General features: G+C 62.1%; 106 protein-coding genes and 2 pseudogenes (2 of these 108 cut by a window edge). 44 read left to right on the forward strand and 64 right to left on the reverse strand.

Going from position 1 to position 114,315, the window contains the following annotated elements; translation table 11 throughout:
- Window positions 1-703, forward strand: partial view of a YncE family protein gene (locus tag RQ479_RS32475; protein WP_376706292.1) — the 3' portion only. The gene continues 278 nt to the left of window position 1, outside the view; 703 of the gene's 981 nt are visible here — the last part of the coding sequence; its start codon lies off the left edge, out of view; the stop codon is at window positions 701-703.
- Window positions 704-1,217: 514 nt separating this feature from the next.
- On the opposite strand, the gene RQ479_RS32480 is transcribed toward RQ479_RS32475, so the two are convergent.
- Both RQ479_RS32480 and RQ479_RS32485 read right to left on the reverse strand, forming a co-directional pair.
- Window positions 1,218-1,769 (reverse strand): flavin reductase family protein, encoded by a 552-nt coding sequence (locus RQ479_RS32480; RefSeq protein WP_376706293.1) that lies wholly within the window; start codon window positions 1,767-1,769, stop codon window positions 1,218-1,220.
- Between the two features lie 105 nt (window positions 1,770-1,874).
- A complete protein-coding gene (locus RQ479_RS32485; protein WP_376706294.1) occupies window positions 1,875-2,492 on the reverse strand; it encodes a TetR/AcrR family transcriptional regulator in 618 nt (205 codons plus the stop codon).
- Between the two features lie 296 nt (window positions 2,493-2,788).
- On the opposite strand from RQ479_RS32485, the gene paoA reads away from it, so the two are divergent.
- From paoA to RQ479_RS32505, 4 genes are read left to right on the forward strand one after another with little or no spacing between them, the layout of a single operon-like run.
- Window positions 2,789-3,349, forward strand: coding sequence for an aldehyde dehydrogenase iron-sulfur subunit PaoA (gene paoA, locus RQ479_RS32490; protein WP_376706295.1), 561 nt, complete (start codon window positions 2,789-2,791; stop codon window positions 3,347-3,349).
- Window positions 3,346-4,329 carry an FAD binding domain-containing protein gene (locus tag RQ479_RS32495; RefSeq protein WP_376706296.1) on the forward strand — a complete coding sequence of 328 codons (984 nt, stop codon included), beginning with the start codon at window positions 3,346-3,348 and terminating at the stop codon, window positions 4,327-4,329. The genes paoA and RQ479_RS32495 overlap by 4 nt, the downstream gene beginning before the upstream one ends.
- A complete protein-coding gene (locus RQ479_RS32500) occupies window positions 4,326-5,408 on the forward strand; it encodes a xanthine dehydrogenase family protein molybdopterin-binding subunit (protein ID WP_376706297.1) in 1,083 nt (360 codons plus the stop codon). The genes RQ479_RS32495 and RQ479_RS32500 overlap by 4 nt, the downstream gene beginning before the upstream one ends.
- Window positions 5,353-6,489, forward strand: coding sequence for a xanthine dehydrogenase family protein molybdopterin-binding subunit (locus tag RQ479_RS32505; RefSeq protein WP_376706298.1), 1,137 nt, complete (start codon window positions 5,353-5,355; stop codon window positions 6,487-6,489). The genes RQ479_RS32500 and RQ479_RS32505 overlap by 56 nt, the downstream gene beginning before the upstream one ends.
- Before the next feature lie 162 nt (window positions 6,490-6,651).
- Here RQ479_RS32505 and RQ479_RS32510 read toward each other — a convergent pair whose 3' ends face one another.
- The 8 genes from RQ479_RS32510 to iolG all read right to left on the reverse strand — a co-directional run bounded on the left by RQ479_RS32510 (window position 6,652) and on the right by iolG (window position 15,328).
- Window positions 6,652-7,776, reverse strand: a complete 1,125-nt coding sequence (locus RQ479_RS32510) for a Gfo/Idh/MocA family protein (protein ID WP_376706299.1) — start codon at window positions 7,774-7,776, stop codon at window positions 6,652-6,654.
- Window positions 7,777-7,876: 100 nt separating this feature from the next.
- A complete protein-coding gene (locus tag RQ479_RS32515; protein ID WP_376706300.1) occupies window positions 7,877-8,866 on the reverse strand; it encodes a substrate-binding domain-containing protein in 990 nt (329 codons plus the stop codon).
- A gap of 77 nt (window positions 8,867-8,943) precedes the next feature.
- On the reverse strand, window positions 8,944-10,035 hold the full coding sequence (locus RQ479_RS32520; RefSeq protein ID WP_376706301.1) for an ABC transporter permease: 1,092 nt from the start codon (window positions 10,033-10,035) through the stop codon (window positions 8,944-8,946).
- Complete coding sequence (locus RQ479_RS32525) at window positions 10,025-10,774, reverse strand: ATP-binding cassette domain-containing protein (RefSeq protein WP_376706302.1); 750 nt, start codon at window positions 10,772-10,774, stop codon at window positions 10,025-10,027. Before RQ479_RS32525 ends, RQ479_RS32520 begins: the two co-directional genes overlap by 11 nt.
- A 295-nt stretch (window positions 10,775-11,069) precedes the next feature.
- On the reverse strand, window positions 11,070-12,056 hold the full coding sequence (locus RQ479_RS32530) for a hydroxyacid dehydrogenase (protein WP_376706303.1): 987 nt from the start codon (window positions 12,054-12,056) through the stop codon (window positions 11,070-11,072).
- The gene (locus RQ479_RS32535) at window positions 12,056-12,868 is read right to left on the reverse strand and encodes an HpcH/HpaI aldolase/citrate lyase family protein (protein ID WP_376706304.1); all 813 of its coding nucleotides are present in this window, start codon (window positions 12,866-12,868) and stop codon (window positions 12,056-12,058) included. Before RQ479_RS32535 ends, RQ479_RS32530 begins: the two co-directional genes overlap by 1 nt.
- Window positions 12,869-12,879: 11 nt before the next feature.
- Window positions 12,880-14,316 carry an NAD-dependent succinate-semialdehyde dehydrogenase gene (locus tag RQ479_RS32540; protein ID WP_376706305.1) on the reverse strand — a complete coding sequence of 479 codons (1,437 nt, stop codon included), beginning with the start codon at window positions 14,314-14,316 and terminating at the stop codon, window positions 12,880-12,882.
- Window positions 14,309-15,328 (reverse strand): inositol 2-dehydrogenase, encoded by a 1,020-nt coding sequence (gene iolG / locus RQ479_RS32545; RefSeq protein ID WP_376706306.1) that lies wholly within the window; start codon window positions 15,326-15,328, stop codon window positions 14,309-14,311. The genes RQ479_RS32540 and iolG overlap by 8 nt, the downstream gene beginning before the upstream one ends.
- Window positions 15,329-15,437: 109 nt before the next feature.
- Here iolG and iolD point away from each other — a divergent pair, with 109 nt between their 5' ends.
- The 7 genes from iolD (at window position 15,438) to RQ479_RS32580 (ending at window position 23,549) form a co-directional block, all read left to right on the forward strand.
- Window positions 15,438-17,282 (forward strand): 3D-(3,5/4)-trihydroxycyclohexane-1,2-dione acylhydrolase (decyclizing), encoded by a 1,845-nt coding sequence (gene iolD, locus RQ479_RS32550; protein ID WP_376706307.1) that lies wholly within the window; start codon window positions 15,438-15,440, stop codon window positions 17,280-17,282.
- A gap of 124 nt (window positions 17,283-17,406) precedes the next feature.
- The gene (gene iolE, locus RQ479_RS32555) at window positions 17,407-18,312 is read left to right on the forward strand and encodes a myo-inosose-2 dehydratase (protein WP_376706308.1); all 906 of its coding nucleotides are present in this window, start codon (window positions 17,407-17,409) and stop codon (window positions 18,310-18,312) included.
- On the forward strand, window positions 18,309-19,124 hold the full coding sequence (locus RQ479_RS32560) for an SDR family oxidoreductase (RefSeq protein WP_376706309.1): 816 nt from the start codon (window positions 18,309-18,311) through the stop codon (window positions 19,122-19,124). The genes iolE and RQ479_RS32560 overlap by 4 nt, the downstream gene beginning before the upstream one ends.
- Before the next feature lie 112 nt (window positions 19,125-19,236).
- Entirely contained in the window at window positions 19,237-20,307 is a 1,071-nt protein-coding gene (locus RQ479_RS32565) for a sugar phosphate isomerase/epimerase family protein (protein ID WP_376706310.1), read from the forward strand.
- A complete protein-coding gene (locus tag RQ479_RS32570) occupies window positions 20,304-21,473 on the forward strand; it encodes a Gfo/Idh/MocA family protein (protein ID WP_376706311.1) in 1,170 nt (389 codons plus the stop codon). The genes RQ479_RS32565 and RQ479_RS32570 overlap by 4 nt, the downstream gene beginning before the upstream one ends.
- Window positions 21,474-21,567: 94 nt before the next feature.
- Entirely contained in the window at window positions 21,568-22,578 is a 1,011-nt protein-coding gene (locus RQ479_RS32575; RefSeq protein WP_376706312.1) for a Gfo/Idh/MocA family oxidoreductase, read from the forward strand.
- 11 nt (window positions 22,579-22,589) lie between these two features.
- Complete coding sequence (locus RQ479_RS32580) at window positions 22,590-23,549, forward strand: sugar phosphate isomerase/epimerase family protein (protein WP_376706313.1); 960 nt, start codon at window positions 22,590-22,592, stop codon at window positions 23,547-23,549.
- Window positions 23,550-23,623: 74 nt separating this feature from the next.
- Here the strand turns inward: RQ479_RS32580 and RQ479_RS32585 are convergent, their stop codons facing one another.
- From RQ479_RS32585 to RQ479_RS32655, 15 genes are all read right to left on the reverse strand, one after another.
- Window positions 23,624-25,174: a tannase/feruloyl esterase family alpha/beta hydrolase gene (locus RQ479_RS32585; protein ID WP_376706314.1), complete on the reverse strand. Its 1,551-nt coding sequence runs from the start codon at window positions 25,172-25,174 to the stop codon at window positions 23,624-23,626.
- 140 nt (window positions 25,175-25,314) lie between these two features.
- Window positions 25,315-26,517 carry a sugar ABC transporter permease gene (locus RQ479_RS32590; RefSeq protein ID WP_376706315.1) on the reverse strand — a complete coding sequence of 401 codons (1,203 nt, stop codon included), beginning with the start codon at window positions 26,515-26,517 and terminating at the stop codon, window positions 25,315-25,317.
- Window positions 26,518-26,556: 39 nt separating this feature from the next.
- Window positions 26,557-27,372 carry an ATP-binding cassette domain-containing protein gene (locus RQ479_RS32595; RefSeq protein ID WP_376706316.1) on the reverse strand — a complete coding sequence of 272 codons (816 nt, stop codon included), beginning with the start codon at window positions 27,370-27,372 and terminating at the stop codon, window positions 26,557-26,559.
- A 61-nt stretch (window positions 27,373-27,433) separates the two neighbouring features.
- A complete protein-coding gene (locus RQ479_RS32600; RefSeq protein ID WP_376706317.1) occupies window positions 27,434-28,510 on the reverse strand; it encodes a sugar ABC transporter substrate-binding protein in 1,077 nt (358 codons plus the stop codon).
- Window positions 28,511-28,774: 264 nt separating this feature from the next.
- A complete protein-coding gene (locus tag RQ479_RS32605) occupies window positions 28,775-29,650 on the reverse strand; it encodes a MurR/RpiR family transcriptional regulator (RefSeq protein ID WP_376706332.1) in 876 nt (291 codons plus the stop codon).
- Between the two features lie 227 nt (window positions 29,651-29,877).
- On the reverse strand, window positions 29,878-30,633 hold the full coding sequence (locus RQ479_RS32610) for a GntR family transcriptional regulator (RefSeq protein WP_376706318.1): 756 nt from the start codon (window positions 30,631-30,633) through the stop codon (window positions 29,878-29,880).
- Between the two features lie 149 nt (window positions 30,634-30,782).
- The gene (locus RQ479_RS32615) at window positions 30,783-31,214 is read right to left on the reverse strand and encodes a RidA family protein (RefSeq protein ID WP_376706319.1); all 432 of its coding nucleotides are present in this window, start codon (window positions 31,212-31,214) and stop codon (window positions 30,783-30,785) included.
- A gap of 6 nt (window positions 31,215-31,220) precedes the next feature.
- Entirely contained in the window at window positions 31,221-31,982 is a 762-nt protein-coding gene (locus RQ479_RS32620) for an SDR family NAD(P)-dependent oxidoreductase (protein WP_376706320.1), read from the reverse strand.
- Between the two features lie 137 nt (window positions 31,983-32,119).
- A complete protein-coding gene (locus RQ479_RS32625; RefSeq protein ID WP_376706321.1) occupies window positions 32,120-32,878 on the reverse strand; it encodes an amino acid ABC transporter ATP-binding protein in 759 nt (252 codons plus the stop codon).
- Window positions 32,875-33,531, reverse strand: coding sequence for an amino acid ABC transporter permease (locus RQ479_RS32630; RefSeq protein WP_376706322.1), 657 nt, complete (start codon window positions 33,529-33,531; stop codon window positions 32,875-32,877). Before RQ479_RS32630 ends, RQ479_RS32625 begins: the two co-directional genes overlap by 4 nt.
- A gap of 2 nt (window positions 33,532-33,533) precedes the next feature.
- A complete protein-coding gene (locus tag RQ479_RS32635) occupies window positions 33,534-34,196 on the reverse strand; it encodes an amino acid ABC transporter permease (protein ID WP_376706088.1) in 663 nt (220 codons plus the stop codon).
- 56 nt (window positions 34,197-34,252) lie between these two features.
- Complete coding sequence (locus tag RQ479_RS32640; RefSeq protein ID WP_376706089.1) at window positions 34,253-35,077, reverse strand: transporter substrate-binding domain-containing protein; 825 nt, start codon at window positions 35,075-35,077, stop codon at window positions 34,253-34,255.
- A gap of 58 nt (window positions 35,078-35,135) precedes the next feature.
- Entirely contained in the window at window positions 35,136-36,227 is a 1,092-nt protein-coding gene (locus RQ479_RS32645) for an LLM class flavin-dependent oxidoreductase (protein ID WP_376706090.1), read from the reverse strand.
- 52 nt (window positions 36,228-36,279) lie between these two features.
- Complete coding sequence (locus RQ479_RS32650) at window positions 36,280-36,789, reverse strand: flavin reductase family protein (protein WP_376706091.1); 510 nt, start codon at window positions 36,787-36,789, stop codon at window positions 36,280-36,282.
- Window positions 36,790-36,883: 94 nt separating this feature from the next.
- The gene (locus RQ479_RS32655) at window positions 36,884-37,552 is read right to left on the reverse strand and encodes an aldolase (protein ID WP_376706333.1); all 669 of its coding nucleotides are present in this window, start codon (window positions 37,550-37,552) and stop codon (window positions 36,884-36,886) included.
- Window positions 37,553-37,709: 157 nt separating this feature from the next.
- Between RQ479_RS32655 and ltnD the strand changes: the two genes are divergently transcribed.
- From ltnD to RQ479_RS32675, 4 genes and pseudogenes are all read left to right on the forward strand, one after another.
- Complete coding sequence (gene ltnD, locus RQ479_RS32660) at window positions 37,710-38,639, forward strand: L-threonate dehydrogenase (RefSeq protein WP_376706092.1); 930 nt, start codon at window positions 37,710-37,712, stop codon at window positions 38,637-38,639.
- A 13-nt stretch (window positions 38,640-38,652) separates the two neighbouring features.
- Window positions 38,653-39,434: pseudogene (otnI, locus tag RQ479_RS32665) on the forward strand (2-oxo-tetronate isomerase).
- A complete protein-coding gene (gene otnK / locus RQ479_RS32670) occupies window positions 39,431-40,696 on the forward strand; it encodes a 3-oxo-tetronate kinase (RefSeq protein WP_376706093.1) in 1,266 nt (421 codons plus the stop codon). Before otnI ends, otnK begins: the two are co-directional and overlap by 4 nt.
- A 99-nt stretch (window positions 40,697-40,795) precedes the next feature.
- Window positions 40,796-41,551, forward strand: a complete 756-nt coding sequence (locus RQ479_RS32675) for an SDR family NAD(P)-dependent oxidoreductase (protein ID WP_376706094.1) — start codon at window positions 40,796-40,798, stop codon at window positions 41,549-41,551.
- 51 nt (window positions 41,552-41,602) lie between these two features.
- On the opposite strand, the gene RQ479_RS32680 is transcribed toward RQ479_RS32675, so the two are convergent.
- The 7 genes from RQ479_RS32680 to RQ479_RS32710 form a co-directional block, all read right to left on the reverse strand.
- A complete protein-coding gene (locus RQ479_RS32680; RefSeq protein WP_376706334.1) occupies window positions 41,603-43,705 on the reverse strand; it encodes an ABC transporter permease in 2,103 nt (700 codons plus the stop codon).
- 2 nt (window positions 43,706-43,707) lie between these two features.
- The gene (locus RQ479_RS32685) at window positions 43,708-44,565 is read right to left on the reverse strand and encodes an ATP-binding cassette domain-containing protein (protein ID WP_376706095.1); all 858 of its coding nucleotides are present in this window, start codon (window positions 44,563-44,565) and stop codon (window positions 43,708-43,710) included.
- Window positions 44,566-44,849: 284 nt separating this feature from the next.
- Complete coding sequence (locus tag RQ479_RS32690) at window positions 44,850-45,746, reverse strand: ABC transporter substrate-binding protein (protein WP_376706335.1); 897 nt, start codon at window positions 45,744-45,746, stop codon at window positions 44,850-44,852.
- Window positions 45,747-45,850: 104 nt separating this feature from the next.
- Window positions 45,851-46,627 (reverse strand): SDR family NAD(P)-dependent oxidoreductase, encoded by a 777-nt coding sequence (locus RQ479_RS32695; RefSeq protein WP_376706096.1) that lies wholly within the window; start codon window positions 46,625-46,627, stop codon window positions 45,851-45,853.
- Window positions 46,624-47,754, reverse strand: coding sequence for an acetoin dehydrogenase dihydrolipoyllysine-residue acetyltransferase subunit (locus RQ479_RS32700; RefSeq protein WP_376706097.1), 1,131 nt, complete (start codon window positions 47,752-47,754; stop codon window positions 46,624-46,626). Before RQ479_RS32700 ends, RQ479_RS32695 begins: the two co-directional genes overlap by 4 nt.
- A gap of 2 nt (window positions 47,755-47,756) precedes the next feature.
- Entirely contained in the window at window positions 47,757-48,782 is a 1,026-nt protein-coding gene (locus tag RQ479_RS32705) for an alpha-ketoacid dehydrogenase subunit beta (RefSeq protein ID WP_376706098.1), read from the reverse strand.
- Between the two features lie 13 nt (window positions 48,783-48,795).
- Window positions 48,796-49,764 (reverse strand): thiamine pyrophosphate-dependent dehydrogenase E1 component subunit alpha, encoded by a 969-nt coding sequence (locus RQ479_RS32710; RefSeq protein WP_376706099.1) that lies wholly within the window; start codon window positions 49,762-49,764, stop codon window positions 48,796-48,798.
- A gap of 397 nt (window positions 49,765-50,161) precedes the next feature.
- Between RQ479_RS32710 and betI (RQ479_RS32715) the strand changes: the two genes are divergently transcribed.
- Complete coding sequence (gene betI / locus RQ479_RS32715) at window positions 50,162-50,782, forward strand: transcriptional regulator BetI (RefSeq protein ID WP_376706100.1); 621 nt, start codon at window positions 50,162-50,164, stop codon at window positions 50,780-50,782.
- A 21-nt stretch (window positions 50,783-50,803) separates the two neighbouring features.
- Here betI (RQ479_RS32715) and RQ479_RS32720 read toward each other — a convergent pair whose 3' ends face one another.
- The 5 genes from RQ479_RS32720 to betI (RQ479_RS32740) form a co-directional block, all read right to left on the reverse strand.
- Window positions 50,804-52,894, reverse strand: coding sequence for an ABC transporter permease (locus RQ479_RS32720; RefSeq protein WP_376706101.1), 2,091 nt, complete (start codon window positions 52,892-52,894; stop codon window positions 50,804-50,806).
- Window positions 52,891-54,006: a glycine betaine/L-proline ABC transporter ATP-binding protein gene (locus RQ479_RS32725; protein ID WP_376706102.1), complete on the reverse strand. Its 1,116-nt coding sequence runs from the start codon at window positions 54,004-54,006 to the stop codon at window positions 52,891-52,893. The genes RQ479_RS32720 and RQ479_RS32725 overlap by 4 nt, the downstream gene beginning before the upstream one ends.
- Before the next feature lie 17 nt (window positions 54,007-54,023).
- A complete protein-coding gene (locus RQ479_RS32730; protein ID WP_376706103.1) occupies window positions 54,024-54,962 on the reverse strand; it encodes an ABC transporter substrate-binding protein in 939 nt (312 codons plus the stop codon).
- 66 nt (window positions 54,963-55,028) lie between these two features.
- Window positions 55,029-55,835, reverse strand: coding sequence for an SDR family oxidoreductase (locus tag RQ479_RS32735; protein WP_376706104.1), 807 nt, complete (start codon window positions 55,833-55,835; stop codon window positions 55,029-55,031).
- A gap of 241 nt (window positions 55,836-56,076) precedes the next feature.
- Complete coding sequence (gene betI / locus RQ479_RS32740; protein ID WP_376706336.1) at window positions 56,077-56,700, reverse strand: choline-responsive transcriptional repressor BetI; 624 nt, start codon at window positions 56,698-56,700, stop codon at window positions 56,077-56,079.
- Window positions 56,701-56,836: 136 nt separating this feature from the next.
- Between betI (RQ479_RS32740) and RQ479_RS32745 the strand changes: the two genes are divergently transcribed.
- Complete coding sequence (locus RQ479_RS32745; RefSeq protein WP_376706105.1) at window positions 56,837-57,865, forward strand: LuxR C-terminal-related transcriptional regulator; 1,029 nt, start codon at window positions 56,837-56,839, stop codon at window positions 57,863-57,865.
- 6 nt (window positions 57,866-57,871) lie between these two features.
- Here the strand turns inward: RQ479_RS32745 and RQ479_RS32750 are convergent, their stop codons facing one another.
- Complete coding sequence (locus RQ479_RS32750) at window positions 57,872-59,266, reverse strand: flavin-containing monooxygenase (RefSeq protein ID WP_376706106.1); 1,395 nt, start codon at window positions 59,264-59,266, stop codon at window positions 57,872-57,874.
- 339 nt (window positions 59,267-59,605) lie between these two features.
- Between RQ479_RS32750 and RQ479_RS32755 the strand changes: the two genes are divergently transcribed.
- The 3 genes from RQ479_RS32755 (at window position 59,606) to RQ479_RS32765 (ending at window position 62,180) form a co-directional block, all read left to right on the forward strand.
- The gene (locus RQ479_RS32755; RefSeq protein WP_376706107.1) at window positions 59,606-60,301 is read left to right on the forward strand and encodes an SDR family NAD(P)-dependent oxidoreductase; all 696 of its coding nucleotides are present in this window, start codon (window positions 59,606-59,608) and stop codon (window positions 60,299-60,301) included.
- Between the two features lie 207 nt (window positions 60,302-60,508).
- Entirely contained in the window at window positions 60,509-61,279 is a 771-nt protein-coding gene (locus RQ479_RS32760; RefSeq protein WP_376706108.1) for an SDR family oxidoreductase, read from the forward strand.
- A 1-nt stretch (window position 61,280) separates the two neighbouring features.
- Window positions 61,281-62,180, forward strand: a complete 900-nt coding sequence (locus tag RQ479_RS32765) for an SMP-30/gluconolactonase/LRE family protein (RefSeq protein ID WP_376706109.1) — start codon at window positions 61,281-61,283, stop codon at window positions 62,178-62,180.
- A gap of 834 nt (window positions 62,181-63,014) precedes the next feature.
- On the opposite strand, the gene RQ479_RS32770 is transcribed toward RQ479_RS32765, so the two are convergent.
- The 11 genes from RQ479_RS32770 to RQ479_RS32820 form a co-directional block, all read right to left on the reverse strand.
- Window positions 63,015-63,899: a LysR substrate-binding domain-containing protein gene (locus tag RQ479_RS32770; RefSeq protein WP_376706110.1), complete on the reverse strand. Its 885-nt coding sequence runs from the start codon at window positions 63,897-63,899 to the stop codon at window positions 63,015-63,017.
- Entirely contained in the window at window positions 63,886-64,725 is an 840-nt protein-coding gene (locus RQ479_RS32775; RefSeq protein ID WP_376706111.1) for an alpha/beta hydrolase, read from the reverse strand. The genes RQ479_RS32770 and RQ479_RS32775 overlap by 14 nt, the downstream gene beginning before the upstream one ends.
- A 5-nt stretch (window positions 64,726-64,730) precedes the next feature.
- Entirely contained in the window at window positions 64,731-65,837 is a 1,107-nt protein-coding gene (locus RQ479_RS32780; RefSeq protein WP_376706337.1) for a zinc-binding dehydrogenase, read from the reverse strand.
- Entirely contained in the window at window positions 65,837-67,087 is a 1,251-nt protein-coding gene (locus tag RQ479_RS32785; protein WP_376706112.1) for an NAD(P)/FAD-dependent oxidoreductase, read from the reverse strand. The genes RQ479_RS32780 and RQ479_RS32785 overlap by 1 nt, the downstream gene beginning before the upstream one ends.
- A 6-nt stretch (window positions 67,088-67,093) precedes the next feature.
- Window positions 67,094-68,095, reverse strand: a complete 1,002-nt coding sequence (locus RQ479_RS32790; protein WP_376706113.1) for a fatty acid desaturase — start codon at window positions 68,093-68,095, stop codon at window positions 67,094-67,096.
- Between the two features lie 95 nt (window positions 68,096-68,190).
- Window positions 68,191-69,678, reverse strand: coding sequence for a sugar ABC transporter ATP-binding protein (locus RQ479_RS32795; RefSeq protein WP_376706114.1), 1,488 nt, complete (start codon window positions 69,676-69,678; stop codon window positions 68,191-68,193).
- A gap of 5 nt (window positions 69,679-69,683) precedes the next feature.
- A complete protein-coding gene (locus RQ479_RS32800) occupies window positions 69,684-71,234 on the reverse strand; it encodes an FGGY-family carbohydrate kinase (RefSeq protein WP_376706115.1) in 1,551 nt (516 codons plus the stop codon).
- 16 nt (window positions 71,235-71,250) lie between these two features.
- Window positions 71,251-72,279, reverse strand: coding sequence for an ABC transporter permease (locus RQ479_RS32805; RefSeq protein ID WP_376706116.1), 1,029 nt, complete (start codon window positions 72,277-72,279; stop codon window positions 71,251-71,253).
- Complete coding sequence (locus RQ479_RS32810; RefSeq protein WP_376706117.1) at window positions 72,276-73,274, reverse strand: ABC transporter permease; 999 nt, start codon at window positions 73,272-73,274, stop codon at window positions 72,276-72,278. Before RQ479_RS32810 ends, RQ479_RS32805 begins: the two co-directional genes overlap by 4 nt.
- Before the next feature lie 76 nt (window positions 73,275-73,350).
- On the reverse strand, window positions 73,351-74,649 hold the full coding sequence (locus tag RQ479_RS32815; RefSeq protein WP_376706118.1) for a sugar ABC transporter substrate-binding protein: 1,299 nt from the start codon (window positions 74,647-74,649) through the stop codon (window positions 73,351-73,353).
- A 56-nt stretch (window positions 74,650-74,705) separates the two neighbouring features.
- Complete coding sequence (locus RQ479_RS32820; RefSeq protein WP_376706119.1) at window positions 74,706-75,050, reverse strand: non-heme iron oxygenase ferredoxin subunit; 345 nt, start codon at window positions 75,048-75,050, stop codon at window positions 74,706-74,708.
- Window positions 75,051-75,684: 634 nt separating this feature from the next.
- Here RQ479_RS32820 and RQ479_RS32825 point away from each other — a divergent pair.
- The 6 genes from RQ479_RS32825 to RQ479_RS32850 are packed head-to-tail and all read left to right on the forward strand — an operon-like array spanning window position 75,685 to window position 82,990.
- Window positions 75,685-76,701, forward strand: a complete 1,017-nt coding sequence (locus RQ479_RS32825; RefSeq protein ID WP_376706120.1) for a LacI family DNA-binding transcriptional regulator — start codon at window positions 75,685-75,687, stop codon at window positions 76,699-76,701.
- 37 nt (window positions 76,702-76,738) lie between these two features.
- The gene (locus tag RQ479_RS32830; protein ID WP_376706121.1) at window positions 76,739-78,058 is read left to right on the forward strand and encodes an ABC transporter substrate-binding protein; all 1,320 of its coding nucleotides are present in this window, start codon (window positions 76,739-76,741) and stop codon (window positions 78,056-78,058) included.
- 52 nt (window positions 78,059-78,110) lie between these two features.
- Window positions 78,111-78,956, forward strand: a complete 846-nt coding sequence (locus RQ479_RS32835; RefSeq protein ID WP_376706122.1) for a carbohydrate ABC transporter permease — start codon at window positions 78,111-78,113, stop codon at window positions 78,954-78,956.
- Entirely contained in the window at window positions 78,953-79,786 is an 834-nt protein-coding gene (locus RQ479_RS32840) for a carbohydrate ABC transporter permease (RefSeq protein ID WP_376706123.1), read from the forward strand. The genes RQ479_RS32835 and RQ479_RS32840 overlap by 4 nt, the downstream gene beginning before the upstream one ends.
- A 25-nt stretch (window positions 79,787-79,811) precedes the next feature.
- Window positions 79,812-81,920 (forward strand): ADP-ribosylglycohydrolase family protein, encoded by a 2,109-nt coding sequence (locus RQ479_RS32845; protein WP_376706124.1) that lies wholly within the window; start codon window positions 79,812-79,814, stop codon window positions 81,918-81,920.
- Window positions 81,920-82,990, forward strand: a complete 1,071-nt coding sequence (locus RQ479_RS32850; protein WP_376706125.1) for an ABC transporter ATP-binding protein — start codon at window positions 81,920-81,922, stop codon at window positions 82,988-82,990. Before RQ479_RS32845 ends, RQ479_RS32850 begins: the two co-directional genes overlap by 1 nt.
- 182 nt (window positions 82,991-83,172) lie before the next feature.
- Here RQ479_RS32850 and RQ479_RS32855 read toward each other — a convergent pair whose 3' ends face one another.
- Entirely contained in the window at window positions 83,173-84,588 is a 1,416-nt protein-coding gene (locus RQ479_RS32855; protein WP_376706126.1) for an amidase, read from the reverse strand.
- Window positions 84,589-84,646: 58 nt separating this feature from the next.
- On the opposite strand from RQ479_RS32855, the gene RQ479_RS32860 reads away from it, so the two are divergent.
- Complete coding sequence (locus RQ479_RS32860) at window positions 84,647-85,486, forward strand: LuxR C-terminal-related transcriptional regulator (protein ID WP_376706127.1); 840 nt, start codon at window positions 84,647-84,649, stop codon at window positions 85,484-85,486.
- A 127-nt stretch (window positions 85,487-85,613) separates the two neighbouring features.
- Here the strand turns inward: RQ479_RS32860 and RQ479_RS32865 are convergent, their stop codons facing one another.
- A complete protein-coding gene (locus RQ479_RS32865; RefSeq protein WP_376706128.1) occupies window positions 85,614-86,945 on the reverse strand; it encodes an APC family permease in 1,332 nt (443 codons plus the stop codon).
- 217 nt (window positions 86,946-87,162) lie between these two features.
- Here RQ479_RS32865 and RQ479_RS32870 point away from each other — a divergent pair.
- Window positions 87,163-87,294, forward strand: a pseudogene (locus RQ479_RS32870) (helix-turn-helix transcriptional regulator); the annotation flags it as partial.
- Window positions 87,295-87,771: 477 nt separating this feature from the next.
- Here the strand turns inward: RQ479_RS32870 and RQ479_RS32875 are convergent.
- Window positions 87,772-88,809, reverse strand: a complete 1,038-nt coding sequence (locus tag RQ479_RS32875) for an aldo/keto reductase (RefSeq protein WP_376706129.1) — start codon at window positions 88,807-88,809, stop codon at window positions 87,772-87,774.
- A gap of 187 nt (window positions 88,810-88,996) precedes the next feature.
- On the opposite strand from RQ479_RS32875, the gene RQ479_RS32880 reads away from it, so the two are divergent.
- The 4 genes from RQ479_RS32880 to kdgD all read left to right on the forward strand — a co-directional run bounded on the left by RQ479_RS32880 (window position 88,997) and on the right by kdgD (window position 93,129).
- Window positions 88,997-90,076, forward strand: coding sequence for a sugar ABC transporter substrate-binding protein (locus RQ479_RS32880; RefSeq protein WP_376706130.1), 1,080 nt, complete (start codon window positions 88,997-88,999; stop codon window positions 90,074-90,076).
- A gap of 140 nt (window positions 90,077-90,216) precedes the next feature.
- Entirely contained in the window at window positions 90,217-91,290 is a 1,074-nt protein-coding gene (locus RQ479_RS32885) for an ABC transporter permease (RefSeq protein ID WP_376706131.1), read from the forward strand.
- A complete protein-coding gene (locus RQ479_RS32890) occupies window positions 91,287-92,117 on the forward strand; it encodes an ATP-binding cassette domain-containing protein (protein WP_376706132.1) in 831 nt (276 codons plus the stop codon). Before RQ479_RS32885 ends, RQ479_RS32890 begins: the two co-directional genes overlap by 4 nt.
- A 79-nt stretch (window positions 92,118-92,196) precedes the next feature.
- Window positions 92,197-93,129, forward strand: coding sequence for a 5-dehydro-4-deoxyglucarate dehydratase (kdgD, locus tag RQ479_RS32895; RefSeq protein ID WP_376706133.1), 933 nt, complete (start codon window positions 92,197-92,199; stop codon window positions 93,127-93,129).
- Window positions 93,130-93,183: 54 nt separating this feature from the next.
- Here the strand turns inward: kdgD and RQ479_RS32900 are convergent, their stop codons facing one another.
- A complete protein-coding gene (locus RQ479_RS32900; protein WP_376706134.1) occupies window positions 93,184-93,903 on the reverse strand; it encodes a FadR/GntR family transcriptional regulator in 720 nt (239 codons plus the stop codon).
- Between the two features lie 155 nt (window positions 93,904-94,058).
- Here RQ479_RS32900 and RQ479_RS32905 point away from each other — a divergent pair, with 155 nt between their 5' ends.
- Window positions 94,059-94,886: an NAD-dependent epimerase/dehydratase family protein gene (locus RQ479_RS32905; protein ID WP_376706135.1), complete on the forward strand. Its 828-nt coding sequence runs from the start codon at window positions 94,059-94,061 to the stop codon at window positions 94,884-94,886.
- A gap of 4 nt (window positions 94,887-94,890) precedes the next feature.
- On the opposite strand, the gene RQ479_RS32910 is transcribed toward RQ479_RS32905, so the two are convergent.
- Window positions 94,891-96,483 carry a GMC family oxidoreductase gene (locus RQ479_RS32910; protein ID WP_376706136.1) on the reverse strand — a complete coding sequence of 531 codons (1,593 nt, stop codon included), beginning with the start codon at window positions 96,481-96,483 and terminating at the stop codon, window positions 94,891-94,893.
- A 212-nt stretch (window positions 96,484-96,695) separates the two neighbouring features.
- Here RQ479_RS32910 and RQ479_RS32915 point away from each other — a divergent pair, with 212 nt between their 5' ends.
- The 4 genes from RQ479_RS32915 to RQ479_RS32930 all read left to right on the forward strand — a co-directional run bounded on the left by RQ479_RS32915 (window position 96,696) and on the right by RQ479_RS32930 (window position 101,402).
- On the forward strand, window positions 96,696-97,778 hold the full coding sequence (locus RQ479_RS32915) for a sugar ABC transporter substrate-binding protein (RefSeq protein WP_376706137.1): 1,083 nt from the start codon (window positions 96,696-96,698) through the stop codon (window positions 97,776-97,778).
- Window positions 97,779-97,937: 159 nt separating this feature from the next.
- A complete protein-coding gene (locus RQ479_RS32920) occupies window positions 97,938-98,921 on the forward strand; it encodes an ABC transporter permease (RefSeq protein ID WP_376706138.1) in 984 nt (327 codons plus the stop codon).
- Between the two features lie 5 nt (window positions 98,922-98,926).
- Window positions 98,927-100,429: a sugar ABC transporter ATP-binding protein gene (locus tag RQ479_RS32925; protein ID WP_376706139.1), complete on the forward strand. Its 1,503-nt coding sequence runs from the start codon at window positions 98,927-98,929 to the stop codon at window positions 100,427-100,429.
- Window positions 100,430-100,433: 4 nt separating this feature from the next.
- Window positions 100,434-101,402 carry an ABC transporter permease gene (locus RQ479_RS32930; RefSeq protein WP_376706140.1) on the forward strand — a complete coding sequence of 323 codons (969 nt, stop codon included), beginning with the start codon at window positions 100,434-100,436 and terminating at the stop codon, window positions 101,400-101,402.
- 74 nt (window positions 101,403-101,476) lie between these two features.
- On the opposite strand, the gene gloA is transcribed toward RQ479_RS32930, so the two are convergent.
- Window positions 101,477-101,887, reverse strand: a complete 411-nt coding sequence (gene gloA, locus RQ479_RS32935; RefSeq protein WP_019856614.1) for a lactoylglutathione lyase — start codon at window positions 101,885-101,887, stop codon at window positions 101,477-101,479.
- Window positions 101,888-102,048: 161 nt separating this feature from the next.
- On the opposite strand from gloA, the gene RQ479_RS32940 reads away from it, so the two are divergent.
- The 3 genes from RQ479_RS32940 to RQ479_RS32950 are packed head-to-tail and all read left to right on the forward strand — an operon-like array spanning window position 102,049 to window position 105,011.
- Window positions 102,049-103,491 (forward strand): FAD-binding oxidoreductase, encoded by a 1,443-nt coding sequence (locus tag RQ479_RS32940; RefSeq protein ID WP_376706141.1) that lies wholly within the window; start codon window positions 102,049-102,051, stop codon window positions 103,489-103,491.
- Window positions 103,492-103,494: 3 nt separating this feature from the next.
- A complete protein-coding gene (locus RQ479_RS32945; protein ID WP_376706142.1) occupies window positions 103,495-104,271 on the forward strand; it encodes a FadR/GntR family transcriptional regulator in 777 nt (258 codons plus the stop codon).
- Window positions 104,268-105,011, forward strand: coding sequence for an SDR family oxidoreductase (locus tag RQ479_RS32950; RefSeq protein ID WP_376706143.1), 744 nt, complete (start codon window positions 104,268-104,270; stop codon window positions 105,009-105,011). Before RQ479_RS32945 ends, RQ479_RS32950 begins: the two co-directional genes overlap by 4 nt.
- Window positions 105,012-105,023: 12 nt before the next feature.
- Here RQ479_RS32950 and RQ479_RS32955 read toward each other — a convergent pair whose 3' ends face one another.
- The gene (locus RQ479_RS32955) at window positions 105,024-105,923 is read right to left on the reverse strand and encodes an NAD(P)-dependent oxidoreductase (protein WP_376706144.1); all 900 of its coding nucleotides are present in this window, start codon (window positions 105,921-105,923) and stop codon (window positions 105,024-105,026) included.
- A gap of 135 nt (window positions 105,924-106,058) precedes the next feature.
- On the opposite strand from RQ479_RS32955, the gene RQ479_RS32960 reads away from it, so the two are divergent.
- Window positions 106,059-106,805, forward strand: a complete 747-nt coding sequence (locus RQ479_RS32960; protein ID WP_376706338.1) for a FadR/GntR family transcriptional regulator — start codon at window positions 106,059-106,061, stop codon at window positions 106,803-106,805.
- Window positions 106,806-106,813: 8 nt separating this feature from the next.
- Here the strand turns inward: RQ479_RS32960 and RQ479_RS32965 are convergent, their stop codons facing one another.
- From RQ479_RS32965 to RQ479_RS32985, 5 genes are all read right to left on the reverse strand, one after another.
- A complete protein-coding gene (locus RQ479_RS32965; protein WP_376706145.1) occupies window positions 106,814-107,536 on the reverse strand; it encodes an ABC transporter ATP-binding protein in 723 nt (240 codons plus the stop codon).
- A complete protein-coding gene (locus RQ479_RS32970; RefSeq protein ID WP_376706146.1) occupies window positions 107,533-108,258 on the reverse strand; it encodes an ABC transporter ATP-binding protein in 726 nt (241 codons plus the stop codon). Before RQ479_RS32970 ends, RQ479_RS32965 begins: the two co-directional genes overlap by 4 nt.
- Window positions 108,255-109,301, reverse strand: coding sequence for a branched-chain amino acid ABC transporter permease (locus RQ479_RS32975; RefSeq protein ID WP_376706147.1), 1,047 nt, complete (start codon window positions 109,299-109,301; stop codon window positions 108,255-108,257). The genes RQ479_RS32970 and RQ479_RS32975 overlap by 4 nt, the downstream gene beginning before the upstream one ends.
- Entirely contained in the window at window positions 109,298-110,170 is an 873-nt protein-coding gene (locus RQ479_RS32980; RefSeq protein WP_376706148.1) for a branched-chain amino acid ABC transporter permease, read from the reverse strand. Before RQ479_RS32980 ends, RQ479_RS32975 begins: the two co-directional genes overlap by 4 nt.
- Before the next feature lie 76 nt (window positions 110,171-110,246).
- Entirely contained in the window at window positions 110,247-111,461 is a 1,215-nt protein-coding gene (locus RQ479_RS32985) for an ABC transporter substrate-binding protein (RefSeq protein ID WP_376706149.1), read from the reverse strand.
- 175 nt (window positions 111,462-111,636) lie between these two features.
- Between RQ479_RS32985 and RQ479_RS32990 the strand changes: the two genes are divergently transcribed.
- Together RQ479_RS32990 and RQ479_RS32995 are read left to right on the forward strand one after the other, a co-directional pair.
- Complete coding sequence (locus RQ479_RS32990) at window positions 111,637-112,623, forward strand: aldo/keto reductase (RefSeq protein ID WP_376706150.1); 987 nt, start codon at window positions 111,637-111,639, stop codon at window positions 112,621-112,623.
- A 47-nt stretch (window positions 112,624-112,670) separates the two neighbouring features.
- The gene (locus RQ479_RS32995; RefSeq protein WP_376706151.1) at window positions 112,671-113,516 is read left to right on the forward strand and encodes a fumarylacetoacetate hydrolase family protein; all 846 of its coding nucleotides are present in this window, start codon (window positions 112,671-112,673) and stop codon (window positions 113,514-113,516) included.
- 299 nt (window positions 113,517-113,815) lie between these two features.
- On the opposite strand, the gene RQ479_RS33000 is transcribed toward RQ479_RS32995, so the two are convergent.
- The 3 genes from RQ479_RS33000 to RQ479_RS33010 form a co-directional block, all read right to left on the reverse strand.
- Window positions 113,816-113,944, reverse strand: coding sequence for a hypothetical protein (locus RQ479_RS33000; RefSeq protein ID WP_376706152.1), 129 nt, complete (start codon window positions 113,942-113,944; stop codon window positions 113,816-113,818).
- Window positions 113,944-114,174 carry a class II D-tagatose-bisphosphate aldolase non-catalytic subunit gene (locus tag RQ479_RS33005; RefSeq protein ID WP_376706153.1) on the reverse strand — a complete coding sequence of 77 codons (231 nt, stop codon included), beginning with the start codon at window positions 114,172-114,174 and terminating at the stop codon, window positions 113,944-113,946. The genes RQ479_RS33000 and RQ479_RS33005 overlap by 1 nt, the downstream gene beginning before the upstream one ends.
- A gap of 101 nt (window positions 114,175-114,275) precedes the next feature.
- A protein-coding gene (locus RQ479_RS33010) for a class II D-tagatose-bisphosphate aldolase non-catalytic subunit (protein WP_376706154.1) crosses the window boundary here: on the reverse strand, window positions 114,276-114,315 show its final stretch. The gene runs 173 nt beyond the window's last position; only the last 40 of its 213 coding nucleotides appear in the window; its start codon lies off the right edge, out of view; it ends in the stop codon at window positions 114,276-114,278.

The following is a 114,315-nucleotide window of genomic DNA, read 5'->3' on the forward strand; positions in this document are numbered from 1 at the left end:
CGTCGCCGATGGCGGTGACGGATCCGTTCGGTTCTTGCACGCCGGTGATCTGTCGTCACTGGGAACCGCGGCTCTCGGCAACGATGCGGATAATGTCCGCACCGATCCGTATTCCGGCCAGGTCTTCGTCGGATATGGCGATGGCGGACTGGCCATCCTCGATCCGGCGACCCAGACAAAGCTCGAAGACATAAGACTGGCCGGCCATCCCGAAAGCTTTCAGATCGACGCGAAAACGGACCGCGTGTTCGCGAATGTGCCGGACGCTGGGCAGATTGCGGTCATCGACCTCAAGTCGCGCAGGCAGGCGGCCGCCTTGAAAACACCAGGCTTGGCGGCGAATTTTCCGATGGCGCTCGACAGCGCGGGGGGCCGGCTTGCAGTTGTGTTCCGAAGTCCGGCAAAGCTTGCCCTGCTGGACGCGGCAACTGGTACGGTGACAGCGAGCCTCGCTACCTGCGGCGACGCCGACGATGTTTTCTTCGACGGCAAGCGCGATCGAATTTACGTGAGCTGCGGCGATGGCGCGATCGACGTTGTGCAGCGTAGGCCTGATGGGCTCGGACTGGTGGGACGCGTGCCAACCTCCAACGGCGCGCGGACCTCACTCTTCGTGCCGGAACTCGATCGCCTTTTTGTTGCTGTGCGTGCCGGATGGTTTGCATCCAAGGCTGCTATCCTCGTATTTCGCCCTTCGCCATGACTGCAATCGATCCCGAACGGCAATGGCGACCGCCTTCGGATATTTTGAGCCGGCGGCCGAAGTCTGAACCCGCCTAATTGCACGACGTTGCCGCCGATTGCTGCACGCATCGCTGAAGGGTCTTTCGAAGCCGCGAGTCGAGTGCCATCAACGAGACGGAGAAAATTGACGAAGAGGCCCAAAACGCTCGAAAGTCAAGAACATATCCGATAACGCTCAATTCCAACTCAAAGAATTAAGGCGTAAGCATCTGATATATAGTATTTGTGGGCCCGGAGGGCGTATTAATCATTGATTTGATTGGGTTTTTCGTGGGCGCAAATCATACATCCTTCCCGCCACTCGAACATTGTTCCCGCGAAGACCCGCTCTTCGTCGACCTGTCCTCGAGGGCTTTCGTCGTGATCGCCTGGAGCAGCGCTTTGCCCGAAGCCTCGGCTAATTGCATCGACCTTCGCTCGGGCCTGGTCGATCTTATGGCGTGATGCGAATTCGGCTCTCAGACTCCCGAAACTCAGTCCGGAAGCTGCCGCCATTTCACCATCCTCTCGCGCAGATCGACGATTTCGCCGTCTACCGTGAAGGACCCGTCTCCCCTGTGGTGCAATGTCCGCCGCTCCTTCCGGTCGGGATAAATCCAAATCCTGAGCGCCTCGAGAAGGAACAGGTTGTAGGTTTCGACCATCGTGTCGTCGGCAATTCGGCATTCGATATTGGCGAGACATTCTCCGATAAGTGGCGCCCCTACGTCCTGAGCGGATAAGGGCGACAGCCCGAATTTCTCGAATTTATCGACCTCGTCGCCCGAACAGTTGCCGATGTCGACCGCCGTGCCCGCAAGATCGACAGTTGGAATTGCGATCACGCATTCGCGGCTTTCGCGCAATGCTCCGTAGCTGTGGTCCCACGGTCCGATGACGCATCCAATCAGCGGCGGCGCATGCTGGACCATCATGTGGAAGCCCATCGTCATCACGTTCGGTTTGCCGTTTAGAGCAGTCGTGACCAGCACGATGGGACCAGGTTCGGGCAGTCGGTAGGCATGGGATGCAGGCATTTCCTTCATGGGAGTTCTCCTTGCGATTTGACGGCGCCCACAAGTTCTGAGCCGCACGATGAGACAACAACCTTTGACAGGCAGAGTGCGATGACGCTCACATCGATCGCCGGGTCAGCGCGGCTTCAACTCCAGACCACCGAATACTGTCTCGATGACCGCCTCGATGTAAGCGTCGGAGACGTCGGAGTTGACGTACGGAACGAGGAGGCGGTGATAGATAGGGCCATATAGAGCATCGAGCACGACATCCGGGTCCAATCCGGGTCTCAGTTCACCATTGGCTATGCCACGCCGCACGATCTCGCGGGCGATCTGTCGCCGCGGTTCGACCCAACGCGTCTTCACGGCCTCCAGCAGCCTGTCGTCGGTTTGCGCCCGCCCCAATAGCGGCCGCATGATCCTACCCTGCTGGCCGCGGTAAGCCCGTGCGAGCAGCTTCATGGACGCTGCAAAACTCTCTCGCGCCGTGGCTTTTTCCTGGATCGGCGCCACCTTCGTGACTTCGGTAAGAAACGCATCCATCACGATCGCCGAGACATTCGGCCATCGGCGATAGATGGTCGTTTTCGCCACGCCGGTCCGTTCCGCGATGCCTTCGATCGTCAGCGCATCGAACCCCACCTCTTCGCCCAGGTCTAATGCGGCACGGAGAATCGCCGCCGTAGCCTCCGCGCCGCGCGGGCGCGGGGTGGCGACCTTCGCCGGTTCTTTTGGATTATTCTTTTCCATCGATCCTTGCCTGTAGTCCATGTGCCGAGGTCGCGGACAGACTTGTTGGTTTTCACAAAAACGCACGACTCGGCTTGACAAGTGTACGCTACGTATCGTAGTTTGCAAGTAGACGCTACGTATCGTATCTTTACGCATGGATCCCATCCCGCAAGTCGGGACTCCGCAGATGCTGCTCACTGAAGCAGCCGTGCCGGATGACCGTCCTGAACGGAGTAGTGCTTATGGCTTCAGTTCATATAGAGACCAGCGGTCCCAAGCAGCCGAATCCGAGGGCTGCGGAGAGTTCATCGACCGTGGCTGGTGAAGAACTCCGGGGCACATCGTCCCCTAAACAAGAGGCCAACCGACATTCGGTTCAGCTGCGGGTCAATACCCAACTTCATGCGGTCGACCTCGATCCCCGTACGACGCTGCTCGATGCGTTGCGCGAACACTTGCATCTTACGGGAAGCAAGAAAGGCTGCGACCAAGGTCAATGTGGCGCCTGTACCGTCCTCGTCAACGGACGGCGCATCAACAGCTGCCTCACCCTCGCCGTCATGCATGAGGGCGACGCCATCACCACCGTTGAGGGACTGGGCACGCCCGATCGCATGCATCCGATGCAGGCCGCCTTCGTCGACCATGACGGCTTCCAGTGCGGCTATTGTACTCCGGGGCAGATCTGTTCGGCGGTGGCGGTGCTTGACGAGATCGCCACCGGCATTCCGAGCCATGTCACCGTCGATCTCGCGACGCCGATCGCGCTGAGCGAAACGGAAATCCGTGAGCGCATGAGCGGCAACATTTGCCGCTGCGCGGCATACCCCAACATCATCGAGGCGATCCGCACGGTTGCAGGAGGACGGCCATGAAAGCCTTCACCTACGAACGCCCAGCCAGCGCGGCCGAGGCTGCAGCCGCAGCGGTGCGTACCCCCGGCGCAAAATTCATTGCGGGCGGCACCAATCTGCTGGACCTGATGAAATTGCAGATCGAGACGCCGACGCATCTTGTCGACGTCAATAGCATCGGGCTCGATCGAATTGAGCCTACCGAGCAAGGTGGTCTTCGCATCGGCGCGCTCGTCCGCAACACCGACCTTGCTGCCGATCCTCGGATCCGCAGGGATTACGGCGTGCTATCCAGGGCGATTGTCTCCGGCGCCTCCGGTCAGCTCCGCAACAAGGCGACAACTGCCGGCAATTTGTTGCAACGAACACGGTGCCCCTATTTCTATGACACCGATATGGCATGCAACAAACGCACGCCGGGTTCGGGCTGCGCCGCGATCGGTGGCCTCAACGCCAATCACGCCATTCTCGGCGCCAGCGAAGCCTGCATCGCGACCCATCCTTCGGATATGGCGGTCGCTATGCGGGCGCTGGATGCCAGCGTTGAGACGGTTGCGCCCAGCGGTGCGTCGCGCAGCATCCCGATCGCCGATTTGCATCGCCTCCCCGGCAATACCCCGCATGTCGAGACCGTTCTGGAGCCGGGCGAACTGATCACAGCAGTAACGCTGCCAAAGCCACGCGGCGGCGTGCAGCTTTACCGCAAGGTGCGCGAGCGCGCTTCCTACGCCTTTGCCACTGTCTCGGTGGCGCTGATTGCCAAGATCGAGGAGGGCCGCCTCACTGTGGACCGGCTTGCCTTCGGCGGTCTCGCGCACAAGCCTTGGCGTGTCGAACAGGCCGAGCGTGCCGTCGCCGGTAGCAACGCCGTGGCCGATTCGATCGCCGATGTCGCGCTCTCCGGCGCCAGGCCAACCGAACAGAACTCCTACAAGCTGCCGCTCGTCCGACGGACGCTCGCGGCTACTCTTGAACACGCACGCGCAGGAGCATCCAGATGATCGGCGCAGGCATCAACCGCATCGACGGCCCGCTGAAAGTCACCGGACGCGCCGTGTATTCATATGAACGGCAGGACGCGGGCCAGCCGTTCTACGGTTTCATCCGCGGCGCGGCGATCGGAAAGGGCAAGATCGCCACCATCGACACCGCCGAAGCCGAAGCGGCTCCCGGCGTGCGCCTGGTACTGACCCATCGAAACGTTCCCAAACAGGGGTCGTTCGTCAACAAGCCGACGATCTTCGACCGGCCGCATCCGCAACTGACCAGCGACCGGATCGAATATTTTGGGGAGCCGGTGGCGTTCGTCGTCGCGGACACCTTCGAACAAGCCCGCGCCGCTGCGGCGCTGGTGAAAGTAACCTATGCGCGTGAAGACGGCGCCTTCGATCTTGCCAATCATGCCGATCAGGCAGAGCCGCAGGCGACCCTAAGTATCGGCCTTCCGGGCGAAACGCGCTTCGGTGACCTCGAGGCAGCGATGTCGGCTGGGCCGGTGACCATAGACCAGACCTATGCGACACCATATCACTTCTCGCAGCCGATGGAGCCACATGCCTGCCTCGCCGACTGGCGCGATGACCATCTCACCGTCTATCTGGCGACGCAGACCGTCGCGCAAAACCGGATCGCGCTCGCCGAAACGCTGGGGCTGGCGGCCGATCAGGTGACCGTCGACGCGGCCTTTGTCGGCGGCGGCTTTGGTTCCAAGCTTTATCTCCACGCCGAGGCCGTTCTCGCGGCGTTGGCCGCGCGCGAGCTGGCCCACCCGGTCAAGGTCGCCTTGACGCGCCGGCAGGTCTTCACCCTGACCGGGCACCGGCCCGAAATGATCCACCGCGTGCGCTTGGCGGCAACATTGGACGGGCAACTGACCGGGCTCGGGCACGACGTCAATCTTCAGGCGGCTGTGGCGGAACCGTGGATCGAACAGGCGGCGACGGTGGCGCGCTCGCTCTACGCAGCGCCGAACCGCCTGACCCGCCACTCGATCACCAATCTCGACCTCAAAGGCGGCCGAAGCGGTGCGCGGTCCTGGCGAACTGCCGGGCCTGCTCGCCTTCGAAACCGCGATGGATGAGCTTGCCTATGCGCTTGATATCGACCCCGTGGAGTTGCGGCTCAAGAACGACACCGCGATCGATCCCGAGTTGGGCGTGCCGTTGAATGGACGGCGACTGGCCGATTGCCTGCGCGAGGGCGCCAAGCGCTTCGGGTGGGATAAACGGCCGAAGACGCCGGGTAGCCGTCGCGAGGGAGATCATCTGGTCGGCTTCGGCATGGCTGCCGGAATCCGCATGCATTTCCAGGGGCCGACGGGCGCCATCGTCCGCATAGAGCCGGACGGCCGCGTGATCGTGCGCTCCGACACTCCAGACATCGGCACCGGCACCTATACCATCGCGGCGCAGATCGCGGCTGAAAGCTTAGGGATCGGCGTTGACCAGGTGACCGTCCAACTGGCCCATTCGGACTTTCCGCCGAGCGCGGGCGCCGGAGGCTCGTGGGGCGCGTCCAACCTGTCGATTGCGCTCGACCGGGCGTGCCAGCAGATCAGGGACAGGATTGCCGAAGCCGCTGGCTCGGGAGCCGCTCCCAACGACATCCTCGCCGATGTCGGTCGCTGGTTTCCAGAAGGCGTTGAAGCCGCCGGACAAACTATTGGCCAGGCCGACGATCCGAACTTCAAGAATTACTCCCAGAACACCTATGGCGCGGCGTTTGCAGAAGTCGCCGTCGATATCGCCACCGGCGAAGTCCGGTTGCGGCGCATGACCGGCGTGTTCGCGGCCGGCCGCATCGTTAATGCCAAGACCGCGCGCTCACAGTTGATGGGCGGCATGATCTGGGGCGTGAGCTCGGCACTGCACGAGGCAGCCCATGTCGACCCGCGCTACGGCAACTGGGTGAATGGCGATCTCGCCGAATATCTGATGCCGGTGCACGCCGACATTCCGGCCATCGAGACGGTGTTGCTCGATGACTATGACGAACACGCCAACCATCTCGGCATCAAGGGCGTTGGCGAACTGGGCGTCTGCGGCACGGGAGCGGCGGTCAGCAACGCAGTGTTCAATGCAACCGGCATCCGGGTCCGGGACTTTCCGATCACCCTGTCCAAGTTGCTGCCGGGACTTCCGACGATGAGGACGGCGGCGTAACCACTCCCCGAACGCAGCAACTGGACGAGGAGCGCGCTGCTCGCGCGAATTCCGGTTCGCGTTCATAGGCCTTGCCAAAGACCTTGCTAACGACTTCGGGAACCGCCGCGGGACGAAGCCCTTGTCATTGAAGCGCAGATCTTTTCTTGAAGCGGAGCCAGCCTACGCGCTGACGTCGATCCACGCCCCTCTGCCGGAGGATCTGCGCACGTCATCAACCAGGCCCTGGATACGCGCGCCGGCCCGGAAATTCATCGGTTCCGGCCCCTCTCCGGAAATGGCCTTCACGAAGTTCGCGATCTCGATGGCCTTGAGGTCATTGAAACCCAGCTGGTGCCCGGGAGCGACACAGAACAGACCGTAGGGGTCATGGTCCGGACCGGCCTCGATGCGCCTGAACCCGCGACGTCCGGCCTGGTCTGCGGCGCTGTAGAAGTGCAACTCGTTGAAGCGTTCCTGCGTGAAGATCAGCGCACCCGTGGTGCCGTACACCTCGAAATCGTGCTGCATCTTACGGCCCGTGGCGATCCAACTGGCCTCGATAGAGCCCGATGCGCCGTTGTCGAAGCGGACGAACATCCGGGACAGATCGTCGACCTCTACATCGCGTTTGCCGCCGGCGCCGTCGGGACGCGAATCTATCACAGTCACGCTGTCGCCCAACACGCTGCTTATCGGGCCAAGAAGATATTCCGCCGTGGCAAGGGCGTGGCTTCCGAGATCCGCGAGGGCGCCGCCGCCGGCTGGATCGTGGCGGAACGTAAACGGGCTTTCTGGATCCGCCATATAGTCCTCGGCATGGATGCCGCGGTAACTCCGAATCTCGCCAAGCTCGCCGATCCGGATCATGTCACGCGCCAGGCGCAGCATCGGATTGCAAAGATAGTTGAAGCCGACCTGCGTGCGCACCCCTGCCCGCTTGGCTGCGTCGGCCATTTCCCATGCGTCGCCCGCCAGCTGTGCGAGGGGTTTTTCACAATAGACGTGTTTGCCGGCGGCGATGGCCGCGAGCGCCATTTCCTTGTGGAAGGCATTCGGGGCAGTGATATCGATCAGGTCGATTTCGGGATCGGAAATGAGCGTGCGCCAGTCGCCGCTCGACCGGGCAAAACCCAGCGATCGTGACGCTTGGGCCGCGATGTCGTCAGTGCGGTCGGCGATGGTGTGGAGAACGATCTCGAATGGCAGATCGAACACACGTTGCGCGGTTGCAAAGCCGAAGACGTGGGTCTTGCCCATGAAGCCCGAGCCGATCAGGCCAATCCGCAGTTTGGGTCTGTTTGTCATGCTTTTCGGCTTCACAAGATGCAAGTTCGGAACGGGTCGGCCCGCCGCACGGCCGCCCTTGGAACGGGAGGGCGGGATTTCTCCCGCCCCTTGTCTTGGGTTATTTCGCGATACAGGTGTCGGCCGTCTCCGGCGTGCAGACGTCAAGTCCCGTGTAGGTCGGATCGGTCGGAGCCGGCTTGCCGTCCTTCATGTCCTTGAGCGCGAACATGGTCTTGTAGCCCATTTCGAACGGACGCTGGCCAACCTGGCCAAGGGAGTAGCCTTCCTTCATCTGCTCAATCTGCGTGGGCAGGGTATCGGCCACGACCAGGGCCAACTCCTTCTTGGCAATCTTGTCCTTATACGGCTCGACCGCGGCGCGGTTGGCGTCCGGCACAAATTGTGGGAAGCCGCCGGTCGGCACAAATGCGTCAAGGTTCGGTGTCTTCGCCATGTAGTCCTGGAACTGCTGCACCGACAGCGGGAAATCGTCGTTGGTGTACAGCGGGCAGCCTGGCGCCTCGGTCCAGCCGTTCTGGCCGGTCAGGGGATCGCCCGGCGACGCGGCCGACTTGGTCCCGGACAGCGTATCGCGGATGCCCTGCATGCGCTCGTTGTGGTTTGCCGCAGCCGCGCCACCGGACTGGATGCAGATGGTGCCGCCTTTCGGCTTGATCGTCTGCACGATCTTGGCGAGGTTCACGCCGATCTCGTAGTTGTGCGTCCCGACATAGGCGGCGCGCAGATCCTTGTTCTCGGGCAGCGTGTCGGCGTCCCAGGTCAGCACGGGAATACCAGCTTCCTTCGCGGCTTGCAGCGCGACGGCCATAGCTGCCGCGTTCGCCGGTGCGACGGCGATGCCATCGACCTTCTTGGCAACCAGATCCTGCACGATCTGAACCTGCTCCTCACCGCCACCGTGCTCGCCTGGTCCGATGTACATGCACTCGAATGCACCGTTGGACTCGGCCTCTGCCTTCTTGCAGCCATCACGCGCCTGGTCGAAATACGGGTTGTTCATGTTCTTCGGCACCAGCGCGAACACGAGTTTCTGCTGGGCGTAGGCCTGTCCAACCGTCAGGGCGGACGCGGCGACCGCAGCCGCCAAAAGATATTTCTTCATCGATGTTCCTCCGTTTGTTGTGTTCGCCTCGGGATTTTCCACCGGCCGAGGCCGGCAGAGCTCTAGCCGCGCTTGATGATGAAGAAGGACTTCAGCGATCTGCCTGATGTCCCCATGCCAAGCAGCACGGCGAGAATGATGAAGATGCCGACGAAGGCACCCTGCCAGTTGGAATCGATGCCTGCCATCAGCAGGGCATTGCGGACGACCTCTAGGAAGGCCGATCCGATGACGGCGCCAAACGCGGTGCCATAGCCACCCATCAGGCTGGCGCCGCCGATGACGGTGCCGGCGATAACGCGCAGCTCGTAGCCAGTTCCCACCGCGTTGATCGCCGAGCCGCTGTAACCGAGCAGGAGCAGAGACGCGATCGAGGCACAGAAGGACGAAAATACGTAAGCTTGGAATTTGATCTTATCGACGGGCACGCCCGTCATGCGGGCCGCGCTCTCATTGCCGCCGATCGCGAACAGATGGCGGGCCCAGGCGGTGAAGATGAAAACCCAGCCGAGGGCCAGCGCCATGACCACCATCACCCAGAAGTGGGATGAGAACTGCGGTATCCAGTAAGGGACCCAGCCGTCCGGCGAGTGTACCGGCCACTTTGCCTGGCCGATGGCCTTTACGATCGGCGCATCAGGCCCGAACTGATAGAGCATCTGGTTGCCTGACAGCACCACCGCCAGCGATCGCGCTATCGACAGCATCCCAAGTGTGACGACGAAAGACGGCATGCCGATATAGGCGACGAAAAAGCCATTGAACGACCCGCAGGCGATGCCGGCGAGAAGGCCCGCGCTGAAGGCCACGTACCAAGAATAATGCGCGGTCAGGAGCACGCCGGCGACGATGGCGACGAGACCCATGACGGACCCCACTGACAGGTCGATCCCGCCCGTGATCAGGACCACGGTCATGCCGAGCCCCATGATGGCGATTGGCGCGAAATTGCGGGTGATGTTGGTTGCGTTTTCGGCCGTGCCGAAGCTCGGTTCCAGCATGGTCATGAACACGACAAGGACGAAGAGCGCGACCGACACCCAGAAGGCCTGGCTGGTCTTCAGCTTCTGGAATGCGGACTGTTCAACGATGCCGACGACGTCGGCAATCGAGGCGTGGACTTCCTGCGCGGCTTGGACTCGATTAGGCTGCACGGATCGCTCCCGTGATTAGTCCGGTGATTTCTTCCGGAGATGTCTGATCAGTGGGTTTGTCGGCAACCTTCGTGCCGCGCCGAAGAACGACGATGCGGTCGCACACGGCGAAAACGTCCGGCATGCGGTGGCTGATCAGGATTACCGCGACACCACGCGCTTTCATGCGCCTGATCAAGTCCAACACTTCAGCGACCTGGCGGACGGAAATCGCAGCGGTCGGTTCATCCATCAGGACGAGCTTGGCATTGGACAAACGGGTTCGCGCGATCGCGACAGCCTGGCGCTGACCGCCCGACATTTTTTTGACGAGATCGCGTGGCCGCGTTTCTGACTTCAGTTCGCCGAACAGCTCCGCGGAACGATCGATCATCGCCTGCTTGTCGAGTATCCGGAAAGGCCAGACGCCCTTCTTGAGTTCACGACCCAGGAACACGTTCTGGGCGGCGGTCAGGTTGTCTGCCAGTGCGAGGTCCTGATACACGACCTCGATCCCCTCATCGCGGGCATCGAGCGGCTTGTGAAAGTGGCAAGCCTTGCCGTCGACCCTGATCTCGCCTTCGGTCGGGGGAAAATTCCCGGAGATCAGTTTGACTATGGTCGACTTGCCAGCGCCGTTGTCGCCCATCAGGCCCGCCACTTCACCGGGCTCGATCGAAAAGCTGACGTCTGACAGCGCCCGGATTGCCCCGAAGCTTTTGCCGACGCCCTGCACTTCAAGCAAAGACACGTGCTTCATCCTCCCTGGATCGGCGGCTCTTGGAGTCTCGCCTTGCCTCATTTTGCAATGGAAATTGCGTATGAAGTTCTTATGCAACAATGCTTATTGCAGAGCTTTGTAATTTGCAACAACTATTTTCTATATCTATTAACTATCTGTTTTTATGAGATATTTTTGGTATAGCTTTGAGCCAAATCAAAAATCGGATGATCGCTGTGGAGGGCAGCATCCGCTTGTTTGCAACGTTTCTTGTTGCGCCGGGCTGACAGACCTTTGGCAGCGGCTTCCGGTATTTGTTCAGTGGCTAGGATTATCAATGGCCGCTCAACGACGCGGGTTGGCCCTCCAGCTCTTTGCCGTTGACGACGAGCGTTGGGTCGATCCTGCTCTCGAAGAAATCGAGCACATTCTGCACCGCCGACACCGCCATGCGTTCACCGCATTCGGCGGTGAGGCCGGCAATATGAGGTGACAGGATCACCTGGTCGCAGGACAGGAGCGGATTGTCGGCAGCGGGTGGTTCCTCATCGAACACGTCCAGGCCGGCGGCCGCGACCTTGCCGGACTTAAGGGCCGCGAGAAGTGCCTTTTCATCGACTACGCCGCCGCGCGCGGTGTTCACGAGCCAGGCTCCCGGCTTCATGAGGGAGAACTCGCGCTCGCCGATCACAGGAGCATCGCCCTTGGGGGCATGTACGGAAACAGCGTCCGCCCACTGAAGCGCCAACGACAAGTCGGGCGCGGCCTTGGCAGGGCCCTCCGGCCATCCGATTTTTTCGAGATATGGATCGTAGGCGGCGATTTCCATGGAAAAGGCAGCCGCCATCCTCGCGAGATGCCGGCCGATGCGGCCGTATCCAAGAATCAGCAGACGCTTGCCGGCCAGTTCCGAAGCTTCCAGCCGGTTGCGCCAATTCCAGGCCCCCTCGCGAACAGACCGGTCGCCGCGCACAGCATGCTTGGCGCAGGCAAGGAGCATCATCATGGCGTGCTCGGCGACGGATATGGAATTGACGTCTCCGACGACAGCGAGCGTGATGCCGCGCTTGTTGAGGGACGGCAGATCGACAGAGTCGTAGCCGACACCGTGACGGGACACGATCCGGAGCCTGTGCGCCATCTCGACGGTCGAGGCCGAGAGCGGCTGTGTGCGGATCACCAGCCCGTCGGCCTTGTCGATCAGCGGGGAATAGCTTGGCTCGGAGACTTCCTCAACGTAATCGTAGGTGATGCCGGCGGCCTGCTCGAGCAAGGAGATTCCAGCCGGATGGAGCTTCCCGGCAACCAGAACATGCGGCATCAGTACCCTCCCTTGGAACCGGCGCTGACGCTTGATCCGCCCGTGAGTTCCCTGAACATTTTGACGTTCGCTTCCGCCGCACCGGCCAGCATGCGTACGTCGTTCGACACGGTGGTCATGTTGTAGCCCCACCCGATCGCGCGCGCGGCGTATGCCGGAGTTCCACAGTGTAATGCCGCGGCTATGCCGGTTCTCTTGCAGGACGCCGCGATGCGCTGGATGGCCTCGATCATCTCCGGCTCTTCGCGGTCGAAGGCAGGCGGCAGCCGGCCTTGGGTCATGCCGAGGGTCAGGTCGGCCGGCCCAACGTAGATCCCGTCGAGCCCCGGGGTCGAGACAATCGCGTCGAGGTTGTCCATCGCCTCGGCCGTCTCAACCATGGCAAAGGCAAGTATCTCGCCGTTGGATTCCGAAGCATAATTGGCACCGGCCGCGAAGTTCGCACGTGTCGGACCAAAGCTTCGGTTGCCCAGCGGCGGATAGCGCAGGTAGCTGACAAACTCGGCCGCCTGTTCGGCGGTATTCACCATCGGACAGATGACGCCATAAGCACCCGCATCGAGCACTTTCATGATGATGCCCGGCTCCAGCCAAGGCACCCTGACGAGTGGCACCGTGGTGGAGGCCCGCATCGCCTGCAGCATTGGCAACAGGCCGTTGTAGTCGAGCGCTCCATGTTGGAGGTCGACGCCGATGCTGTCGTAACCTTGCGCCGCCATGATCTCGGCGGTGAAACTGTTGCCGATTGAAAGCCAGCCGTTGATGGTCGGCTTCCCTTCAGCCCAGAGCTGCTTGAGCCTGTTCTTGATCATGCGACGTCCCTCTAGAATACAACTTGAGCCAGCTTGGTATCGAGGTAGTCTCGGATGCCTTCGGCGCCGCCTTCCCGGCCCATGCCGGAATGGTTGGTGCCGCCGAAGGGGGCCTCGGAAGCAGCTAGCGCAAAGCTGTTGATGCCGACCATTCCGGCTTTGAGCGTCGCGACAACTCTGCGGGCGCGCCCCGGATCGCGAGTGAAGGCATAAGCAGAAAGCCCCATCTTCGAGGCATTCGCCCGAGCCAGGACCTCCTCTTCGGACGAGAAGCGGGTGATGGCGGCCACCGGGCCAAAATTTTCCTCGGCAAACACGGTCATGTCGTCGGCAACATCGGTGAGAACCGTCGGCTCAAAGAAATGGCCGGAATTGAAGGCTGGCGAGCGACGACCGCCCGCGGCAATGCTGGCACCGGCCTTTTCTGCGTCGGCGACGATTTTTTCGATTTCGTCGATCCTCCTGGCATTGATCAAAGGACCCATCTGCACCGCCGGGTCGAGACCGTCGCCCAGCTTCAGGGCCTTGGCCCGCGCGACGAAACCGTCGACGAAAGCATCATGGACCCTTTCGTGGATGAAGAAGCGGTCTGGCGTTACGCAGACCTGTCCGGCATTGGCATATTTGGTAGGCACTGACACGTTGAGGGCGGTCTCAATGTCCGCGTCATCGAAGACGATGAGGGGCGCGTTGCCGCCAAGCTCCATCGAGACCTTCTTCACCGTATCGGCTGCGTCGCGCAGCATTTGCTGCCCGACCCGTGTGGACCCGGTCAGCGAGACCTTGCGCACCAGCGCCGACGCCATCAGCGGCACGTAGGTCGTGGCCGTGGAGCCGACGAGAAGACCGACCGTGCCTGGGGGCAGCCTGCCCGCGCGCAGGCAGTCGATCATCACCATGGCGACGCCTGGCGTCTGGCTTGACGGCCGGACGATGGCTGAACAACCAGCGGCAAGTGCCGGAGCGACCTTGCGGGCGACGAGCGCAGCCGGAAAATTCCATGCCGTGAAGGCCGCCACGACGCCGATCGGCTCATGCAGCACTTCGAGGCGGCCTTGCGGGACACGGCTCTCGATGATGCGGCCGTAAATGCGGCGAGCCTCTTCGGCGTACCAGCGGAATTGATCCGTCGCCATCACCCACTCGCGTGCGGCTTGCGCGATGGGCTTGCCAGTCTCCAGTGTAATCATCCGGGCGGCTTCGTCCTGCCGCCGCCCCATTTCGTCGGCGATGGCGTGAAGCGCGTCGGCGCGTTCGAACGCGCTCTTTGCCCGCCACGCGGCAAGGCCACGTTCGGCCGCCGCCAACGCAGTTTGCGCATCGTCCAGCGTGGCCGTCGGCGCCTCGCCAAGTGAGCGTTCGGTGACGGGACTGGCTACCGTCGCCGTGCCCCCGTCGGAAGCAACACGCCATTCACCATCGATGAAAAGTCCATATTTGTCATACATTGCCGCCACCAATCTCGCTGGTGCGGACCACGCGACGTTCGGCAACCGATTTCATCGCGGCTTCGGCAAGAACCAGCGCAAGGCGGCCGTCCTCGAAAACGACCGATGGCTGTCGTCCGCTCTCGACGGCGTTGACGAAGTCGTCGATTTCAGCGTTGAATGCTTCCCTGTAGCGCTCGATGAAGAAATGAAGGTAGGGCTGCGCCCGATCGGTCAGCCCATCGGCGTAGATACGGGCCTCATGCGCGCGACGGTTTTCGGAAATCGCCATGCCAGCCGATCCGAAAGCCTCGACGCGTTGATCGTACCCATAGACCGCCCGTCGCGAGTTGTTGATGATGCACTGCTTGCCGCTGGCAGTGCTCAAAACCACGGTCACCGTATCCCAGTCATTCGTCTCGGCCATCAGGTCGGCGTCGACCAGCCGGCTGCCGGTCGCAAAGACCTCGACAGGCTCTTCCCCGAGCATGAAGCGGGCCATGTCGAAATCGTGGATCGTCATGTCGCGAAATATGCCGCCGGACACGCGTATGTAGGCAGCTGGCGCCATGCCGGGATCGCGCGACGTGATGATCACCTGGTGAAGCTCGCCGATCTCGCCAGCTTCGATTGCTGCTCTCACGGCGGCATGCCCGGGGTCGAAGCGGCGGACGAAGCCAATCATGATAGGCAGTTTGCTGCCACGGATATTGGCCGCGCAGCGATCGACGCGCTTCAGGTCAAGGTCGATGGGCTTCTCGCACAGAACCGGTTTGCCGGCCGCCACAGCCCGCTCGATGTAGTCGACATGGGTGTCGGTCGCCGTGGCGATCAACACGGCGTCCACATCGTTCGTGTCGAACATGGCGTCGGCCGAGTCCAACGCGGGGACCGCGAGCATGGCTGCTATTTCGTCGGCCGCCGCGCGATTGACGTCATAGACTCCGACCAGTTTCGTTCGCGGGTGTGCAGCGATGTTAGCCGCATGCATACGGCCGATGCGCCCGCAACCGAGCACGCCAATTCTTAGCATTGAATTCCCTCCGCAACAAAATTTTTGCAATGATCGTTGCAAAGAGGTTGATTTGTCAATGGCTATTCCGTAAAAGTCTGGACAACGGAAATTCGCCAGGGAGGAAGCGATGACGAAGACAATTCGTCTGACCATGACGCAGGCGCTTGTGCGCTATTTGAGCAATCAGTTCACCGTCATCGACGGCAGCAAGGTTCCGCTGTTTGCCGGCGTGTTCGCCATTTTCGGTCACGGCAACGTCACGTGCCTGTCCGAGGCCCTGGAAGCGGCGCAGGACGTTCTTCCCACGTGGCGCGGCCAGAATGAGCAGTCGATGGCACTGGCTGCGATCGGCTTCGCGAAGGCGAAGCGTCGGCGCCAGATCATGATCGCCGCCACCTCTATCGGCCCGGGCGCTCTGAACATGGTGACCGCCGCAGGCGTCGCCCATTCAAATCGGCTTCCGGTACTGATGATTGCCGGGGACACCTTTGTCAGCCGCCGGCCAGATCCGGTGATGCAGCAGGTCGAGCACTTCGGCGATCCTACAGTAAACGTCAACGACGCATTCAAGGCGGTGACCCGCTACTGGGACCGTATTGTCCATCCCGAACAGATCATCTCCTCGCTGCCCCAGGCGGTCGCGGTTCTGCTTGATCCGGCCGACTGCGGGCCGGCTTTCATCGCCCTCCCCCAAGACGTACAGGAGGTCGCGTGGGATTATCCTGAGTCCTTCTTCGAACCCACGGTCCATGCGATTCCGCGCCCCCGGCCGGATCGCGCGCGTCTCGAAGAGGCGGTGCGTCTTCTCAAGACGGCCAAGCGTCCGCTGATCATTTCGGGCGGCGGCGTCCGTTACTCCGGCGCGGAGGCCGCTCTCGCAAAATTCGCCGAAGCGCGCGGTATTCCGCTCGCTGAAACCATTGCCGGCAAGGGCACCGTGACGCACGACCATCCCGCCCATGTCGGGCCGATCGGCATCGTCGGCTCGACATCGGCGAACGCGCTTGCGGGTGAAGCCGATGTGGTCCTGGCCGTCGGCACGCGGCTGATGGATTTCACCACAGGATCGTGGAGCGCGTTCAGTCCTGACGCCAAATTCGTCTCAATCAACGCCGCACGGTGGGATGCCACGAAACACCGGGCTCTCGCCGTGGTCGGCGATGCGCTGGAAACCATCAACGAGGTCGAGGCCGCGCTTGGTGACTGGAAGGCGGACAGCCGTTGGACCGAAAAGGGCAAGGTCGAGTTTGCCAAATGGAATACCGCGCTCGACGGATTCCAGAAGCCCACGAATGACCCGGTTCCGACCTACGCGCAGGTCGTCGGCGTGGTCAACGCGAAGGCCGGCGAGCGGGATCTGTTGATCACCGCGGCCGGCGGACTTCCCGGGGAAGTCATGAAGAACTGGCGCGTGAAAGAGCCGAACACGTTCGACTGCGAGTTCGGATTTTCCTGCATGGGGTATGAGATCGCCGCCGGATGGGGTGCGGCTATGGCGGATCCGAGCCGCACGCCGATCGTGATGATCGGCGACGGCACCTACATGATGATGAATTCCGACGTCTACTCGTCGGTTCTCGCCGGCCACAAGATGATCCTGATCGTCTGCGACAATGGCGGTTACGCGGTAATCAACCGGCTCCAGAACGCCAAGGGCGGCGTGTCCTTCAACAACATGATCAAGGATTGCCGGGTCAAGGAGCCGTTTTCGGTCGACTTCGCAAAACACGCCGAGGCCATGGGTGCGCTTACGCGGCGGGTTGAGAGCCTTGCGGATCTCGGCCAGGCTGTGGAGTGGGCCAAAGGAACGGATCGCACCACGGTCATCACCATCGTCTCCGATGGCTACACCTGGACACCCGGCGACGCGTGGTGGGACGTCGGCGTACCGCAGGTCAGCGAGCGGGCCGAGGTGCGCGATGCCCATTCCGCGCAAGCCGAAGGCCGCAAGCGGCAGCGCATAGGAGTCTAAGTTTCGGACGCTCCCCGGGGCGTCCTCTGCCGGAACGATGCCACACTCCCTGAGCATTGTTCCGGCAGTTTTTTTCGCGGCGCCAAAGTGGGCGGCGGCAGCTGGAATGATGATGGAGATTAAAGTGAGAGCCAAGCTTGGCATCGCGCCGATCGCCTGGTGGAACGATGACCTCGCCGAATTGAGCGACGACGTTTCGCTGGAGGAGTGTCTACGGCAGGCCCGCGAGGCCGGCTTCACCGGCATGGAGACTGGCCGCCGCTTTCCGATGGACGCTGCGGTGCTCGAGCCCATTCTGAGGCAGCACGGCATGAGCGTCTGCGGCGGCTGGTTCTCCGGCCTGCTGCTTGACGGCGATATCGAAGCGGAGAAAGACCGCATCGCCCAGCAGATGCAACTCTTCAAGGCCGTCGACGCCCCCTGCATCGTCTATGGCGAGACTGCAGGCACCATACAGGGCGACCGCTCCGCGCCGCTTTCCACCAAGCGGCGGCTCTCGGAAGACGAGATCAGAATCTATGGTCGCAAGATGACTGCCTTCGCCGAATGGTGTTCGGACGAGGGCATGCCGATTTCCTACCACCACCACATGGCCGCGCCGATCGAGACCGAGGAAGAGCTCGATTTGCTGATGAAGCATTCCGGCGAGAGTCTGGCCCTGCTCTACGATGCCGGCCACATGGCCTTTGCCGGCGGCGACGTGCTGCGGGTGGTCGACAAGCACCACGCCCGCATTTCGCATGTACACACAAAGGACATCCGCAAGGCGGTCGTGGACGGGCTCGACCGCACCCGGGAAAGTTTTCTCGATGCGGTGGTCAAGGGAGCCTTCACCGTGCCCGGTGACGGCTCGCTCGACTTCGAGGCGATCGTCAAGCGCTTGGCGAGCCACGGCTACGAAGGCTGGTTCGTCGTTGAAGCCGAGCAGGATCCCGTCAAAAGCCCGCCGCTCGAAATGGCGAAGATAGGTCACAAGGAATTGCTGCGGGTCATGGCCGCGGCTGGCTACACAGTGGAGGACAAGGCATGAACCGGATGGATGGTAAGATCTGCGTCGTCACCGGATCGACGCAAGGGTTGGGCGCTGCTATCGCTCGCCAGCTCGCCCAAGCCGGAGCCGCTGGCCTCGTCACACTTGGCCGCAACGAAACCAAGGGTCGCGCGGTCGCCGCCGACATTTCGCACGCAACGGGCGTGCCCGTGCACTATGTCAACGCCGATCTTGGGAATGTCGAGGATTGCCGCCGTGTGATCGCGGAAGCGGAGCGCGTTTTCGGAAGGATCGACGTGCTGGTCAATGCCGGTGCCCGGACGGACCGGGGCACGATCCTCGACACGTCGCCGGAATTGTTCGACGCTCTGTTCGCCGTGAATGTACGCGGACCCTATTTCCTCATGCAGGAAGCTATCAGGCACATGATCGGCCATGGCATCGAGGGTGCGATCTGCAACATCGGCTCGATCTCGCAGCAGGCCGGCCAGCCGTTCATCAACGTCTATTGCGCCACCAAGGCGGCACTGGCGACGCTGACCCGCAACACGGCGTTTTCCGTCATGAAGAACCGTATCCGCGTCAACCAGCTGGATATCGGCTGGATGGCGTCCGATCACGAGCGGGAATTGCAGGCGAGCGAGAAAGGTGATCCCGACTGGGAAGCGAAAGCCGTTGCGAAACTGCCCTTCGGACGCCTGATCGACCCCCGCGAAGCCGCACGGGCGGTAAACTTCCTCGTTTCGGAGGATGCGGGGCTGATGACAGGTGCGGTGGTGGATTACGACCAGACCGTGCTTGGCGCCGCAACCGGCCCGATGGCCGTGCCTGAGAAGGCGATGGCGCTCTGAAGCCATCGGAGCCGCCGAAGCGGAGACGGAAGAAAGCAGCGCCTTGCGGAACCGGGGGCTGCTGTTTCGATAACGGACGAACCGGCGGCCCCGCCGCCAGAAGGAGAGCAAGATGCGGACCATAAAGGGACCAGCTGTGTTTCTGGCTCAGTTCGCGGGCGACGACGCGCCGTTCAACAGCATAGAGGGATTGGCCGGCTGGGCGTCGGCCAAGGGCTTCAAGGGCGTGCAGATTCCGACCTGGGACAAACGCGTCATCGATTTGAAGCAAGCGGCTGAAAGCCAGTCCTATTGCGACGACTATGCTGGCAAGCTGGCCGAACACGGCCTGGTCGTCACGGAACTCGCATCCCATCTGCAAGGCCAACTCGTGGCCTTGCATCCCGCCTACGACCATCCGGCGGATTCCTTCGCGGCACCCGAGGTACGGGGCAATCCGACTGCACGGCAGGCGTGGGCGGTCGACCAGCTTCATCTCGCCGCCAAGGCGTCGAGGCGTTTCGGCATCGACCGCCACGTGACCTTCTCGGGCTCGCTTCTATGGCCATTCCTCTATCCTTATCCGCAATGGACGGACGGGCTGATCGAGGACGGTTTCGATGAGCAGGCGCGGCGCTGGCGGCCAATCCTTGATGCCTTCGACGAGAGTGGCGTGGACCTTTGCTACGAAATCCATCCTGCCGAGGACCTGCATGACGGGCTGACCTTCGAGATGTTCCTGGAGCGCGTCGGCAACCATCCGCGCTGCAACATCATGTACGACCCCAGCCATCTCGTGCTGCAGGCGATCGATTATCTCGCCTACATCGACCACTATCACGAGCGTATCAAAATGTTCCACGTCAAGGATGCCGAGTTCCGGCCGGACGGCAAGACTGGTGCCTATGGCGGCTTCCAGCCCTGGATCCGGCGTGCCGGCCGCTTCCGCTCCCCAGGCGACGGACAGATCGACTTCAAGGCGATCTTCTCGAAGCTCTCCGGCTACGATTTCGACGGCTGGGCAGTACTCGAGTGGGAATGCTGCCTCAAGAATTCAGAGGACGGCGCGGCTGAGGGCGCCCGCTTCATCGCCGATCACATCATTCGCGTTTCCGAACGCGCCTTCGACGACTTCGTCAAGGCCAGTGCGGATCGCACGATCAACGATGCCATCCTGGGTATCGACAGGAGCGCGCGCTCATGACCGCGGATTTTCAGCGACCGCTTCGGCTCGGCATGGTCGGCGGCGGCGAAGGCGCCTATATCGGCAATATCCACCGCATCTCGGCCCGGTTCGATGGCGCCTTCCAACTCGTCGCCGGCGCGTTCGACGCGGACGCAGCGCGTGGCCACCGCTTCGCTGCAACGCAAGGTATCGATCCCGCCCGGTCCTATGACGACTTCAAGGCCATGATCGCGGCGGAGAACGACCGCGAGGATCGTATCGATGTGGTGGCGATCTGCACGCCCAACCACACACATTATCCGATCGCCAAGGCTTTTCTCGAGGCCGGCTACGAGGTGATCTGCGAAAAGCCGCTGACCAACACACTCGAAGACGCGATCGCGCTTGAACAACTGGTGCGCGAGACCGGACGCTTCATGGGCGTGACCTATACCTATTCGGGCTATCCGATGGTGCATGAGGCACGCGAGATGGTGGCGGCCGGCAAGCTCGGCGCGATCCGCGTCGTGCAGGTGGAATATCCCTTGGAATGGATGGCGACGGCCATCGAGGCCGCCGGCAATGTCCAGGCCGCCTGGCGCACCGACCCGAAGCGATCGGGGCGTGGCGGCTCGGTCGGCGACATCGGCACGCACGCCTATCATCTTGCTGGCTTCGTGACCGGGCTGAAGCTTGAAGCTCTGACCGCCGATCTGGCTTCCTTCGTGGAAGGTCGCGTACTTGACGACAACGCCCATGTCCTGTTGCGCTACGAAGGTGGCGCCCGAGGTCTGCTTTGGTCGTCGCAGGTCGCACTCGGCTCTTCGAACGGGATTCGGTTGCGTGTGTTCGGTGAGAAAGGCGGTCTAACCTGGTTCCAGGAGCAGCCGAATGAGCTGATTTTCTCACCGCTGTTCGGCCGCACCGAGACCATCAAGCGGGGTGCTGACGATTTGAGCGAGGCAGCGAAGGTGCGAACCCGCACACCGCCAGGCCATCCCGAGGGTTACCTGGAGGCCTTCGCCAACCTCTATCGCGGCTTTGCCGAAGCAATCCGCGCCCGTCGTGAGGGGCGCGAGGCAACGGCAATCGGATTGAACGTGCCGACCGCTTATGACGGGCTGAAGGGCGTCGCATTCGTCGATGCAGTGGTCGATAGCGCTGAAGCGGAAGGCCAACCCTGGCTGAAACCCTACGCCGTCTGACAGCCATCGCTGCGGCTGCCGGGCGTGATCGTTGTGCTTGCGGCATTTAGGACAAGTCACTTCGCCAGTCGGCTCTCAGAAAATAAGGCAATAGATGTCGATCAGAATAGCAATCATCGGCGCAGGCATCATGGGCGCCGACCATGCCCGGATTGTCGCCGAAGACCTGGCGGGCGCCAGCCTTCAGGTCGTATGCGACGCCTCACCGGAGCGGGCTCGAAAGGTGGCAGAGGCCTATGGCGCGACCGATGCCTCCACGGACCCCGTGGAGACCATCCGGCGTAGCGACGTTGACGCCGTGCTTATTGCCAGCCCCGACGACACCCACGCACCGCTGTCGCTCGCAGCGATCGAGGCCGAAAAGCCGGTACTCTGCGAAAAGCCGTTGTCGCAGAACTCGAAGGAGTGCCTGGCTGTGATCGAGGCGGAAGTGTCGCGCGGCCGACGGTTCGTCCAGCTTGGTTTCATGCGCCGCTTCGATCCGGCCTATCGCGACATGAAGGCGGCGCTCGACGACGGCTCGCTTGGGCGGGCGATCATGATGCATAACTTCCACCGGAACGTGGAAGCGCCGGCGAACTTCACCGGCCAGATGGCGATCACCAATTCCGCCCCGCATGAATTCGACGTCGCGCGCTTCGTTCTGGGCGCCGATCATACGGCAATCTCGGTTTTCCAGCCGGGAGGCGTCGACGCATCGAAGACTGGCGCACCGGTCTTCATGGTTCTCGAAACAGACAAGGGTCAGCTCGTCAACATCGAGATCAACAACAACGCCGCCTATGGCTACGACGTGCGCGGCGAACTTGTCGGCGAAAAGGGATCGATCTTTCTGAATGTACCTGCCGCAACGCGGCAAAACGGCGCTCTCATGGCCTTCGAGCGCTATGCATCGGATTGGCGCCCGCGTTTTGCCGAAGCCTACCGGCACCAGGACAAGGCTTTCCTTCACTTCGTTCGCACAGGGGAATTTCCGGCGGTCGCCGCGGACGTTTGGGACGGCTACTGCACGGCTCTGGTCGCCGAAGCCGGTGCCAAGGCCCTTAGGGAGGGTCGGCGTGTCACCATAGCGAGGGCGGAAAAGCCGTCCCTCTATGACCGGTAGAGGATAGAGAGATGAAACTGGGCTTCGTTTCCGACAGCCTTGGCGGCATGGCTTTCCATGCACTTCTCGACCATGCCGCACGCCTTGGCGTCTCTGGGGTCGAGGTGAACACGGGCGGTTGGTCGACTGCGCCCCATTTCGACCTGAAGACGATGAAGGCAAGCGCGGACGCGCGCCGGAGCTTCGCCAAAGCCTTCGAAAGCCACGGCCTCGAAATCATTGCGCTCAACGCCAACGGCAATCCGCTGCATCCAACCCAGCCAGAGCAAGCCGACTGCCTGAAGGACACGATCCGCATCGCCGGCGAGATGGGGATCAAGACCATCTGCACGATGTCCGGCCTGCCGGCAGGACGCAAGGATGACCTCATGCCAAACTGGGTGGTCTCCTCCTGGCCGCCGGAGACGCAAGAGATCCTACGCTACCAGTGGGATGAGAAGCTTTTGCCTTTCTGGACGGAGATTGCGAAACTTGCCAGGGAATGCGGCGTCGAACGCATTGCGCTGGAGCTTCACGGAAACCAGTGTGTCTACAATGTTCCGTCGCTCCTCAAGCTGCGAACGGCCATCGGTCCGGTCATCGGCGCAAATCTCGACCCGTCGCATCTGTTCTGGATGGGCGCGGATCCACTCGTTGCGGCCGAAGCGCTAGGTGAGGCCGTCTATCATGTCCATGCCAAGGACACGATGCTCAACGCGCCGGTGCAGGCCAGGACCTCGCTTTTGGAAAACGGCTCTCTGGTGAATATCTCTGCCCGCAGCTGGTCCTACATCACCCTTGGCTTCGGCCATAGCGAGGAATGGTGGCGGCAATTCTGCTACCGGCTGACAATGGCGGGCTATGACGGCTGGCTTTCAATCGAACATGAAGACGTTTTGCTCAACAGCCTCGAAGGGTTGGAAAAATCCGTCGCCCTGCTCAAAGGCGTGGCGCCCGTAGCTCCGAGCGATTTCAAGCCACAGGCGATTTGATCGCTGCACGCGGAGCGACGATGGCAGCATTCGATCTCAAGGCATGAGCGGGAAAGGCAAGCAGCTCGCATCGGCTATTCGCCGGAGCAGAGAAAGTTCTCCGCGTCATTGATGTCTCCAGCGCCCTGGTAACGGGCGACCTGAGGATAGGCGCACAGCGGCCGGGTCCGCATGACGATCCCATCGCTGACCTTGGATGCAAGAATGCGCTCCGGCGCCTCGCCATGTTCGACCCATCGATCGATCGTGCCGAGCTTGTTGAAAGTATCGCATGCCGCGGCGCCAAGGCAGTGTCCCATCCCGGGGATGGTGAACAGGCGGCCGAAGGCGCTAGCCTCCGGACCCGCATTGCGCAGCACCGCCTGGTAATAACCGATCAGTTCCTCCGGGTTATGTCCGTCGTTCCAGCCGATGTAGAAGATCAGCTTGCCGCCGCGAGCCATGAAAGGCGTCAGGTCGGCATCGACATGCATCAGCGGGCCGACCTTGGCGGCGGCCGTCGCTATATCCTTGTCCCAATCCAGCGTCGTCCAGTCCCAGTCCGGGTTCTCGAAGGCCGCGTACTTGAACAGGTCCAACGCTACTGGAAACGGCTTGCCATCCGCTGCGAAGCCGGCCTCGCCGCCTTTCGCCGGTCCCGGAAAGATGAGCTCGCCGTTGCGCGGATTGGCCGGGCCGATATAGATCTGTTCCAGCATGCGGACTTGCGGTGCAGTCAGGCAGTCCGGGCCGTCGGCGCCTATGCACAGCAACTGCCTTGGCTGGAATGCACATTTGTCGGGCTCGTCGACGAAGCCCTGCTTGAGACCAATCGGCGAGGCGCATTGCTTCATCACGGCATCGTTCACCATGGCGAATTTGGGCTTGGGGATCTGCATGTCCGGATTGCGGTCGCTGATCCAGCCGGCCCAGAGCTGCTCGGCATTGAAATTGACGATCGGATTGGGCGGCGCGCCGACGACGATGCCGTCATAGTCGTCGGGATACCGCTTGGCTTCGATCAACCCTTCGAGTCCGCCGAGCGAGCAGCCGATCCAGTAGGACCGGACGGGGCCCGTGGCGTAAAAGGACTTGATGATCGCCTTGGCCGCGACTGTCATCAGGTGATCGGCGCGATACGCATAGTCGATCAGCTTCTCGGGGTGGCCGAGCGCGAAGCGTCCGCCCTGGCCTTCCGGGGTGGCGCTGTCATGCCCGGTGTCGGTGCTTGCGGTGGCATATCCCTCCACAAGCCCGCTCACCATGCCCGACACCATGATAGATCCGGCCCAGCCGAAATTGCCGACGCCAAGGAACTTGCCGTTCCAGCCAGCCACCGGCAGCCAGACCTCTACCCTGATGGCTGAATCGCTGCTGGGTTTCAGAGTGGCCGCCACGCGGCAGAACGCGGGGTTGGGCGCTTCCTTGGTGTGGCCGGCCACGTTCATCCCTGGCTGGTTCATGATCTGCGAAAGCGGGTCGTCTGGCATCTGGTACTGGCCTGCAGCCACCAGCTCCGCGGCCGTGACCATCGCGTCTGGCAGCGCCAGCTTGGCCAGTTCGTCGCAGGACACGACGGGTGAGGCTGCCTGCGCGGCAAACGGAAGTGCCATCACCAGCAGGCCGACACCGACGACTTGCCACATCCTTGACCATCGCATGACGGATCGAGCACCTCCGCTGAAGCAATACCGGATTTTCACAGCAGCCCAGGTTTGCAGGCGATTACGACCTTCCAGTTTCCACCGATCGTTTCAGCGTGCTTGGGGTTTGAACCCAAAGCAAATCAGAAATTCTGCTGACCCATGGCCTTTTCGATCAGCTTGTCGATCGATACGGCCAGCACGAGAAGCAGTCCCGTCACGATGAGGCGAACGTAGTTCTCGACGCCCATCAGGTTGAGCCCGTTCTGGACTGTTCCGATGACCAGCGCGCCCAACAGGGCCGCGTGAATGGAGCCGCGGCCGCCGAACAGGCTGACGCCGCCAATGACGGTGGCGGCAATCGATTCCAGAAGCAATGTGCCGCCCCCTACCCCGCCACCGGAGAAGACCCCAACGCCCAGCGCCCGCGATGCGCCCAGTACGCCAGCCAACGCTGCGATTCCGCCGGCAATGGCGAAGGCCGCCATCTTGATACGCGCAACCTTGACGCCGGCCCGGCGCGCGGCCTCGTCATTGTTGCCGACCGCATAAAGGTAGAGGCCGAACCGGGTTTCCTTGAGGATATATCCGCCTATCCCGAGCAGGATCGCAAAGATCAGCACCACGACCGGTATGCCCTGATGTGCGTTGAGGATCGTCACGACGATGGCGCCAAAAATCGCGGCCGCGCCGAGCGGCAGCACAAATCGGCTGAACAGGGAAGCTTCCAGACCGGCACGTTTTCTACGAGCGATGCCTGACAGGACCAGAGCGGCAAACGCGACGAGCCCGATCACCAGCGCGGCCCATGAAGTGATCCCGGAAATCTTGGTCTCGGCGATCTTGTCGATACCGGTTCCCATCAACCCGTAGCGGGCGGTCGGCGGCAAAAGGACAAGTTGCAAGCCATTGAGGGCCAGACCGAGCCCCAGCGTCACCACGAAGGACGGTACGCCCACAAACGTGACCCAACGCGCCGAAAAGCTGCCGATAGCAGCACCCATGACGATTGCGACCGCCACTGCCTGCCATGGCGAAACGCCGTAGTCGACGACCAGCTTGGCCATCAGGACTGATGTCACGCCGTTGATCGCCGCGACCGACAAATCGATTTCCTTGACCAGCAGCACGAACATCAGACCGATCGCCATGATGCCCACAACCGTGCTCTGGACGAGCAGATTCGACAGGTTCTGCGGTGTCAGGAAGACATTGCTCTGGAGCGCGAAGAACACCCATAGCGCCACGAGCCCGATTATGACGGGCAGTGCACGCATGTCGCTGTTGAGCACTTCGCCGATGGTGCGGCGTTTGACGTCACCGGAAGCGGCGGCCGAGTTTGCCATTTTTGACGTATCCTTCTGATACTTTTCGCCCGACGGGGCTCAGCCAGCGAGGTTGACTGCCTCGTTGCCACCGACCATCGCGTTGACCACTTGCTCGCCTGTCACTTCACTCGATTTGAAACTCGCGACGTTCGCGCCCAGGCGCATGACCTCGATGCGGTCCGTGGCGTTAACGACGAAATTGTGGATGTCGTGGCTGACCACGACGATACCGAGCCCATCGTTGGCCAGCGTGCGGACCAGGGCCGAGACCTGTTCGGCCGCGGAGTGGCTGAGCGCGGCTGTCGGCTCGTCGAATATGACGACCTTCGGCGTCCACAAGATGGAACGTGCGATGGCTATGTTCTGTCGCTGTCCGCCGGACATTGCTCCGACCGGACGCGTCAGCGACAGCTGGCCAAGTCGCATGCGCGTCAGCACCTCGCGGGCACGAACTTCGCATTCGGCGCGACGGATCCGTCGGCCGAACCATGCCGGGCCGGTCAGCTCGCGCCCGAGAAACAGGTTCTGCACGGCGTCCAGATTGTTGCAGAGCGCGAGATCCTGATAGACGGTCTGGATCCCAAGGGCGGTGGCGTCGGCAGGGCTGGCGATCTTCGCCGGTTGGCCTTCGATGCTGTACTCACCGGAGTCGAAGCCGAACACGCCGGCCATGATCTTGACGAGCGTGGACTTGCCGGCGCCGTTGTCGCCAACCAGGGCAACCACCTCGCCGGCATGGACGTCCACGGAAGCCCCCAGAAGGGCATGGACCGACCCGAACGATTTACGGATGTTGCGCATCGATATAAGCGGCGTGGATTGGTTCGCCGCATGAATATCGGCGCCGCCGCGGGTTGCTGCCGCTTTGACCATCAGGCTCCTCCCATCAGGTGACCGAAGGACAGCGAGTACCGCTGTCCTTCGGTCGATCTCGCTATTTGTTGTTTTTCTTGCAGACTTCGGTGTCTTCGATGCCCTTGCAGATTTCTGGCCAGGTCCAGACGCCAGCGGTGACGACGTCCGAGAGATTGTCCAGGGTGATGTTCTTCACCGGCAGGAAGACCGCCGGCACATCCATGAACTTGTTGTTCACCTTGCCATTGATCAGATCCTTTGGCACGCCCTTGCCATCCAGAATCGACGCCACGACGTCCGCCGCATAGGTCGCTTCAACCTTGAGATCCTTGAGCACGGAGTTGTCCTGCCATCCCTGCGCGACGTACCGGAGCGCCTCGACGGTCGCATCCTGTCCGCCGGTCACCAGCTTGTCGCCAGGCTTGGCTCCCTGGCTGATCAGAGCGGCAACCGAGCCGCCGGTCGTACCGTCGTTCATGCCGAGGAAGACATCGACATCACCACCATTGCGTGTCAGGCAGTCCTCGGCGAAGGATTGAGCCAGCGCCGGATCCCAGTTCTGCGTGTACTGTTCGCAGACGACCTTCACCTTGCCGGAATCGATCAACGGCTGAAGAAATTCGTTCTGGCCCTTTTCATACTGGCCCGTACCGTATTCGCCCTCATTGCCCTTCACGCGCGCAACCTTGACCGGCGACTTCTTCATCGCGCTGATCAGCTCAGCGGCTCGCTTGCCCTGCGCTTGGCCAACCGACAGCGAGTCGAAGACGACGTGCGCTTCGGCCTTGCCGCCGACCGCATCGTGATCATAAAGGACCACCGGCACCTTCGCGTCGGCTGCGGCTTTGAGACTGCCAGCGGCGAGGTTGGCGTCCGTTGCCGCAAGCACGATCACGCTGGCGCCCTGGGTGATGGCGTCTTCGACCAGCCGCTGCTGCCGCGCCGGATCCCCTTCGCCATTCTGCACGGTCACCTGAGCGTTCGGCGCCTTCTCCTTCATCGCCGCGACAAAGAACGGCGCGTCCCGACTGGTAAAGCGGATTGTCGTGGTGTTCGGCAGCAGAAAGAACACTTTCTTGGCATCTTGAGCATGTGCCGTCGCCAAGGCGCCGGCCATCGCAGTCGCCGCTAGAAATGCAGTCAGAAGTCGCTTCATAGTTTCCTCCCATGGAACACTCGGTTCGCCCCTCCTCACAACGGCGCCGGACATCTCCCGGGCCGGGCTGAGGATGGACTGCAACGAAAATTGCAAGATATAAATATTCCGCAACGAACAATGTGTCAACGATGCGACAATGAAATTGTTGCGCCTTGCAAAATGCGCAATTTCTATTGCGACATGTGCACACGAGTGCACCTGGGAGCCTTGGCCGCAATCGGAATGGCCAACATGGGAGGTCCGGTTGGCCTCGGGGAACCGCTACTGCCCGGTGACGGTCGGTATGCGCGGACTGACCGCGTTGTTTTGCAGTCGCGCCGCGAGTGCAACCGTCAGCGCCTGGGCGAGGCACATCGGGGCAGCAAGTGAACGGGAAAAGGTATATTCATGCTCCGGTACCGCGAAGAGAACATTGGCGCTCTTGGCCAGCGGAGACAGCGTGCTGTCGGAAATGGCAATGATCGGAACTTCGCTGCGCGCCGCCTCTTCCACGACATTGACGACTTCATTGGCGTAGAAGCGAAAGGACACGGCAAACAAGACATCGGTCTTGCGGATCATGCGCGCCATATGCGTGGCCAATCCGCCGCCCGGATCAAGCAGCACGCAACGTTTGCCCAACATCGTCAGGATATAGCGGAGAAGTTCGACCACAGGCGTCGATCGCAACTGCCCGATCAGATAGATCGCGTCGGCTTTTTCGAGAAGGGTCACGGCCTTGGCCAGGTCCTCGGGCGGTATCTGCGTCAGCATATCCTGCAGCGAGGCGATGTCGCGGACCACGAGGTCGCGCATGAATCCGACTTCGCTACGATCTGTTCGCGCTCCCAATTCGCCTTCCAGCGCCTTGATACGGGCCTCGAAGCCGGGTGCGGCGGTCGACAGACGCTTCTGAAAAAGGGACTGGAGTTCCTTGAAGCCTTCATAGCCGAGCGCCTGCGCAAAGCGCACGAAGCTCGAAGCATGTACTCCGCTGCTATCCCCAATCGCATTCACCGACCTGACAGCGACATCGTTAGGATTCTGAGTGAGATAGAGCGCGATCTTCTGGTAGGATTTGCTCATTTCATCGTAGCGATCGTGGATGAGCCGGATCAGCTCCTCATAATCACGCGGCGCTTCAGTGGTCGGTTTCATGTTGCACTCTTTCGCAATATTCATTGCACAATGACGCGTCTGCGTCGATTCCGCCAGTGAAATCAGTTGCAACATTGTTGAAGCAAAAGCGCGTGCAGCTCAGATCAAAATTGGCAGGTCTGCCTAGCTCGACGCCGGTGGCGGCGAATAAGCCCGAGCCGCCTCATACCCTAGATGCCAGGATCGGGAGGGCCAACGCGCGATGCTTCGCCCGAGGCCGTGCCTTGCTACCGCCTTGAGGGTCGACTGGCCTTCACCCCGACGCTGTTGCGGCTCGCTCCATCTGATTCACTGTCGGCAATCAGCGAAAGGTAGCGCTCAAGAGCCTTCGAGAACTTGGCTCGCCAGATCTCCTGCGCAGTGCGGATATCTCCGTCGCGCAAGCTTTCGAGTAGCTTGACGACATACTTCTCGGCGTCGCCCTTTCGGTCGGTATAAACGACCCCCAGTTGTTGGTTGAAGCGCCTCACATCTGCGGTCAGCTCGGAAAAGTAGCGGATGGTCCGCTGCAATCCCGTCGCATCGATGATCGCCTGCTGGAACTCAAGATCGTTGCGAACGGTCTCGGCCTGGCTATCGAGATTTGCGAATTTGACGGCATTCTCAGCTAATTTTTCAAGGCGCTTGATGTCAGCTGAGGCCAGGCTACCTGGTTCCGCGAGCAGATGGTCCAGGGCAATTTTTCCCAGGGCCATCCGGATATTGTAGACTTCGATGACGCTGTCTGCGTCCACCGCCCTGACAGATGCTCCCTTGTTCCGCTTGATCTCGACGAACCCTTCGCGAGCAAGCAGGCGCAACGCTTCGCGGACCGGATGCCGGGAGACGTTCAACATGTCGGTAAGCTGTTGCTCGACGAGCCGGTCGCCGGGCTGGAAGTGCCCGGCAATGATCGCGTTCCGGATTTGCTCCGCAGCGAACTGCGTGCTTTCCATTTGCGTCATGGGAGCCAGAATGGCGCCTTTTTCATTTGCGTGTCGCATCAAGATCCTCCTAAGGCGACAGCAGGAGATCGGCTGCACGGGCATTCGGAATGTAGACTATATACGAATGCAATTATCCAATGAGAAGCCTCCCACTAAGCTATCCCTACGGAACAAGTGGAAAACGGTCTGTCTCGCCTGACTTTCAGTTAGAGCGAGATCGACACGTTCTTCACCGGAAGGGCGCCAGCACCACGATACGCAGTAATCTCGATTTCGAAGAGATACTCTGGTCCGCCCAGCAGGCCGCAGCTGACGCAGCTTGCTGGATCGATGCCCCCGAACTTCTCGCCCATATAGGCCATGACTTCCGGGACGTCTTCCTGGCGCGGAATGAAGATGCGCCGCCGCACCACATCCGCAAGGCTGCTGCCGACCGCCTTAAGCGCGCCTTCGACGTTCTTCATCGCCCGCCTTGCCTGCTCGATCGCCGTCACCGGCATCGCACGGGTTTTGTAGTCGCGCCCTGCGGTCAGGGACATGAAGATCCAGTTGTCGAGGGCGACGATCCGCGAGTAGCCTTCCTTCTCTTCAAGGATGCTGCCGGATTTGAGTTTCACGAGTCCCATGCGGTTCTCCATTGCTGATCAGATCGAGATGCCGCCGTCGATCGCCACCGTCTGGCCGGTGATCAGCGCGCCGGCGAAACCGAGGAAGACGATCAGCTCCGCGACATCCGCCGTGGTGCAGACTTTCTTCAGAGGTGTGCTGGCGAGGGTGCTTTGACGACGCTCCTCCGACCATTCGATCGCCCACGAACTTTCGACGACGCCGGGCGCCACAGCATTGACACGCACATCGGGAGCGAGCGCACGCGCCAGGTTCTTCGTCAGGTTGATAACGGCAGCCTTGGAGCCGCTATAGGCGATGGTGCTGGCGACGGCGCCGAAGCCGGCGATGGAAGCAGTGTTCACGATTGAACCTTTGGCCGCCTTGAGAGCAGGCGCCGCGGCCTTCGAGCACCTGAAAACGCTCATCAGGTTGACGTTCAGCAGACTTGCCCAAAGCTCCTCCGTTATCCCGTCCAGGTCGTTGATCGGGACAGGGATCTTCACGCCCGGTATTCCCGCGTTGTTGACGAGCAGGTCGAGACGGCCGAGCTTCGCCACCGCCTCGAGCACCATTGCCTTGGCCTGCCCGGCATCGCCGACATCGCCTGGAGCACCGATGACGTCGAGCCCCTTCTTTTGGAGCTCAGCGAGAGCAGCCTCGCCCCGCTGGTCCGTCGGCAGATAGTTGATCGCGACCTTGGCACCGGCCTTGGCCATCATGCGCGCGGTTTCGAGGCCGATGCCCGACGCGCCCCCGGTGACGAGCGCTGTCTTTCCCGCGAGATTGAACGAGATCATGAGTTACCCTTCGATGCTGCGTTTGGATGGAATTCGCTAGAGCAGTTCACCGTTTCACGGAAACGGCGAACCGCCCTAACTCTTTGTTTTGACGCAATTCCGGACGGAAAACCGTTCACACTTTTCCTGGAATTGCTCTAGGCGACTGAGCTTCTGACGATTTCAAGGGGCGTGCGCTTCTCGCGTCGCAGGAACTTCTGTGTCTGTTCTTTGCGGGGATGGTCGATCACCTCTTCGGCCGTGCCGATTTCACAGACTTCGCCCTGGCAGAGAAAGGCCACACGGTCCGCCGATTCCCGGGCGAAATTGATATCGTGTGTGACAACCACCATCGTCATGCCTTCGCTCTTCAGGAGACGCATGGTCTCAAGCACTTCGCCGACAAGTTCGGGATCGAGTGCGGAGGTGACCTCGTCGAAGAGCATGTAGCTCGGCTCCATCGCAAGCGCTCGGGCGATGGCGAGACGCTGCTGCTGGCCGCCTGAGAGCTGAGATGGCAAGCTGCCGCCCTTGTCGCCGAGCCCCACATGCTCGAGGTGCTTCCGCGCAAGTGCGCGCGCCTCCGCGCGGCTGCGCTTTGCGACCACCCGGGGTGCTAGCGCGACATTTTCCAGCGCCGTGAGGTGTGGGAAGGCGTTGTATTGCTGGAACACGATGCCCAGCTTGCAGCGCAACTTGTTGATATCCGTCTTCGGATCGTGGACGCTGATGCCGTCGACGAGGATCTCGCCGCCCTGGATCGGTTCGAGCCCGTTGATGCATTGCAGGAGCGTTGATTTTCCCGACCCGCTCGCGCCTATGAGGCAGACGAGCTCGCCCTTTTCGATCGTCAGATCGATGCCCTTGAGCACCGTCACCGATCCGAAGGCCTTCTGGACGTTGCTGATGCGGATCATACGCGGACCTTTCTTTCGAGGTGCCGGCTGTACCGGGAAACAGGATAGCAGATAAGGAAATAGAAAAGCCCGGCCCCCATCAGCAGCAGCCAGGTCTCATGTGTCCTGGTGATGAGTATTTGGGTGGAACGCATATATTCGATGTAACCGACCACGCCCGCAAGAGCGCTGTCCTTGATCAGGCTGAGAACGAGGCCGATCCACGGAGTCAGGGCCGTCCTGAATGCGAGCGGCATGGATATGTACAAAAGCTCCTGGTAGCCGTTCATGCCGAGTGAGCGAGCGCTCTTGCGGTATTGAACCGGGACCGAGAGGAGGCCCGCCCGGACCACCTCGGCAGTTACAGCCGACATCCAGGCACCGAGCGCGACGGTACCGAACCAAAAGGGTGAGGTGCCGAAGCCCAGGATCGACAGAAAGCTGTTGGCAAGGATCAGCTGGATGATCATCGGCACGCTGCGCAGGATGTCGATGAAGGGAGCCGTGGCGACCCTCACGGTCACGGAGACGGTGCGCAACCAGCCAAGGACGATGCCGGCAAGGGTGCCGGCAAGGGTTGCCGCGGCGGCCAGCCTGACGGTGTTGAGCAGCCCCTGAGCCAGGAAATAGGCATCCGACCAGGCGAGGCCTTGGTTTGCGAAGGAAAACTGCATCCCTAGCTCCTGTATATGAGCCGAAAGGCTATTTGGGACGTGAACTGCAGTCCTTTGGCGATGAGGTAATAGATCAGCGCCGTAACCAGAAAGAACTCGAATGTCCGGAAGGATGCCGACTGCGCGTACTGTGTGGCGCCCGAGAGCTCCTGCAGTCCGACCAGCATGCCAAGCGAGGTGTTCAGCATTCCCCAGATGCCTTGTGTGACATAGGCAAGGAAGATCACCTTGAACATCTGCGGAAAGATCACATGGATAAGGCTCTGCGGGCTGGTCATGCCGAGTGAGCGCGAAGCTGACATCTGCTGTGGGGGGATGGCGTTGAGGCCACCCCTGAAAATTTCCGTCATGTAGCCTGCGTTGTTGAAGGAAACGGAGATGAGGACGGCGGCGTAGCTGGGGATGTTGATGTGGAAGGCACCCAGCCCGAAATAAAAGAGATAAAGCTGAAAGACGGCGGGCGTGTTGCGCGACAGCTCCACCCACCAGGTCGAAAAGCGGTAGGCCCATCCCTCGCCCTGCTGGCGCGCGACGGCCATCGGCATGGCAATTAGTGTGCCGATGATGAAGGCAAGGACGGTGATCTGGATCGTCACCCAGGCTCCGGCCAGCAGCAGGGGCAGTGAATCCCAGACGATGGACCAGTAGAACTGATAGCCGTTCATGCCAATCATCCCATGCTCATGCCGGCAGGGCTTTCCTGCCGGCATGAGCCCTGTGGTTAGAAGTTGATGCCTTCAGCTGTCAGCGGCGGCAACGGACCATTACCGTAGTACTTGTGGTACACCTCGGCCCAACGCCCATTCGAAACCTGAGTGAACACGAAAACGCGCGCCCAGTTGAGGAATTGCTGGTCGTCACGTTTGACGGCAATCGATCCGAAGTCGGCGAGAGGGGCAAGTCCGGCCATCACGAACTCCGGGAACTGACCACTTTGCGATAGCGAGTTGAAGACGGCGACATTGATCACGATGGCGTCGATCTTGCCCTGCTGCAGAGCCAGGAAGGTTTCCGCATCGCTCGCAAAGCCGGTGTAGGTCGCGCCCGTGCCCTGCCAGCCCTTGCCCAGCTCATCCTTGAAGAGTTGCTCAGGCGTGGTGCCGACGACACCACCAAGCTTCTTGGATGCCAGGTCGGAATATTTGGCGATGCCGGTGTCCTTGCGGGTCACGACTGCCATGACGTTATTGGTGTATGGCTGGGTAAACGCCACGGTCAGCGCACGTGCCGGGGTCGGCGTAGTCGAGGCGATAAGGACGTCGATGCGGTTCGAAACCAGTGCCGGGATACGATCCGGCGACGGCGTCTCGATGATTTCCGGTTCTGCGCCAAGCGACTTTGCCATGTCCTTACAGTACGTCACGTCATAGCCGTCGGGCTCGTTGTTCGAGTCGCGGAAGCCGGCAGGCGGACTGTCCAGCATGATGCCACAACGCAGCTTTTTGTTCTTGATGATCGTGTCGAGCGCGGAGTCGGCATGCGCCTGACCAGCCAGCGTGAATGTGGCGACTGCCGTGGCCAGCAGAGCCCTCATAACCATTTTCATCTCATTCCCCTTTTCTTTGTTACAGACCAAGTTGTTGGCTGAGCATTTGTGAGGCCGCTCAACTCGCCTTTCTCGCCAGCCCGGGTGTCACGCCGAGAGCTTCGATAGGTCCCACTTCCTTCTCGATCAGCGGCACGACTTCGTTCTTGAATCGAACAATCGAGCGATGCGCCAACTCGATTGGCATGCAGCCAAAGGAGAAGTTGCAGGTGTAGTTGCTTGGATTGAGACGTTTGATGTCCGCAACCATCTTCTCGGCAACGGTGTGCGGATCGCCCACCACCATGTTGTCGGCATATTGGTCGAGCGTGTACTCGCCTTCGTACGCCTGGTTGCTGATGTAGCTGTTGTCGTCCAACGGCGGTGAGGCCTGGCGCAGATAGTGCGCCATACGCCCCACGTATCGGGCACGCTCCGCCACGGCCAATGCCTCGCTGCGGCTGTCTGTTATGGCCAGGTACTGCATGATCGCCAAGGGCTTGGTCGAAGGCTGCTCGCCGATGGACGTCCAGGCGTCGTTGAGTCCATCGACCATCTTGTAGAGCACGGGCGATCCGAGCGTGCTGGCGGCAAGGAAAGGGACCGCCTTCCACTTCTTGAAGCGTTCTAGGAGCTTGGGGTGGGAGGAGGTCACAAAGATCGGCGGCAGAGGCTTCTGCTGGGTGCTGATCGCAAAGTGGGTCTTGGGGAGGGAAATGTACTTTCCGTTGTACTCGACCTCGCCATCGACGAGCGCCTTTTCGATGACGTCCCAATACTCAAGGAAAACGTCGACCCTGTCGTCCAGCACGACATTGTAGCGATCGAACTCATAGCGCTGATAGCCGGTACCCATGCCGATGACGAGGCGGCCTTCGGTCTGTGTATCGGCGACCGCGATCTCCTGGGCGACACGAAGCGGATTGTAGAGCGGCAGCACGATAACGCCCGGGCCTAGCTTGATCTTTTTGGTCCATCCGGCCGCGTAGGAGCACATCATCAGCGGCGACGGAGAGCTCGAATAGTTGGCGAAGTGGTGCTCGGCGAACCACGCAACGTCGAAGCCGAGCTCATCGGCGGTCTCCACCATCTTGCGCGTGTCGCGCATCACGCCCGGTGCGCCGTCGGGATGATCGCGAAGTGTCATCAGGTTAAAAAGACCAAGCTGCATTCATTTGCTCCTAAGATCCCTCGGCGACGGCTGTCGACGTTGGCAAACAGTCCTATCCAGCCTTCTGCAGGACCATGGGTGAAGTCAGCGCGTAGGCGCCGTTCTGGTAGATCAGCGGGTCGACATCGGAGGCAAATGCCACCCCTGCGACCCGTCCGATGATGATGTCGTGCGTGGCATAGGATATCGCCTGATCCATTTCGCAGAACAGGTTCGCCTGGGCGCTTGCCAGGTAGGGGATGCCGTCCTTCTCGCTCCACTCGCCAATATCGAAACGCCTCTCGGCTGGCCGTCCGCCGCTGAAAGAGTTGGATATGTCGGCTTGCGAGGCCCGAAGCACGTTGATGCAGTATTGCCCCTCTTCCTTGAGCGGCACGTTGATCGACGAGTTGCGGTTGACGCAGGCAAGGATCGAAATGGGAGCGAAGCTGAGCGGCGTGACCGACGTGACGGTGATGCCATATCGGCGCCCATCGTGCCTGCACGAGATCACGCAGACCGTGGACGCCACGCGCCGCATTGATTGCCGGAAATGCTCGGTACTCAGGTCCTGCGAGAGCATTTTTGCTTCCTTGTTCCCAGCTCTAAGATTGCAGATTATCTACAATCCGTCAACGTATTTTTTGGGCGATTTGACCCATACGAAATTGCCTTGCCTATTGGTGGTCGCCGTGTGCCCCGTCCGGCCCGGGAAGCGGGAATTGTCTGGCCAGATCCGCGACTTGGTCCTGAGACAGATACCGAGGGTTGAGACCATGAAGCAGAAGGTAAAGCTTTGCTGTCTCCTCGAGCTCCTCGATCGCAAAGACAGCACCCTCGAGGTCCTTGCCGGCCACGACTGGTCCATGGTTTGCCAGCAGGACCGATGTATATTTGCCGGCCAATCCTTTGATGGCCCCGGCGACCGCCGGGTCGCCCGGTCTGAAATACGGCACCAGCGCCGTTCGGCCGGCGCGCATGAGGTAGTACGGCGTCATCGGCGGCAGCACCGACTTCGGATCGATCTCGGGAAGCATCGTGACGGCGACCGAGTGCGTCGAATGCAGATGCACGACAGCCCGAGATCCTTTGACCGTGTCGTAGAGCGCGGAATGCAGCGGAATCTCCTTCGTCGGCTTGTCGCCCGAGACCAGATTGCCATTTGCATCAAGGCGGGAAATGGACGCCGGATCGAGAAATCCGAGCGAGGCGTTTGTCGGGGTAACGAGCCAGCCGCCTTCATCGAGCTGAACCGAGATGTTTCCCGACGAACCGGGCGTGAGTCCGCGATCGAACAGCGATCTACCGAAGCGGACAATCTGTTCCCGGAGCTTCGTCTCACGCATCCCTGTCACCCGAGATTTTGGAAGCTTGGCATAGGGCCAACGCACTGAATGTGCCGCGGACGTCGACCTGGAAATCTCGAAAAGTACGGCGGCGACCCGTTGCAGATTGTAGATAATCTGCATTATAGATGAAGGGAAAGCAAGAGGTCGGATCGGAATGTCTGCTGACGAAAGCGCGGAAAAATCAAACGTCGCCGTCATCGGCTTAGGCTCGATGGGGTTCGGCATGGCGAATTCGCTCGTGCGATGCGGACATTCTGTCGTCGGCTACGATCCGTCTGCGACAGCGAGGGAAAAGTTGGCAGCCACCGGCGCACGGATTGCCACCTCGCCCGGCGACGCGGCCACCAATGCGAGCGTCGTCCTTTGCGTCGTCGTGAACAGCGCGCAGACCGACGCGGTGCTCTTTGGCGACGGCGGCGTGTTTCCGATGATGGCGCCGGGTTCCGTATTCATTTCATCAGCGACAATGGCGCCAACGGAGGCAAAACGCCTGTCGTCGCGCCTTGCGGAGCGCGACATCCTCTATCTCGACGCCCCGATCTCGGGCGGTGCGGCAAAAGCTGCGAGCGGCGCCCTGACGATCATGGCGTCGGGTAGCCCAATTGCGTTCGACCAAGTTCGGCATGTCCTGGACGCAATAGCAACGAAGGTCTACCGCCTGGGCGATGAGCCCGGCATCGGTGCTTCGGTGAAGATGATCAACCAGCATTTGGCAGGAATCCATATCGCGGCCGCCTGCGAGGCCATGGTGCTCGCGTCAAAGCTCGGCTTGGACCTCTCCACCGTCTACGAGGTCATAACCGCCTCCGCGGGCAATTCCTGGATGTTCGAGAACCGTGTCCCGCACATCCTTGATGGTGATTACAGGCCGCTGAGTTCGGTTGAGATATTCGTCAAGGATCTGGGCATCCTCGAGGATATTGCTCGGGCCGAACGGTATCCCGTGCCGCTCGCCGCAGCTGCCCTCCAGATGTATCTCGCCACCGCGGGCGCAGGCATGGGACGCGACGACGACGCTTCGGTTGCGCGCACCTACGCCGCGCTATCGGGCGTATCGCTGCCCTCGACCAAGGCGGCATCATGATCGATCTCGCCGCATGATACGCTTCGCCGCCAACCTCACCATGATGTTCACGGAATGGTCGTTCCTCGACCGCTTCGAGGCGGCCGCGGAAGCCGGCTTCGGAGCCGTGGAATTCCTGTTCCCCTATGAATTCGCACCTGAAACCGTCGGCAGCCGACTGAGGGCATGCGAGCTCGAACTGGCCTTGTTCAATCTTCCTCCCGGAGACTGGGCTGCGGGCGAACGCGGCATCGCTGCCTTGCCGCATCGCTTCGAAGAGTTCCAGTCAGGCGTCGACAAGGCGCTGGACTACGCCCAAGCGACTGGCGTGCGCTCCCTCCACATGATGGCCGGCCTTACGGGCCTGTCCGACGCCGATGCGATGAGAAGCTACAGGCGCGCTGTCGACCTCGCTGCATCCAAGCTGGCTGCCCGAGGCTTGAACCTTCTGTTGGAACCTATCAACAGCCGCAGCATGCCCGGTTATTTCCTGAACGACTTTGCGCGCGCCGCGGCGTTTATCGAGGAATTGGACCTGCGAACGTCAGACTTCAGTTCGACGTTTTCCATCGACAGATCATGCATGGCGACATCACCGAGAGCTTCCGCCGTCTGCAGCCGATCATCGGACATGTCCAGGTCGCCGGCGTGCCCGCGCGCCATGAGCCGGACACCGGAGAGGTCAACTATCAGTACTTCTTCGAGCAGCTCGAAGCGAGCAGCTATTCCGGTTTCGTCGGCTGCGAGTATCAGCCGGCAGGTTCGACAGAAACCGGTCTTGGCTGGTTTGCGCCGTATAGGAGACGCTGGCAGTGACGGTTGTTCTCGCAGCTATAGCCGACGACTACACCGGGGCATCCGATCTTGCAAACACGTGGCGTAAATGCGGCCTTCGAACCGTCCAGACCATAGGGATCCCGGTCGATGACAGCCTGTTCGAAACCGTGGATGCGCTTGTGGTCTCGCTGAAAATCCGTTCCGTGCCGGCTGTCGATGCGGTCGCAAGAGCGCTCGCTGCCGAGGAATTCCTCCGGCGGATCGGCGCCCGCCACGTCATGTATAAGATCTGCTCGACCTTCGATTCGACCGACGCAGGCAATATCGGTCCGGTCACTGATGCGTTGATGGAGCGGGCTGGACAGGAGTGGACTGTGGTCACGCCGGCGTTCCCGGAAACCGGGCGCACCGTCTACAAGGGGCATTTGTTCGTCAACGATGTCCCGCTCAACGAAAGCGCCTTGCGGCATCACCCTTTGAACCCGATGCACGACGCCAATCTTACACGTGTTCTTGCAAGGCAATCCAAGCACGCTGTTCACAGTCTCGACTGCCAGACGGTCGCGCTTGGCCTGGAAAGCTGCAGAGCGAAGATCGCTGCCATGCCTGGCCAGAGGAAATCGATCATCGCCGACGCCATCTGGGATAGCGATCTCGATGTCCTCGGCCAGTTGGCGTTCGGCGGAGCCGTTTCGTCGGGTGCGTCCGGACTTGGCTACGGACTCGCAAGGGCGGCTCTGGCCGCACGCCCGGCGCAGGGATCAATGGCTAACCTTGCTGCTGTCGGTGGCCGATCGGCGGTCATTGCCGGCAGCTGTTCTGCCCGGACACTGGAGCAGATCGATGCCGCCGAAAGACATATGCCCGTGCTGCGCCTTGATGCGCAGCGCATTGTGTCCGGCGGCGGCGCCGTCGAAGAGGCCCTTGAATTCGCTCGACGACAGCTCGCGGCTGGGCCAGTGCTCATCGCGTCCTCCGGCAGCCCCGATGCGGTTGCAGCCCTCCAGCGGCAGCACGGCAAGCACGAGGCCGGGCAGACGATCGAGAACGCGTTGGCGGAAATCGCCATCGGGCTCATCGGTGCCGGCGTTCGGCGGCTCGTGGTGGCTGGAGGCGAAACCTCGGGCGCTGTGGTGGACAAACTGGCGATCGGCTCGTTCGAGGTCGGTGATGAACTTGCCCCTGGCGTGCCGATGCTGCGCACCATCGGACATCCGGGAGGCGACATGATGATGGCGCTGAAGTCCGGCAATTTTGGCGACGTGAACTTCTTTGCGGAAGCTCTTTCGAAGCTCGCTTGAAAACGAAGAGAGGATACGACGCCTGCAAGAACGGTGAGCGAACTGAGACCCGAGCCGGCCGCTTACGCTTAGTCCAACATCAACGATCGGAGAACCATCATGACCAGGAGCTTTGAGGGCAAAACCGTCATCGTGTCAGGGGCGGCAGGGGGTGTGGGCCGGGCTGCGGTTTCGCTTCTCATCGAAAACGGTGCAATGGTATGCGCAACGGATCTCAACCCAGCCGTCGCCGAACTGGAGCGAGATTCACCTGGTCATGTCGTCGCGGTTGCCGCTGATGTCACCAAGGCTGCCGACGTCGAGAATATATTCACGACGGCAGAGCAGCGGTTCGGTCCGGTTGACGTGCTCATCAGCAACGCCGGCTTCATCATTTCGAAGTCCGCACACGACACCAGCGAGGATGAGTGGGACCGCGTCATGAATGCAAACGCCAAATCCTTCTTCCTGATGTCAAGGCGTGCGCTGCCTTCGATGCTCGCGCGTGGCCACGGTTCGATCGTTGCGACGGGATCCATTTCAAGCGTCGTCGGCTTGCCGGAACAGGCGGCCTATTGCGCAGCCAAAGGCGCCCTCCTTCAACTGGTACGACAGATGGCCGTAGATTATGCTTCCCGAGGCATCCGTGTGAACGCTGTTGGAGCAGGATCAATCAATACGCCGTTCCTGACTCGCTACCTTGAGGGCCTTGACGACCCGGCCGCAGGCGAAGCCGCCATCAAGAGCGCCCATCCCATTGGCCGCTGGGCCGAACCTAGTGAAATCGCCGATGCCATTGTCTATCTTGCTGGTCCGAACGCGTCATTCGTGACTGGGCATATCCTAATGGCCGACGGCGGCTACAGCGCCCGGTAGCCGCGCAGATGACGCGGTTGCCGCCGGCATGCGGGTCCAGCGCGACGCGATCTAACACTCGATCAATCGATGGCCTTCGCGGGCCGACTGGTGCCGATCATACCAACCGCGAATGATGCGATCAGCCACCATGGCGACCAGTGCAATCGCCAAGCCGGAGGTGAGACCGAGCCCGGCGCTTGCATTGCCGAGCGCGATGTAGACCTGTTGACCGAGATCCTTGGTCCCGACCAGGGCCGCGACCACCACCATGGACAAGGCGGCCATGATGGTCTGATTGAGGCCGAGCATCACATTCGGCATGGCGAGGGGCAGCTTGACCTGGAACAGCAGTTGCGCGGGCGTGCAGCCACATTGCCGGCCCGCCTCGATGCAATCGACGCGCACGCTGCGGATGCCATGCTCGGTGTAACGGATCGGCGGCACGATCGCGTAGAGCATGATTGCGATCAGTGCTGTGAGTTCCCCCACCTTGAAAAACATCAAAACCGGAATGAGGAAGACGAACTGAGGTATCGTCTGTAGCGCGTCCTGCACGGGCCGCAGCACCCGAGAAACGGTGTCGCTGTGTGCCGCCCAGATGCCGAGGGCCCCACCGATCGCCAAACACAGCAGCACCGCCAGGCCGCAGAGATAAGCCGACTGCATGAAGGGCTCCCAGAGTCCCGTCAAAAGGATGAAGATGCAGCTTGAGAGCGAGAACAGCGCAACTGCGCGACCAGCGCATCGCCAGGCCAGGGTGACGATCAGCGCGATCGTGGCGGGCCAGGGGAAGGTGGAAAATCCGAAGAAGAAATAGAGCGCCGCAACGACTACAGCAAATGCCGGGCGCCAGCCAAATCGCAGCGCGAGGCCATAGGCGATGACGGCTACCGATGCCACGTAAATGGCGATCACCGTTGGGGTTAAGGCAATGCCCCAGGAGAGCGGCGTTACAGCGCGGATCATGCCAATCCGAAGCGGCAGGATAAAGTAGTAGAGAACCTCGTTCTTGAAGGTCTCGATCGGGCCGTCAAAGCGCGCAACGAGGCCCAGAACCCAATGATTGACGGCATCGGCGTCGATCAGGCCCGGCGTGGAAGCAAAGGGGAGCGTGACGGCGATGCCGCTCAGCCGGATGAGCCACGCGCAGATCAGTGCACTGGCGATGACGCTCCACATACGCCGGCTGGTGAGCCAGGCCGGATGTTGTGCGGCGCCACCGTGCCCGGCCAGGCCGAGCGTGATCCGGTCCATGACCATGGCGAGAAGCGCAATGGCGCCGCCGGCGAGCAGGCTCTGGCCGAATGCGGCCGCGCGCATCGAGGAAAGGACTTCCCAGCCGATATCCGCGAAGCCGCCGATTATGGAGGCGATGATCATGATGCTGAACGCGGCCATCGTCGTCTGATTGATCCCAACCAGGAGCTGAGGTGCCGCCGTCGGCACATCCACCAGCCAGAAGCGCTGGCGTGGCGTGCAGCCACTCATCACGCCGGCCTCGGCAATGTCGCTCGGGACACGCTCGAGGCCCAGTATCGTATTCTTCACCATGAAAGGGATGGCATAGACGGCGCTGGCGATCAGCCCGACCACCGGGCCGAATCCGAACAGCAGCAGCAACGGGATCAGATAGGCGAAGGCGGGCATTGTCTGCATCACGTCGAGCGCGACGTTGATGGCCGCCCGCGCCTGCTTCACCTGAAAGGCAAGGACGCCGATAGCAAAACCTACGAAGACGGAGATTGGAATGGCCAACAGGACGAGTGCCATGGTGTTCATGCTCTGGGGCCAATATTTGGTCACCAGGAGGTAGCCGAGCGTGAAGATCGAAAAGGCGGCGAGGCGATAGCCGCCGGCACGCAGTGCGACAACGCCGACCACGAGCATCGTCATCGGCCAGGGAAGCCATTGCAGGGCAGTCTGCACTCCCACCATCGGCCATTTGAGAAGCCAGGAGATGCCGCGAAATAACGGCCGAACCAGGTCGGTGATGACAGCGCTCCAGGCGTCCACCCATTGTGCTATCGGCGCGACCCAGTCGGAGGGATAGGTGGCGAGCCAAGGGAGGACGTCGCGTAGCGCCAGGCAAAGCATCGTAAAGAATCCCACCGCCATCCAGATCGACAGGCCTGCATCCCAGTGCAACCGCCGCGGCGCGGCTGTGTCGAGCACGCTCAATGCCGCCGTTCCCTGTCTCGTTCAAGGATCTGCAATACTGTTTGGCGATCGATCGTCCCGACAATTTTTCCCGCTGCATTGACCACGCGGAATCCGGTGATGCCGGTGGCGACCTTGGCCACGAGTTCCTCCACGTACACCGTGTCCAGCACAGTCTCCATGCACGGGCCGCAGTCGCCGCCGCTCCGAACGGCGATGTCGGCCGCATGGACCGCGCGAAGCAGCGATATGTCTTCGACAAACTGCGCCACGTAGTCGTCGACCGGATCGCGCAGGATATCGGTTGGCCGACCGATCTGGATGATTTCGCCCTGGCGCATGATGGCGATCCGGTCCGCCAGGCGGAAGGCTTCCTGGATGTCGTGGGTGACGAAGACGATGGTCTTGCCGAGCTTCTTCTGGAGCCTCAGAAACTCGTCCTGCATCTGCCGCCGGATCAGCGGATCGAGCGCGGAGAACGGTTCGTCGAGAAACCAGAGCCCCGGCCCGACCGCCAGCGAGCGTGCGATCCCCACGCGCTGCTGCTGGCCGCCGGAGAGCTGATGCGGAAAAGACGTCTCGCGACCTTCGAGGCCGACCAGCGCAATCATTTCCCTCGCCCTCGCATAGCGCTCACCGATGGAACATCCCTGGACGCGGAGCGGAAAGGCCACATTGTCGAGGACGCTCAGATGCGGCAGCAGCCCGAAGTGCTGGAACACCATGCCCATGCTGCTGCGGCGTAGCTGGATCAGCCGCCGCGGGCTGGCGGCAAGCAGGTCCTCACCGTCCAGGAGCACCTGGCCATAACTGGACTCGATCAGACGCGAGAGACAGCGCAGCAGTGTCGATTTCCCCGAGCCGGACAGGCCCATGACGACGAAAATCTCGCCGACAAGGACATCGAAGCTGGCATCGATCACCGCCGGGATTTGACCGTCCCGCCTGAGCCGATCGCTTACAGTGCTCGGGTCGCCGGAAAGGAGTTCCCCTTTTCGGACGAGGTGTTCGGCATGAGCGCCGTAGACCTTCCACAGGCTTCGGCAGGACAGCTTCACGGGCCGGTCCGGTTCCGCCTTGATCATGGCGCTGGCTCCCCCTCTTACAAGTGTCAGTGTCGGGGTTACCGCCGACGTCGGGCGGCCGAGCGGTTCTCGCATCAGCGCGTTGCCTCCTGCACCCAGGGCTGCCAGACCGCCTGATGCTGGTCGATCCAGGCGTTGACGACCGTGTCGATGTCCTGGCCCTTCCTGTCGATCGCCAAGATCATCTGCTGCTGGGTGGCCGCGTCCTCCCGGAACGCCTTCAGGAATTCATAGGCCGCCGGCCATTTGTCCTTGAAGCCCGACCATACCACCTTGTGGACCTCGGGAGGATTGATGCAGTGATCGTTGTCCTGTGATTTGCAGGGCGGCATCGCGACCCATCCCATATCGGCTTCCGCGAAGACATAGTGCGGCGCCCAGAACATCATGAGCAGGGGCTTCTTGGCCGCCACCGCGGATTCCAGCTCCGCGACCATCGCGCCTTCGGACCCGCCCGGCACAGTAGTCAGGGGCAGGTTGTTGTCCTTGATGATCTGCGCGGAGCGGGAACCCCAGTCGGCCGGGTAGTCGAGCAGACGGCCGTTCGGGAAGGTGTCCGGCGACGTCAGTGCCTGGACACAGCCGGGCTTGGTGAGCGCGGTCCAGTCCGGCAGGCCGGGGCAGACATCCGTCATGTATTTGGGATAGACCCAGCCCTCCTTTGTCTCCAGGCCGAGCTGGCCAATGTCTTCCACCTTCCCCTCCTTCAGTACCTTCGGAAAGATGTCGCCCACATTGTTCATCCAGATCTCGAGCGTCACGTCGAGCGTGCCATCAGCGAGGCCGGTGAACTGCGGATAGCCGCCCGCGGTCACATACTCGATCTTGTAACCCATGCGCTGCAGAAGGGTCCCGACGATATGTGTGGTCACGTGCTGGCCAGTCCATTCGGCCATCACGAGCTTGATGGGCTCGTCCTTGGCCCCCATGTCGGCGGCTCGTGCCGCCCCGGATCCCATTGCGACGAGCATCGCCACGAGCGAGCCTGAGGTGAACTTGAAAAACCTCGACTTGGACATTTCTTTTCTCCCTGTTGTCATTGTCCCCGTTCTCTTTCCGACCACGGAACCCGATGTCAGTGCGACGTCAGCCCTCCGTCGATGTTGATCGATTGCCCGGTGACGCTCGGCGCCAGTACCAGATAGATTGCGAGGCCTCCGATCTCCTCGGGCGTCTGAGGCCGGCCCTGCGGCACGAACTCCAGCACATGCCGCTGCCAGGACTGCTCGGCCGTTTCCCCTTGCTCCCTGAGTTCGGCCGAAAGCATGTCCCACATGTGCGTTTTCACGACACCGGGGCAGATCGCGTTCACGGTGATGCCGTCGCGGGCGACCTCCTTGGCGAGGGAATTGGTGAAGCCGAGCACCGCATATTTGGAGGCACTGTAGAGAGCCAGCTTCGGGTAGCCGTCCTTGCCGGAAACCGAGGAAATGTTGATGATACGCCCGAAGCCATTGCGCCTCATGGCGGGGACCGCCGCCTTGCACGACAGGAACACGCCCTTGGCATTGACATCCATCACCCGGTCCCATTCCGCTTCCACCACGTCCTCGACCGCGGCGACGCTGATGACCCCTGCGCAGTTCACGGCGATGTCGAGCTGGCCGAATTGCCGTTCGACATGCGCGACCAGAGCGACGAAGTCGTCCCATTTCCTGACATCGACGACACGCGACTCAGCCCGCCCGCCTGCTGCGCGGATTTCCGCGGCAACGGCCTCCGCGGCCTCCGCCTCGATGTCGGTTACGACGACCCCCGCGCCCTCGCTCGCAAGCGCCAGTGCAATGCCGCGCCCGATGCCACGGCTTGCGCCCGTCACATAGGCGGCGCGTCCTGCCAGCCGACCGGTCATGCCGCCGCTCCCACATGCTCACAGAGGATGGCGTTGACCTCCTTTGCAGCCTCCAACTGAGGCATGTGGCCGGCGCTGGGGATCAGATACGCGGCCACCGACGCGGGCAGTTGCCCGAGCGGATCAGGCGATACGATGGCATCCTCCTGTCCCCAGACGACAGCGACCGGAATCGTCGGATTGTCGGCGACCCAGGCCGCGAAGGCCGGCAGCAGGACCGAGCGCTGGCGCCCGTCCGGGAAGCATGCCGCAACGATCTTCGAGAGTGCTGCCTCGGCGCCGTCCAGCCGCTTGTTGCGGGCGACCCGTTCTGCGAACTCCCGGCCCACCATGGAGGGGTCGGCAAACAGCCTGCCAAGGCAGCGCTGCAGGTCACGCGTCTTCGTGGCGGCAAGAAACTCGGCCGGGAACGTTGGATCGATGCCCTCGGCAAGGCCGACAGGCGCGATCAAGGCGAGCGAGGCGACGCGGCTTGGATGCGCCAGCGCCAATTGCAGGGCAGTGCCTGCCCCGAGCGAATGGCCCACCAGATGTGCCCGCTCGAGCCCAAGCGCGTCCATGGCCTGCACGACCGTTTCGGCAAGCTCCGCGAGATCTCCGCTCCGTATCTCCTTCGTCGACTCGCCGTGCCCCGGCAGGTCGATCGCATAGACCGCCCGGTCGGCGGCCAGCCTCGCCTGGATCATCTGCCAGGCGTCGAGATCGCCGCCCAGGCCGTGGATCAGGAGGGCCGCTGTGCCACCCTCGCCAACCCGCAGATAACGGAGCCTGCGTCCGTCGGGCAGATCGAGCTGCCTTGGCTCCGGCACCTGCGCCAGAGCCGCCTCGCCGGCCGCGCTCTCAGCAAAGCGGGCGATGAAGGCATCGACCTCGGCGTCCGGCACGGTCTCGTCGGCAAGGATGCCGATCAGGGTGCCGCAGGCCCTCGTCTCCCCCTGGGCGATGACATGCCGACGCAGCACGCCGGCCTCCTGTGCTTCGAGCATGTTGGTGACCTTGGTCGTCTCGATTTCAGCCAGTTCCATGCCTGGCACGACGCGCGTGCCTTCGGGCACGAGCCATTCGACCAGCGTCCCCTCTTCCATGGTCAGGCCCCAGGTCGGCATCGATATGGCTGTGATCTGCATCGTCATCGCTTTCGGCCGGCATTAGGGTCGAGCAGTTGCCGGACGGCAGCTTCGACCCGCTCGGCGTTCGGGACGTAGGCGGCCTCCAGCACCGGCGCGAACGGGACCGGCGTGTGCGGGGCGGTCACCCGCCGGATCGGCGCCTTCATGGCATGGAAGGCCTTGTCCGCGACGAATGCCGCGATCTCGCTGGCCACGCTGCAGCGCGGATTGGCTTCGTCCACCACCACGAGACGGCCGGTTTCCGTGACGCTCTCCAGGATGGTGTCCTCGTCGATCGGCGAGGTGGTGCGCGGATCGATGACCGTCGCATGGATACCGGACGCCGCGAGCCGATCGGCGGCCTCCAGCGCGACATGCACCATCCGCGCCAGCGCGACGATCGTCACGTCGCCCCCCTCGCGTAGAACCGAGGCTTCGCCGAAGGGCACTGTATAGGCCTCGTCGGGCACCTGCCCTTCGATGTCGTAGAGCTTGGTGTGCTCGAGGAAGATGACCGGATCGTCGTCGCGGACGGCTTCGATGAGCAATCCCTTGGCGTCATAGGGCGTCGACGGGATGACGACCTTCAGGCCCGGAACATGGGTGAAGAAGGAATAGAGGCATTGCGAATGCTGCGCCCCGGCGCTGAAGCCGGCGCCGAACATCGCCCGGATGACCAACGGCGTCTTCGCCTTTCCGCCGAACATATAACGAAACTTGGCGGCCTGGTTGTATATCTGGTCGAAGCAGACGCCGATGAAGTCGACGAACATCAGTTCGGCAACCGGCCGCAAGCCGGTGACGGCGGCGCCCGCCGCCATGCCCATGATGGCACTTTCGGTGATCGGCGTGTCGATGACGCGCTCGCGGCCGAAGGCACCGACCAGCCCTCGTGTTACTCCCATGACGCCACCATAAGCATCGTCCACCCCGGTGCCGCCGGCGCCGCCAGCGACATCCTCGCCGATCACGACCACGCGCGGATCGCGCCGCATCTCGGCATGGAGAGCTTCGTTGATCGCCTGGCGGAAGGTTTTCTTTGACATGCGGTGCGTCCGATCAATAGCTGAGATAGACGTCGGTCAGCAGCGCGGAGGGCGACGGATCGAAAGCCGCCCTCGCCTTCACAACCGCCGCTGCGATTTGCTGTTCGACCTCGGCGTCGATGGTGTCGAGTTCGGCCGCCTCCAGAAGTGCCGACGTGCCGACGCGGGCACGGAAGCGGAGCAGCGGATCCCCGTCGGCCCGCGCCGCCTGCAACTCCTCCTTGGACCGGTAGCCCTGCGGATCGCCACAGTAGTGGCCGTGGTGGCGCACGCAGCGCGCCTCGATGAAGCTCGGCCCTGCTCCACCACGCGCCCGTGCCACGGCTTCTGTCATCGCCTCATGGACGGCGAAGAAATCAAGGCCATCGATGCGCTCCGCCGGCATGCCGAAACCGGCGGCACGAGATGCGATATCTCGTGACCCAACGGCGTAGTCGACGCCGGTTCCCTCTGCATAGCCATTGTTCTCGACAACGAAGATGACCGGCAGCCCTAGGACAACGGCCATGTTCATGGCCTCGAACATCGTCCCCTGGTTGGACCCGCCATCGCCAGTGAAGGCGACGGCGACACGGTCGGTTCTGAGCGTCTTGGCAGTCAGCGCAGCCCCGACCGCCAAGGGCGGGCTGCCGCCTACGATGGCATTGGCGCCAAGCATGCCGCGCTCGATATCGGCGATATGCATCGAGCCGCCTTTGCCGCCGCAGAGACCGCCCGCCTTGCCGAATATCTCCATCATCATGCCGTCGATATCGCACCCCTTGGCGATGCAATGACCATGGCCGCGATGAGTCGAGCCGATGTAGTCGCGGTCATCGAGATGCATGCAGACACCGACAGCGCAGGCTTCCTGACCGCTGTAGAGGTGAACAAAGCCTGGTATCTCGCCGTTGGAGAAAGCGCGGTTCACCGCATCCTCGAAGGCACGGATGGTCCGCATCTGGCGATAGGCGGTGCGCAATGTGTCCCGGCTCATCTGCATGAGTGGGTCTCCAACCAAGCGCGGGTCGAGTTGGGAATGGCGACGGGCGCAATTGTAGCGACCGCAACCTCGCCTGCTGCGCCGCCCGAAATCAGCGCAACTCTGTCGTCGAGCCGGCCCATTCACCTCTCCCCATACTTCAATGCGATGAGAGTACGTTGGCGATGGGGCAGGCCCTTGTCAACAAAAAGTTGACTCATAAGCCAATTTTTTGGCAGGGGTGCCAATTTATGGGCTCATGGCACAATCTGCCTTGACTGTCGCCCCGGGCGCGTGCTGTCAGTGCCTAGAGCCCGTTTCTTCCAGATGGAATCGGAACTGGCTGTATCTCTTTGTTTTAGCATGATGTTTTCCGAAAACTGGACTCACTTTTCGGGATCATGCTCCAGAGGACTGGATGAAAACACGAATTCGCGACATACGCCGCAAGGACATGCAGGAGGTGGCGTTCGACATCCTTGCCGAGGAGGGTTTCCATGGCGTGACCCTGGCCAAGGTAGCCGAGCGCCTCGGCATGTCCCGCGGCTTGGTCCACCATTACTTCACCAGCAAGGACGAATTGCTGGAAGCCGCCGTCCGCTTCGGGAATAGGCTGATCTCGGAACAGATCGCGGCGAGCCTGCGCCGCTGCACGACACCACGGGAACGTCTAACCACGATCTGCAATGGCAATTTCGACGAGCGGATGTACATCGCCAGCCGGGCTCAATATTGGATTTCCTACTGCGCCCAGGCAACCTTCTCAGCACGCTTTGAAAGATTGCTTAGTGTCCAAAACGCGCGCATGCGCAGCAACCTGCTGCACGAATTGCGCCAGCTCCTACCCAAAGTGGAGGCCGAGCGCGCGGCGGAAATGATCGCCATGTTGATGGATGGCATCTGGGTTCGCATGGCTGCGACCAAGGCCGAACCGTCGCGAGAAGCGGCGCTAGCCATGTTGACCAGCCTGGTCGACAGCCTGTTGGGTTCAAGTAGCCCACCGACGATCGGTGATCCGCGAGTTTCCAAACGCCACTGAAACCTGTACTCGCTTAGGTCGCTAGTTCAGTGAGTTACCAGCTCTTGAAACGGTCGCTCGCATGATGCGATCCGAGATCATCGCGACGATTGCAATCGACAAGCCTGCGACCAAACCAAGACCCGCATCGGCTTTGCTCAGTCCAATATAGACCTGCTGCCCTAGATCTTTCGTGCCGACCAGAGCGGCCACAGGCAGCATCGACAATGCGGCCATGATGGTTTGATTGACGCCAAGCACGATTTCCGGCTTTGCGACTGGAAATTCAACATGGATCAGGCGCTGCCATGCAGTACAGCCAATCTGGCGCGACGTCTCGACAAGATCGGCTGGTACGCTTCTTATCCCATATTCGACGTAGCGAATTGGCGGCACAATTGCATAGAGTGCGATCGCAATCAGGCCCGTGAGTTCACCCACCTGGAAGAACATCAATGCAGGGATGAGGAAGATGAATTGCGGCATGGTTTGGAGCGTGTCGCAGCATGGCCGCAGGAGAGCCGAGAACCGGTCGCTCTTTGCCGCCGCGATGCCAATCAGTCCCCCTGAAGTACAGATCAGGACCGCCAGGACGCAAAGATAGAGGGATTGTCCCAATGGCTCGTAGAGACCTGCTGTAACGACGAAGGACGTCCCGACCGCGACCGGAACCGCCAACTTGCCGCCGCCGACCGACCAGGCAAGCCCTGCTATCACCGCGATGAATGCTGGCCAAGGGAACCCGCTGAAGCCAAAGAGCAGCAATGCGGCTCCCAGCAGCACCACAATGCCGGCGCCCCACCGGCCCTTGACCATCAGCCAAGCCGCCAGCACCAGCGTCGTCGCGGCATAGAGGGTGCTTACCTGCGGTGTCCAAGCGAAACCCCAGGTAAACGGGGTCACCGCAGCAGCCAGGCCGATCCGAAGCGGCAGCATGAAATGATAGAGGACAAACACCTTGAAACTGTCGAGCGGTGCCGAAAAGGCACGGACCAGATCGAGCACGAGCGTGTTCAAGGCATTCGGATCGATGACGCCCTGCAGTGCGTCAATCCGCGCCATGCTTGCCGGCGCAAGGTGCAACAGCGCGCCGCCGAGAAGCGGGACTGCCAGGAAAGCAGCCGCGCCGACGACATCATATCGCGTTTGGTGGCCCGAGCCGTCGCGTGGTTGCGCGAAGCCACGGGTGATGCGATCGACCACCATCGCAAGCACCGCGATGACCAGGCCGGATAACAGGCTGTGGCCGAAATCCGCCTTGCGCATCGCATTGAGCACTTCCCAGCCGACATCATTGAAACCGCCGATGATGGCCGCCATGATCACCATACTGAAGCTGGCCATGGTCGTCTGGTTGACGCCGGTCAGAATTTGCTGTCGGGCGGTCGGCAGTACGACATGCCAGAAACGTTGCCATCGCGTACAACCAGCCATGCCGCCCACTTCCAGCAGGGAAATCGGCACACGGGCGAGGCCGAGCATGGTGCAATGGACCATGGGTGGGATTGCGTAAGCCACGCAGGCAACCAGGCCCGCGATCGGTCCGAAGCCAAACAGCAGCAAAAGCGGAATGAGAAAGGCAAAGGCCGGCACGGTCTGCAACAGGTCGAGCACCACCAAAGTCACCCTTCGCACAGGGCGCGACGTATGAGCAGCGACCCCGAGCAGGAAGCCGATGGTGACCGCAAGCGGCACAGCGAGGGTTACCATGGACAAGGTGTTCATGCCTTGCTGCCAGTATCCGGCGAGCACGATGTACCCGAGAGCGGCTAGGGTAAAGAGCGCCAGCCGCCAGCTTTGCGCCCACCAACCGAGCAATGCGAAGAAAACGATTGAGGCCGGCCACGGCATCCAACGCAAGACAGAGCCACAGGTATGAAGAGCAGAAGCCAGGATCGATGATATCACCGCGCAGACCGGGGCCAGCAGCGGCACGATCCAGTCAAAGATACCGCTCACAGCCGGTGCAATCGGCAGGATCCAGGCCTTGGGGTAAGTCAGAAGCCAGGGCCAGGCTGTTCGCTGGGCGAGGCAAAGCGCGACGAAAATCAGAATACCGAGCCAGACCGTCTGCCGCCGAAACCGCATGGGAGGATCGGCGACCCGCACCAGGACAGCCTCCAGATTGCTCACATCGCGCCCCTTCGCGCCGTATCATTGGCCAAGACTTTCGCGATGATCTCAGAGGTCAGCAGGCCAACTGGTCCCTCCCCTTCGCGGGTGATGACAAAGGTCTGTGTGCCTGCAAGGCTGTGTGGCAACAGCATCTCGATCGGTGTCGCAGCATCAACTTCGTGACCCCGACTTGCGTCCCAGTTGCCGGGCAGCTTGGCCATGACGGAGCCCGCGGTCACTACCTTGGCCAGCGACACCTCCTCGGTGAAGCTCGCAACGTAGGCGTCGACAGGCGTGAGCAGAATGTCTGCAGGCGTCCCAATCTGGATAATCCGCCCTTCACGCATGATCGCGATCCGATCCGCCAGACGGAAGGCTTCTTGAATATCGTGCGTGATAAAGACAATCGTTTTCTGCAGCAGTTGCTGCAGCCGCAAGAATTCGTCCTGCATCTGGCGCCGGATCAGCGGATCGAGCGCCGAGAAAGGTTCATCGAGGAACCATAGCTCAGGGTTGTCAGCGAGTGATCGAGCAATGCCGACACGCTGCTGTTGCCCCCCAGAAAGCTCAAGCGGCATGCTGTTTTCTCGGCCGCGCAACCCCACAAGCTCGATCATATCGCGAGCCTTCGCAGTTCTATCGGCCGGCGGCATACCCTGCATCCGCAACGGAAACGCGACGTTGTCGAGGACATTTAGGTGCGGCAACAGCCCGAAGTTCTGGAACACCATCCCCATGACCTTGCGCCGGACTTCAACCATCCGACGCTCACTCGCCGCCAGGAGGTTCTCGCCGCCAAGCCAGACTTCGCCACCCGTGGGCTCGACGAGACGGGACAAACATCGGACCAGCGTTGATTTGCCCGATCCGGAGAGGCCCATGACGACAAAGATCTCACCTTGCCTGACATCAAAGCTAACATCCGCCAAGGCGAGAAAATGCCCTGTCTCTTCAAGCTGACGCTTCAACGTCAGCGGTGGTTCCGAAGCTCCGAGCGCGGTGGCCAGTGCCTTGTCGGGCCGCTGTCCATAGATCTTCCAAATGTTGCGGCATCGAAGCTTGGCAACCGCCTCGCCGGTTGGGTCGGGCGACACTCTGGCCCCGTCGGCAGTTGCTGATGGAAGGGCCATGATGCTGCTCCGCGCGATCAATTCTGCGCTGCCTTGAACCAGTCCTGCCAATCCTTCTGGTGCTGATTCATCCACTCATCGACAGCGACGTCCAGGCTCTTGCCTTGCTTGTCGACTGCATAGATCATTTTCTGCTGGTCATCAGCATGCACCTGGAGCGATTTCATCAGGGCATATCCCGCAGGCCATTTTTCCGCGAAACCCGACCAGACGACCTTGATCACGGGTGGAGCAACGATACACTCCGCCAGGTTGTTTTCATCGCAAGGGGGCATCTTCAGCCACTCGACCGGCACTTCAGCCAGAACCCAATGCGGTGCCCAGAAGCGCATCAGCAGCGGCTTGTGGGCCGCAGTGGCGGCCTGCAGTTCGGCAATCAGGGAACCTTCAGATCCGGCTGGCACGGTGGTGAAGGGAATATCGGCATTCTTGAGTTCTGGACCACTCGCCGATCCCCAATCGGCCGGATAGTCCAAAAGCCGGCCGTTTGGGAAGGTTTCCGGCGTCGCCAGGGCCTGGACGCACGACGGGTTCTTCAATGCTGTCCAATCGGGGAGCCCTGGGCAAACGGCCTTGGTGTCGACCGTATAGATCCAGCCATCCCTGGTCTGCAGGCCAAGCTCGCCGATCTCCTCTAGCTTCCCTTCAGCTTTAGCCTTCGGATAGACGTCGCCGAGATTGCTGGGCCAGACTTCTGGAGAAAGAGCCAAACTGCCGCTGGCAATGCCAGTGAATTGCGGCAGCGTTCCCGCCGTTACGTATTCGACTTTGTAACCGAGTTTTTCCAGCAGCTTGCCAGCAATATGCGCGGTCAAATTCTGACCGGTCCATTCGTTGATCGCGATTTTGATCACCGAGCTCGTATCCCCGAGTGGTTTGGCTATTGCGTGGGATGCAACCGTAACACCCAAGGCGATCGGGATGGCCCATAGGGCAATTCTGATGTTGGTAAGCATGACCTGCATTCTCCCATATTTGTTGTCTTGTCTGACTCGTAATCCCGGATCGCGCTTCCCAACCGGTTAGGACACGAGCCGCGCCGGATTGCTGACGGGAGCGACTATGCCGGCCAGCATCCCGCCATCGACCGGCAGTTCAGCCCCAGTGATCAATCGAGCCGCATCCGACGCGAGAAAGAGAATGGCTTCGGCGATATCGGATGGCACCGGCAACTTGCGCATCGGCACGACGCTGCTCAGCCTGGCGACCTCCAACTCGCGTCCGCCGGCGGCTTCTGCAAACCGTTCCAACATTTCTGAATCGACATAAGTTGGATGGACGGAGTTGCACCGAATGGGCAGCGTGTTGGCCGCGCAATAGAGTGCCACACCCTTGGTCAACAGCCGAACTGCGCCCTTGCTAGCGGCATAGGCAACGGCATCATCCGCGGCGATATTGCCATAGATCGACGAGATGTTCACGATCGAACCAGAATTGCCGATTGCCTTCATCGCCTTTACTGCGAAACGGCAACCCAGGAAGGTGCCGGTGGCATTGACATCCATAGTCTGCTGCCAGTCGGCCAGCGAGCAGTCGATAAAATCGCCGCCAGTCCATATGCCAGCCGAGTTCACCAAGATATCGATCCTGCCCGCAAGGTTCAGAACTTTCTCGAGCGCTGCCGACCATGACTCTTCTTGCGTAACGTTGAGCGGTACGAAGTGCGCCGACGGGCTGATCTCTGCGGCGGCCGCCCCGCCTCTTTCGGAATCGATGTCGCCCAGGAACACCTTGCCGCCCTCGCGTGCAAACAGGCGCGCCGTTTCCCGGCCGATCCCTGACGCTGCCCCGGAGATAAGCGTCACCTTGCCCGATAGACGTCCGCTCACGAGGTGCTCCTTGAAACTCGTCAAGGTCCGAGCCTATTGGCGGCCTCAAGCACCAACAATGGTGCCAACGGTCACCATACCGTCCAGGAAACGCGTCGATTCGAAGCCGTGCGTCACCGGTCAGCTTGGGAGGGAGCACATGCGGCCACAAACAAGCCCATCGTCATGATGTTGGCCTTACCCAGCTCCGACCAGCTCAAGCAGTCTACAGGCGCGGTCGTGTGGCGGCCAGCTGGCGTCGTTACTCGATAGCGGCAGCAGCCCGAAACAGATGTTCTTTCCATGTTATGTGCGGGATACGATGGTCCAGATAATCGATCATTTGCGCCAGCGCTTCCGAGGCGGTCAGCTGACCCGGATGCAACCCCAGCCTGAGCCAAAGCCCGTCGATAAGTGTCGTTATGCCGAGCGCGACGGTTTCACATTCGCCCGACGGCACGAGCGCCGACAGTGCTGTCATCAGGTTCGAATGCATGCGGGCATGAACGACGCGCTGGATACGCGCCAGCTGTGGCTCACGCGGGATTTCGGCGCAAAGGGCGAGCCAGGCGCGACAGATCCCGGGCGTGAAAAAAGCTGTGCTGAAATTGCCTTCGATGATCGCCCACAGTCGCTGATCCGGGCTACGAGCAAGGCGCATCAGGCGGATTACCTCATCCCGCAGCAAAGCATTCGAGTGCCGCATCGCCTGTTCGAACAGTTCCTGCTTGGTTTTGAAATAGTGGTGGACGATGCCCTTGGACGCGCCCGCCCTCTGCGCAACCTTTTCGATGGTTGCTCCGCTCATCCCTTCCGCCTGGAGGACCTCATAGGCCGCATGGCGCAGTTCTCGGCGTCGGATATCGCTTATTCTGGTCAGACTCATGCACTGACATTGACATATTTGGCTAATGGGATCAAGAATTGGCCAGTTGACCAATTTTCAAGCCAACCAGCCAAGGAGGTAAGACATGAACGTTTTTTCTCCGGTAACTGCCGATGTTCGAGACCATGCCGTGTCGTTGAGCGCCTTCGACGGTCCGAGCGGCATGGCCGGGACGGGATTTTGGGACGCCATGGAGCGTGCAAGCGCTGCCATAGGCGGCGAGGCCTTCTATGACCGGCTGCTGGAGGTGCTGACTTCATTGGTCGAAGCCGATCTCCTGTCGTTGGTCCGTTATTCAAGTTTTGGCGCGCCAGATCTTGTTATTCCTCGTCAGATCAGGAGTGAGGTTGCAGCGCCTTATGACTCTGGTCTCTACGCGTTCGACCCTTTCCATCACTACTGGCGAACAGTCGCCGAGCCCGCCGTCAAATCATTGCGGGGACTGGCACCGGTGGAACTGTGGAAGAGCCGCTACGCCCTGGAGTTCCTGCGCGCCGCGCGCATCAGCGATGAAATCGCGGTGTTTTTGCCGCCAATCGGCGGCGCCAGCCCGACCCTTGTTCTTGATCGGGCTATAGGTGAATTCACCGCCGTTGAGATCGGCCGCATCAAGAGCGCTTTTCCGCTTTTGGCGGGGCTGCACAAAGCACATCTCAAGGCGATTATCGGCCGTGGCCTGGTTGACCATTCGACCGAGAAACCGTTCCGGCTGATCGACCGCAGCGGCAAGGAGCTCGCCGCCAATCGTGCCTGGAGAACGCTGGAGGCTGATACAAAAAGTGGGCTTGCCGAAGCGCTGGCGGAATTGGCCAGAGCCGGCAGGACGCAGACAACGCTTGCCGATGGCCGGCTCGTCATCAGGTCTCCCTTGGCAGCCGACTTCGGTGTCGCTCCAGGCGGCTTGTGTGATCAGGTGGAAGTATCCGCCGTGTCCGCTCCGCGTGGGCAAGACGACGGCTGGCTTGCGTGCCTTACCCATCGAGAGAAGCAAATTGTGATGCTCACTCTGGAAGGGCATCCAATCGCCAGCATCGCCAGCCGCCTCGGCCTCAAGCGCGGCACCATCAAGAACCATCGTCTGCGCCTCTACCAGAAGCTCGACATCACCACCGAGAGAGAGCTCTTTCTCACCTACATGCAGCATCTGCGAGCTCAGCCAAGATGACACCTGTCACTCGGCAGCAGCGGGAATCTCGCGCTTAGCGAGGCTCGGCACCGGCAATCGCGTGCGTCCGAAGCCAAGGGAACGCGCGCGCTTGCGGCCACGACGCAGCTCACTGTCCAGCTCGGCAAAATAAATGTCCTGATCGAGCTGCATGGTGTGGCGCGCCGATGCATAGTAGCGCGCCATATGTCTCTTCTCGTCGGCGACGATCGTGCGCACCTGTTCCTCCGCATCGGGCAACGAATATTCGCCCGACAGATAGGCAGCGATCCATTTTGCCTGGCGATCGGCAAGCGCGAACAGCGTAATGCTGGGTTGCGCCAAAGCAATGAAGAACAGGTTCGGGATCCCGGGCTTGAGGACGCGCTTGAAGAGGGGCAGCCGATTGCCGGGCGCCGATATGAAAGACGGATCGAAGAACGGAAAGGAGACCTTGTAGCCGGTGGCCCAGACGATGATATCGATCTTTTCGCGACGGCCATCCTCGAAGACGACGCTGTCCCCGTCCAGCTCTCTGATACCAGGCCGAATCTCGATGTCGCCCGAGGCGACCAGAGTTGGGAACGTGTCCGATACCGAGACATGCGCCTCGAAGACGCGGTGGTCCGGTTTCGGCAAACCGAAGTCCTCCATGTGACCGACTGCGAAATGGAATATCCGACGACCGACCCAGCGCTGCAACGACAGGGGCAGCCAGGGATACAGCTTGCCCTTGTCGGCCGGCTTTCCGAGGAGAAATCGAGGAAAGATATGCGCGCCGCGACGCGTGCTCACAAAGAGCTTCTTCGATATGTGGCGTGGGCAAAGCTCGGTGGCGATGTCCATTGCCGAATTGCCCATCCCGACAACGAGAACGCTTTTGCCCCTGAAGTCGACCGGGGTGAACGGGTCGCGATAGCCATGCGAGTGAATTTGCGTGCCGTCGAAGTGCCCGGGATAAGCGGGTTCCGGCAAGCGGGAATCCCAGTGATGCCCATTGCATACGAACAAGGCATCATAGGAGTGCGTCTGGCCGTCGCCTAAGCGAATTTGCCATGTTCCCTGACCGTCACGATTGGCCTCGGTGACTTCCGTGTTGAGTCTGACTTTGCCTGATAAGCCGAAGTGCTCCACATAGGCCTGCAAATAGGCCAGCACTTGCGTGTGGTGCAGATAGTGAGGCGTATCGGCAGGCATTGGAAAGTCCGAAAGCTGCAGCTGCAACTTCGACGTATCGATGTGCAGTGAGCGATAGGCCGCCGACTTCCCATTTGGATTCTCGAATGCCCATTGGCCGCCAACCCTGTCGCTCATGTCAAACCAGTCAAAAGGGATGCCCCGTTCGGCAAGCGCCTTGGCGGTGACAATTCCGCTGCAGCCGGCCCCGATGACGCAGCATTTGGGAAGGATATCTGGCTTCATGGCAAAGGCTCCCGGCAAAACAATCTTGGACGTGCGAGAAGCCTAGATCACGCTTTGTGGCGCCAACAATGGTGCCGACGGTCACCATAAAGTATGCCCCGATAAGTTTGGGCGCGTTGCCGCGAAGACTTTGCAAATGTTGGCCCAGCCGCAGCAGAGGCCCACTCCGTGGATGGTGACCGTCGGCACCATTGTTGGAGCCGCGCTCTGTGCAATACGCTTCTGGCACGTCCAAGATTGTTTTGCCGGGAGCCTTTCATGACACTCAATCACTCGCCACAGGAGAGGTCGTCTCCCCAATTCCAGGTGCCACCGCTTCTTGTTGGACGCCGTGCTGTCGTGACCGGTGCGGCACGCGGAATTGGCAAGGCAATTGCCGACGCTTTTGACCAGGCCGGAGCGACGGTAGTCCGCCTTGATATCAATGCATCCGACGTCGTCCGCGGCTGCGATGTTGCAGATGAAGGCTCTGTGGTGCGTGCCTTCAAGGATGTGGCGACTGAGGGCCCTATTGACGATGTCGTTCACGCAGCGGCCATTGGCGCCGTCGCTGCCCTGGCTGACATGTCGGCGGCGGATTTCCGCCGCGTGCTGGATGTGAATCTGACGGGCGCCTTCCTGGTCGCGAGAGAGGCGACGCGTCATCTGCGTCGCGGCGGAAATCTCGTCCTTGTCGCTTCCCAGTACGGCCTCAAGGGTTGGCCCCTGTGGGGAGCCTATTGTGCCTCCAAGGCCGGCGTCTTGAGGCTGGCTGACACTCTCGTGGGGGAACTCGCGCCGCAGGGCATACGCGTGAATACGATTTCGCCCGGCAGCGTCGACACGGAGATGGTTGCAGCAACGACGGCCAATATCGCGCGGCAATTGGGAACTGATGCCGGAGCTATTCGCGCCAGCTATGAGGCGGCCATCCCAATGGGCCGTTTCGCGCAACCTAAAGAGATTGCCTCTGTCGCCGTGGCACTCTGCTCAGGCCTCTGCTCTTATGTGAATGGATCCAATATCGTCGTCGACGGCGGAGAGCTTTCGCGATGACCGGAAGCACCATCGGCAGTCGCCAAATCGCAGTTTGCGTGGCGCTCAATTAGCCCGGACATCGACCTACCTACTTCTTCAATCGTTTGGCGCTGCGGCGCGCTACATCGGTGGCGCTGCCGCCGACCTGAGCGCGGCACAATAGATTTCGGCAGCACAGGCCGGCGCCGCCGGAGAAGCAACAGCCAAAGACCACAGGGGGATAGAATGCTTCAGCGGGTCATGATCACAGCGGGTGGTTCAGGAATAGGATGGGCCATCGCGAAAGCGTTCGCTGACAGTGGCGCCAAGGTTCATATCTGCGATGTCGACGAGTGGGCGCTGGCCGAAGTCGCTGAGAAATATCCACAGATCGCCGCCCGGCGGCTGGATCTAACGGATGAGGAAGCGATCGACCGCTGGTTTGATGATGCCTTGGGTGATCTCAACGGCCTGGATGTCCTGATTAACAACGCTGGCACCAAAGGGCCGACCGGCTATGTCGAGGAGCTTAAGCTCGACGACTGGCGCGCATGTCTGAGCGTCTGTCTCGACTCGCAGTTCCTCTGCGCCAGACGCGCAACACCCGCCATGAAGGCCCAAGGCTCGGGAAGCATCATCAATATCTCCTCGACTGCCGGCCTCTACGGCTATGGCCTTCGCACGCCCTACGCCGCCGCCAAATGGGCGGTAATCGGATTGACCAAATCTCTCGCCGTCGAACTCGGCCCATATGGTGTGCGCGCCAACGCAATATGCCCGGGCTCCGTCGATGGCGCTCGCATGCAGGACGTGATGAAGGCCGAGGCCGAGAGCCGCGGTGTTGAGATCGATCTCGTTCACAAGGAATACGTCCAGTCCCAGTCAATCAAGCGCTTCGTGAGGCCGGAGGAAATCGCCGACACGTGCCTCTTCCTGGCATCGCCCGCCGCGAAGATGGTGACCGGCCAGGCGATCGCAGTCGACGGCCATACCGAGACGTTCCACATAGGCAGCTGATATGCCGACGGGCAATTGGGAATGGCAGATCTGTGCTCCGACTCGTGACCGACTGGGCGAGAGCATCTTGTGGCATCCGGTGGAGCAAGCTCTTTACTGGATCGATTTCTATGGTCCGCTCGTGCATCGTCAAAGGTGGGGCAGCGACACAGTTGAAAGCTGGAAGATCGATCAAGGGGGCACGATCGGATCGCTGGTTTTTGCCGACAATGGTCGCCTGCTGCTCGCCGTTGATCACGGCCTTTACCTCTTCGATCCCGGCACCGGAAAAACACGCTTTTTCGCCGATCCGAAGAACGGGAAAATGAATCTGGTCTACAACGACAGCAAGGTCGACCGCGACGGACGATACTGGATCGGAACCTATGATCTCTCCGAGAGGGAGCCCAATGCGGCTTTCTATCGGATGGGACCAGATGGCATGGCAGAAGTGGCCGACAAAGGTTTCGTCATCTGCAATGGCCCGACTTTCTCACCCGACAATCGCAAGCTTTATTTCAGTGACACGGTCGGCCACCGCATCCTCTCCTATGACCTCGACCGCAGCGGAGTGATATCCGGCCGGCGGGTCTTCTTCACCTTTGCAAACAATGACGGAATGCCAGACGGCCTCGCGGTGGATAGGGCCGGCAATGTCTGGTGCGCACTCTATGGCGGCGGCAAAGTCGTGTGCATTGATGCCAGGGGGACGCTCAGAAGGTCGCTCTATTTGCCGGCCACTTTCGTTACAAGTCTCTGCTTCGGCGGGCCAGAGCTGAAGGCGCTGTACGTCACGACCGGTTGGAACAGCAGCACGACGGAAGCGACCAAGGCGTACGATGTGGGCGGCGGAGTTTTCATGCGTCCAGTCGATACTCCTGGACTGCCGGAGCCGATCATCACCCCTAGGACGCGAACATAAGACCGTGACGATATTCATGCGCTACGTCCACACCGAGGACGACCCGATAAGGGCAGCGGCTGAGGCCGTGGCCAAGCGGCGCGTCTGATCCTGATCGGTGGTGCGCCAGTAGTCTCAGCCCCAACGCTCCTTCCCGAGCCAATTGTCGCGCCCCCCACCATCGCCCCCGAGTCCGCTGAAGCGCTGACCCAGGCGGCAAATCAGAAGCCGCTTGGTCTTGTCGACGGCAAATACTCCTCACGCACTAAGCTCGGAAACTACCGCCCGTTCCGCCACCGTAGCGATCAGAACCGGGCAGTTGCCTCCCGGAACCAGGCGCGCCGACGGTGAGCAGGAGTCCTCCGATATTCAATAAGCCCGACACGGCGGCGGCGCTGGCCAACGCCGGACAGCCAGACCCGATGACGCATGGCGCGATCAAGCTGGCTGGATCTTGTCCGTAGTTGCGCGAACATAGTTCAGGTTCATGACCGACGGCGCCGATGTCGCTCACTTTGAACCCGCTCTCGGTCAACAGCGCCCGACCGCATTCATGTCGATATGCCCACGGCGATGGACCTCGGCCGTCTGGCGTAGCGCAGCGGCCTGCCAAAGTCGCGAAGCCGCCATGCACGAGGACGACGGACGTTTTCCGATTTCGTTGCTGGCTAGAGCAGACGTCGTCTGGACACCTGAAATTCCGAACCAGTACTTCGGTCCGAGATGACACGAACGTTGGTCGCCCGTCCAGGCCTTCGAGGTGAGCGGGCGAGCGCAGCGAACTCTGCACGGGATGGCCGTTTTCCGCCTTCGTGGCCGCCGCAAAGGGGAGAGCTAGCGAGAAGTGGCTGCCATCTAATGATCTCTGACCAATTTCATGAACGCCTCTATGGGACGCAATGTTTGGCGGACCTTCAGGCACGCCGCGAAGGATTGCGTGAACGGCTTGTGATCCGAGATCGAAAGCGCCGTCAAACGGTCATCCGGAAGATACTCGGTCTTGGAAACAATGCCGGCGCCAAGGCCGGCGGCGACAGCTTCACGAACGCCGTCGCGTGGAATTTCCATCACCACATTGGGCCGTACTCGATGCTTGTCGAGCACCTCTTCCAGCGCGCGACGGGTCATTGAACCCGGCTCGCGGAAGATCAGGCGCTGCCCGTCCAGTTCCTCGAGATCGATCTGCTGGCGTCCACCCCATGGGTGGTCGCGATGCACGAAGACGATTACTTCATGGCGGCCAAGCTGGATGAGATCGAGACGCCGATCGTCATAGTCGCGGCCTATGATGGCGACATCGACCTCGTAGTTCAGCAATTTGTTATAGATGACGTCGGAATTGCCGCTCTCGAGAAAGACCTGCATCAGCGGGTATTTCGCGTGGAAGGCACGGAGCAGTTCCATGACGAAGAACGGGCCGACGGTGCCGACGCGCAGCTTGCCCGATATCTGGTTACCCTCGGCCTGCAGAATACCGACCGCCTGCTCCTCCAGCGAGAAGATCTGGCGGACGACGACAAGCAGCGCTTCTCCTGCGTCGGTGAGCTTCAGACCGCGCGGCGAACGCAGGAAAAGCTGAACGTCGTATGTCTCCTCCAGCGCCTTCACCTGCGTCGTTACCGTCGGCTGGCCCACACACAGCAGGTCGGCCGCCTTGGTGAAACTCAGTTCGCGCGCGACCGCATAAAATGAACGTAGCTGGCTGAAATTGACGAAATGCAGCTTGTTAGAGCCACTCAATCCGTTTCTCCTCCCTGCGGAAGGCTTGCGCCACCCGCATGATCCCTTCGGCTATTTCCGACCGCTCCTCCAGCAGATCGCATAGGACCGTGTAGTGGTTTTTGTCCCGCAGTGAAACCAGTTCGGCATGCTGGCCGGCTGCTCGCCAGTGTTCCATGAATTGTCGGGACTGCCCCGCAAAGGCCGATGTCTCGGCGGCCCCGACAAAAGCAGTCAACGGACAGGATACCGGCGGGCACCGTATTGGGCTGAGTTTTGCAGCGCGCTGGTGGTCCAGTTCGAGCGCCGTATTGAGCGACGTTTCCACCAGCGGCTCGAGATCGAAGATGCCGCTGATCGGCGCGCATGCCGCGAGCGCCACATTGCCGGTCCCGCTCGTCATTGCCAGCATCGCGGCGAGATGCCCTCCCGCCGAATGGCCGGTCGCGATCCAGAACGGCGGTGGCATCCCGAGCGCCTCCAGGACCGCGGGCAGGCAGCCGCAGACGCTTTCGACGATCGCCTCGAGGCCCGCAGCCGGCGCAAGCGGGTAGTTCAGCAGCACCACCGAGAAACCGCGCGGCACGAGCGCCGCGGCGACGAACGAATAGCGATCCTTGTCGAGGCTCTGCCAATAGCCGCCATGGACAAAGACGACCAGCGGCGCGCCGTCACCTGCCGGAAACAGGTCGAACTCCTGGCCAGGATGCGCACCGTAAGGCACGTTGCGGTGGCATGAAAGCGAAGCGCGCGCTGCGGCGCTCTCCTCGTCGAATCGGCGATAAACATGCTCCCGCTCCGGGTAACGGTCGCGGAAGACGTAGCCGGCTTCATTGGCAAGCCCCATACCGCTCACCCGAAGTGGACGACGCTGCGAACAGACTCTCCCGCCCGCATCAGATCGAAGCCGCGATTGACCTCATCGAGCGTAAGCGTGTGGGTGATCTGCCGGTCCAAATCCAGCCGACCCTCCATGTAGAAGTCGATCAACCGGCCGAGGCCGCTGCGCCCCTTGACGCCGCCGAAATAGCCGCCCCGAATGCTCCTACCATAGCGGACGCCGACCGGCGGAAAGCCCAGTTCCGCGCCGGGAGGCTCGACGCCTAGCAGCACCGCCGTACCCCAGGCAGGCTGGCAGCAGTCGAAAGCCTGGCGCATGACTTGGACAATGCCGGTGCATTCGAAAGCTACGTCGACGCCGCCGTCGGTCAAGTCACGGATCGCCTGCATGACCTTTGCACCTTCCCGGCCGGCATTGACGAAGTCGGTCATGCCGTAGGCTCGGGCAAGCGCGTTCTTGCGATCGGTGACATCAATGCCGATGATGGTCTTGGCGCCCGCCAACCGCGCACCCTGCACGACATTGATGCCGATGCCGCCGAGGCCGAAAACAGCGATAGCGTCGCCTTCTCGAATTTCGGCAAGCGCGGCGCCCACGCCGGTGGTCACGCCGCAGCCGAACAGGCAGACTTTCTCGAGCGGCGCATCCGGCCGTATCTTGGCAAGCGCGATCTCCGGCACGACCGTGTAGCGAGACAGCGTCGATGTTCCCATGAAATGATGTACGGGCTCGGTTTCGAACGTGAAACGCGACGTGCCGTTCGGCATCACGCCCCTGTCGCGCGTCGGCTTGATCGTCCAGCAGAGATTTGTTCGGCCGCTGCGGCACATGCGGCAATGCATGCATTCGGGTCCATAGAGCGGGATGACATGGTCGCCGGGTTTCAGGTCAAAAACCCCCTCACCCACCTCGATCACGCGGCCCGCGCCCTCGTGGCCGGGGATCAGCGGGTAAACGCTGGTCGCGTTGACGCCGTCCAGCGCGGTCAGGTCGGTGTGGCAAAGGCCTGAAGCAACGATCTCGACCAGTGCTTCGCCGTGACCGGGCGGCGCCACCTGGATCTCTTCGACGGCAAGCGGCCTGTTCGGCTCGAAACAGATCGCGGCGGACGAGCGAATCACAATGCCAGCCTTTCAGGCTGGGCCGCGCCAAACGCCGTAAACCCCTTCGCCGCGAGTTCGGCAGGGTACAGTTGGCCGCCGGTCTTGATCGTCTCGCGAGCGATGCGGATGTCGCGTCCGCATGCGATGCCGATAGCGCCGACGAGACGCTCCCCATCGGTAAAGTAGGCGAGATACGTGCGGTCGCCCGGCCTGCCGCGCTCATAGGCCGGCTCCCGATCGCCTGGTATTCCGGCGACTTGGATGTTCAAGTCGTATTGGTCGGTCCAGAACCAGGGCACCTCATCATACGGCGCCGGACTGCCGCAAATCTGCGCAGCGACGATGCCGCCCTGGTCTTCGGCGTTTTTCCAGGATTCGAGCCGCCAGCGCTTGCCAAACAGACGATTCTCATGCGAGGCGACGTCGCCGGCGGCGAAGATGTCGGGATCGCTGGTCTGGCCGAACTCGTTGACCACGATGCCGTTGTCGACGTTCAGCCCGGCGTCGCGGGCAAGCTGGTCGTTCGGCGTTCCACCGATGCCGACAATGACGAGATCGGCCTTAACCCGGGTGCCATCGTTCAGGCGGAGCAAAGCCTTGCCGCCCGACGGCTCCGAAGCGACAACCTGCCGGTCACAGAGGATCTTGACGCCCGCCTGCCGATGAACGTCCGCAAGCCACCGTGACATGTAAGGCGGGAGCAGCCTGCTCAGCGGGCGATCCGCCGCTTCCAGCACCGTCACGGTCGCGCCGCGCTTCACCGCGCTTGCCGCGACTTCCAAACCGATGAGCCCTGCCCCCACCAGCACGACCGAAGAGCCCGGCAGGATGCGGTCGCGCAAGCCTAGCGCGTCCTGAAACGAGCGGAGATAGGCGACCCGGTCCGCGAGCGGCTCCAGAGATTCGATACGGCGCGGCGAGAGCCCGGTCGCAAGCACCAGCTTGCGGTACGGCAGTCCACTGCCATCGGCCAGCATCACCGCCTTGGCCTGCCTGTCGATGCTGGTCGCCTCGGCGCCGAGGTGAAACCTGACGTCGAACTCGTTCCAGCGGGCCGGCGGCAGAAGATAGGCGTTCGCCGGAATCTCGGCTGCGGTCAGCACGCTTTTCGACAGCGGCGGGCGCTCATATGGCAGTTCGCGTTCGATCCCGACCACATCGATCGGGCCAACGAAGCCACCGTGCCGCAACCGCTCGGCGGTACGACCGCCGGCATGTCCTCCGCCGACGATCACGACGCCGGCCGTTCTTCCGAAACCAGCCACGGCCAATCAGGCTCCCTGGCCGGCCGGTGCGGCGCCGGGACGATCATTCTTCAGCACGTCGCGGATTATCTCGCGATGCACCTGAATGTATCCCTTGCTGACACATTGCAGATGCGGCGAAACCTCGCTGTGAAGCTTGCCGAGCGCGTGGAACGGCACAGACGAGGCCAAGTGGTGCTCGGCATGGAACGGCATGTTCCAATAGAGCATCCGCAGGACCGGATTGGCCAGAGTGGTGCGGGTGTTGGCGAGCAGGTTAGGGCTTTCTTCGGCACCTGTATGCTCGGCCATGCGGATGGCGCGCAGCACCGGTTCGCCCATGACACGGGGCATCAACCAATAGATCAGCGCGATCGTGCTTCCGTAGTAGATCGAGAAGGCGGCAATGACGATATAGGCCAAGACCAGTAGCCGGATTTCCAACATCACCTGCTTCCAGACGGATTCCGGCAAGAATTCGCGTTCTTCGTCGGTAAAGCGCCCGGTCGAGCCGCGCCATAACGTGCCGACCAACTTGGGCCAGAAGGATAGGCCGAGTATCTGCCCGAAATAGTCGCGCAGCGAGGTCGGGAAAGGCACGATGTCAGGATCGTGGTCCTCATGCTGAGTGTAGGTGTGGTGCGCGGCATGGCGGTATTTGAAATACAGAAACGGCCGGAAGGTGAGCGCGGCGACGGCGAAACCGATGAGGTGATTGATCCAGCGCGAGTGAAAGGCCGTGCCGTGCGAGCATTCGTGCAGCGGTGCAAACAGCAGCACGATAACAACGCCGTAGACGAACATCGCCGGTATCTGAAGCCACGGCGTCGAGGACGACAGATAGACGGCCAGAGCACCAAGGATTAGTGCGCCGATGTGCACCGCGAGCCTGATCAGGCCCGGCCCATTGGTGCGCGTGCGAAGCCTCTTCAGCTTGTCACGCGAAATGATCTCGGGGCCCGTCAGCGGCCAAATTTTGCTGCCGATGCCGCCGATGCCCGCATAGCTGGCAGAATTATCGCCCTGCATACCGATCCTCCTTCAAATTGCTTGTCGAAGGAGACCTACCGACGCGGACGGGAAATAGAAAATTCATTGTTTCCATGCCGTTATCGATCCTGCGTTCAGGCAACGAAGCAATGAGCTATCGCCTCGGCCGAGAAATCCTCGCGCTGGAAATGCCCGGTAATCCGACCGCGGCTCATGACCAGAATACGGTCGCAGGCGTCCATCATTTCCTGCAGCTCCGTGGTGAGCAGCAGCACCGCCTTGCCTTCGTCGGCAAGGCCCTGGATCGCACGCCAGATCTCGAATTTCGCGCCGACATCGACGCCGCGGGTCGGATCTTCGGCGATTACGATATCGCCGCCGCGCGCGATCCATTTGCCGATGACGATCTTCTGCTGGTTCCCGCCCGAGAGCTGGGAAGCCAGTTGCGACAGGCCGCTGGCCTTGATGGCAAGCTTGCGCACCAGATCGTTGGCCGATGCATTCTTCTGCCGGCGCTTGAGGAAGCCGAAGCGGCCAAAGCGGCGCAGGATCGTCAGCCCGAGATTGTCGCCGACGCTCATCGGCAGGACCAGCCCCTCGCCCTTGCGGTCGGCCGGCATGAAGGCGATGCCGGAAGCAATTGCATCGCGCGGCGAGCGAAGGGGCGCTCTCTTGCCGTGCACACGAATTTCCCCGCGGTCGATCGATGAGGCGCCGAAGATCGCGCGCGCGACGGATTCGCGCTGGCAGCCAAGCAGGCCGGCGATGCCGACGATCTCGCCGGCACGCACCTCAAGGGATACGTCGTCAAACACCCCGGTCTTACCGATCGCCTTGGCCTCCAGGGCGACGGAACCTTGCCGGCGCTCCTTGTAAGCGCTCTGGCCCGGCTTGTGCTCGCGCCCAACCATCATAGAGACGAGCGCCGTCTCGTCGAGGTCGGCAACGTCGCGCGTGCCAACGACACGGCCGTCGCGCAGCACGGTCACCCGATCGGCAATGTCCAGCACCTCGCCGAGCCGATGCGAGACATAGACGATGCCGAGGCCACTTGCCTTCAACTTGCGGATGACGGCGAGCAGGTGACCGACCTGATCGTCGTTCAGCGAGGCGGTCGGCTCGTCGAAAACCAGCACTTTCGGCCGGCTTGCCAGCGCTCGGCAGATCTCGACTACCTGCTGCTCATTCAAGCTGAGTTCACAGACCGGACGCGACGGATCGAGGCTGACATGGATTTCGTCGAGGAGTTCCCGCGCCATCCGGTTGAGCGCCGCCCGGTTATTGCGGTCGAGGCGAGCCGCGGGCTCGCGACCGAGGAAGATGTTCTGGGCGACGCTGAGGTTCGGGCACAGCACCAGTTCCTGGTGGACCAGAGACAGTCGGTTGGCCAGCGCGACCGTCGGATCACTTAACACGACCGGCTGGCCCTCGATGCGGATCTCGCCGCTGTCCGGCGCGATCAGCCCGTTCATGACCGACAGCAGCGTCGACTTGCCCGCGCCGTTCTCCCCAACCAGCGCATGCACTTCCCCGGCCTTCAGGTCGAAGGTGACGTCGGCCAGCGCAACCACGCCGGGAAACGCCTTGCGGATCGACTGGACCTCAAGCAGCGAGACGTTCATCGCCGTCATCCCGAATGATACCGATTGAGCAGGGCGCGGTGACGATCCATGTCGCCACGCAGATTCTGGTAGATCGAGGACCAGACCTCGAAGAAGTCGTGGTAGCGCTCGTGAAGCTTCGGATCGGGGTCGATCGTCTCCTTGATACGCACGATGCTTTCGAGCGGCTCGATCGGCGACTTGTAGATGCCGGCTGCAACGCCCGCGAGGATGGCGTCCCCGATGGGCGCCGCCTCGCCGATATCCGGCACCTTCAGCGGCAGATTCACGACGCTCGCGGTTATCTGGTTCCAGAAGCGGCTCTTGGTCGGGCCGCCGTTCAGGATCAACCCATCAACGTTCACGCCGGCCTGATTGGCGATGCGAACGTTTGAGTACAGGTCGAATGCAACGCCTTCGATCAGCGAACGGATGAAATGCGCGCGCGTCGTCGTCGGGCGTACGCCGAAGAAGACACCCGCGGCGTTGCTGTTCCAGTTCGGCGACAGCGTATTGCCGAGGTACGGCAAATAGAGCAGGCCGTCGGAACAGGCGGGCACATGCTTGGCCTGCTCGGTGAAAAGGTCGAAGACGTTGTGGCCCATGCGCTCGGCCAGCCGGAATTCGGAATCGCCGAACTGGTCGCGAAACCATTTCAGCGATGCGCCGGTGAAGGCCATCGGCCCGTCGAACATGGTCAGGCCGGGCAGTACGTGCGGCCATTTCAGGATGCGGTATTCATGAACGTCCTGCTCGGTCGGGATCATGATGCCGAGGTTCGAGCCAGTGCCCATCGAATAATAGGCCTCGCCGGCCCTGGTTACACCAACGCCCAGTGCCGCCGAGCTGATGTCGGTGCCGCCTGCCGCCACGATGGTGCCGGGACGCAGTCCGGTCTCTTCGGCCGCCTGCCTGGTGACTTCGCCCACTACCTCATGTGACCTGTACAGGCGGGGGAATTTCTCCAGCGGGATGCCGATCGCCGTGGCGATGGATTCGTTCCAACGCTCCTTTTGGTACTCGTAGGCATAGGCTAGGCCGGCGTCACCGGTGTTCATCGTGAAGTTGCCGCACATTCGGTAGGTGCAGTAGCCCGACGGCGACAGGAATTTGTGCGTCGCGTTGAAAATGTGGGGCTCGTGTTTCTTAATCCACAACGCCTTGGGGTCGATGAACCAAGGGGCGACGCGGTTGCCGTTGTTCTTGTTGATGGTCGCCTCGCCGACACTGCGGCGGATATCCTCGCATTCTTCTTCCGAGCGGGAATCCATCCATATCATCGCCGGGCGCAGCGGCTTTCCCTGATCGCTGACCGGCAGCGTCACGCCGACCAGGCCAGACAATGCGATCGCGGCGATGTCGTCGGAAAACCGGCCCTGCTCCAGGCACTGCCTGACAGCCGAGACGACGGCCCCCCAATAGTTCGAGGCTTCCTGCTCCGCCCATCCGGGGAACGGATGGAACAAGGGATGCTCTTGCGAGCCGAACGCCACCACCTTTCCGGTGTTGGTATCGAGGATCGCCGCCTTGACGTTGGTCGTGCCGATGTCGATGCCGAGCGTTAGATGTCCGCCCATGAAATGCCTCTCCTGATTATGGATGTGTCTTCTTGCGGCTCATCTTCGACAGGCCCACCGATGCGATGAGTGCGATGCCGATCGCCAGGTTCTGATACCAAGTGCCGACGCCCCAGATCGCCAGCAGATTCAGACCGGCGGCAAAGGCGACGCTGCCGAGCAATGTGCGCCATGGCGAGCCGACGCCCCCTGAAAGCGCTGTTCCGCCGATAACGGCGATGGCGATGGCCGTCAGTTCGTAACCCGCGGCAAGCGGTGCGTCGACAGACTTCAGCCGCGCCGTAAAGACGATGCCAGCGATGGCGGCGCAGAGGCCGCTGATGACGTAGGCCAGCAGTACGTAGCGCTGCGTCTTGATGCCGGCATAGAGCGCCGCCTTCTCGTTGCCGCCGATGGCGTAGAAGCGAGCGCCGCGCACGGTTCCGTTGACGAAGGCGATGAGCGCCAAGAGCACCGCGAGGAAGATCAGGAAGCTCACCGGCATGCCGAAGATCTTGCTGTCGCCGATCCAGCCATAGAACGGCGCCTTGAGGTAATAGGGATGGCCGTTGGTGAGCACATAGTTGAAGCCGCGCAGCGCGGTCAACGATACCAGCGTCATGATGAAGGATGTAACCTTGAAGTAGGCAACGCCGACGCCGTTGATCGCGCCGGCGACAATGCCGGTCGCAAGCGCGATCAGAATCACCGGCAGGATCGGCCCCGCATAGGTGTTACCGCGCACCAGCCAGCGGCTGCCTAGCATTGGGCCGATCTCGGCCATCACGACCAAGCCGACGATGATCGAAAAAATCATCAACGCCGCTACGGAAAGGTCAATGCGGCCGGTAAGCAGCACCACCGTCATTCCGAGCGACAGCAATCCGATGACGGCGATGTTGCGCATCAGATTTTCGAGGTTCAGGGCGGTCAAATAGTATTCGGAGGTGAGCGCGCCGACCACGAAGATAATCGCGATCAGCCATACGATCGGGTCGCGCAGCAGACCCTGCAGAAATGGGGCGGCGCGAGGTGACGATGGAGCGGACAGTTCGATGGCGCTCATTTCGCGATCCCCCGCTGCCGCATGCCGGGCAAGACGACCGCCAGGATGACCGCCGCGGTCACCACCTGCTGCAGGTATATGCTGACGCCGAACTGGTTGAGAAGGTTGTTGACGATACCGATGATGAGGGCGGCAACCAGGGTGCCCGCGATGGACCCTGAACCGCCGGCGAGTGCCGCGCCGCCCAATACCGTCACCGCCAGCACCGACAGCTCCATGCCTTCAAGCCCGGCGGGATTGATGTAGGACAGCCGCGCGCTTTCCAGCATGCCGGCTAGCGAGGCACAGGCCCCGGAGATTATGAAGACAGTGGTGCGTATGCCTACGACATTGATGCCCGACAGCGCGGCGGCCCTCACGTTCCCGCCGGTGGCGTAGAGCTCGCGGCCGAAGATCGAATACTTGGTCAGCGCGATCGCGGCGGCGCCTAGAACGATGAGCAGCACGACCGGGACTGGAATGCCGGCAATGTTGCCGCGACCGAGCCAGAGGTAAGCAGTAATGGCTTCAGGATAGAGCGCCTGGCCGCCGGACGCTATATTGGCCAGCGCGCGACTTATGCCCAACATGCCAAGCGTAGCGATCAGCGACGGGATGCCCAAGGCGGCGACAAGGACGCCGTTCACCAAGCCGACAACCAGCCCGGTGAGAAGCGTGGCGCCGATGACCAGCGTGGCCGAGCCCGTCGGAATCATCAGTCCTCCGGCCACGCAGGAGAGAATTGCGATGCCGGCAATGGAAAGATCGATCTCGCCGGTAATGACGACCAGCGTCATGCCGTAGGCCATGATGCCGATAGCGGCCACGGCCAGGAGGATGACGTGGATGTTGGCAAGGGAAAGAAAGGACGGTGCGATCGCCTGCCCGACGATAACGAGGGCGACCAGCACCGCCGCGCGGCTCATAGCTCCGATGCTCAGGTGCCGCCAAGCATCGGAAGGCCGCGCCGGCAAAGCGGGTTCGACCACCTTTGTCTCAAGAGTATCCATCGTCATGACGCAATCGCCTGCCTTGGGTCAACGACTGCCGTCCCTCCCGCGAGAGGGCCGGCAGTCGTCTTGGAAGTGGATATCAGCCCGAGACCTCCGGGCCATATGCGTAGGGCCATTCGTCGGGAGTCAGCGTCTCGATGCCTTCGATGTTCATCTTCTCCTTGGTGATCATCGGCAGGTTCGGCGTCATGATAAGCTTCGGCGGCGCTTCGTTGAGGCCCGCCTTGGCGCCAATATGCATTACGACGGCGCGGATGCCGATGTCGCCGATCAACGGCGTGTAGGGCGATACCATGTCGATATTGCCGGCCTTGATCTCCTTCAGCACCTCTCGGGCGTCGTCGTTGGCGAGAATCATGATCTTCTTGCCGCCCGGCCCGCTGTTCAGCCGACTGGCTTCACGGATCGCGTCGAGAGCCCCCATGGCCTCCTCGCCGCCGGTGTTGAACGACACCGAGATGTCCTTAAATGCCTGGAGGGCATCCGCCGTCGATTTGAACGCCAACGTGCGCTGGCTGTTGGTGTGATAGTTGGCCAGCACCTTGTAGCCCGGCGTATTGCCGATCGCTTCGAGGAAGGCACCGGTGCGGATCGAATCCGCGGTGCTGCCGAGATCCTTGCGGTTGAATATGATATTGCCGTCCGGCGCGGCATGCTTGAGGTACAGGCCCTCCTGGAGACCGTTCGCATAGAAGTTGCCCAGAACCTCCGAGCTGATCTGCTCGGATGAGGTGCGACGGTCGAGGCTGACGACCGGAATGCCGGCGGCGATAGCACGGTCGACGGGCGGGCCCATCGGCGCTTCACGGTTCGGCCACAGCACGATGCCGTCATATTGCTTGGCGATCCAGGTATCGATCACCTGGCCCATCTTGTTGTCATCGAACTCGGCGTCGATCACCTCCAGTTCGATGTTGGGATGACGCTTGGCCTCCCAGGCGGCGGTATCGGCGAGGCTGATCAGCCAAGGATGGTTGAATCCATGGAAGACGAGGCCGATCCGGTATTTCTTGTTGGCGTCGAGCACCGGACCTTCAGGCAACGGCAGATATTCAGTGAAAGGCGCCTTGATCTGCAGTTTGCTGTAAGGGCCGACGAAGCTGGCGCCCATGCCCGGCTTCCAGACGAATCCGCCTGCGAGGTCGCCGACCGGATAGACGTCGAGATAGTCCCGGAAACCATCCTTCTCGAACAGTGCGCCGACGTCGCCATTCGACATGCCGGCCTTGGCTTCGTCAGAGTATTTCTTGATCAGGCCATTGAGAACGGCGTGGACGGAATCTTCGGCGAAGGCCGGAACTGTTGTCAGCGGCGCAGCAGCGAGCACGGAAAGTACAGCGGCCGTCTTCAACAGATGGCGGCGTGATAATTTTAGCATTTAGGTTTCCTCCCATATTTTGGTTTAAGCCCGGGATATGTCCCGAATAGTTCAAGTCACTGTCGCCCCTCCACCAAGATGTGGACGTAGCCGTCCGACAGCTTGGTTTCGTAGGTTTTCAGCCGCTCGGTGACTGGCGGTGAAAGCGGTGTGCCGGTGGGGATGTGGAAGAGTCCCTGATGCAGAGGACACTCCACCGTCTGGCCGTCGATGTAGCCTTCCGAAAGGAAGGCGTGGGCATGCGTGCAAATGCCTGATGTAGCGTAGAACTTGCCGGCAAGATTAAAGATGGCGATACACACTCCCTGGTGCTCAATGCGCGTCGCATCGTCGACGGGAAGACTGTCGGCACGGATCGCCTTGATCCACTGCTTGCTGTCTGCGTTAGTTTGCGCGTCCATGTGCCTCCCCATATCCGCTTTGTTTCGTTTATTTTCGTTCACTTTCCTTCGCTCGCAAATTCATTGTGGGAATGGAGATATCGATGAACCCTATGCCGAGCCGGCTCGAACGACCTGCGAGAGCACGCGCCCAGACTTCGGCGCGCCCGCAGCCGGGCGCTGTGAGATGCCGGGCACCGAGAACTATCGGAGAATCGGGTCAAACCGTCGCGCAGCGAGACGCAGGGCTTATGCTGAGCCTCATGATGACAATGACTACGCCGGGAAACGCGGCGATCGACCAAGCGCTGCCGAGATGGTCGCCGGCCCACACCGACTATGTTGCCAAGCGCATGGGCGGCGGGATGCCGAGACCGAGGAAGCTCAAGCAAGCAGGATGATATCGGGAAAGCAGAGGGTCACGTTCACGACCAGTCCGCTCGCGACGTTCGGCGGGATAGGGATAAGTTGATGCGCCAATACGCCGCCCGCTTCGCGAGCCCACGCTTCACCGCCAGATTGAACTCACGGCCGCCCCTACATCATCAATCAGGTCGAACAAAGTAAATTCCGCCGGTTTGCCCGTGCGCTTGACAGCGAAGGAGAGAGTTCCATAGTGATACGTATCAGTAATACGTATCACTGAGTTTTTTCGATGGCAAACGGCAGAGCGACCCAGAAGGATGTAGCAAGAGCGGCGGGGGTCTCGCAGGCCACTGTTTCCATGGTGCTGGGCGGCGGCAGCGCTCCTTCGATCCCGGCGGATACCTGGGCGCGCATCACCAAGGCCGCCAAGGACCTCGGCTACGTTCCCAATCGCTTTGCGCAGGCGTTGAAGACCAGCCGTTCGATGACCATCGCCTGCATCGTGCCCGACATCACCAATCCTTTCTATCCGTCGCTGATCCGCGGCATCCAATCGGTGACGGACGGCCTGAGTTATGACGTCATCGCAGTCAACACCGATGGCACCCCGGAACGCGAGCGGCACTTCCTCGACTGGGCCCGGCAGGGTCGCGTTGATGGCGTGATCGGCGTTTTCTTCACCTTGCGTGCCAACGATTTCAGTCCCCTGGTCGAAGCAGGGGTTCCGGTGGTGCGGATCGAGTCTTCCAAGAAGCGCGGCGGCGAAATCGTCGTCGACGACATCTATGTCGACAGCCGGGCCGCTGCGCTTGCGGTCACGGACCACCTGATTGGCCAGGGTCACAAGCGCATCGCCATGGTAGCAGGCCGCGGTGGCCCTCAGGCCACACGCATCGACGGCTATCGCTCGGCCCTCGCCAAGGCGGGATATCCGGAGCAGGTGGTCATCGACGAGGAATTCTCGGAGATCGGCGGCACGCGCGCTGCCGACGCCATACTCGCAAGCACGTTTCAGCCGACGGCAATATTCGCCGCGAATGACCTGATGGCAGTCGGTGTCATGCAGGCGCTGCGCGAGCGCGACATCGAGATACCCAAGGGGATCGCCGTCGTCGGCTTCGATGACATTCCTGCGGCGAAGCTGGTCACGCCACCACTGACCACGGTAGCACAGTTTCAATGGCAAATGGGAGCGCGCGCGGCACAGACGCTGATGGAGCGGCTTCGCGGCACGAAGACCGGTGCGGGGACAGCGCTGGAAATGCCCTTTGAACTTATCCAACGAGGCTCGACACGAGCCATCTAGATACGGGCCGACTGACAAAACCTGGGAGGAAGAAGCCATGCAACGCCGTACAATTTTGAAAGCCGGACTTGGTCTGGCAAGCCTGCCGCTCCTGCCGCGCCTCGCCTTCGCTGCCGACCAGAAGCCTGTGACGTTCTGGTATGAATCGGCATCGCCGGAGAACCAGGACAATCTCAAGAACCTGCTGGTGGATCCGTTCAACGCGGCTCATCCGGAAGAGCTCCTGAGCATCGACTTCCGTGGCTCGGACCTCGACAAGCAGCTTCGTGTCGCCATGCTCTCGGGCACTGGACCCGACGTCGTCTTCACCGCAGGCCCGAGCTACGTCGCCGCCATGGCACAGGCCGGACAACTCCTGCCACTCGACGATTATGCCAAGAAATACGGCTGGAATGAACGGCTGCTGCCCCTGTTCCTTGATCTCGGCCGCTACGAGGGCAAGCTCTATGCGCTCGCCAAGACCTATGAGACGCTTGGCCTTTTCTACAACAAGACGCTGTTTGCGAAGAACAATTGGAAAGCACCGACGACGATAGCGGAACTTGAAGCACTTGCCGACGAAATGAAGGGCAAGGGCCTCGTGCCGTTCGGCGCCGGCAATGCCGATTGGCGTCCGGCGAACGAGTGGCATGTCTCGATTGCCATCAACTCGGTCGCTGGCCCGGAAAACGTCTACAAGGCATTGACGGGAGCCATTCAATGGACCGATCCGGCCTTCGTCGCGGCAATCGACAAGCTGGCCGAGTGGTGGGACAAGGGCTACTTCGGCGAGAACTACTTCTCGCTGACCCTCGAGCAGTCCTTTGCGCAGATTGCCACCGGCCAGGCCGGCATGGCCCCTACGGGCACCTGGAGCTTCACCAACATCAAGCCCTACTTTCCTGACAACAATGCCGAACCGGGTTTCGTGGGCTTTCCCAGCGCGTCTGGCGATCCGATCTTTCCGCTTGGCATCGGCTCGACACTTTCGGTCAATGCCAAGTCGGAAAACCCGGACGGTGCGGCCGCTGTGCTCGACTACATGTTCCAGGACGATTTCTACAGCAAGATGAACTCGGTCTGGCAGGGCGAATGGAACCTGCCGCTCGTGGATCTCTCCAAGGTGAAGCTCTCGGACAAGGTGCTGCCGCTCTACACCGAGGCCATGAAGGAGCTGTCCGCCGCCGTGGGCGCGGGCAAGTATGGCTATACGACGTGGACTTTCCTGCCGCCCGCGACCGACACCTATCTGGTCAGCGGCATGGAAGAGGTTTGGCTCAAGAAAACTTCGTCCACCGATTTCCTCAAGAAGCTCGACGAGACCTTCAAGCAGGAAAAGGACGCGGGCAAGGTGCCTGCAATCCCGCCCCGCGCCTGACACACCGCTGAGGGGCGGCGCGATATGCGTCGCCCTCCCACGGAGGAATACCATGCATCGGCTCTACATCGTCCCGACGATGATCATCAATGTCGTCATCGTGCTGGTTCCGGCACTTTTGACGGTCGTTCTCGCGTTCTGCAATTGGGACGGCATCTCAGCGCCGACCTTTGCCGGCCTCGACAACTTCCGGGCGTTGGCAGCCGATCGCGTGTTCTGGTCGGCGCTCGGCAACAACATGATCTGGACGCTCGTCTTCCTGACCGTGCCTATCCTCATGGGCCTCGCTGCCGCATCGATGCTGCTGATCGTGCGCCGCGGCAGCAACTTCTTCCAGATCGTCTATTTCCTTCCCGTCGTCATCGCCACCGCCATCACGGCACGCGTCTGGCAAGGCATGATCTACAGCCCCGTGACCGGCATATTCGGCATCCTCAAGAAATACGGCATGCTGATACCCAACCCCCTGACACAGCCGCCGCTAGCGCTGTTCGGCGTCGCAACGGTCGATCTCTGGCACTGGTGGGGTTTTCTTTGCGTCATCTTCTTTGCAGCGCTCCGCCAGGTGCCGCAAGAGCAGATCGAGGCCGCGCGGATCGAGGGCGCCACCTATTTCCAGATGATGCGCTACGTGCTGTTGCCCGGCATTCGCCCGACCATAACACTCATGATGATCATGACGGTGATCTGGTCGTTCCTCGCCTTCGACTTCGTCTACATCATGACCCAGGGCGGCCCCGCATTTTCGAGCGAGCTCCTGTCCACCCTCGCCTACCGCAAGGCCTTCTATGACCTGAATGTCGGGCAGGCCGCCGCGGCGGCGCTTGTCATCAGCCTGTTCGGGCTGGTGGGCACGTTCTTCTATGTCCGCATCCAGACGCGGGAGGGAGAGCAGTGAGACTTGTCGAAAGCCGCCTGACGCTGACGGTTTCCTATGCGCTTCTCGGCCTGTTCGCCTTCATCGCCCTGTTTCCGATCGCGCTTCTGGTGCTCAACTCCCTAAAGCCGGCGGCTCAGATCGTGCAGAATCCGCTGGGCCTGCCGGAACCGATCCGCTGGCAGAACTTCGTCAATGCCTGGAACCATGCGAAGTTTTCGAAGACCTTCGTGAACTCCCTTGTCGTCAGCGGCACGACGATCGTGCTGGTCTGCTCGACCTCGTCGCTGACGGCCTATGTGCTGGCTCGCAAGAAGATCACGTCGTGGAAGATCTTCACCTTTTACCTGCTCGCGACAACGACAGCGCCGATCCAGCTCTACATCTTCCCGCTCTATTTCGGCTTCGCCAAGCTTGGTCTGATCAACAACATTTTCGGCGTGGCGCTGATCTACACGGCACTCTACAGCCCGTTCGCGGTGATGCTGCTCAGAACCTACTTCATCGCGGTTCCGAAAGAACTCGAAGAAGCAGCGATCGTCGATGGCGCCACCTCCTGGCAGGTTTTCTGGCGGGTTATGCTGCCGATCGTCTCACCCGGCATCCTCACGGTGGCGCTCATCATCGGCCTCAATTCGTGGAACGAGTTTTTGATAGCGACCACCTTCCTGCAGAAACAGGAAAACGTCACCGCCGTCATCGCCTTCTATCTGCTCTCCGGCCAGTACAGTTCCGACTGGGGCGAGATCATGGCCGCCGCCCTCATCATCGTCGTCCCTGTCGTCCTGCTCTTCGTCTTCATGCAGAAGCGTTTCATCGAGGGCATGGCCGGCGGTTCGGTGAAGGGCTGAACCCCTTCGAATTGTGGAGTGAATGATGCAGTTTCCGAACGACTATCTCGAACGTGTCTATGCCGGCGTCCTCGGCAAATTGGTGGGGGTCTATCTCGGCCGTCCTTTCGAGGGCTGGACGTACCAGAAGATCATGGAGGAGCTGGGTCCGATCGAATACTACGTGCATGAGCGCCTGAACCAACCGCTCGTGGTCACCGACGACGATGTCGCCGGCACCTTCACCTTCGTTCGCGCGCTGGAGGACTACGGTATCAAGGCAAGCCTCTCGGCGGAGGAAATCGGCAAGGCCTGGCTCAACTACATCGTCGAGGACCGCACGATCTTGTGGTGGGGCGGCAACGGCAATTCCACCGAACATACCGCGTGGCTGAACCTCAGGAAGGGCGTGCCCGCCCCGCATTCCGGTTCGATCGAAACCAACGGGCAGGCGGTTGCCGAACAGATCGGTGCACAGATCTTCATCGACGGCTGGGCCATGGTCGCACCGCGCCAGCCGGAGTTGGCCGCAAAGCTTGCTGAACAGGCAGGCAAGGTCAGCCATGACGGCGAGTCCGTTTACGCCGCCATGCTCTGGGCGGCGATGGAGGCCGAAGCCTTCGGCTCGTCGGACATCGACAATCTGATCGACACCGGTCTGAGGCAAATTCCTCAGGACTGCCTGATCGCCAGGCTGATCGCCGATATCAGGGCCTGGCACAAGGCGCATCCGGATTGGCGCGACACCCGTCAGAGGATCGAGCACCACTATGGCTACGACAAATATCCCGGCAACTGCCACGTCGTGCCGAACCACGCGCTGATGATCATGGCCGTGCTCTATGCGCCGCAAGACTTCCAGAAGGCACAGATGATCGTCAACACGTCGGGCTGGGACACCGATTGCAATGCCGGCAATGTCGGCTGCCTGCTAGGCATCATGAACGGGCTCGAAGGGCTGGATGAGGGACCGGATTGGCGCGGGCCGATCGCAGACCGCATGCTGATCTCGTCCGCCGATGGCGGCAACTCGATCAACGACGCGGTTCGCCAAGCCTATTTCCTAACCAATCTCGGCTTGCAATTGGCCGGTAGCCAAAAGCTTGACGCTCCGAAGACCGGTGCGCAGTTCCACTTCTCGCTGCCTGGCAGCCAGCAGGGCTTCAGGCCGCAGACCGGCCTTGATGTCAGCCGCGCGGTGCGCGTCAGCAATGTCGAGTTCGAGGGCAGCCGTGCTCTCGCAATCGACTACGAGGCATTAGGCCCCACCCAGGTCGCGGTCGTGACCAGCCCAACCTTCTCGCCGCGCGAAATGCTCAACATGCGCACCTACGACCTGATGGCGACGCCGCTTGTCTATCCCGGCCAGGTCGTGCGCGCTCGGGTCGTTGCCGATCAAAAGAACCGCGGCGCCGTCGAGGTAAGACTGCGTGCACGCGTTTACGACCAGCATGACGAACTATGCAATGTCGACGGCTCCCCCATGATCATCAAGTCTGGCAAGGAGACCGTACTGGAATGGGCTTTGCCGGACACCGGCGGCCAGCCGATTGCAGAGCTCGGCCTGGCGATTACCAGCACTGGTAAGCGCGCCGACGGCCGCTTGCTGATCGACTTTGTCCGGTGGGATGGCACGCCTGAGCTGACGCTGAAGCGCCCGGCTGGCGACGGCGATTTCTGGCGAATGTCCTGGGTCAACGGCGCAGACTTCTTCTCCAAGCGCTATCCGGCGGCATTCCGGATCTCGCAGAACAGCGGCGAAGGCATCATCATCCATGGCACGCGCCAGTGGGCCGATTACCAGGCGTCCGGCGATGTGATGATGCATCTCGGCAATTATGGCGGTCTCGCCATCCGGGCCCAGGGCCTGCGCCGCTATTATGGCGGCCGCGTCACCCGCGACGGCAAGATGCAAATCGTTCGCGTCCGCGACGAGAACACCGAGGTGCTCGCCGAGACGGCCTTCAACACCGAATTCGAGAAATCGATATCGATGAAAGTGGCGGCCAAGGGCGACCGGATCACCTTCGAGGCCGACGGCACATCGCTTTCTGTGGAAGACAACAGCCCAGAGGCTTTCCGCGACGGCGGCATCGGTTTGCTGGTGCACGAAGGCGCCCTGTCGTCCAACGAGATCCGGATCGGAGCCGTCTGATGGCGAACGTCACGATCGACAAAGCCCGCAAGGCATATGGTCCGGTCGAGGTGCTTCATAGTGTCTCCGTCGACATCCGCGACGGCGAGTTCGTCGTGCTCGTCGGCCCGTCCGGCTGCGGAAAATCGACGCTGTTGCGGATGATCGCGGGGCTGGAGAACATCACCGGCGGGACGATCGGCATCGGCGGGCGGGTCGTCAACGATCTGCCTCCCAAGCAGCGCGACATCTCCATGGTGTTCCAGAACTACGCGCTCTATCCGCATATGACGGTGGCCGAAAACATGGCGTTTTCGCTGACGCTGGCCGGCGCGCCCAAGGCGGAGAAACAGAAGCGGGTTGCGGAAGCCGCTGAGATACTGGGCCTGACGCCGCTTCTCGATCGCTATCCGCGCCAGCTCTCAGGCGGCCAGCGCCAGCGTGTGGCCATGGGTCGATCGATCGTGCGCAAACCACAGGTCTTCCTGTTCGACGAGCCGCTCTCCAATCTCGACGCAAAGCTGCGCGTGGCCATGCGCGCTGAAATCAAGAGCCTGCACCGCAGGCTTGCCACGACCATTGTCTACGTGACCCACGACCAGGTCGAAGCCATGACCATGGCTGATCGGATTGTGGTGATGAACAGCGGCCGTATCGAGCAGGTCGGCCGCCCACTCGATCTCTACGACGACCCGCAAAGCATGTTCGTTGCTGAATTTATCGGCTCGCCGTCGATGAACCTGCTGAAAGGCCGGTTCGACAGCGCCGTCGGACGGCCTATCTTCAAGACCAATGATGGTATCGTGCTGCCGCTGCCCGCCAGCGTTTCAAGGTCACCCGGTACGGAAGCCATTTACGGCATCAGGCCGGAATACTTCGCCATCGCCCCGGCAGGCTCAGGTATCCCGGCCCGGATCGTGGCCGTCGAGCCGCTCGGCCCCGAAACGCAGGTGACCGCGAGCGTTGGGGGACAGACCGTGGTGACGATGTTTCACGAGCGGATGAGCGTGCAACCTGACGAAACCATATGGCTGCAGCCACAGGCCGATCGCGTCTGCTTGTTCGACACCGCTGGACAACGGCTGACTTAGAACCTGTCAAAACAGCAACAACGAACGCCCATCCTACTTTTTCATAAGTCCCGCCTTGATCATCGATCATCGCGCGCCGCGTCGGCCGAAATCAGCTTTGCGGATGATTTCGCCAATCATTCCACCGCGATACGCGTGTCCAACCCAGGAACTTGCTCCAGCGGCCTGCGGGCTTGCGGTCACTATGCCGGCATCCGCAGGGCATCAATGCCGGATGCAAAAGAAACCGCTTCGAGAGCGGCACCATAGGAAAGAACTTGTTCGTCGGCGAAGCGCCGTCCGACAATCTGCAGGCCGACCGGCAAGCCGTCGGCCGCCCATCCAATGGGCAGCGACAGCGCCGGCAATTGCGGCAGCATGTTGAAGGGGCACGTCATGTCGAGCCCTTTGAAGCGACCGTCAGGCAACGTCAAGCTATAGTCATCGTCGGTGTGGCCCACCGGTGGCGCCGTGATGGCGCAGGTCGGGCACAGCAGCGCGTCGTAGCGTTCATAGAGCATGGCCAAATCGCGCCACATCGAAGTGCGCAGCAGTTCGATACGCTTGTAGGCGGTCGCGTTCATCGTCAGGCCGCGTTCGATCATCGAGACGACGGCAGGATCCATATGGTGACGATGGCCGGTGGGTTCGTCGCCGAAAAAGGCCGACATGAATACGCACCAGAGATCAAACCACTCGTCATTGACGGCGCGCGTCCAGGCGATCGGCACCTCTTCGACGATGGCTCCGGCCTTGCGCATCTCGGCAACGGCCCGCCTGACGACGGCTTCCACCTGCGGCTGGATGGCGTAGTAGCCAAGGTCGATCGACAGCGCGAAGCGCTTGCCTGCAAGACCCTCCGTTCTTGTTGCAGAGACGTCGAATGTGATCGGCAGCGAGGAAATGTCCTCGTCGCTGCCGCCCGACGTTGCCGCCATGAAAGCGGTGGCATCGGCGACGCTGCGCGCCAGCGGCCCGAAATGCGAGATGTTGTCGAAGACGCTGGGCAGGATGGTCATCGGGATGCGCCCGAAACTCGGCTTCAATCCAACGACGCCGCAGAAGGCCGCCGGAATGCGGACCGACCCACCCATGTCAGTGCCTTCGGCGAACGGTACGACGCCCATCGCCACGGCGACCGCCGACCCGCCCGAGGAGCCGCCGCTGGTGCGCTCGGGATTCCACGGATTGCGGGTGATGCCCCAGCGCGGGCTGTTGGTGAAGCTGGAGAAGGCGAATTCAGGCGTCGTCGTCTTGCCGATCAGGATTGCGCCGGCCGCCTCCAGGCGGCGGATGCAAAGCGCCGTCCCGGACGGCACCCAATCTCCCCTCGTCCACGATCCGAGCGTCGTCAGGTCGCCGGCGGTCGGCGTCAGATCCTTGGCTGCGAACGGCACGCCGTGCAATAGCCCGGTCGCCTCGCCACGCGCCACGGCCTGGTCGGCGCGCCGCGCCACTTCCAGCGCCTGGTCCTCGCGAATGACGGCAAATGAATTGAGCGTTTCGTTGACGGCTCTGGCGCGACGGATCGACTCGGCCACGACGGCCTCGGCGCTGAACGCGCCAGAGCGGATGCCGTTGGCGATCTCATCGGCGGTCAGGTCCAGTGGATGGGTCATGGCATGGGTCTCCAGCGGCTTCCGAAACGGGTGATTGCGCGTGAACGGGAAAGCGTGCTTGTTCTGTACCGCGGGACCTGCCCAGTTTCGCAAGCGCCCGAAGAAGAGGCTTGCCGTCGCCATGAAGTCCGCAGCCGGAGCCCGGCATCCGTCCTTCGATGTCTGGAATGCCAGCCTCGGCGCGGCGGCGGCGGCGATCGGCACGCGCGGATTTCCCGACGCGCTGGCGGCGGCTTTGCGCCTGCTTGCGCCCTTCCAGATGATGAACGGCTTCCTCTATTCGCCGGACGGCCATGCCTTCGATCTCTACAATGACAAGATCGTGGCCGTGCGCTCGGTCATCGTCGACCACTACCTCGCCGGTGCCTATGTACTGGACCCGTTCTATGATGCCGTACGAAGCGATCGCAGCCAGCGCATGATCGTCATGCGGGAGCTGGCGCCAGACGACTTCCTGCAGACCGAATATCACCGCCAGCACTACGCCACGACCGAGATCGTCGACGAGATCGGTTTCGTGCTGCAACTGGAAAACGGTTTCATCGGCGTGCTTTCGCTGTCCAGGACCGGCACCGCGTCGCTCTTTGCCACTGAGGATCTGGAGCGGTTGAGGTCCGCCGCGCCCGTGGTTTGCGCGTTGGCGGCACGGCACTGGTTTCACGTTCCCAGCCTTTCGCTCGACATCAAGAACGCAGCACCCGCGGTGAGGATCGAGCACCCGCTGCTGACCAGGCGCGAGCTTGAAATCGTCACCCTGATCCTCAAGGGACATTCCAACCTCTCGCTCGCCGCAGTGCTTTCGCTGTCGCCCAACACGGTCAAGGTTCATCGCCGGCAGGTCTATTCCAAGTTGGCCATCTCGAGCCAGGCCGAGCTGTTCCGGCTGTTCCTGGCTTGATGCAAGTCGCCCAAAAATGTGGAACGGTTTCGAGATGACGATACGAACAAGATACGGATCTGAGCGCACCGATCGATTCCCTTGAACGCAACGGCTGAGACCCGGTACGCCGGGTCTCAGTGTTTTGCTATTCAGCGAAATCCATTTCCGGCGGCGCGCTCTGGAAGAAGCTCGTGAGGTAGGCGAGATAGACCACGCCGACGGCCAGCCAGACGAGGCCGAGGACCTTGGCATTTTCATCGAGGTTCCACAGCAGGAAGAGGTCGCAGACTGCCGCGAGCGCCGGGATGACGAGACCGATCAGCACGCCGAGCGGATGGACATGCTGGTCGCGCCGGAGGTACAGCGCGATCACCGAGACGTTGACGGCGGTAAAGGCGAGGAAGGCGCCGAAATTGATGAACGAGGTCGAGGTCGTGACGTCCATGGTCAGCGCCGCAAGGCCGACCACACCGACCAGGATCAGATTCAGGATCGGCGTGTGCCATTTTGGATGCAGGCTGCCGAAGAAAGACACCGGTAACACGGTATCGCGGCCCATGGCGTAGAGCAGCCGGCCGACACTCGCTTGCGCGGCAAGACCCGAGGTGAACTGCGCCACCACCAGCGTTGCCAGGAAGATCGTCACGAAGAGGTCACCGCCGATCGCCTTTGCAATTTCGGAGGCGGCAGCGTCAACCGACGCGAACTCCACACCTGGATGGGCCAGTTGCGTGAGATAGGCCGAGATAATGAAGATGAAACCGCCGGCAAGCGCGACGATCAGGATCGCGTTCGGCATGGTGCGCCGGGCATCCCTGGTCTCTTCCGTCAGCGTCGACACGGCGTCGAAACCGAGAAAGGAGTAAGCTGCGATGGCGGCACCGGCGACCGAGGCCGAGAACGGCACGCCGGTCTTGAAGAAGGGCGTGACGGAGACCAGTCCGCCGGGGCCGCTGAGCGCGATGACATAGCGCGCTGCCAGCACCAGGAAAACGAACAGCACGGCCAGTTGCACCAGCATCAGGATGAAGTTGACGCGGTTGGCAAAGGCGATGCCAACGACATTGACCAGCGTCGTCACTGCGATGAACCCGATGATCCAGACCCAGGTCGGTACCGCCGGAAAAGCCGCGGCGAGATAGGCAGCACCAATCAGCCAGATCACCATCGGCAGGAAGAAATAGTCGAGCAGAACAGCCCAGCCGACGAGGAAGCCGATGCTGGGATTGATCGACCGGCGGGCGTAGGTATAGGCCGATCCGGCAACCGGATAGACGCGCGCCATGACGCCGTAGCTGATGGCCGTCAACAGAATGGCTGCGGCCGCGACCAGATAGGCCATCGCCGTCGTTCCCTGACTTGCCGTCGCCAGCGCGCCAAACGTGCCGAAGACGATCATCGGCGTCATGTAGGCGAGGCCGAAGAGCACGACGGACCAGAGGCCGAGCGCGCGGTCGAGTTTGATTGTGTCGTTCATGGTTCCGCCTCCGGAGGGTTGTGTCCGATGCTAATTCCGGAGGCCGAGGCGGGCTTGAGATCGAATTGTTCCGCCAAGGCTTCCGTTCGCATTTCTTTCAAGATGAAGCGAACATGACTTAGCCGGCGCAGCGCGACCATAACCCCAAGGTGTTATGTGGCAGTCGCCGCACCGACCCTGCGGGTAAACTCGACCGCCCAGCCCAGACGCACGCTTTGAGCTGTGTGTGGTCGAGCGTAGCTACGCAGCGTTCGTAATCTCCGGTCACCGCATTTATGAGAGGCTCGACATCACAACCGAGAGGGAACTTTTCCTGCAATTCTTCCAGCACCGAGAATCTGCGAATTGAGATGCTGCCTCTTCGGGGGCGATGCGCGCATTGTGGACAAGGACGTCGAGACGTCCAGCCGTGAGAGCACCGAACCCACGCCCGCGCTCGACGGACGAACCGAAATGCAAACTGAACTCACCGCGGAGACGATAGCAACGAATTTTTGGTAGTGTGATGCACTGCCAATTTTCGAGCGGCAGGCCCTCTGTCTGAAGAGATTGTAACCAAGCGCGGAAAGATTTCAGTATCGGCGCCCCGGCTGGATTGCCGCAAACCGCTTCGGCCAGTTGAAGGCCAACTAGACCCGCGACCAACCAATCGAGTTAGCAAGCCGTAGCCCCGAAGGAGCTTCAAGCGGTCGTCGGCTTGACGTGGGACCGATCCGCATACCAAGCCAGTAATGACGATGCGGTGGCCGCTCTGTGAGGTAAGCGACGGTTGAAATGGCTGTTGCGTCGCGCCGCGACACTGCGACTGGCTTAACTTTCATGTCGCTTACATCGCTCCGGGAACGGGGGCGTCAGTATCGATCACCCCCTCTTGCTTGAGATCGGTCCACAAAGCCGTCGGAATATCCTCGCCCAAGTAGGCTAGGTTTTGTTTCAGTTCCTCGACCGACCGCGCACCGGGGATGACACTAGACACGATGGGGTGCCCAAGGGGGAATTGAAGAGCGGCCGCCGGCAGCGATACATGATAGCGGACGCAGACTGCCTCGATCCGGCGAACGCGCTCAAGCACCGAAGCCTGTGCCGGCCTGGTGTTGAACGTTGCGCCCTTGACGGCGCCCGTGGCCAGGATACCGGAATTGTAAGGGCCGCCGATGATGATCCTGGTGCCGCGCTGTTCGCACAGCGGCAGCAAGGTCGCCAATGGTTCCTGTTCGAGCAGCGTGTAGCGGCCGGCAAGCAGGAAATAATCGAAGGCGCCGGCGACGACGAAATCGGACAGCATCTGCCATTGGTTGATGCCGACGCCGACCGCCTTGATGACGCCTTGTGAACGCAACTCGTCAAGCGCCGGATAGGCGCCATCCATGGCTTCCTTGAAACGGCTTCTGGCATAGGGATCTTCGCCGGGGCCGAAATGGATGGCTTCGTCGGGATCGTGGATCGAGACCATGTCGACATAGTCGGTGTCGAGGCGCTTCAGCGTGCCTTCGAGCGAGCGCATGACGGCATCGCGTGAATAGTCGAACTCGGCGCGGAAGGAGCCGGGCTGGTCCCACAGCGCCGGCTTCAATTCTTCGGGCGGGATCGGCACGAGGTCGTAGCCGATCTTGGACGAAATGACGATCTCCGCGCGGGGCAGCGACTTGATGGCCATTCCGAGACGCGTCTCGCTGACGCCGAAGCCATAGACGGGTGCGGTGTCGAAATAGCGGATGCCATTGTCGTAGGCCGCCTGCACAGTGTTGACCGCCGCGTCCGTATCGACGGCGCGGTACATGTTGCCGAGCCCTGTGCCGCCAAGCCCGATCGTCGTCACCTTCAGGCCATTCTTCGCGACAGCCCTGAATTCGATTTCAGCCATGTTCTCTTCCTGTAATCCGTGTCGTCCATCGTTCCGGCGACGCGCCGTCTTCCTGCCCTGTGTTTCCGACCGCAAAAGGCCCGGCGAAAAACCGTGTCGAAAAACCATTGACACAAAAGTTGTCATATAACAATGTAACCAGACGACAAATGTGGGCAAGCCCGCAAAACGAAGAGGGAGGAACCAAGTGGACAACGAAACGAAAAAACAGATGGTGAGTGCCGCCATCAGTCGGCGGAGTGCTTTCGCACTGGCCGGGAAACTCGGCCTCGGTGCCGCCGGCCTTGCCAGCGGACTGGGCGGTCTTGCCGGCGGCATCAGCGCGGCAAAGGCAGCGGACTCATCGCCCGGCCTGCCGAAGAAGCCCTACAAGTTCCACTTCGTCTGCCACGTGACGCTGGATCAGTTCTTCACGCCGACCGTCTATGGCATCCAGGATGCCTGCGCGGCCTTCGGCTGCAGTTACCAGTGGACAGGTTCGCAGAAGAACGTCGTCTCCGAAATGGTCAGCGCCATGCAGACGGCGATCGCGCAGAAGTCGGATGGCATTGCGGTATGCTTGGTCGATCCGACGGCTTTCGATGCCGCCACCGACATGGCGGCCCAAGCCGGCATTCCTGTGGTTGCCTTCAACGCCGACGTGCCGGTCGGCAGCCCCAACAAGCGCCTGTCCTATGTCGGCCAGCCGCTCTACCAGTCGGGCTACAACTCGGCGCTGAAGTGGCTGAAGCTCATCCCCAAGGGTGGCCATGTCATGCTGTCGATCGGCGTGCCGGGTTCGCTCAACACGCAGCCGCGTCTCGACGGCTACATCCAGGCGATCAAGGACAGCGGCAGCGGCGTCACCTACGATGTCGTCAACACCGGTCCGGATCCGGCAACGGAAATCTCGCGCGTCGAGAGCTATTATCTCAGCCACAAGACCGTCAACGGCCTGTTCGGCACCGGCGGTTCCGACACCTATGCCTGCGGTTTCGTCTCTAACAAATACGGCCTGGTGAAGGCCGGCGGCGCGGTTGCCGGCTTCGACCTGTTTCCGCAGACGCTGGACTTCATCAAGGCCGGCGATGTCAACTTCACCACCGACCAGCAGGCCTATCTGCAGGGCTTCCTGCCGGTCCAGCAGATGTATCTCTACAAGCTGTCGGGCGGTCTCGTCGGCCCGGCCAACAGCGATACCAGCCAGGCCTATGTGACCAAGGACAATGTCGAAGCCTATGTCGGCAAGTCCCGCTTCGAGGGCCGCAGCGACGTCGAGCCGACCTGACGCAGTCCTGGTGAACTCCCGCCCTCGCCGCATCATTTTCTTATGACGTGGCGAGGGCACCGTCGGCTGCCGATCGGGGCGGTTGGTTTGCCCTTGCCGACCCGCCTTTGCGCCTAGAATTCGAAATCAGGAAGACAAGAGTGCAGCCCATCGCCACCGCAAAAGCCAGGAAGACTGCCGTTGTCGTCAAGGTCCCACACACGATGACGGAAAGGCTGCTCATCCTTTTGTCCCGCTATCGCGAGGCGAGTATCGCCGTCGTCGCCATCGTGCTGGTGATCTATTTCCAGCTCGGCAGCGATGGTGGGTTCCTGTCACCGCAATTCATGAGTGTGGTGCTGCGCGACACCGGCCGGCTCGGGTTGATCGCCGCGGCGGAAGTCATGCTGATGATCACCGGCGAGATCGACCTGTCGCTCAGCGCCATCTTCTCGATCGCGCCCTATGTCATGGCGCTGCTGTCGGTCACCTGGGGTGTGCCGCTGGCCGTCGGCGCGCTCATGGGCGTGCTGATCGGCGTGCTGGTCGGCGCCATCAACGGCATCATCACGGTACGCTTCAAGGTGCCGTCGCTGATCACCACGGTCGGCATGCTGTTCTTCCTGCAAGGCATCGTCGTCTCGATCTACAACAGCCAGCCGATCGTGGCGCCGGTCGAGCAGCCCTTCAACGCCATCTTCGGCCAGAGCCTTTACCAGCCCTCGGATGGCCTGTTCTCGTTGCACGGCATCACGGCCTTCACGCCCTTCCTGTGGGCGGTGGTGCTGGTGCTGGTCCTGGCGTTGGTGCTCTCCCGCACGACATTCGGCCTGCACACGATTGCCACCGGCTCCAACATCATCGGTGCGCGCGAGATCGGCGTGCGCACCGATCGCATGAAGATCTACAATTTCATGATCGCAGGCGGCTTCGCTGCCTTTGCCGGCATCATCAACACAGCCCAGTTTACCTCCGCCGATCCGCAGGCCGGCAGTCCGTTTCTCACCTTGCAGGCGATTGCGGCGGCGGTCATCGGCGGCACCTCGCTGCTCGGTGGCTCCGGCACCGTGATCGGCGCGCTGATCGGCGCCTTCGTCGTCGCCTCGCTCAACAACGGCCTGGTGATGATCGGCGCCCAGGCCACCGTGTCCGACATCTATCTCGGCGCGGCCATCATCGCCGCCATGATCCTCAGCATTCAGGTCGACCGCCTGCGCACACGGAGGCGGGTATGAACACGCAGACCACCATTCCACCACTCGCAGCCGGTGCGCCGACCGTGCTGGAGATGACCAACATCTCCAAGAGTTTCGGCGCCGTCACCGCACTAGTCGACGTCTCGATCAAATTGCGCCAGGGTGAAGTCCTGGCCCTGGTCGGCGACAATGGCGCGGGCAAGTCGACGCTGATCAAGATCCTGTCCGGCTTCCACCAGCCCGACACCGGCACGATCGTCTCGCAAGGCAAGGAAGTGCGCTTCGCCTCGCCACGCGATGCGCGCGCGCAAGGCATCGAAACCGTCTATCAGGATCTGGCGCTGGTCGGCGACCTCAGCGTCTTCCACAACATGTTCCTGGGCCGCGAGTATCACAAGCGCTTCCTTGGGCTGAACCTGCTCGACAACAGGAAGATGCGCGAACAGGCGCAGCTTTACCTGGATACGCTTGGCATCACGATCCCCAGCGTCAACAGCACGGTCGATCTCCTGTCGGGCGGACAGCGCCAGTGCATCGCGGTCGCCCGCTCGATCTATTCGTCGCCGAAGATCCTGGTGCTTGACGAGCCGCTGGCGGCACTCGGCGTGCGCGAGAGCGCGCATGTGCTGGGCCTGATCCAGAGTCTGCGCCGGCAGCGTCAGGTCTCGGTGATCCTGATCGTCCACAATTACAACCAGATCTTTGAGGTCTGCGACCGCATCAACTTCCTGCATGCGGGCGAGGTCGCGCTAGACGCCTCCACGGCCGAGACCAGCGAGGAAGAACTGATCCGCATCGTCAAGTCGGGGCTGGGCACCAGGGCGATCGAAGCCGCCGCGGCCGAAGTCCGGCCCGGCCTCGTATGAACCAGCCGCCGGCAGCGGCTGCCAAAATCCTTGCCGGCAAGACCTCCCACTTGCCGGCGTCTTGCATGGAGTATTCGTCTTGACGTTCTCACCCACTGAACTGACCAAATCCCTTGGCCGCGGCCTGCTGTCCTTTCCGCTGACCTTTTTCGACGATGACGGCGCTTTCAACGAAGACGGCTATCGTGCCCATGTCGCGGCGCAAGGCGCTGCCGGAGCGAGCGGGCTTTTCGCCGCCGGCGGCACCGGCGAGTTCTTTTCGCTGACGCTGGAAGAATACAAGCGCGTGGTGCGGGCGGCGTCCGACGAGGTTCCCGACACCATGCCGCTGCTGGCCGGTGTCGGCTATGGCACCCATATGGCGGTGGAGTTCGCCAAGGCCGCCGAAGCCAACGGCGCCGACGGTCTGCTAGTGCTGCCGCCCTATCTGGTCAAATCCGAGCAGGAAGGTCTGCGCCGTCATCTCACCGCCATCTGCCGCTCCGTCGGCATCGGCGTGATTGCCTATAACAGGGACAATGCCATTCTGACGCCCGAGACGCTCGAGCGTGTGGCGCAGGATTGCCCGAACCTGATCGGCTTCAAGGATGGCGTCGGCGATATCGAACTCCTCACCGCAACGCGCTACCGAATGGGCGACCGGCTGGTCTTCATCGGCGGCATGCCGACGGCCGAGGTCCATGCGAGCGCGGCGGCGGCCATCGGCATGACGACCTATTCCTCGGCGATCTACAATTTCGCGCCGGAGATTGCGCTGCGTTTCTTCAACGCTCTGCGCGCTGGACGTGTGGCGGAAGTCGGCGATCTCATCCGCTCATTCTTCCTGCCCTATCTCGCCATCCGCAACCGCCGCGCCGGCTATGCCGTGTCGATCGTCAAGGCGGGCGCGCGCATTGCCGGCATCGACTGCGGGCCGGTGCGGTCGCCGCTTCTCGATCTGACCGCCGATGAAGAGCGTCAGCTCAGCGCGCTCATGCAGTCCTGCAAGATGCCGGTCGCGGAGCTGGCGTAAGGTCTGATGGGTCGGTCGGGCGGATCGAAGGTCGGGTGTGGTCGCGCGTCAGGCCTAGCCGTCGACCATGCGGCGGTAGCGCTCGCGTCCGGCTTCCAGATGCTCGCGCAAGGTGAAGCGGGCGGCTTCGACATTCTGCCGCTCGATCGCCTGGTAGATGCGGCGGTGCTCCATCTGGACCTGCTCGAGATAATGCCGCCGCTGCTCAGGCGTCTCGTCCCGCGGGCGCATCAACTGGCGCGGAATGAGGACGGGTCCGAGGAAATGCATGAAGCGTTCGAAATAAGGATTGCCGGTGGCGGACGCGATCGCCCGGTGGAAGGCGAAGTCCGGTTCGATGGCGCTTTCGCCGGCGGCGATCGAAGCGTCGATGGCATCGAGACAGTCGCGCATGCGGGCAAGATCGTCCTCGCCGCGCTTCTCGGCGGCAAGGCCCGCGGCTTCCTGTTCCACCGCGAGCCGAAGCTGCAGCACGTTCTGGACTTCGGTCAGCGAGTGAAGCTCGTCGGAAATGATGCGGAATGTGGTGTTGGCCGCGTGGTCGGCGACGAACACGCCCGAGCCTTGGCGGCTGACCACAAGCCCTTCGGAGCGCAGCGACGCCATGGCCTCGCGGATCACCGTGCGGCTGACGCCGAATTGCGCGATCAACTTCTGCTCGGTCGGCAATTTCTCGCCGCTGGTCAAATGACCGGCACGTATTTCGCGCGCAAACCAGTCGGCAACCTGCGCCGTGCGGCTGATCTGCGGGGGAAGGCCAAAGGAACGTTTCATCGTCCCCAAGCAATAAACGAACCGCGTTTCTTGGCAACCTATTATTTGTCTGGTGATATGATAAGATTTCCAGCACCATCGCCGCGCGCAATCTTCCTTGGCCTTGCCGCATCGGGGCGAACATATCTGCCGTCTCGGCGAAAGGGCAGAGCGTGATGATCCCGGAAAAACCGGTGCTGTTGACCGGAGCCTCCGGCACAATCGGACGGCTCCTGTCAGCCAGGCTCGCGGCGCTGGGCTGGACGTTGCGGCTCACCGATCTAGTGCCGTTGCCGATGCGGCTGCCAAAGAACGCCAGCTTCACCATTGCCGATATCGAGGATCAGCAGGCGGTGGACGATCTCGCGCAGGGTTGCGGCCTGATCCTGCATTTCGGCGGCATCTCCACCGAGCAGTCGTTCGAGACCGTGCTCGGCCCCAATTTCCGCGGCGCCTTTCACATTTACGAGGCGGGGCGCCGGGAGAAGGCGCGGGTGGTGTTTCCGTCTTCCGTGCATGCGGTCGGCCTTTACGAGCGCACCGAGATTCTCGACCAGGACTGCCTGCTCAGACCCGACGGCTATTACGGCCTGTCGAAGGCCTATGGCGAAATGCTGGCGCGGCTCTACTTCGACAAGCACGCGGTCGAAAGCGTGCTGATCCGCATCGGTTCGGTACTCCCGGAAGTTCCGGATGAGAGGATCCTGTCGACCTGGATATCGCATGACGATTTTGTGCGCCTGATCGAGCGATGTGCCACGGCCGAACAAGTCGATTGCTCGGTCATCTGGGGCCAGTCCAACAACAGCCGCGGTTTCTGGCGGCACGATGCCAGGGACAAGCTCGGCTGGGCGCCGCTCGACAGTTCCGACAACCAGGCCGAACGCGTGCGCGGCAAGGTGACGGACAACCCGGTGGTCGAGCGCTACCAGGGCGGCAAGTTCATCGTCGTCGACTACAGCCGCGACGGTTTTCCGCCGCGCGAGATGTTTCCAAAGGAGTGAACGATCAGGCGGGCACCTTCAGCCCGGCGATCAAATCCGCCGCTTTCTCCGCAATCATGATGACGGCGGCGTTGGTGTTGGACGACACGATGCTTGGCATGACCGAGCTGTCGCAGACACGCAGCCCCTGCAGACCGCGCACGCGAAGCTCGGGATCGACCACGCTGCCGGCATCGCCGCCCATGCGGCAGGTGCCGACCGGGTGATAGGCGCTGCGGCCGTGTTCGCGGGCGAAAGCTTCGAGTGCGGCGCGGCCCTGGATGGCCGCGCCCGGCAGATGTTCGCGGCTGATGTATTTGGCGAAGGCCGGCTGCGACAGGATCTCGCGGCTGATCTCGATGCCGTCAATGGCGCGTTCGAGATCGTAGCGCTCGGCAAACGGGTTGGGATCGATGATCGGTGCGTCGCGCAGATCGGCCGACTTGAGCGTGACGCTGCCGCGCGAACGGGGGCGAACATGGTAGGAGTTCAGCGTGCAGCCATTGCCGCCGGGCACCGAGCCGATGCCCTCCTCGACGCCGGCGCCGGGCAGGAAGTGGAACTGGATGTCAGGCGTTTTCTCCGCGCGGTCGCCCCACCAGAAGCCGCCGGCTTCGACGATGTTGGAGGCCACCGGCCCCTTGCCGAACAGCGCATATTCGAGACCGGCGACGGCCTGCCAGCGCTTCTTCTTGTAACGGTCGATGCCATGCGCTCCGTTGAGTTCGGCAACGACGTCGACATCCATGTGATCGTGCAAATTCTGGCCTACGCTTTTGGAATCGTGGATCACTTTGATGCCATGCTGACCGAGATGTGCGGCGGGGCCGATGCCCGACAGCATCAGAAGTTTCGGCGAGCCGATGGCGCCGGCAGTGACGATCACCTCGCGTCCGGTACGCAACAATTCAGTACGGCCATTGGCGATGATCTCCACGCCGATGGCGCGGCCGTTCTCGACCACGATGCGGCTGACGGTGGCATCGGTGCGCAGTGTCAAATTCTTGCGGCCAAGCGCGGGCTTGAGATAGGCGACTGCCGTGCTCGACCGTTTCCCCCGGCGCGTCGTCGTCTGGTAGAAGCCGGCGCCCGCCTGCTCACCGGCGTTGAAGTCGGCGCGGAAGGGAAGGCCGGCCTGCTGCGCCGCCTTGACGAAGACCCGTGTCAGCGGATGCGGCGCACCGCTGGAGACGCCGAGCGGGCCGTCAATGCCGTGCTGCGGGTCGGCGAATGTGTCATTGCCCTCGGAGCGGACGAAATAGGGCAGCACGTCAGCATAGCTCCAGCCCACACAGCCATCCTCAGTCGCCCAGCCGTCGTAATCCTCAGGGCAGCCACGCGTAAACACCTGGGCATTGATCGAGGAGCCGCCGCCGAGCACACGCGCCTGCGGATAGACCATGGTGCGGCCGTCGATCGCCTTGCCGGGCGCCGTGTCATAGCCCCAGATCAGCGGCCCCGACGTCATCTTGAAGAAGCCGACCGGCAAATGGATGTAGCGGTCGGTGTCGGGCGGGCCGGCCTCGAGCAGGACGACGGACAGGCCTGCATCCTCGCTCAGCCTGGCGGCGAGAATACAGCCGGCCGAGCCGCCGCCGACGATGATGTAGTCCGGCATTCTTCCTCTCATACCCAAGCCGAAAATTCTCGCCCGCGCTTACGCGTGACGATGTCAAGTCGCTTGTGTCGCGTCAAGAGAAAGGGTATGGTTATCGTGTTGAAGGGTTGTCGTACAAGTGGAGGAACTTGACAACCCATCGATCGGAAGCCCGGCCGCGCTTCCCGCGCGAGGCGCCGGGCGGAAACAGATTTCAATCGGGAGGTTAAAAAATGAAGGACACGAAGAGTTTAACGCTTTCCGGCACGGTCAGCCGCCGGACACTGATGCTGGGCGCCACGGCCGGAGTGGCGGCGCTCGCCATGCCAAGGGTGTTGCGCGCGCAGGACAAGCCGACGCTGGTGACATCGATCCGCTCGCTCTCCAACCCGTATCACGCGGTGTGGAAGACCGGCGCCGAGGCCTACGCCAAATGGGCCGGGCTCGAGCACGTCACGCTGGTTTCGGAAGGCAACAGTGAAAAAGGCATCGCCGACATCAAGGCGATGCTCGCCAAGACCGGCGGCAACATGGTGCTCAATTCCGACCCCAACGATACGCCGGACGCTCGCCCGATCGTCGAAGCCTGCGCCAAGGCCGGCGCTTATGTCGTGACCCAGTGGAACAAGCCGCCGGATTTGCATCCGAAGGACTTCAACCCGAACTATGTTTCCCACATCGAGTTCGACGGCATCTCGAGCGGCAAGACCATCGCCGAGATCCTGTTTAAGACCATCGGCGGCAAGGGCGGCATCGTAGCACTCGGCGGCCTGATCTCGACCACCGCGGCGATCGAACGCAAGAAGGGCCTCGACGCCGCACTCGCGGCCAACCCCGATATCAAGCTGCTCGATTTCCAGGTCGCCAACTGGAAATCGACCGAGGCCTTCGACCTGATGGGCAATCTGCTCACCCGCTTCGGCGACGACATCAAGGGCATCTGGGCCGCCAATGACGATATGGGCTCCGGCGCGTTGGAAGCGCTGCGCGCCGAAAACCTCGCTGGCAAGGTGCCGATCGTCGGTGTCGACGGCATCAAGACGGCGGTCGACGCGGTGCGCACCGGCGAGTTCGCCTGCACCGTCACATCGGATCCGTTCTGGCAGGGCGGCATGGGTCTCGCCATCGGCTACAACGCCAAGATCGGCAAGTTCGACCCGACCAAGGAACCGCCGGAGCATCGCGAATTCTACGGCAAGGCGGTGCTGATCTCGCACGACAATGTCGAGGAATATTACAAGACCAATGTCGACGCGAAGCCCGAGATCGACTGGAACGATCTATGGGGCCGGGTGACCGGAGCGATCCGCACCTAATCAACCGGAGCGGGCTGCAACTCCCTGGCGGCCCGCTTCCTCCCGCAGCCGTCGCGATCCCCTTGTCGCGACGGCTGTCACCAGCAGACGGGAAGCGGTTTCTTGACAATCCATACAGAACCCCTGAAGTCCGTTTCGGACATCGAGCGGACGACTTCCATGAGTTTGATCCCCGGCCGTATCGCCGCTGTGTTCGGCGGCAGGCGCTGGCGCAGCCTGGCGCCGTTGGCGGTGCTGATTGTGCTCTGCGTCCTGATCGCCATCGCCAATCCTAATTTCATCGAAGTCCGCAATCTGGTGCGGCTTGCCAACTCCGCCGCCGTGCCGCTGACGCTGGCGATGGGGCTGACCTTCATCATCCTGATGGGCAGCATCGACCTGTCGGTCGAAGGCACTCTGTCTGTGTCAGCGATGGTGCTCGTGCTGCTCGCCGCCAATGACGGCAATAGCAACGACTATGGCTGGTGGGCGGTGCTCGCCGCTGTCGTCGCCGGCACCGCGATGGGCTTTGTCAGCGGTCTCGTCCAGACCATGCTGCGCATCCCGTCCTTCATGGGCACGCTCGGCATGTGGTTCATCGGCCTCGGCCTGTCGGTCTACATGCTTGGCGGCTCGGCCATCAAGCTCAACGACGCCTCGATCCGCGACCTCGCCTTGCACCGTTTCCTCGGCCTGCCGCTCGCGGTCTGGGTCGCGTTTGGCGCGTTCCTGCTCGCCGCCGTCATCCAGTACCACACCAAGCTCGGCCGCCACATCTTGGCGATCGGCGGCGATGAGGACGTGGCCAAGCTCTCCGGCGTCAACGTGGTACGCGTGCGCATCACCGCCTTTGCGCTGGCCGGTTTCTTCTTCGGCATATCAGGTGTCCTTGCCGCCGCGCAGCTTGGCCAGTCGCATGCCGTCATCGGCGACGGCAGGCTGTTTGCCGCCGTGACAGCCGTGGTCGTCGGCGGCACGGCGCTGACCGGCGGCGAAGGTGGCGTCGTCAACACGCTGATCGGCGTGCTGATCGTCACGGTGCTCGCCAACGGTATGATCCTGCTCGGCATTTCGCCCTACATCCAGCAGACGGTGCAGGGTCTGATGATCATCGCCGCGGTGGCGCTGTCGCTCGACCGTGTGCGCCTGAGAATCGTCAAGTGAGCGCCATGCTGAACGCATCAGGCATCATCAAGAATTTTCCCGGCGTCCATGCCTTGCGCGACGTCTCAATCGAGGTGCGGCCGAACGAGGTGGTCGGGCTGATCGGCGAGAACGGCGCCGGCAAGTCGACACTGATGCGTGTGCTGGCCGGCAGCTACCGGCCGGACGGCGGCAGCGTGACGCTGGACGGAGAACAGCTTCGCATGCGCAGCCCGCGCGACGCGGCCAGGCACGGCATCGGCATGGTGTTCCAGGAACAGTCGCTGGTGCTCAATCTGACGGTCGCCGAAAACATCTATCTCGGCGAGGAGGACCGCTTCACCCGTTTCGGCCTCGTCAACTGGCGCGCCATGAACGCGGCGGCACGGCGGCAGCTGGGCAAGATCGGCATCGACATCGATGTGACGGCGCGGACGTCCGAACTCACCTTCGCCGCGCGCCAGATGGTCGAGCTTGCCAAGGCGCTCACCTTGGAGGAAGTGGTTGAGCGGCAGTTGCTCATCCTGCTGGACGAGCCGACCTCGGTGCTCAACGCCACCGACATCGAGGTGCTTTTCGCGCGCGTGCGCTCGCTCAAATCCCGCGCCAGCTTCGTCTTCGTCTCGCACCGCCTCGACGAGGTGCTCAACATCTCCGACCGCGTCTACACGATGAAGGATGGCGCGGTCGTTGCCGAGCATCGCGCTGCCGAGGTCACCGCACCGGAGCTGCACGAGATCATGGTCGGGCGCGGCCTGCAGGCTGAGTATTATCGCGAGGCGCGCCAGCTGGCGCCGCGCGATACCGTCATGGTCGAGGCCAAGGGCCTTGGCGCCAACGGCTTCTATCACGGCGTCGATCTCTCGATCCGGGCCGGCGAGATCGTCGGCATTGCCGGCGTCGTCGGCTCCGGCCGCGAGGAGGTGACGCGCACCGTTGGCGGCTTCGTGCAGCATGATGCCGGCGAGATGAAAATCGCCGGTGACGCTGTGCGCTTCGCCTCGCCGGAACCGGCGGTGCGCAAGGGCATCGGTTACGTGCCGCGCGAGCGTCGGCTCGAAGGTCTGGTGATGTTCCTGTCGATCGCGGAAAACATTTCGCTCGCCGATCTTTCCAGCGTCATGCGCCATGGCGCCATCGACTATGGCAAGGAGCGCCGGCTCGCCGCCGACTGGATCAAGCGGCTGCGCATCAAGGCGCCGGGTCCCGACGCCGCCTGCCGCAAGCTCAGCGGCGGCAACCAGCAGAAGGTGGTGCTGGCACGCTGGATGACAGCGGGTTCGCGCATACTGGTGCTCGACCATCCGACGCGGGGCCTCGATGTCGGCGCCAAGGAGGAAGTCTACGAGCTGGTACGCGATCTCTCGGCGCAAGGCGTGGCGATCCTGCTGATTTCCGACACGCTGGAGGAGACGATCGGCCTGTCGCACCAGGTGCTGGTGATGCGCGACGGCGAGATCACCGCGCGCTTCGACGCCAGTCCGGGCAACAAGCCCAAACAGGTCGATTTGTTACGAGCGATGGTGTGAGCCGATGAATGAACCGTTCTCCATCAAGCGGGTGTTCGAAGGCAAGTGGACGCAAGGCGCCATTCCGCTGGTCCTGCTGGTCGCGTTGCTTTTGATCATCGAGATCGCCGCGCCCGGCTTCCTCACCGGCGAGACCGTGGCGCTGCTGTTTGCCAACACTGCCGTGCTGTTCATCCTGGCGACCGGCGTCACGTTCGCCATCCTGCTCGGCGGCATCGATTTGTCGATCCAGGCCGTGGCGTCGCTGGCCAGCGTCATCCTGGCGCAATTGCTGCCCTCGCTCGGCCTTGCCGCCTTTCCGGTGGCGATCCTGTCCGGCCTTGCCTTCGGCATCCTGAGCGGCGTCGTCCACGTCAAGCTGCGGGTGCCATCCTTCGTGGCGACTCTCGCCACCGGCGGCGTGGTCACCGGTTTGGCGCTCTGGGTTTCCAACGGCCGCGCCATCACTATCGAGGAGGGTGGTCGCGAAAACACCGCCTGGATCAACGCCACCGTCGTCGGCATTCCGGTGGTGGTGCTGATTTCGGCGGTTATCGGCATCGCCGCCTTTCTGGCGCTGCGCTACACGCGCTTCGGCCGCCAGGCGATCGCGGTCGGCGCCGGCGAACCGGCGGCCTGGGCAGCGGGCATCAATGTCGACCGCACCAAGATCATCGCCTTCGCCGCCTCCGGCATGCTCGCAGCTGTCGCCGGCGTCGTGCTGGCAGCCAGGCTGTCGAGCGGCTCGCCGGTGCTGGCCAACCAGCTGCTGCTGCCAGCCATCGCCGCCGTCATTGTCGGCGGCACGGCGATCACCGGCGGGCTGGGCGGCGTCGCGCGCACGGCGGTCGGCGCGCTGATCATCTCGATCGTGCGCATCGGCATGACCTTTGTCGGCGTCAACATTTTCCTGGAAAACATGGTGTTCGGCGCGGTGCTCATTGCCGCCGTCGCCATCACCATCGACCGCAGCAAGATCGCGGTCATCAAGTGATCCCGCCTCCCAAGCAAGCGCGGACAGGACGGGACCGCATCGGCGCGACGCCGATGCGGTCCGGCCTGAACTCACTACATCGTGTCGAGGCCGATCAGTTCGATCTTGTAGCCGTCCGGATCTTCGACGAAGGCGATGTGGGTGGTGCCATGCTGCATCGGGCCGGGCTTGCGCGGGATCTTGGCGCCGCGCTTTTCCAGTTCCGCGCAGACGGCATAGATGTCGTTGACGCCGAGCGCCAGATGGCCGAAGCCGGTGCCTATCTCATAGGGTTCCTCGCGCCCCCAGTTCAGCGTCAGTTCGACGACGGCTTCCTTGTCCTCGGGACCGTAGCCGACAAAGGCGTTGGTGAACTTGCCGCCGGGATAGTCGTCGCGGCGCAGCAAGGTCATGCCGAGCACTTCGGTGTAGAAGGCGATCGACTTGTCGAGGTCGAGCACCCTGATCATGGTGTGCATATAGCGAAAGCCTGGGGCGTCGCTCATTGGGGAGGTCCTCCGAATTCAGGGATTTGCGAGTCTGATCATCCACATCGAACGCTTGGCGGCAAGATGGCCTCGCTTGATGTTCTCAATCAGGGTTGTATGATAATACGACAACGCCAGTATTTGTCCAGTCGTTTTCCCGAGGGGTCCAGAGCCAATCCATGAATGCCGTGCCGCCAACCTCCGCATCGCTGATCGCAGCCCTGGCCGGCGTGCTGCCGAATGGCGGGCTGCTGACCGAGGCAGCGGACCTGGCGCGCTACAGCCGCGACTGGTCGGGCGACCATTACGGTCGACCGCTGGCGGTGGCGCGTCCCTCTTCGGTCGAGGAGATGTCAGCGCTGATGCGGTTCTGTCATGCCGAGCGCATTCCGGTTGTGCCGCAAGGCGGCCTGACCGGGCTCGTCGGGGCAGCGGTGGCGGCAGATGGCGGCGAGGTCGTCATCTCGCTGGAGCGCATGAACAAGGTCCGCTCGATCAGCCCGATCGACTTTGCCATGGTGGTCGAGGCCGGCTGCATCCTCGAAGACGCCAAGCGCGTCGCGGAGGAGAGCGATTGCCTGTTGCCGATCACTTTCGGCGCGCAAGGCAGTTGCCGCATCGGCGGCAATGTCGCCACCAATGCCGGCGGCTTCAATGTGCTGCGCTACGGCATGACGCGCGACCTCGTGCTCGGTCTCGAAGTGGTGCTGGCCGACGGGCGAATCTGGAACGGGCTGAAGGTGCTGCGCAAGGACAATCGCGGCTATGATCTGAAGCAGATCTTCATCGGCTCGGAAGGCACGCTCGGCATCGTCACCGCCGCGGCGCTGAAACTGTTTCCCAAGCCGACGCAGATCGAAACCGCCTTGGTGGGCCTGCGCTCCGTCGAGGACGCGATGGCGCTTTATGCCCGCGCCCGGCGCGACTGCAGCGACCTGCTCACCGCCTTCGAACTGATCCTGCGCGTCGGCATCGAAATCACCATGCGCGAAGGCCAGGATTTTGCCGAACCGCTCGGCAAGCCCTATCCGGCCTATGTGCTGATCGAGGTTTCGTCCGGCGGACTGATCGACCTCAACAGCATGTTGCTCGGCTTCCTTGGTAGCGTCGACGACATTGTCGAGGACGGCATCATCGCCTCGACGCGGGCGCAGGCCGAGCGGTTATGGCTTTATCGCGAGATCATGGTCGAGCGGCAAGGCAGGGGCGGCCGCTATCTGCGCACCGACGTCTCAGTGCCGATCTCCAGGCTCGCCGATTTCGTCAAGGATGCGCTGGTGGCCTTGGAGAAGGCCCGGCCCGACGCGCTGGCCGTCACCTACGGACATGTCGGCGACGGCAACATCCACCTCAACGTGGTGCCGCCGGAAGGCATGGCACCGGACGAGATCGAGCATCTGTTCGAAGAGGCGGAAGCCGAGATTTTCACCGTCGTCGACCGCTATGGCGGCTCGATCAGCGCCGAGCACGGCATTGGCCGGGTCAAGCAAAAGGCATTCCTCGAACGCATCGATCCGGTGACGCTCGATCTGGCCGCCGGCATCAAGGAGGCGTTCGACCCGCGCCATATCTTGAGCAACGGCCGCATTCTGGCGCCTGCCTCCGCCGTCGACTATAGGTGAGCGATGACGCTGAAACTCGACAAGGTCAATCGCGGCCCACACCTCTCCACTCTGGTGGCAAGTTCTATCTCGCGCGAGATCGCGCAAGGGCGCTTGAAGCCGGGCGACCAACTGCCGACCGAGCAGGCGCTGGCGACCACTTTCGGGGTCAGCCGCAACGTCGTGCGCGAGGCGATCGCGCGGCTGCGCTCGGAAGGCCGCATCTGGTCACAGCAGGGGCGCGGCGCCTTCGTGGCGGAGACCAACAACCCGACGGTGCTGACCATCGACCATGAGACGCTGCAGCGCGCCGATTCCTTCCGCAACCTGTTCGAACTGCGCGGCATCCTCGAAGTGCAGGCCGCAGCCCTTGCGGCCACACGGCGCACCGATGCCGATCTCACGGCAATGGGTGAGGCGCTCGCCGGCATGCGTGCGGCACCATATGGCAGCGTTGCCTGGCTGCGCAGCGATCTCGAGTTCCACCGCACCGTCGCCGAGGCGACGCGCAACTCCTATATGGGCCAGTTCCTGGTTTTCGTGTCCGAGCGCGTGCGCGAAAGCATTCTGGCCGCCGGCAACCAGCAGAAGTCGGACGACATGGCGCGTATCACGCTTGGCGAGCATGAGCGCATCCTAGTGGCGATCCGCGCCAAGGACGTGGAGGCAGCCCAGACGGCGATGCGAGACCATCTGGCGGGCGCGGCCTTGCGCGTCGGGCTGCATGCGAACGATGCCGAGCCAGAGTCGGCGCCCCGACCGGCAAGAAAACAGGCGGTACACCGGAAAGTGGTCGGATGACAGGCAGGTTGGCAGGTTTGACGGCGGTGGTCACGGCTTCCGCGCAGGGCATTGGGCGCGCCTCTGTCCTGGCCATGGCGCGCGAAGGCGCAAAGGTAATGGCCACCGACATCGATGCCGACAAGTTGGAGCCGCTCAGCGCGGTCGAAGGCGTCACGCTACGCCAACTCGACGTGCTCGATGCGCAGGCGATTGCCGAATTTGCTGCACAGGTGCCGGCGCCCGACATCTTGTTCAATTGCGCCGGTTACGTGCACAACGGCACCGTGCTCGCCTGCGACGAGGCCGCATTCGACTTCTCGATCGGGCTGAATGTGCGGGCCATGTACCGGATGATCCGCGCTTTCCTGCCCGGCATGCTCGACCGAAGCGGCGGCTCGATCATCAACATGGCGTCGGTCGCCTCCAGCGTGATCGGGGCGCCGAACCGCTTCATCTACGGCACCACTAAGGCGGCCGTTATAGGACTGACCAAATCGGTTGCCGTCGACTATGTGACCAAGGGCATACGAGCCAATGCCATCTGCCCCGGAACCGTCGACAGCCCGTCGCTGCACGAACGTATGCGCGCCCAGGGCGATTATGAGACGGCCCGCGCAGCCTTCATCTCGCGCCAGCCGATGGGCCGGCTGGGCACGCCGGAAGAGGTTGCTGAACTCGTCGTCTATCTCGCCAGCCCCGAGACCGCGTTCATGACAGGCAACGCCATCGTGCTCGACGGCGGCTGGACGAACGCCTGAGCGGCGCAAGCGTCACGACGGTTCCGTCAACGCGACCCCGTTCAGGCCGGCGATGATATCGGACAGCGCCGGCACGAATTTTTCGCCATGGCCGGTGGTGACTGCGGTGGCAAAGCCATTGCGCACCGCAGCACCAATCGGGTTGGCAACGCCCGCCGCCTGCGCGAATGAGGCGAGGTAGGTCATGTCCTTCAGCGCATTGACGATGGCAAAGCGTTGCGCGTTCTCGTTTCGGTTGAGGACGAAATCGAAGAAGGCCTGGTAGAAGCCGCAATCCATGCGGCTGCCCGAGATGACGCTGTTGAAGACCTGCGGCGTCAGGCCGGCCTTTGCGCCGAGCGTCAGCGCCTCCGAATAGATCGCCGAGTACCCCATCGAGACGAAATTGTTGAGCAGCTTCATGGTGTGGCCGCTACCGATTGGTCCGGTGTGCACGACACGTGCGGCAAAGGCTTCGAGCACCGGCCGCGCGCGGGCGACGACATCTGCCGGACCGCCGACCATGACGTCAAGCTTCCCTTCCGCGGCTTCCTTGGGCGTGCGCGCCAGCGGCGCGTCGATCAGCGTCACGCCAAGTGCTGCGAGTTCGGCGGCAAGGGCTGTCGTCGAGGACGGGTTGGAGGTCGAGCAGTCGATGATCAGCAGCGGCTTGGCTGCGGTGGCAAGCCCATCCGGGCCCTTGACCAGCATTTCGACCTCGCGCGAGCCGGTGACGCACAGGATGGCGATGTCGCAGGTGACGGCGAGTTCGCGCGGGCTTGCCGCTTCGGTCGCGCCGGCCCTGATTAGCCGGTCGGCGGCGGTGCGGCTGCGATGCACGCAGACGGTCAGCGGCCAGCCCTTGCGCAGCAGATTGTCGGCCATGCCGGCGCCCATGCTGCCCAGACCAATGAAGCCGATGCGTTCTTTCATAAAATCCTCCCATGACCCGCGCCTGGCGGCCTCAACTTTCGTCACCTTGCGGCACGCACCTGTCGATGCAATCCTTCGAACAAGAATCGGCCTTTGCCGAAGACTCGGACCGGAGCCCCCGCCGTGGCGGAGACCATGCTTTTCGATGCCATACCGCAGGCGCCCAATCTGCGGACCGGGCTCGTCAACACGCTGATCGCGCAGATCGAATCCGGCGATCTCGCGCCCGGCCAGCGGCTGCCGACCGAGCAGGAGATCGTCGCGGCAACTGGCGTCAGCCGCACCGTCGTGCGCGAGGCGCTGGCAGCACTCCGCGCCCGAGGGCTTATTACCACGCGTCAGGGACTTGGTGCTTTCGTCGCCAAGGATCCCCTGCCCCGCACCTTTTCCATCCTGCCGGACGACCTCGAATCGATCGACGAGGTGCTGCGTGTGCTGGAACTGCGCATGGGCATCGAGGTCGAAGCAACCGGCCTTGCGGCTGAGAGGCGAAGCGCCGCAGCACTCGACCAGATGAGCGCGCGGCTTGACGCGCTGGAAGCGGCGGTGCGCGCCGGCGGATCGGGCTCGGAAGAGGATTTCGGTTTTCACCGCGCCATCCTGGCGGCAACGCAGAACCCGAATTTCACCCGGCTGTTCGACACGTTCGGCAGCGCCATGATCCCGCGCCAATGGATCCGGCTCGACCGGATGACAATTGCCGAGCGGGAAAAATATCTCGCCCGCATGCAGCGCGAGCATCGCGCCATCCTCGCGGCAATAGAGGCCAACGACGTCAACGCGGCGCGGCGCGCCATGCGCAGCCATCTGACCAAGAGCTATGCCCGCTTCGAGGAGCTGCGCGACAAGGCCGGTCACGACTTGGGGGCCAGCCACGACTGATTGCTTGCTCATCCGGCGACACCGCCGAGATAGAGTTCGCGCATCAGCGACATGTCGCGCAATTCGGCGATCGGACCGGAGACGACGATGCGGCCGTTCTGCATGAGATAGCCGCGCGAGGCGACGGAGAGCGCGAGGCCGGCATTCTGCTCGACCAGCAGCACCGAAGCGCCGAAGCGCGCGCCGATGCCGAGGATGATTGCCTTGATCTCCTTGACCAGCAGCGGCGACAGGCCGAGCGACGGCTCGTCGAGCAACAGCACGCGCGGCCGCGTCATCAACCCGCGCGCGATGGCCAGCATCTGCTGCTGGCCGCCGCTCAGCGAGCCGCCCTTGTCGCGCTTTTTTGTGGCGAGGATCGGGAAGAAGGCCAGCATGGTTTCGAAATCGGCCTGGACGGCGGCCTCGTCGCGGCGCGCATAGGCGCCGAGGCGCAAATTCTCCTCGACCGTCATCTCGACGAAGATCTTGCGCCCTTCCGGCACCAAGACCACCCCTCGCCTGGCCATGACATCGGCGGCAAGCCCGGTCACTTGGGCGCCGTCAAAAGCGATGCTGCCGGACCGCGGCTTGATCAGCCCGGCGATGGCCTTGAGGAGTGTCGATTTGCCGGCGCCGTTGGGTCCGAGGATGGTGACGATCTCGCCCTTGGCCAGCGTCAGCGAGACGCCGCGGTTGACGATCGTCGGTCCATAGCCGGTGACGACATCGGAAACGGCGAGCAGGCTCACAGATCGCCTCCCAGATAGACTTCCAGCACCTTGGGATCGGCAAGCACCGCCTCGGTCGGGCCATCGGCGATCTTGGAGCCGAAATCGAGCACGGCGAGGCGCCGGCACAGCATCTGCATCAGCTTCATGTCATGGTCGATGACGCATACAGTGATGCCGTGGCCGGGAAGCTGGCGCACAAGCCCGACCAGGGCCGTGGTTTCGCGGTCGTTGAGCCCGGCGGCGGGTTCGTCGAGCAAGAGCAGCCATGGCCGCGTGGCCAGCGCCAGGGCAAGGCCGAGCAGGCGCAGGCTGCCGAATGGCAGCACGCCCGCTTTTTCGCCGGCAAGCGCGCTGAGCCCGACGAAGTCGAGCAATGCCTGCGGTGTCGGCCAAGGGTAAGCGGTGCCGGCAGCCACCCGGACATGCTCACTGGCGATCTGGACATTCTCCAAGACGCCAAGGCCGGCGAAGGCCATCGCCTGCTGGAAGGTGTAGCCGATGCCGGCCCGCGATATGGCATGCGGCTTGAGGCCGGTGATGTCTTGCCCGCGAAACAGCACATTGCCGCCGCTCGGCCTGTGGACGCCGGTGACGACGTTGAACAGGGTCGTCTTGCCCGAACCGTTCGGACCGACGACACCGAGGATTTCGCCCTCTTCGATAATGAGGTCGACGCCTGCAAGTGCTGTGACGCCGCCGAACTGCTTGCTCAGGCCGCTGATCGCCAGGATCGGGCTCATTGCCGCGCCTCCGAGGGCGCCGCGTCGCGCTGTTCCGTCTCCTGTTTCGGCTTGCCCGAAAACGCCGCGCGGAGCGCGCGCACGATGCCGCCGATCAGGCCATCGGGCAGCAGCATGATCACCGCGATCAGGCAGACGCCGTAGACGATGCGCGACTGGACCGGGTCGAGGTTGAGCACTTCCGGCAGGAAGGCGACCAGGACGCCGCCGGCGAGCGGCCCCTCGATCAGGCGGGCGCCGCCGATCATCACCATCAGCGCCAGGTAGATGCTGGGGAAAGAGGAAAACTGCGACGGCGAGATGTGGCCGAGGAAATGGGCCAGCAGCACGCCGGAGATGCCGGCAAAGATGCCGCTGACGACGAAGGCGCCGATCTTGTGCCGGCCGACATTGATGCCGAGCGAGGCGGCAAGCTTCTCGTTCTCCCGGATGGCGCGCAGCGTGCGGCCATAGGACGAGTTGATGATCGCCCAGCTCGCCACCGCCGCGGCGGTCACGAACGCTACCACCATCAGATAGTAGCGCGTCAGGTCGCTCATGTCGGCGCCGAACAGGGTGACCGGGCCGGCGAGATCAAGCCCCGTCGCGGCACCGGTATAGTCGCCGCCATTGGTGAGCACGATGGCCAGCAATTGCCCGAAGGCAAAGGTCATGATGACGAAGTGATGGCCGCCGACGCGCAGCGACGGAACGCCGACGATCATCGCGAACACGGCGCTCGCCAGGGCAGCCGCCGGCAGCGCTGCCCAGAAGCCGACGCCAAAGTCCCGCGCCAGGATCGCCGCCGCATAGGCGCCGACGCCGACCAGCGCCGCGTGCCCCATCGACAGGATGCCGGTCTGGCCGAACAGCACCGAAAGGCCGTAGAGCGCGATCACGTTGATGCCGGCCGAGATCGCCAGCGACAGAAAACGGTTGCTCGGTGAAAGCAGCGGCACAAGGGCAATCAGCGTCAGCACGGCCAGCACCGGCAGCAGGGAACGCAAGGCCGGGATGGCGGAATTCGTGGAATGTCTGCCTTGGGACGCCGCACTTTCACTCATGAAGCCATCCTCGGTCCGCCGGTGCCGCCGAACAGGCCGTGCGGGCGCACGATCAGCACCAGGATCATCAGGGCAAAGGAATAGGCGTCGGTCCACTGCGAGAAGCCGTAGCCGGCGCTAAAACCTTCGACGATGCCGAGGATGAGGCCGGCGGCGACGGCGCCGTAGATGTTGCCGAGCCCGCCAATCAGCGCGACGGCAAAGCCCTTCATCACCATTGTGCCGCCGGTGAAGGGCGTGATCGGAAACAGCGCAATCAGCAGCGCGCCGCCGAGCCCAGCCAGTGCGCTGCCGAGCACGAAGACGCCGGTGATGTAGCGACGCACCGGAATGCCCATCAAAGCGGCGGTGTCGCGATCCTCGACGCTGGCGCGCAGCGCGCGGCCATAGCGGCTGGCGGTGATCATGCGGAAGCTCAGCGCCACCACGGCGATGGTGATCAGGATGACCATGACGCGGACGGAAGCGATGCGCACGCCGCCGACCTCCCACACCGTGGTCAGCGGGCGCGGGATGCTTTTCTGGTTGGGGTTCCAGAACAGCACGACGACATGCTGCAGGACGACGATGAGGCCGAGCGAGACGATGAAGCCGTTAGTCGGCCGCTCCAGCGTGAAGCGAAACAGGCCGCGCTCGAGGATGTAGCCCATCAGCCCGACCGCCAGGATCGCCAGCACCACGGCCAGCGGGAAGCCGAGACCGGCGCTGACGGCGAGCCAGGTGACGATGCCGCCGATCATCAGGAACTCGCCATGGGCAAAGTTGATGATGCCGGTGAGGCCGAAGATCAGCGTCACGCCGATGGCGATGAGCGTGATGACGCTGGCGATGGAAAGGCCGTTGAGGATTTGCTGGATGAAAATATCCACGGCGATCGAGACCTGCTGCATTTCAGAAAAGAGAAGCTGGCGGCACTTGGCGCGCCGCCAGCCTGGGGATGATGTCTCAGCTCTTCGGCGCTTCGGCGGGCGGCTGCTGCATCGAGCAGGAGATGGCGCCGCCGGGTGCCGCGGCGCAGACCTCGGTGGCATGGGTGACCTGGTGGGTCGGATTGAACGTCAGGTCATCCGAGACCACGCCTTGATGGTGGAGCGTCAGCAGCGCCTCGACCGTCTTGTCCGGATCGAAGCTGCCGGCCTTCTCCCAGGCTTCGGCCAGGAAGTGGACATAGTCGTGGTAGAGCAGCGACACCGACGAGGTCACGCCGTGCGGCGCACCGGCCGCGAAGTAAGCGTCGAAATAGGCTTTGGCTTTCGGATTGGACGACTCGCCCCAGCACACCGGCACGCAGCTCATCGCCACCGGCACGTCGGCCGAAAGCTGCTTCTCCTTCCAGATACCGGGGTCGACGCCGAACAGGAAGTAGCTCTTGGCGGCGCCGAGCTCCAACGCCTGCGGCAGTGCCGTCAGCGTTGAATCGCCATTGTACCAGAAGTGGATGATATCCGGATTGAGGCTCTTGGCCCGCGTCAGGAAGGGCGAGAAGTCGGTGGTGTCAGGCGGGTAGAAGATGATGTCGGGGACATCCTGTCCCTCGGCCTTCAGCGCCTTGAAATAGTAGGACGACAGGAACTGGCCGGTGGCGTCGTTGCCTACGATCATGACCGACTTCTTCGGTTTGTAGCCAAGCAAGGGCTCAAGCAGCGTGAGCACGCCACGCGCGGTCGATCCGGACCGCTGGAACTCCTGCGGCTCGGACTGGAACAGATAATGATCCTCGCCACCCGGCTTGACCGAGTCCGGTGTCAGGATTTTCGCCAGCGTCGAATTGCCGGCGAAATGGATGATCTTGGCCGGCTGCGTGATCTTGGCCATGGCCAGCGTGAAGTCATGCGTTTCCGATCCGAAGATCGCCTGCACCTTCACGTCGCGCACCAGTTCCTGGGTGGCGGCGATGGCGGTCGCAATGTCGGTGCGGTCGTCGCGCTTGACCATTTCCAGCTTGTAGGTCTTGCCGCCGACCTTGATGCCGCCGGCGTCATTGATCTGCTTCACCGCAAGGCCGACGCCTGCCGGCAAGGTATGGCCGGCGGAAACGAACGAGCCCGACTCCGCCGCGACGACGCCGATCTTGACGATGTTGTCTTCGGCGAATGCAGGATGAGCAAGCGCGCCAAGGCACAAGGCCGCCGACGCGCCCATTTTCAGAACGGTTTTCAACTTGAGATCCTCCCGACTCCAAATCATTGCAGTCTTACCGGGTTGTCATACAACCCTGTTATCTGGTAACTCTAACGAGCACGGATGTCAATCGCGTCATCATTCGATTAGATGCCGGGGGCAGGATGCGAATCGGCGTGCGGGCCAGGACCAGATCGGACCGAGGAACAGGACTATGCAGTCACGGAAATTCGGCCGCACCGGCCGAGACGTCAGCGAGATCGGCTTTGGTTCATGGGCGATCGGCGCTGCCTGGGGCGAGGTCAATGACAACGACGCGGTGACCGCGCTTCATGCCGCCCTCGATGCCGGCGTCACCTTCATCGACACCGCGGACGTCTACGGCGACGGCCGTTCCGAGAAACTGATCGCCAGGGTGATGAAGGAGCGCGGCGGCGAGCGGCCGTTCATCGCCACCAAGGCCGGAAAGCGGCTGCCGGCGCAGACGGTCGAGGGCTTTTCCCAGGAGAACCTGACAGACTGGATCGATCGCAGCCTGAGATATCTCGAGGCCGACACGCTGGACCTGGTGCAGCTGCACTGCCCGCTGACCGACCTCTACTATCACCCGGAGGTTTTCGAGCGCCTTGACCGTCTCGTCGAGCAAGGCAAGATCCGCAATTACGGCGTCAGCGTCGAGCGCGTCGAAGAGGCGCTGAAGGCGATGCAATATCCCGGCGTCGTCAGCGTCCAGATCATCTTCAACGCCTTCCGCCAGCGGCCGGCGGAACTGTTCTTCGACCTGGCGAAAGAGAAAGATGTCGCGATCATTGCCCGCGTGCCGCTGGCCAGCGGTTTGTTATCGGGCAAGTTCAAAACCGACACCAAATTCGAGACCACCGACCACCGCCTGTTCAATCGCAACGGCGAAGCCTTCGACGTCGGCGAGACGTTTTCGGGCGTGCCCTACGAGGTCGGGCTGGCGGCGGTCGAACGCATCCGGCCGCTGGTTTTGGGCAACACGACGATGGCGAAATTCGCCCTGCGCTGGATCCTGATGTTCGACGCGGTGAGCGTTGTCATTCCCGGTGCGCGCAACCCGGCGCAAGCCCGTTCCAACGCCGAGGCCGCGGCACTGCCGCCACTGTCCGATGACCTTATGGGCAAAATCCGCGACATCTACGATCAAGACATCAAACCCTACGTACATCAACGCTGGTGATCAAACATCGCGGGCCGCAACCGATCCGGCAGTGGAGAGAGATTTAGATGAAACTGCTGCGCTATGGCGAGGTGGGGAGCGAGCGCCCCGGCCTGCTCGATGCGGATGGAACGATCCGCGATCTTTCAGGTCATGTCTCCGACATTGCCGGCAAGGCGCTCGATCCGGCGTCGCTCGAGGCCCTGTCGAAGCTCGATCCGAAGTCGCTGCCGGCGGTGTCCGGCAAGCCGCGGCTCGGCGCCTGCGTTGCCGGCACCGGCAAGTTCATCTGCATCGGCCTCAACTATTCCGACCACGCCGCCGAAACCGGCGCCACCGTGCCGCCGGAGCCGATCATTTTCATGAAGGCAAGCTCGGCCATTGTCGGCCCCGACGACGACGTGCTGATCCCGCGCGGCTCGGTCAAGACCGACTGGGAAGTCGAGCTCGGTGTGGTCATCGGCAGAAAAGCAAAATATGTCGGCGAGGCCGAGGCGCTGGATTATGTTGCCGGCTACTGCGTCTCGCATGACGTGTCCGAGCGTGCCTTCCAGGCCGAGCGCCAGGGCCAGTGGACCAAGGGCAAGAGCTGTGACACTTTCGGCCCGATCGGCCCGTGGTTGGTCACCAAGGACGAGGTGAAGGATCCGCAGGACATCAAGATGTGGCTGACGGTCAACGGCAAGACCATGCAGAACGGCTCGACCAGGACCATGGTCTACGGCGTGGCCTATCTGGTCTCCTACCTCAGCCAGTTCATGTCGCTGCATCCCGGCGACATCATCTCCACCGGCACGCCGCCCGGTGTAGGGCTGGGCATGAAGCCGCCGATGTTCTTGAAGGCCGGCGATGTGGTGGAGCTGGGCATCGAGTGCCTGGGTCAGCAGAAGCAGACGTTCAGGGCGGACGTGTGAGCGACTGAGGCTTCGGGTCTCTCAACAAGGCGTTGGATGACCCGCCTATTTGCACGCCTTATACGCTGGCGCCCTACGGCATGCCGATGGCGCTTTACATTCACCTCGCCGGGCGTTGTGATCAATCAGGCGCCTGGAAGGAGTGCGAAGAGTACGAAAAGTCGATGGCCAATGGTCGGTGAGGTGGCGCGCCGAAACAGCATTCTCTCATTGTAGAATCAATGGTCAATGGCTCAAGGCAATACCGGGCGGTGACCAGTAGACAGAGCAAGCCCTGGGCCAGTGACAGCGCAAAGGATTCAGGCTGCGTCCCCACGGCACGCCGCGTTGTAATCGGCCAGCACCTGGCCGACCGCGGCGTGAAGAACAGCCTCGGCCTTCCCGGCAGGCCCGAGCTCGGCCGGCAGCGTCGGCAGGAACTGGCGCATCAGCGTTTCGGGAATACTGACGCCGCTGAGCACGTCGCGCAGGCGGCCAACGGCAACGGCGGCGGTGGGGTTGCAAGGTAACGGCTCGCTTCACTGCCGTGATAGTGACTGTGCCAATGGCCAGGTGCCGCCAGCATCACGCGCTCAATGATGCCGGCCAGCGATCTGTCGCCGTCATCCGCGACAATTTCCGACGCGATCAGGTCGAGGCCATAGAGCGCCTCGCGCAAGGCAAATGTCAGGCCCGGACCGACCTTGAGGATGGGAAAAAGCCGTTGCCGACAAGTGCGGTCAGCGCCGCGCGGCACTGGTAGTCGGTGGAATGCGCCTCTTAGACGAGCGATGGCTCTTCATCGAGCAGTCCGGTCAGC

The organism is Mesorhizobium sp. ISC25, assembly GCF_042295465.1.
Classification (GTDB): Bacteria; Pseudomonadota; Alphaproteobacteria; order Rhizobiales; family Rhizobiaceae; genus Mesorhizobium.

What these genes read in the sequence shown, in the direction of transcription:
- RQ479_RS32480 (WP_376706293.1), bottom strand. Translation starts at nt 1,769, where the DNA reads ATGAAGGAAATGCCTGCATCCCATGCCTACCGACTGCCCGAACCTGGT.
- RQ479_RS32485 (WP_376706294.1), bottom strand. Translation starts at nt 2,492, where the DNA reads ATGGAAAAGAATAATCCAAAAGAACCGGCGAAGGTCGCCACCCCGCGC.
- RQ479_RS32495 (WP_376706296.1), top strand. Translation starts at nt 3,346, where the DNA reads ATGAAAGCCTTCACCTACGAACGCCCAGCCAGCGCGGCCGAGGCTGCA.
- RQ479_RS32500 (WP_376706297.1), top strand. Translation starts at nt 4,326, where the DNA reads ATGATCGGCGCAGGCATCAACCGCATCGACGGCCCGCTGAAAGTCACC.
- RQ479_RS32510 (WP_376706299.1), bottom strand. Translation starts at nt 7,776, where the DNA reads ATGACAAACAGACCCAAACTGCGGATTGGCCTGATCGGCTCGGGCTTC.
- RQ479_RS32525 (WP_376706302.1), bottom strand. Translation starts at nt 10,774, where the DNA reads ATGAAGCACGTGTCTTTGCTTGAAGTGCAGGGCGTCGGCAAAAGCTTC.
- RQ479_RS32530 (WP_376706303.1), bottom strand. Translation starts at nt 12,056, where the DNA reads ATGCCGCATGTTCTGGTTGCCGGGAAGCTCCATCCGGCTGGAATCTCC.
- RQ479_RS32535 (WP_376706304.1), bottom strand. Translation starts at nt 12,868, where the DNA reads ATGATCAAGAACAGGCTCAAGCAGCTCTGGGCTGAAGGGAAGCCGACC.
- RQ479_RS32540 (WP_376706305.1), bottom strand. Translation starts at nt 14,316, where the DNA reads ATGTATGACAAATATGGACTTTTCATCGATGGTGAATGGCGTGTTGCT.
- iolG (WP_376706306.1), bottom strand. Translation starts at nt 15,328, where the DNA reads ATGCTAAGAATTGGCGTGCTCGGTTGCGGGCGCATCGGCCGTATGCAT.
- iolD (WP_376706307.1), top strand. Translation starts at nt 15,438, where the DNA reads ATGACGAAGACAATTCGTCTGACCATGACGCAGGCGCTTGTGCGCTAT.
- RQ479_RS32560 (WP_376706309.1), top strand. Translation starts at nt 18,309, where the DNA reads ATGAACCGGATGGATGGTAAGATCTGCGTCGTCACCGGATCGACGCAA.
- RQ479_RS32565 (WP_376706310.1), top strand. Translation starts at nt 19,237, where the DNA reads ATGCGGACCATAAAGGGACCAGCTGTGTTTCTGGCTCAGTTCGCGGGC.
- RQ479_RS32570 (WP_376706311.1), top strand. Translation starts at nt 20,304, where the DNA reads ATGACCGCGGATTTTCAGCGACCGCTTCGGCTCGGCATGGTCGGCGGC.
- RQ479_RS32575 (WP_376706312.1), top strand. Translation starts at nt 21,568, where the DNA reads ATGTCGATCAGAATAGCAATCATCGGCGCAGGCATCATGGGCGCCGAC.
- RQ479_RS32580 (WP_376706313.1), top strand. Translation starts at nt 22,590, where the DNA reads ATGAAACTGGGCTTCGTTTCCGACAGCCTTGGCGGCATGGCTTTCCAT.
- RQ479_RS32585 (WP_376706314.1), bottom strand. Translation starts at nt 25,174, where the DNA reads ATGTGGCAAGTCGTCGGTGTCGGCCTGCTGGTGATGGCACTTCCGTTT.
- RQ479_RS32590 (WP_376706315.1), bottom strand. Translation starts at nt 26,517, where the DNA reads ATGGCAAACTCGGCCGCCGCTTCCGGTGACGTCAAACGCCGCACCATC.
- RQ479_RS32595 (WP_376706316.1), bottom strand. Translation starts at nt 27,372, where the DNA reads ATGGTCAAAGCGGCAGCAACCCGCGGCGGCGCCGATATTCATGCGGCG.
- RQ479_RS32600 (WP_376706317.1), bottom strand. Translation starts at nt 28,510, where the DNA reads ATGAAGCGACTTCTGACTGCATTTCTAGCGGCGACTGCGATGGCCGGC.
- RQ479_RS32605 (WP_376706332.1), bottom strand. Translation starts at nt 29,650, where the DNA reads ATGAAACCGACCACTGAAGCGCCGCGTGATTATGAGGAGCTGATCCGG.
- RQ479_RS32610 (WP_376706318.1), bottom strand. Translation starts at nt 30,633, where the DNA reads ATGCGACACGCAAATGAAAAAGGCGCCATTCTGGCTCCCATGACGCAA.
- RQ479_RS32615 (WP_376706319.1), bottom strand. Translation starts at nt 31,214, where the DNA reads ATGGAGAACCGCATGGGACTCGTGAAACTCAAATCCGGCAGCATCCTT.
- RQ479_RS32620 (WP_376706320.1), bottom strand. Translation starts at nt 31,982, where the DNA reads ATGATCTCGTTCAATCTCGCGGGAAAGACAGCGCTCGTCACCGGGGGC.
- RQ479_RS32625 (WP_376706321.1), bottom strand. Translation starts at nt 32,878, where the DNA reads ATGATCCGCATCAGCAACGTCCAGAAGGCCTTCGGATCGGTGACGGTG.
- RQ479_RS32630 (WP_376706322.1), bottom strand. Translation starts at nt 33,531, where the DNA reads ATGCAGTTTTCCTTCGCAAACCAAGGCCTCGCCTGGTCGGATGCCTAT.
- RQ479_RS32635 (WP_376706088.1), bottom strand. Translation starts at nt 34,196, where the DNA reads ATGAACGGCTATCAGTTCTACTGGTCCATCGTCTGGGATTCACTGCCC.
- RQ479_RS32640 (WP_376706089.1), bottom strand. Translation starts at nt 35,077, where the DNA reads ATGAAAATGGTTATGAGGGCTCTGCTGGCCACGGCAGTCGCCACATTC.
- RQ479_RS32645 (WP_376706090.1), bottom strand. Translation starts at nt 36,227, where the DNA reads ATGCAGCTTGGTCTTTTTAACCTGATGACACTTCGCGATCATCCCGAC.
- RQ479_RS32650 (WP_376706091.1), bottom strand. Translation starts at nt 36,789, where the DNA reads ATGCTCTCGCAGGACCTGAGTACCGAGCATTTCCGGCAATCAATGCGG.
- RQ479_RS32655 (WP_376706333.1), bottom strand. Translation starts at nt 37,552, where the DNA reads ATGCGTGAGACGAAGCTCCGGGAACAGATTGTCCGCTTCGGTAGATCG.
- ltnD (WP_376706092.1), top strand. Translation starts at nt 37,710, where the DNA reads ATGTCTGCTGACGAAAGCGCGGAAAAATCAAACGTCGCCGTCATCGGC.
- RQ479_RS32675 (WP_376706094.1), top strand. Translation starts at nt 40,796, where the DNA reads ATGACCAGGAGCTTTGAGGGCAAAACCGTCATCGTGTCAGGGGCGGCA.
- RQ479_RS32685 (WP_376706095.1), bottom strand. Translation starts at nt 44,565, where the DNA reads ATGGGCCTGTCCGGCTCGGGGAAATCGACACTGCTGCGCTGTCTCTCG.
- RQ479_RS32690 (WP_376706335.1), bottom strand. Translation starts at nt 45,746, where the DNA reads ATGCTCGTCGCAATGGGATCCGGGGCGGCACGAGCCGCCGACATGGGG.
- RQ479_RS32695 (WP_376706096.1), bottom strand. Translation starts at nt 46,627, where the DNA reads ATGACCGGTCGGCTGGCAGGACGCGCCGCCTATGTGACGGGCGCAAGC.
- RQ479_RS32700 (WP_376706097.1), bottom strand. Translation starts at nt 47,754, where the DNA reads ATGCAGATCACAGCCATATCGATGCCGACCTGGGGCCTGACCATGGAA.
- RQ479_RS32705 (WP_376706098.1), bottom strand. Translation starts at nt 48,782, where the DNA reads ATGTCAAAGAAAACCTTCCGCCAGGCGATCAACGAAGCTCTCCATGCC.
- RQ479_RS32710 (WP_376706099.1), bottom strand. Translation starts at nt 49,764, where the DNA reads ATGCAGATGAGCCGGGACACATTGCGCACCGCCTATCGCCAGATGCGG.
- betI (WP_376706100.1), top strand. Translation starts at nt 50,162, where the DNA reads ATGAAAACACGAATTCGCGACATACGCCGCAAGGACATGCAGGAGGTG.
- RQ479_RS32725 (WP_376706102.1), bottom strand. Translation starts at nt 54,006, where the DNA reads ATGGCCCTTCCATCAGCAACTGCCGACGGGGCCAGAGTGTCGCCCGAC.
- RQ479_RS32730 (WP_376706103.1), bottom strand. Translation starts at nt 54,962, where the DNA reads ATGCTTACCAACATCAGAATTGCCCTATGGGCCATCCCGATCGCCTTG.
- betI (WP_376706336.1), bottom strand. Translation starts at nt 56,700, where the DNA reads ATGAGTCTGACCAGAATAAGCGATATCCGACGCCGAGAACTGCGCCAT.
- RQ479_RS32750 (WP_376706106.1), bottom strand. Translation starts at nt 59,266, where the DNA reads ATGAAGCCAGATATCCTTCCCAAATGCTGCGTCATCGGGGCCGGCTGC.
- RQ479_RS32760 (WP_376706108.1), top strand. Translation starts at nt 60,509, where the DNA reads ATGCTTCAGCGGGTCATGATCACAGCGGGTGGTTCAGGAATAGGATGG.
- RQ479_RS32765 (WP_376706109.1), top strand. Translation starts at nt 61,281, where the DNA reads ATGCCGACGGGCAATTGGGAATGGCAGATCTGTGCTCCGACTCGTGAC.
- RQ479_RS32775 (WP_376706111.1), bottom strand. Translation starts at nt 64,725, where the DNA reads ATGGGGCTTGCCAATGAAGCCGGCTACGTCTTCCGCGACCGTTACCCG.
- RQ479_RS32790 (WP_376706113.1), bottom strand. Translation starts at nt 68,095, where the DNA reads ATGCAGGGCGATAATTCTGCCAGCTATGCGGGCATCGGCGGCATCGGC.
- RQ479_RS32795 (WP_376706114.1), bottom strand. Translation starts at nt 69,678, where the DNA reads ATGAACGTCTCGCTGCTTGAGGTCCAGTCGATCCGCAAGGCGTTTCCC.
- RQ479_RS32800 (WP_376706115.1), bottom strand. Translation starts at nt 71,234, where the DNA reads ATGGGCGGACATCTAACGCTCGGCATCGACATCGGCACGACCAACGTC.
- RQ479_RS32805 (WP_376706116.1), bottom strand. Translation starts at nt 72,279, where the DNA reads ATGAGCGCCATCGAACTGTCCGCTCCATCGTCACCTCGCGCCGCCCCA.
- RQ479_RS32810 (WP_376706117.1), bottom strand. Translation starts at nt 73,274, where the DNA reads ATGACGATGGATACTCTTGAGACAAAGGTGGTCGAACCCGCTTTGCCG.
- RQ479_RS32815 (WP_376706118.1), bottom strand. Translation starts at nt 74,649, where the DNA reads ATGCTAAAATTATCACGCCGCCATCTGTTGAAGACGGCCGCTGTACTT.
- RQ479_RS32820 (WP_376706119.1), bottom strand. Translation starts at nt 75,050, where the DNA reads ATGGACGCGCAAACTAACGCAGACAGCAAGCAGTGGATCAAGGCGATC.
- RQ479_RS32825 (WP_376706120.1), top strand. Translation starts at nt 75,685, where the DNA reads ATGGCAAACGGCAGAGCGACCCAGAAGGATGTAGCAAGAGCGGCGGGG.
- RQ479_RS32830 (WP_376706121.1), top strand. Translation starts at nt 76,739, where the DNA reads ATGCAACGCCGTACAATTTTGAAAGCCGGACTTGGTCTGGCAAGCCTG.
- RQ479_RS32835 (WP_376706122.1), top strand. Translation starts at nt 78,111, where the DNA reads ATGCATCGGCTCTACATCGTCCCGACGATGATCATCAATGTCGTCATC.
- RQ479_RS32845 (WP_376706124.1), top strand. Translation starts at nt 79,812, where the DNA reads ATGCAGTTTCCGAACGACTATCTCGAACGTGTCTATGCCGGCGTCCTC.
- RQ479_RS32850 (WP_376706125.1), top strand. Translation starts at nt 81,920, where the DNA reads ATGGCGAACGTCACGATCGACAAAGCCCGCAAGGCATATGGTCCGGTC.
- RQ479_RS32855 (WP_376706126.1), bottom strand. Translation starts at nt 84,588, where the DNA reads ATGACCCATCCACTGGACCTGACCGCCGATGAGATCGCCAACGGCATC.
- RQ479_RS32865 (WP_376706128.1), bottom strand. Translation starts at nt 86,945, where the DNA reads ATGAACGACACAATCAAACTCGACCGCGCGCTCGGCCTCTGGTCCGTC.
- RQ479_RS32875 (WP_376706129.1), bottom strand. Translation starts at nt 88,809, where the DNA reads ATGGCTGAAATCGAATTCAGGGCTGTCGCGAAGAATGGCCTGAAGGTG.
- RQ479_RS32890 (WP_376706132.1), top strand. Translation starts at nt 91,287, where the DNA reads ATGAACACGCAGACCACCATTCCACCACTCGCAGCCGGTGCGCCGACC.
- RQ479_RS32900 (WP_376706134.1), bottom strand. Translation starts at nt 93,903, where the DNA reads ATGAAACGTTCCTTTGGCCTTCCCCCGCAGATCAGCCGCACGGCGCAG.
- RQ479_RS32905 (WP_376706135.1), top strand. Translation starts at nt 94,059, where the DNA reads ATGATCCCGGAAAAACCGGTGCTGTTGACCGGAGCCTCCGGCACAATC.
- RQ479_RS32910 (WP_376706136.1), bottom strand. Translation starts at nt 96,483, where the DNA reads ATGCCGGACTACATCATCGTCGGCGGCGGCTCGGCCGGCTGTATTCTC.
- RQ479_RS32915 (WP_376706137.1), top strand. Translation starts at nt 96,696, where the DNA reads ATGAAGGACACGAAGAGTTTAACGCTTTCCGGCACGGTCAGCCGCCGG.
- RQ479_RS32920 (WP_376706138.1), top strand. Translation starts at nt 97,938, where the DNA reads ATGAGTTTGATCCCCGGCCGTATCGCCGCTGTGTTCGGCGGCAGGCGC.
- RQ479_RS32925 (WP_376706139.1), top strand. Translation starts at nt 98,927, where the DNA reads ATGCTGAACGCATCAGGCATCATCAAGAATTTTCCCGGCGTCCATGCC.
- RQ479_RS32930 (WP_376706140.1), top strand. Translation starts at nt 100,434, where the DNA reads ATGAATGAACCGTTCTCCATCAAGCGGGTGTTCGAAGGCAAGTGGACG.
- gloA (WP_019856614.1), bottom strand. Translation starts at nt 101,887, where the DNA reads ATGAGCGACGCCCCAGGCTTTCGCTATATGCACACCATGATCAGGGTG.
- RQ479_RS32940 (WP_376706141.1), top strand. Translation starts at nt 102,049, where the DNA reads ATGAATGCCGTGCCGCCAACCTCCGCATCGCTGATCGCAGCCCTGGCC.
- RQ479_RS32945 (WP_376706142.1), top strand. Translation starts at nt 103,495, where the DNA reads ATGACGCTGAAACTCGACAAGGTCAATCGCGGCCCACACCTCTCCACT.
- RQ479_RS32950 (WP_376706143.1), top strand. Translation starts at nt 104,268, where the DNA reads ATGACAGGCAGGTTGGCAGGTTTGACGGCGGTGGTCACGGCTTCCGCG.
- RQ479_RS32955 (WP_376706144.1), bottom strand. Translation starts at nt 105,923, where the DNA reads ATGAAAGAACGCATCGGCTTCATTGGTCTGGGCAGCATGGGCGCCGGC.
- RQ479_RS32960 (WP_376706338.1), top strand. Translation starts at nt 106,059, where the DNA reads ATGCTTTTCGATGCCATACCGCAGGCGCCCAATCTGCGGACCGGGCTC.
- RQ479_RS32970 (WP_376706146.1), bottom strand. Translation starts at nt 108,258, where the DNA reads ATGAGCCCGATCCTGGCGATCAGCGGCCTGAGCAAGCAGTTCGGCGGC.
- RQ479_RS32975 (WP_376706147.1), bottom strand. Translation starts at nt 109,301, where the DNA reads ATGAGTGAAAGTGCGGCGTCCCAAGGCAGACATTCCACGAATTCCGCC.
- RQ479_RS32990 (WP_376706150.1), top strand. Translation starts at nt 111,637, where the DNA reads ATGCAGTCACGGAAATTCGGCCGCACCGGCCGAGACGTCAGCGAGATC.
- RQ479_RS32995 (WP_376706151.1), top strand. Translation starts at nt 112,671, where the DNA reads ATGAAACTGCTGCGCTATGGCGAGGTGGGGAGCGAGCGCCCCGGCCTG.
- RQ479_RS33000 (WP_376706152.1), bottom strand. Translation starts at nt 113,944, where the DNA reads ATGCGCCAGTTCCTGCCGACGCTGCCGGCCGAGCTCGGGCCTGCCGGG.